The following is a 111,220-nucleotide window of genomic DNA, read 5'->3' on the forward strand; positions in this document are numbered from 1 at the left end:
CGTGATCCAGGCGCAGTTTCAACGCATCAAGGAAGAATTGGAGCGCAAGCCGGTACTGGGCAAGAGCCTGGTGGCGCGTGCAACGTTATTCGTTCGTCATGTCGGGGATTATCGTCAGCAAAAACGAGCCGACCCGGCGGCGATATTGAAGGAATTGCTCGCATCGAGCGCTCAGCGGTCTTGAGCCTTCGTTGTCAGCGAGCTTGGAAGGGACTCAGGCGGCGATTGGGCCGCGCTGAGCTGGTCAAAACTTAAACGAGAACACAACTATGCTTTTCTCCCGTAAACCTTTTGCTTCGGTTTCCAAGCGTCACTTGCTGATGGTCGCTGTTGGCTTCAGCACCGTACTGACCGGCTGCGCCACGTCGCCGACGTCCAAGGTCGCTTCGAGCACCAAGGTCGAGTACTACCCGAACTGCTACGAGCCAGTGCAGCACCTGCGTTCCACCGAAGGCGACATGACCAAGTCCGTGGTCACCGGCGCGGCCGTAGGCGCGGTCGGCGGTGCCTTGCTGGGCGCCCTGACCGACAAGGAAAACCGTGGTCGCAACGCGGCCATCGGTGCTGCGGGCGGCGCCCTGGCCGGCGGTGCAGCGGGTTACTACACCGAGCGCCAGAAGCAGATCGCCGATGACAACCAGCGCATCGCGTCCTACGCCACCGACGTCAACAAAAGCGTCTCCGACATCGACCGCAGCACTGCTTACGCGAAGACTTCGCAGCAGTGCTACCAGAATGCGTTCAGCAAACTGGTTGCCGACCGCAAGGCCAAGACCGTCAACGACACCGAAGGCCGCAAGCGCCTGGCAGAAATCGTCGCCGGCCTGAAAGAGTCGAACGACCTTATCGTCGCGGTCAATGGCAAGGCTTCCGAAGACCTGAACAACTACACCCAGGCCTATGAGAAAGACCTGCAGCAGGTGGGTGTGCAGCGTACTGACGTGGTGACCGTGGCCACCGCTGATACCACGCAGGTTGTGGCTCCGACCAGCAGCAAGAAGACCAACAAAAAGGTGCAGCCGGCGAAGAAGAAAGAGCTGCCGACCGTGCCGAAAGAAGCGGTGACCACCGAGAAGACCTTGCAGGCCGCCAAGGCCAAGCAAGATGAAAGCAAGCAGGTTGCCAGTGCCGGTACTACTCAGGTCAACAGCATGTGCAAAAACCCGGACCTGGGTGACTGGGCTCCGGTTCCTTGCCCGAATGTTTGATTGACTGCTGCTGATCGTTGATCAGCTGGCAAAACCTGTGGGAGCGAGCCTGCTCGCGATAGCGTCCGATCAGTTGGCATTCATGTTGACTGAGGCACCGCAATCGCGAGCAGGCTCGCTCCCACATTTGTTTTTGGTTGGCCGCAATATCGCGGTATCCACATTCCCCTGTGGGAGCGGGCTTGCTCGCGAAGGCGGTCTGGTAGTCGGCTTATGTTCTGTGGGCGGTGTGTATATCCGTTGCTGCGGTAACGGCCACTTAGGGTTTCGCCCTTACGGCGACTCACTTTTTTTCAGACGCCAAAAAAAGTAAGCAAAAAAGGCTTGCCCCACCACTCGGTGCCTCGCTCCGGCTCGGCATGCCCTCAACTCCGGCATTGCTCCGTGGGCCCGCCGCGAAGGGTCATCCATGACCCAGCGCGGCTATCCCGGCATCCATGCCGGGATGCCCACTGCGCAATGCCTGCGTTCGGCCAGCGTGGTCAACGGGGCCCCAGATCAAAAGCCCGCCGAGGCGGCCTTATAGCCGACCTGTTTCTTGGGCTGCACCTCGATCCCTGTGGGAGCGGGCTTGCCCGCGAAGGCGGCCTTATAGCCGGCCTGTCTCCTGTGTCGTACTCCGATCCATTGTGGGAGCGAGCCTGCTCGCGAAGGCGGCCTAGTAGCCGGCCTACCTCTTGCGGTTGCACCCGATCCAATTGTGGGAGCGAGCCTGCTCGCGAAGGCGGCCTAGTAGCCGGCCTACCTCTTGCGGTTGCACCCGATCCAATTGTGGGAGCGAGCCTGCTCGCGAAGGCGGCCTAGTAGCCGGCCTACCTCTTGCGGTTGCACCCGATCCAATTGTGGGAGCGAGCTTGCTCGCGATGGCGTCGGCTAAGCCTGCATCAATGCAAGCGCTACCCCTTGGCGTCAGGCGCTGCCATCCCCTTGGTTTCCAGATGATCCAATGCCCGTTCGACCAACAACTGCACCCCATCGGCCATGCGACTGATCGCCAGGGCTACGCAGCGGCGTGAGTCGTCGACGTCGTCAGCCAGGTCGGCGGCGATGGTGCTGATGGAGAGCAGGTCTTCGGAGGCGTTGGCGAGCAGCGTTTCGGTGTCGATGTGGGGGGACACGATGAAGAGCTGGTTTTTGTCGGGTTCGGGCGGGGAGGGTTGGGGTTTGAGATAGTAATCGAGGGCGCGGGTGGCGGCGTCTTCGAGCTTCTTTTCCTCGAGGGCTTCGACGCGTGATTTGTGGCCGCTTTTTGGCGGATTGGGTGTTGGCTTGACCATATGTAAGTACCAGAGTTGGGGTTGCCGTCCTTTCGCTTGCATTCGAAGAGGTGGCAACTGTGCGTAGGTGTGCAAGACCGGTCCGGTACCGCCGGCAGACCCGAAGGTCTCCCACGCACAATCGCCATAACGGACGCGAGCATAAAAAAATGTTCGGTCAATAGCCATGAACAATTGCGTACCAATCCGGACTTGCACGTCCGTGTCACCGTTTTTTGCGATGACGATCAGAGGTTAGCCGCGCTTTAGAGCCCTGCCTAGTTCACGGAAAGCCCGGCGTTTTGAAGGAAATGTCCTAGGACCTTGAAGGCCGACGTCATGTCTCGAAAAACATGACTTAGCAGTCATCATGCAGGAAAAGCCATTCATCTTCCGCTAAAGCGATTCGATGATAGCGTTCCGCCGAAGAATCGCTAAACTGCCAGCTATTCATCTTTCTTTCGAGGCGGTGCCCATGAAGTTTCGTTTTCTGCTGTGGATGCTGGGGTTATTGATGGGCAAGGCCAGCCGGACGAACCCGGCGTTTCAGCAGCAATTGGGTGATAAGGAGTTGGTATTCCAACTGCAAACCCTGGACGGCAAGGTTGCGCGGCATTTCAAGGTGAAGGACCAGCGCATCACCAGCCAGTCCGGTACCTATCCAGAACCTGCCTTCGCCATTGCCTTCAAGGACGCCGCCTATGGCTTCGCCACGATGCAGGCCAAGAACAAGCAACTGGCATTCATGACGGGAATTCAGGACAAGTCGATCCAGATCAAGGGCAATCCGGCGCTGGTGATCTGGTTCCAGGGGCTGACCAAGTACCTGAAGCCAAAAAAGGCCAAGAAGGCCTAGCCGAGAACCCCGTGGCGAGGGAGCTTGCTCCCGCTGGGCTGCGAAGCGGCCCCAAATGAGTCGATGCGATCCTCCAGGCGGACCGCGTTGGCAGGTTTTACGACTGCTGCGCAGCCGAGCGGGAGCAAGCTCCCTCGCCACAGAGCTCATCCGCCTGTCACGGAGCCGGGTTCAGCCGTGGCTGAACTGCGAAGCCAATTCGCGCAGCAGCACTTCTGCCTCAAGCACTTTACTGACCACGTCATTGACCTTGTCCCGAGACAGGCCTACGCGCTCGAGCAAGGCATCGGGAATCTCCTCGTCCGGACCGGAGCCGATACCGCGCGAGCGCAGCAGGCGCACGGCCAGGCATACCAGGTTCGGGTAAGCCGCGTATTCGCCGTCGTAGTGCGGGTCGTGCTGGAAGCGCAGGGCGGTGGCCAGTTCGTCGGGCATGTCCCAGTAGCGCATCAGCCATGAGCCGATCTGCTCGCGGCTGATGCCCAGCAGGTGCTGTTCCACGTAGCTGTGGCACAGGTGCGGGTTGACTTCCAAGTGCCGGCAGATCAGCGAGAAGTGCGGCGGGAACACGTGGGCCAGCAGCAGATAGCCGAAGTTGTGCAGCAGGCCCGACAGGTAGGTCAGGCCGCCTTCGGGGCGCTGGGCGCGGGGCATGGCGCGGGTCAGGCCTTCGATGACCGCGGCGGTGTAGATCGATTGCTGCCAGTACGGCGTGGTGTGTTGTGGGTGGTCCTTGGGCAGGCTCAGGGTCTTGCCCAGGGCCAGGCCCAGCGCCAGGTTGATCACCAGGTCGAAACCCAGGACCCGGACGATGGCGTCTTCAACCGAGCGTATCTTGCCTGGCGAGGCGTAGTACGGCGAGGCGGCCCAGCTCACCACTTGGGCGGCCAGGGCCGGGTCGGTTTCGACGACGCCGGTGATGTCATCGATGGTGGCGTCAGGGTCGACCCGCAGCTTGATGATTTTTTGCGCGGTTTCCGCCAGTGGCGGGATCTCGATGGTTTCTTCCAGGCGCTGTTGGATGCGCCGGGCGGTGAACGCTTGCACAGCCTGGGTGATTTCCGCGCGGTCGTCGTGCGGGCGGTCCAGGTTGGGGGTGATGTTGCTTACGGGCTCGCCGAACGTCGCGGCGCTGGCCTTGGTGAGCATGGTCTTGAACGCTTCGCTGGTGACTTCGAGCAACAGTCCCGGCTCGCCGGAGTTGATCAGCAGCTTCGGTTCGCGTAGCAGGCTTTCTTCGTACAGGCAAGGCGAGCTGGTCAGTGCCGGCAGGCCAGGCAGCAGGCTCAGGTTGTGTTTGCCGAGCATGCGCTCCAGGCGTTCGGTAGGCACTGCCGTGAGCTTGCGGCCGGTGAGCTCGGCCAGGCGATTGAGGTCCAGCAGTTGGCTTTGTGGAAACAGGACCATGAGCGCGCCTACCGCATCGTGCAGCAGAACGGCCTGCACTTTGCGGGCAGCGTTCAGTCTAGGTCGCTCAAGCACTTCGTCAAAGGCGATGCCCAGTTTTTCGAGCAGCAGCCGAATTACAGACGGAGCGTGCGGGGATTCTGGGACGAGGGCAGCTTCTGTCATGGTCTGTATCCGTTTTCCTACAAGTTGATCAGTATAACCAGCTTGTCCAGTAGGCGGGTCTTGAAAACTGAGCGCGTGCTCACACTTGGCCGTATTGCTGCCCATGGCGCAACCAGCGGTCCAACAGTGGGCTGACGTGATCGGGCCAGCGCTCCAGCAGGGCCTGGGCTGCGTCGCGTACGGCGGGCAGTAGATCGGCGTCGCGCATCAGGTCGGCCACCTTGAATTGAAGCAGACCGGTCTGGCGCGTGCCGAGCATTTCACCGGGGCCGCGCAATTCGAGGTCTTTTTCGGCGATGACAAAACCGTCGTTGGTTTCGCGCATGATCCCCAGGCGCTGACGGCCGATCTGGGACAGTGGCGGGTGGTAGAGCAGGACGCAATGGCTGGCGGCGCTGCCCCGGCCCACCCGGCCGCGCAGCTGGTGCAATTGCGCCAGGCCCAGGCGCTCGGGGTTCTCGATGATCATCAAGCTGGCGTTGGGCACATCGACGCCCACTTCGATCACTGTGGTGGCGACCAACAATTGCAGGGCACCGGCCTTGAACTCGGCCATGACGGCAGCTTTCTCGGCGGGTTTCATGCGACCGTGGATCAGCCCGACCTTCAGCTCGCCGAGGGCGGCGGTGAGGTCTTCATAGGTGGTTTCGGCTGCCTGGCAGGTCAGTTCTTCCGACTCTTCGATCAGCGTGCACACCCAATAAGCCTGTCGCCCTTCGGCACAGGCGCTGCGCACGCGCTCGATCACTTCGACCCGCCGGGTGTCGGTGACCAGCACGGTGTTGACCGGCGTGCGGCCCGGGGGCAGTTCGTCGAGGATCGAGGTGTCGAGGTCGGCGTAGGCGCTCATCGCCAGGGTCCGCGGGATCGGCGTGGCGGTCATGATCAGTTGATGCGGGCACATCCGCCCGCCCACGCCTTTCTGTCGCAGGGCCAGGCGTTGCTGTACGCCGAAGCGGTGCTGTTCGTCGATGATCACCAGCGCCAGGTTCTTGAATTTCACTTCGTCCTGGAACAACGCGTGGGTGCCGACGACCATGGGGGCGCCTTCGGCGATTTGCGCCAGGGCGGCTGCGCGGTTCTTGCCCTTGAGCTTGCCGGCGAGCCAGGCGACTTCGATGCCCAGCGGTTCGAGCCAGCGCTGGAAAGTGATGAAGTGCTGCTCGGCAAGAATCTCGGTGGGCGCCATCAGCGCCACTTGGTACCCCGCTTCCAGTGCCTGGAGCGCGGCCAGGGCGGCGACCACGGTCTTGCCGGCGCCGACGTCGCCCTGGATCAGGCGCAGCATCGGTTCGGGTTGGCTCAGGTCGTAGGCGATTTCGTTGCCGACCCGTTGCTGGGCGCCGGTGGGCGTGAAACCCAGGTTGGCCAGGTAGCGGGCCGGCAGTTTGCTGGCCTTGGGCATGGCTGGGGCGCGCAGTGAACGCAGGCTTTCGCGCAGGCGTTGTTGAGACAGTTGATGAGTCAGCAATTCCTCGAATGCCAGGCGATGCTGGGCCCAATGATGGCCGAGGGCGAGTTCGTCGACATCGGCATCGGCGGGCGGATGGTGCAGGTAGCGGATCGCATCGGCCAATGGCGCCAATTGGTAGTCCCGGGCCAGTTCCGTGGGCAGCCAGTCGGGCAGGCTGCTGGGGCCAAGCAGGGTCAGGGTCTGCTGGCAGAGCTGGCGCAGGCGCTGTTGGGTCAGGCCTTCGGTGAGCGGATAGACTGGCGTCAGGGTTTCGTCCACTGGCGGCGGTTCGTCACCGGTAATGCTGCGGTACTCCGGATGATAGATCTCCAGCCCCGACACCCCGGGCCGGGCCTCGCCGTAGCAGCGCACACGGGTGCCGCGCTTGAGGCCTTCCTTTTGCGCATTGCTGAAGTGGTAGAAACGCAGGCTGAGCCCGCCGGTGCCGTCCTGCAGTCGCACCACCAGGCTGCGGCGCCGGCCCATGACCACGTCGGCGCCGCTGACGGTGCCCTCGATCACCGCGTCCTGCCCTGGGCGCAAATGGCCGATGGGCACCACGCGGGTACGATCCTGGTAACGCAGGGGCAGGTGGAACAGCACGTCCTGGAGGTTTTCCAGGCCGACCTTGGCCAGTTTCTCGGCCATGGCTTCACCGACACCCTTGAGTGCCGTGACCGGCACTTTCGACAGCTCAGTCATGGCCGCGGCTTACTTGGCAGTGGGCGGCTTGGCCACGGAGCACAGGCGGATCGAGTCGGCGAGGATCTCGATGGCCTTGGGCCGCGGGAAACTGGCGCGCCAGGCAATGGCCACGGTACGGAATGGCACCGGTGGCGTCAGCGGACGGACTTCGATCACGCCTGGGGCATAGTGGTGGCTGTCCACCGCCGACAGCGGCAGGATCGAAATGCCCAGGCCCGAGGCGACCATGTGGCGAATGGTTTCCAGGGAGCTGGATTCCACCGTGGTGTGCTTGGCGCCTTCGCTGCCCTTGGTCAGGGTCGGGCAGGCTTCGAGCACCTGGTCGCGGAAACAGTGGCCTTCGCCGAGCAGCAGCAGGCTCTTGTCGTTGAGCAGGGCGGCGTCGATGGTTTTTTCTGGGTCCACGGGTGCTGGGCCGGCATCAGGACGTAGAACGGCTCATCGTAGAGCGGCAGCGTCAGGACATCGGCTTCGTTGAACGGCAGGGCGATGATGATCGCATCCAGCTCGCCGTTGCGCAGTTTGTCGCGCAGCACGTGGGTGAAATTTTCTTCGATATACAACGGCATCTGCGGGGCGACCCGGTGCAGTTGCGGAATCAGGTGCGGGAACAGGTACGGGCCAACGGTGTAGATCGCGCCGACTTTCAGCGGGGCGGTCAGTTGGTTCTTGCCGGCCTGGGCCAGTTCACGGATGCCCTGGGCCTGCTCCAATACCTTTTGCGCCTGGGCCACGATGCCTTCGCCGACCGGCGTCAGGCGCACCGCGCTTTTGCTGCGCTCGAAAATCAGCACGCCGAGTTCGTCCTCGAGCTTTTTCACACCCACCGACAGCGTCGGCTGGCTGACGTGGCAACGCTCGGCTGCATGGCCGAAATGCTGCTCTTGGGCGAGGGTCACGATGTAGCGTAATTCTGTGAGGGTCATGGCGGACGTCCGTGAAGTTGCGAGCCAAGCATACCGGCTGCAATCGATAGACGCACGTTATCAGAGTGGAGGCGCGGTGTGACACTGTCGAATGTCTGATGGGGTGCTGCCGGAGATGAAAAAGGCATCTTTCGATGCCTTTCTGTCGGTTGAACTTATTGTGGCGAGGGCGCTTGCTCCCGCTAGGCCGCGAAGCGGCCCCAAAACCAGCGAATGCACCGTATCAGGCAGATCGTGTTGATCGTGCCAGGGCCTGCTGCGCAGTCCAGCGGGAGCAAGCGTCCTCGCCACAGGATTCATCTGCTAGCGGGTTGCCAGGTTCGATCAGCGCCGACGCTTGTCGATCGAATAAACAAACGGTGCCGTCAATTCGATAGTGCCGTTGCTGAGCAGCTCAGCCGGCGGCTTGGGCAACGGTTGGGCGTTTTTGATCATGTCCAGGGTGGCCTGGTCCAGGGAGTCCGTGCCGGATCCATCCACCAGCTGGAAGGACAATACATTACCTTCCCCATCCACCACGAAACGCAGGCGGTTGGTGCCTTCCTTGTTCATCTGCTGGGCCCTGCGCGGGTACTTCTTGTACTTGGCCAAGTGCGCCAGCAGCGTGCCTTGCCAGTTGGCCTTGGCCGCCGATTGCGCAGGGGAAGGGCCAGGGGCCGGCTGCGCGGATTTCTCCGTCGGTGCCTGGGTCGGCGGGGTGTCGCTGGGTTTTTGCTCGGACGGCTGTTCCTTCGGCGGCTCGGGCTTCTTCTCCTCCGGCTTTGGCTTTGGCTTGGGCGGTTGAGGCTTGGGCTTTGGCTTGACTGGCTTGGGCACGGAAATTTCGGGCTCCGGTGCCTCGGCGAGTTTAGGTAGCGGCAATTCTTCGACCGGCTCGGGCGGTTGCGGCGGTGTGACGACTTTTGGCGGTGCGGGCGGTGGCGGGGCTGGCACCGGCGCCAGCTCGACCATCATCGCCTGGGGAGGCAACTCGATGGGCGGGCGGGACGTCCAGTTCAGCGCCAGGGCGATGGCGAGCGCATGCACGCCCAGCACCACGGCCAGGCTACCGCTGTAACGCGTCAGCTTTTGGCGCGTCGTGATCATTTCTTGGGCGCCGTCTCGAGTCCGACCAGGCCGACCTTCAAGTAGCCGGCGCCACGCAGGGCGTCCATCACGCTCATCAGGTCGCCATAATCCACGCCCTTATCGGCCTGGAAGAAGATCGTCGTGTCTTTCTTGCCCTGGGTCCGCGCATCAAGCGTTGCGCCAAGGGTTTCGGTCTTGACTTCATCTTCGCCCAGGAACAGTCGCTGGTCAGCCTTGACGCTGAGGAACACCGGTTTCTCCGGTCGCGGCGATGGCTTGGCCGTCGAGGCAGGCAGGTCGACCTTGATGTCCACGGTGGCGAGCGGGGCGGCCACCATGAAGATGATCAACAGCACCAGCATCACGTCGATGAACGGTGTGACGTTGATTTCGTGGTTCTCGGCCAGATCGTCGTCTGCGCCTTCTTTCAAATGCAGGCCCATGGCCGGTTACCCCACTTTCACCATGTGCGGTTGCGAGCCACGCTCGGGCGGCAGGTGGTCGAGGTCGCGGCTGACCAGCAGCAGGACTTCGGCCGAGGCGTCGGAAACCTGCGCCTTGTAACCGGCAATGGAGCGAGCGAAAACGTTGTAGATGACCACGGCGGGGATTGCCGCGACCAAGCCCAGGGCCGTTGCCAGCAGGGCTTCGGCAATGCCGGGGGCCACGACGGCGAGGTTGGTGGTCTGGGTCTTGGCGATGCCGATGAAGCTGTTCATGATGCCCCACACGGTGCCGAACAGACCGACGAACGGCGCGGTGGAACCGATAGTGGCAAGCACGCCGGTACCGCTGCTCATGTTACGACCGCAAGCGGCGACCAGGCGTTCGAGGCGAAAGCTCACCCGCTCCTTGATGCCTTCCTTCTCGCGGCTGTTGGCCGACAGGCGCATCTCTTCGAGCGCGTCGTGCACCAGCAGGTTGGCGAGAGTGCCTTCTTTCGCGGCGCTGGCGCTGGCTTCCTTCAGGGTGGTGGCTTTTTTCAGGGCGGCGATCTCGCCACGCAAGCGGCGCTTGGCTCCCAACAACTCGAAGCCTTTGGCGATCCAGATGGTCCAGGTGATGATCGAGGCGATGGCCAGGCCAATCATCACGATCTTCACGATAATATCGGCGTTCTGGTACATGCCCCATGGCGACAGGTCGTGGGCCATGCCCAAGGAGTTGTCGGCCTTCTGTTGATCGGCTTCCATCTGCTTCGCGGCTTCGCCGAACTCGGCCAGCGCCTTTTGGACCTCTGGAGGGAGCGATGACGTATCGACGCTCCCATCAGGATTGCGTGGCACGTTCGGCGTGGCGCTTGCTGCGGGTTCATTGGCGGCTGCCGGAGCGGCGGCCTGGTCAGCGAACACTGCGCAAGGCGCGAGCAACAGGCTGAACAGCAAAGCGGCTACCGCGCCCCAGGCGCGAGGTCGGTGGGTTGGCGAAGCGGGGTATATAGAGTGTTTCATGCTGGCCGGACCTGAGAGAAAAGAAGGTTGATGTTCTTCCAGGCCTCGTGGGCCGAGAACAAAAGTGGCGTGCATTATTGCAAGTAATTCTTGTTAGCAACAGTAATAGCGTGTCTTTTTTTCCTGCATCGCTAGCCGCTCATCCCTTGGGAGGGCTAGTCTGCGGCTTTACGAGAGGAGTTTTTGATGTCCGCGCCTTCTGTTTTGATCGCCGGCTGTGGTGATATCGGCGGTCGCCTGGCCAGCCAATTACAGGCCCAGCACTGGCAGGTGTATGGCATGCGCCGCACGGTTTCCAAGCTGCCGGCGGGTGTCGCCGGGGTGGTGGGTGACCTGTTCAGCCAGCAATGCCCGGCCGATTGGCCCACCGGTCCGCTGGACTACCTGGTGTACAGCGCTGCGGCCACCGAACATGACGAAGCGGGCTATCGCGCGGCTTATGTCGAAGGGTTGCAGCATGTGTTGGGCTGGTTGAAGCAGCACGGGCAACAACCCAAGCGGCTGCTTTTTGTGTCCAGCAGCAGTGTGTATGGGCAACAGGCAGGGGAGTGGGTCGATGAAACCTCGCCCACCGTGGCCGGTGGCTACTCCGGTCGGCTGATGCTTGAAGCCGAGCAAGTGGCGCTCGACAGCGGCATCCCGGCCAGCCGTGTGCGCCTGACCGGCATCTATGGCCCGGGCCGAGAATGGTTGCTGAGCCAGGTGCGCCAGGGCTATAGCGTGGTAGAGGACCCGCCCCTGTATGCCAACCGCATCCACGCTGACGACGCGGCGGGCCTGCTGGCATTTCTGTTGGAAGCCGATCGCCAGGGCAAGACCCTGGAGGATTGCTATATCGGCGTCGATGATGCCCCTGCGCCATTGGCCGAAGTCGTAGGCTGGCTGCGCGACTACATGGGCGTCACCCAATGGGCCGAAAACGCCAGCGTCCGCCGCGCCGGCAGCAAACGCTGCAGCAACGCCCGGGCGAAGGCGCTGGGCTGGACGCCGCGGTATGCGAGTTTTCGTGAGGGATATGCGGCGATTCTTGAAGGGCGCTGCTGATTCCAGCCACCCCAAAACAAACTGTGGGAGCGAGCCTGCTCGCGATGAGGCCGTAACATTCAACATCACTGCTGACTGTTACGCCGCTATCGCGAGCAGGCTCGCTCCCACAGGGGGATCTTCAAAATCCGGTTACTGCTTCTCCAGCATCCATTGGCGATTGCCTTGCACGAACGACGGCATTTCATCCGCCAGGGCCGTGTTGACGGTCTGGAAGATTTCCAGCTTCTTGCCGTCGCGGGCGAAGATCCAGGTGTTGCCCTGGCCGTTCTGTTGCAGCCAGATGTTGTCGTTGCCGCTGCTCATGGAGGCGCAATCGCCAGCCAGGCACAAGGCGTAACGGTCGGCGCCGGGCAACCCGCTGATCTGGCCGTCGGGCTGGAATTGCACCGTGGCGCCTTGTCCGGGGCCGCTGACGATATTCCAGGTGCCGCCAAGGTAGGCGGCGTACAGCGCTCGCTCGAAACTGGCGCCGATTGGCGCGCCTTCCGGTACCTGGATCTGCGCGCGGTCGAAATTCTGTTGCGGTTCGTTTTCGGTGGCGGCCTGGCTCAACTGGTCGCCGTCGCGCTTGAGTTCGCTGGCGGAGCTGCCGTAGAAATCGACTTTCCAGGCGCCGTCTTCTTCGCCGAGCAATTTGCCTTCGACGTTTTCAAAACCGTTGGTGTAGCGCGCCTGTCCGGCCCGGGTGTTGACGTCCCATTCCAGGTTCGGGCCATAGCCCTGCAGCGCTTCGCGCAGCGGACCGCCCTTGGCGGCGGCGTCGATGGCGGCCTGATTGATCCAGGTGCCGCTGATGTCACGGTCGGCAGGGTCGCTGGCGCAGCCGGCCAGGAGGAGGGCGAGCAGCGGGAGAGCAAGCGCTTTGCGCATGGTGGAATCCTTTCAAAACGAAAACGGCGCAGCGGGGGACGCTGCGCCGGCCTTGTTACTCGATGACCAGGATGGCATCCATCTCAACCTGCGAGCCCTTCGGCAGGGCCGCCACGCCGATGGCGGCGCGGGCAGGGTAAGGCTGGTCGAAATACTTGCCCATGATCTCGTTGACCTTGGCGAAGTGGCTCAGGTCAGTGAGGAAGATGTTCAGCTTGACGATGTCCTTGAACGAACCACCGGCGGCTTCGGCCACGGCCTTGAGATTCTCGAACACCTGCACGGTCTGGGCTTCGAAGCCTTCCACCAGCTCCATGGTTTTTGGGTCCAGCGGGATCTGGCCCGACATGTACACGGTGTTGCCGGCCTTGATGGCCTGTGAATAAGTACCGATGGCGGCTGGGGCCTTGTCGCTGTTGATAACGGTCTTGGTCATTTAAGACTCCTTGTAATGAATTGGCTCCCCGAGGAGCTACGCGCGCATCCGGGTGATGCGGATAACGCCGGTCAGGGCACGCAGTTTCTTGATCACGCGGGCCAGGTGCACGCGGTCATGCACGCTCACCACTAATTGGACGACGCTGATGCGGCCATCGCGTTCGTCCATGCTGATTTTCTCGATGTTGCCGTCGGCGGCGTTGACGCTGCTGGCCAGCAGGGCGATCAGGCCGCGCTGGTGCTCCAGCTCGACTCGCAGCTCGACGTTGAATTCGCCGGTGACATCCTTGGCCCAGGAGAGCTGGATGCACTTTTCCGGGTTGTGACGGATTTCGCTGATGTTGCGGCAATTGTCCAGGTGCACCACCATCCCCTTACCGGCGGACAGGTGGCCGACAATCGGGTCGCCCGGGATCGGTGTGCAGCATTTGGCGTAGCTGAGCACCAGGCCTTCGGTACCGCGAATCGCCAGCGGGCCTTCGGGGCTTGGCAACTGTTCGCCTTCGCCGAGCAGGCGACGGGCAACGACGTAGGCCATGCGATTGCCCAGGCCGATGTCTTCGAGCAGGTCTTCGATCAGTTCGAGGCGGTATTCGGTGAGCATCACCTGCACACGCTCGGCGGGGATCTTGTCCAGCGAACTGTCGAAACCGTTCAGTACCTTGTTCAGCAGGCGTTCGCCCAGGCTGATGGATTCGGAGCGGCGTTGCAGTTTCAAGGCATGGCGGATGTGCGTGCGGGCCTTGCCGGTGACCACGAAATTGAGCCATGCCGGGTTCGGGCGGGCGCCGGGCGCGCTGACGATCTCCACCGTAGAACCGCTTTGCAACGGTTCGGAGAGCGGCGCCAGGCGGCGATTGATCCGACACGCGATGCAGCTGTTGCCCACGTCGGTGTGCACCGCATAGGCGAAGTCCACGGCCGTGGAGCCCTTGGGCAACTCCATGATCCGACCCTTGGGCGTGAAGACGTAGACCTCGTCCGGGAACAGGTCGATCTTGACGCTTTCAATGAATTCCAGGGAGTTACCGGCGCGCTGCTGCATCTCCAGCACACCCTTGACCCACTGCCGGGCCCGGGCGTGGGTGCTCTTGGGCTGTTCGTCGCCGCTGGACTTGTAGAGCCAGTGGGCGGCGATGCCATTGTTGGCCATCTCTTCCATTTCACGGGTACGGATCTGGATTTCGATCGGTACACCATGCATGCCGAACAGCGTGGTATGCAGCGATTGGTAGCCGTTGGCCTTGGGAATCGCGATGTAGTCCTTGAAGCGTCCCGGTAACGGTTTGTACAAGTTATGCACAGCACCCAGTACGCGGTAGCAGGTATCGACCTTGTCGACGATGATCCGGAACGCGTAGACGTCCATGATCTCGTTGAAGGCCCGACGCTTGCCGCGCATTTTCTTGTAGATGCCGTAGAGGTGTTTCTGTCGGCCGCTGACTTCGCCTTCGATGCCGTCGATGGCCAGGCAATGGCTCAGGGACTCTTCGATCTTGTTGACGATTTCCTTGCGGTTGCCCCGGGCGCGCTTGACGGCCTGGTTGATCCGCGCCGAACGCATCGGGTGCATGGCCTTGAAGCCGAGGTCTTCGAACTCGATGCGGATCGCGTGCATGCCCAGGCGGTTGGCGATGGGCGCATAGATTTCCAGGGTTTCCTTGGCGATGCGCCGGCGTTTTTCGCCGGAGAGTACTTCCAGGGTGCGCATGTTGTGCAGGCGGTCGGCGAGCTTGACCAGGATCACGCGGATGTCGCGAGCCATGGCCATGGCCATTTTCTGGAAGTTCTCGGCCTGGGCCTCGGCCTTGGTCTCGAAGTTCATCTGGGTCAGCTTGCTGACGCCGTCGACCAGTTCGGCCACGGTTTCGCCGAACTGCGCTTGCAGCGCTTCCTTGGCAATGCCGGTGTCTTCGATCACGTCATGCAGCATCGCCGCCATCAGGCTCTGATGGTCCATGTGCATGTCGGCAAGAATGTTCGCCACCGCAAGGGGGTGCGTGACGTACGCCTCGCCGCTACGGCGGCGTTGGCCGTCGTGGGCTTGTTCGGCGTAGAAATAGGCTCGGCGGACCAGGTTGACCTGGTCCGTGCCGAGGTAGGCCGATAAGCGATCGGCGAGGGCGTCTATGCTCGGCATGATGATGACTCCTGCCGTCTGCTGTGACCCCGCGCCGTGCTACGTCGACCAGGCATAGGCTTAGACCGCCTCGTTGGACTCGTCCTCGAACGCTGCGAACAGCGGTTCGTCTTCGACGATTTCAGCGTTGGCGATGAACTCGTAGCTCATCAGGCCTTCGGCGATTTCACGCAGCGCTACGACGGTAGGCTTGTCGTTTTCCCACTGGACCAACGGCTCTTTGCCACCGGTAGCCAGTTGACGGGCACGCTTGGTAGAGAGCATGACCAGCTCAAAGCGGTTTTCCACGTGTTCTAGGCAGTCTTCAACGGTTACGCGGGCCATGGTATTCCTCGGAGCGAATGCAATATGCGCGCTGCCCGGTTGGGCGAGCGGACTCGACAGTTTAAAAAAACACCAGCGTTTAGGGAAGCGCTGATTTTTTAACCAAACCCCTCGGCGCGCTGCGAGTACCAATGTAAAGCCGTCGCAGCGGTTTTGGGAAGGGCTCTTCAGCCCAACAATTCGGCCAATAATTTACCGAAACGTTGCTGCTGGCGTTTCTGCTGCAGCTGACTGGCGCGGAAAATCGCCTTCAGGTCGTCCAGTGCGTGGGCAAAATCATCGTTGATGATCAGGTAATCGTAGTCAACGTAGTGGCTCATTTCGCTGACCGCTTCGCGCATCCGGTCTTCGATGATTTCGTCACTGTCCTGGCCGCGGTTGGTCAGGCGCTGGCGCAAGGCCTGCTGGCTTGGCGGCAGGATGAAGATCGAGCGAGCCTGGGGCATCAGCTTGCGCACTTGCTCGGCGCCTTGCCAGTCGATTTCCAGGATCAGGTCGTGGCCCTCGTCGAGTGTCTGCTGCAAATAGCTTTGCGAAGTGCCATAGAGGTTGCCGAAGACTTCGGCGCGCTCCAGGAAGTCGCCGTGCTCGGCCATTTTCACGAACTCCTCGCGATCGACGAAGTGATAGTTCACCCCGTTGACTTCGCCCGGGCGCATGGCGCGGGTGGTGTGCGAGACCGAGACGCGGATCTGCGGTTCAGCGTCGATCAGTGCCTTGACCAGGCTGGTCTTGCCGGCGCCCGAGGGCGCGGAAATGATGTAGAGAGTACCGGTGCTGTGGGTCATGTCGGGTTAGCCTTACTCAATGTTCTGCACTTGTTCGCGCATTTGCTCGATCAACACCTTGAGGTTGACCGCAGCCTGGGTGCTGCGCGGGTCGAAGGCTTTGGAGCCCAGTGTATTGGCTTCGCGGTTGAGCTCCTGCATCAGGAAGTCCAGGCGGCGACCGGCCGCACCGCCGGACTTGAGCACCCGGCGAACTTCGATGATGTGGGTGCTCAGGCGATCCAGCTCTTCAGCCACGTCGCTTTTTTGCGCGAGCATGACCATTTCCTGTTCCAGGCGTTGGGGGTCCAGCTCGGCCTTCATGTCGGCGAAGCGATCGAGGACTTTCTGGCGCTGGGTGGCGAGCATCTGCGGGACCAGCTCGCGCAGGGTGCTGACGTCTCCTTCGATGGAGGTCAGACGCTCGTCGATCAGCCGGGCCAGCTCCGCGCCTTCACGTTCACGACCGGCCTTGAGTTCTTTCAAGCCCTGGTTGAACAGCGCCAGCGCCTCGGAGTTCAGCGCTTGCGGGTCGCTCGCATCACCCACCAGCACGCCGGGCCAGGCCAGGACTTCCAGCGGGTTCAGGGCGGCAGGGTTCTTGATCAGGCTGGCGACGGTTTCGGCGGCGGCCACCAGTTGCGCGGCGCGTTCGCGGTCTATCTGCAGCGTCTTGCCGGTGCTTTCTTCGGTGAAGCGCAAGGTGCATTCCAGTTTGCCCCGGGACAGGCCCTGGCGCAGTGCTTCACGCACGCCACCTTCGAGGTCGCGAAAGGACTCGGGCAGGCGCAGGTGCGGCTCCAGGTAGCGGCTGTTGACCGAGCGCAGTTCCCAGCTCAGCGTGCCTTGGGCGCCGGCTTTTTCGACCCGGGCGAAGGCGGTCATGCTGTGCACCATGGAGGTTCCTCGCAATGCAGGCCGGCACAACGTGTCGTCGTGGGCCTGGTATCTGTAAATAAAAGCCCAAGGGCAGCAAAGGCGCAGGATTGTAGCGCAGTGCGAGGCGTGCCCCAAACCGTGCATGCGACAAAGCGCTGTTGCCCGTCGGCTGGGCCTTTGAGGGGGCTCGCTCGTCGTGCCGGTACATTAGAACTGCCCTCCGGGGGTTCACGGCTCTATAATGCTCGGCAGTTTTCAGTCCTCAGTACAGGTATTCCCTATGAAACGTCCAAGTGGTCGCGCTGCCGATCAGCTCCGCTCGATCCGCATTACCCGCAACTACACCAAACACGCCGAGGGATCCGTACTGGTCGAATTCGGTGATACCAAGGTCATCTGCACCGTCAGCGTCGAAAATGGCGTGCCACGGTTCCTCAAGGGTCAGGGCCAAGGCTGGCTGACGGCCGAGTACGGCATGCTGCCGCGTGCCACCGGCGAGCGGAACCAGCGTGAGGCAAGCCGTGGCAAGCAAGGCGGCCGCACCCTGGAAATCCAGCGCCTGATCGGCCGTTCGCTGCGCGCCGCGCTGGACATGTCCAAGTTGGGTGACGTGACCCTGTATGTCGATTGCGACGTGATCCAGGCCGACGGCGGCACCCGCACGGCGTCCATCACCGGCGCCATGGTTGCGTTGGTTGACGCCCTGAAAGTGATCAAGAAACGTGGCGGCCTCAAGGGCGGCGATCCGCTCAAGCAAATGATCGCTGCGGTGTCCGTGGGCATGTACCAGGGCGAGCCTGTGCTGGACCTGGATTATCTGGAAGACTCTGCGGCCGAGACCGACCTGAACGTGGTCATGACCAGCGCTGGCGGCTTCATTGAAGTCCAGGGCACTGCCGAAGGTGCGCCGTTCCAGCCGGAAGAATTGAACGCTATGCTGGAGCTGGCGAAGAAAGGCATGAACGAGATTTTCGAATTGCAAAAGGCCGCATTGGCTGACTGATTGTTTCGCGCTTCAGACAAGGAGACTGTCATGAGTGATGAGCAAGTCCTACTGCCCCAACCCAGCAAGGAGGCGCGTCAATGGGCGATGTTTTGTCACTTGTCGGCCTTGTTGGGAATCTGGATCCCGTTCGGTACGCTGATCGGGCCGTTGGTGCTCTGGCAGCTCAAGCGTGAAACCGACCCGTTTATCGATGCCCAGGGCAAGGAAGCGCTGAATTTCCAGATTACCGTGGCGATTGCCTCGGCCATCTGCCTGTTGTTGATGATTGTGGTGATTGGCTTTTTCCTGTTCGGCCTGGTGGCCATCGGTGCGCTGGTGCTGACCATCATCGGCGGGGTGAAGGCAGGCGAAGGGCAGCCGTATCGGTATCCGTTTACCTGGCGATTGGTTAAATAACGATCAGTACGGTGATAAAAAATGCCCCGATATTCGGGGCATTTTGCTTTGAGCACTTAGTCTTTCTTACTATGCTCGGCACAGTTACGTAAATCGTTACTGTGCGCATATATTTATCATTCTTACACTTCCAGTCACAACTGCAGGGTTTCAGTGCGCCCTAGGCGCTTGGCATCGAGTCTCGCCGATTGCTAAAGTTGCCCCAAGTTATATTTGTTCAGAAATATTTCGATATATTCAGACCATTGAAGGTCCTTGAATTCAAAGCAAATCAGTGTTGAGAACTCAACCTGTTCAAGAGGCGTGTCCAGGTAAAAAGTTCGCCCCTGAATATATATCCAAAAAGATAAACAGCATGTTTGAGCTTGATTTCTACGGAACACTTGTCGCCGCCTCTTTAGTACTTTTGCTGGGGCGCGGACTCGTTACCCGTGTTGGTTTTCTACGCGCCTACAATATCCCCGAACCTGTAGCAGGCGGGCTGGTGGTTGCCTTGATCCTCTTGTGTTTGCGAGGGCTTGAAATTGAAGTCCGATTTGACACTTCATTGCAGACACCCTTGATGCTGGCGTTTTTCGCCACGATTGGCCTGAGCGCAGACTTTGCCAGCCTGAAGAAAGGCGGGCGCGTAGTGGGTGTGTTCGTACTGGCGGTCACCGGCCTGCTGTTGGTCCAGAATGCCATGGGCATCGGGCTCGCCAAGGCGTTGGGGCTCGATCCCCTGATGGGCCTGCTTACCGGCTCGATTACCTTGGCCGGTGGTCACGGTACAGGCGCTGCCTGGGGGACATTGTTCAGTGAGACATACGGCGTGGCCTCCGCTTCCGAGCTAGCGATGGCCTCTGCGACGTTCGGCTTGGTGTTGGGCGGCCTGATCGGTGGGCCGGTCGCTCGCCTGCTGGTCAAGCGTGTTCAGGTGCCCGGCTGCCTTGAGCCGGAAAAGCCACGAGCACCCAAGGGTTTCGAGCAGCCGAACAAAGAACGCTCGATAACGCCGGTTTCGTTTATCGAGACGCTCGCCCTGATCGCGGTCAGCCTCCTGGCGGGCTCTCTTTTGAATGGGCAGCTCCACGGAACCGCATTCGAGTTGCCGACGTTCGTTTGCGTCTTGTTCGTGGGGGTGGTCCTGCGCAATGGACTTGCGGCGCTGGGCTTGTACCAGGTGTTTGAGCGCGAAGTCTCGGTGCTTGGCAACGTCAGCTTGTCGCTGTTCCTGGCGATCGCCTTGATGTCACTCAAGTTGTGGGACCTGGCGTCACTGGCCTTGCCGTTCTTCATCATCCTGGCTGCACAGACCCTGGTCATGGCACTGTTCGCGATCTTCGTGACCTTCAGGCTCATGGGCAGCCATTACGACGCGGCGGTATTGGCGGCGGGGCACTGCGGTTTTGGGTTGGGGGCGACGCCGACGGCCATCGCTAACATGCAGGCGGTCACTCAACGCTACGGACCTTCGCAGATCGCCTTTCTGGTAGTACCGATGGTGGGCGCTTTTTTCATCGATATCATTAATGTCATCGTGATCAAGCTGTACCTGGCCCTGCCGTTTCTTGCCGCGGCTTGATTTCCAGGCATAAAAAAGCCCGCCTCCTGCGAGGCGGGCATTCTTGACCGGTTGGTACCCATTGACGGCGTTTTAGATCGTCAGCGTCCAGTCGTAATCAACGATCAGCGGCGCATGCTGCGAGAACCGTGGCTGGCGCGGCAGGCGAGCGCTGCGTACGAAACGGCGCAGGCCGGGGGTCAGCAGCTGGTAGTCGAAACGCCAGCCGAGGTTGAGCATCTCGGCCTGCTCGTTGTCTGGCCACCAGCTGTACTGATCGCCTTCGCGGCTGACTTCGCGCAGGGCGTCGACATATCCCATGTTGCCAACGATCTCATCCATCCAGGCCCGTTCCGGCGCCAGGAAGCCTGGGGATTGCTGGCTGTCGCGCCAGTTCTTGATATCCAGCTTCTGTTGCGCCACGTACAGCGAGCCACAATAGATGTACTCGCGACGTTTGCGCCGCTGCTTATCCAGGTAACGGGCGAAGTCGTCCATCAACTTGAATTTCTGATTCAAATCTTCATCGCCGTTCTGCCCCGAAGGGAGCAGTAAGGTCGCGATGCTGACCTTGTCGAAATCGGCTTGCAGGTAGCGCCCGTAGCGGTCCGCCGTCTCGAAACCGAGACCGTTGATGACAGCCTTCGGTTGCAGCCGCGAGTACAAAGCCACGCCACCCTGGGCGGGGACTTCGGCATCGCAGGCGTAAAGGAAGTAACCATCCAGTTGGAAGGCTGCATCGTCCAGTTCAAAGGCGGAGGCGCGGGTGTCCTGCAGGCAGATGACGTCGGCATTCTGTGCTTGCAGCCAACTGAGCAAACCACGCTCCACTGCAGCCTGAATACCATTGACGTTCACACTGATGATCCGCATAAATGGCCCCAAAAATCACGTGCGTGTATGATACACGCCGTATACCTATTTAGCTAAATCCGCGGTATTTGAGGCTTTTTTTCATGCAGGCGTATCAGCGCGATTTCATTCGCTTTGCCATCGATCGCGGCGTTTTGCGCTTCGGTGAGTTCACCCTCAAGTCGGGACGCACCAGCCCGTACTTCTTCAATGCCGGCCTGTTCAACAGCGGAACCGCCCTGGCGCAGCTGGGCCGTTTCTATGCGGCGGCCATCGTCGAGAGCGGTATTGCGTTCGATGTGCTGTTCGGCCCGGCCTACAAAGGCATCCCGCTGGCAGCCACCACTGCCGTGGCTCTGGCTGAACACCACGGCCGCGACCTGCCATGGTGCTTCAACCGCAAGGAAGCCAAGGCCCATGGTGAAGGCGGCAGCCTGGTGGGCGCGCCTCTGACCGGTGAAGTGCTGATCATCGACGACGTCATCACCGCCGGCACTGCCATCCGTGAAGTCATGCAGATCATCGGCTCCCAGGACGGCGCCAAGGCCGCCGGCGTGCTGATCGCCCTGAATCGTCAGGAGCGCGGTAACGGCGAGCTGTCGGCAATCCAGGAAGTGGAGCGCGACTTCGGCATTCCGGTGATCAGCATCGTTTCGCTGAACCAGGTGCTGGAGTTTTTGGCCGACGATCCGCAACTCAAGCAGCATTTGCCAGCGGTCGAGGCTTATCGCGCTCGGTTTGGTGTGTGACCGGCTTGTGGCTCCTGTGGTGAGGGAGCTTGCTCCCGCTTGGTTGCGTAGCGACCGCAGATGTTGGGGCCGCTGCGCAGCCCAGCGGGAGCAAGCTCCCTCGCCACAAAAGCTTCATCTGAACGAATAATAAAAAAGACCCCGCTCAACCAGGTTGAGCGGGGTCTTTTTACAGGTATTGCTTACGGACGCTTGCGATTGCTGATCAGCGTACCCACGCCGGTATCGGTGAAGATCTCCAGCAGGATCGCGTTCGGTACCCGCCCATCGATGATCAGCGAGCTGCCAACCCCACCCTGTACCGCTTCCAGTGCGCAACGGATCTTCGGCAGCATGCCGCCATAGATGGTGCCGTCGGCGATCAGGTCGTCGACCTGTTGCGTCGACAGTCCCGTCAGCACTTTGCCCGACTTGTCCATCAGGCCGGCGATGTTGGTCAGCAGCATCAGCTTTTCAGCTTTCAGTGCTTCGGCGACCTTGCCGGCCACCAGGTCGGCGTTGATGTTGTAGGACTCGCCGTTGGCGCCCACACCGATTGGCGCGATCACCGGAATGAAGTCGCCCTTGACCAGCAGGTTCAGCAGGTCGGTGTTGATGCCGACCACTTCGCCCACTTGGCCGATGTCGATGATTTCCGGCTGGGTCATCTCCGGTGTCTGGCGGGTCACGGTGAGTTTCTTCGCCCGGATCAACTCGGCGTCCTTGCCGGTCAGGCCAATGGCGCTGCCGCCATGACGGTTGATCAGGTTGACGATGTCCTTGTTGACCTGGCCGCCCAGGACCATCTCCACGACATCCATGGTCTGCGCATCGGTGACGCGCATGCCGTCGATGAAGTGGCTCTCGATGGACAACCGCTTGAGCAGATCACCGATCTGCGGGCCGCCGCCATGCACCACCACCGGGTTGATGCCCACGGCCTTCATCAGCACGATGTCGCGGGCGAAGCCGGTCTTCAGCTCCTCGCTTTCCATCGCGTTGCCGCCGTATTTGATCACCAGGGTCTTACCGACGTAGCGTCGGATATAAGGCAACGCTTCGGACAGGACCTTGGCGGTATTGGCGGCGGCTTCGCGTTCGAGGGTCATTCAGGGCTCCGGTGGTACGTCAGAAAATCAAAACGGTAGTTGGAGATCAGGTGCGACACGTTTGAGTTGGGCGTGGAACACATCCTTGATGCGCTGCAGTTCAGCTTCGTTGTCAGCCTCGAAACGCAGCACCAGCACCGGTGTGGTGTTGGATGCGCGAACCAGGCCCCAGCCTTGGGGATAGTCGACCCGTACACCATCGATGGTGGTGAGTTCGGCGCCTTCGCCCCATTGAGCGTCATGCAGTGCATCAATGATGCTGAATTTGCTCTCTTCGGTCACATGGATATTGATTTCTGGCGTAGAAATATCGTTCGGGAAGGTCGCGAACAGCTCTTCGGCGCTCGATTGCTCCTTGCTGAGGATCTCCAGCAGGCGCGCGGCGCTGTAGATGCCGTCGTCGAAACCGAACCAGCGCTCCTTGAAGAAAATGTGGCCGCTCATTTCACCGGCCAGCAGGGCGCCGCTCTGTTTCATTTTTTTCTTGATCAAGGAATGACCGGTTTTCCACATCAGTGGACGACCGCCGTATTCCTTGATCAGCGGCACCAGGCGACGGGTGCACTTAACGTCGAAGATGATTTCGGCGTCAGGATTGCGCGCCACCACGTCCTTGGCGAACAGCATCAACAGGCGGTCCGGGAACACGACGCTGCCGGTATTCGTCACCACGCCCACGCGGTCGCCGTCGCCGTCGAAAGCCAGGCCCAGGTCGGCATTGGTTTCCTTGACCTTGGCGATCAGGTCTTGCAGGTTTTCCAGCTTGCCCGGGTCCGGATGGTGGTTAGGGAAGTTGCCGTCGACGTCGCAGAACAGGGGGATGACTTCGCAATTAAGCGCTTCGATCAGTTGCGGGGCAATGACGCCAGCCGCGCCGTTACCGCAATCGACCACCACTTTGAGGCGGCGGGCGAGTTTCACGTCCTTGACGATTTCGTCGTTGTAGCGTTCCAGGATATCGACCTTGGTCACGCTGCCCTGGCCACTGCTCAGGTCATTGGTCTTGAGGCGGGTGTGCAGGGCCTGGATCTGCTCGTTGGCGAGGGTGTCGCCGGCGATGACGATCTTGAAGCCGTTGTAGTTCGACGGGTTGTGGCTGCCGGTGAGCATGACCCCGGATTTGCCGGCCAGCACGTTGGCGGCGTAGTACAGCGCCGGTGTCGGGACCAGGCCCACATCGCTGACGTGGCAACCACTGTCGGCAACGCCTTTGATCAATTGTTCGACCAGCTCGGGGCCGGACAAGCGGCCATCGCGGCCAACGGACACGTTCGGTTCACCCTGGGCCAGGCTCTGGGAGCCAATGGCGCGGCCGATCCAGTAGGCGGTTTCGGCGGTGAGAGTTTCCGGTACCACGCCGCGGATGTCGTAGGCGCGGAAGATGCTGTCAGGGAAGATCGGGGCGATTGCGGCTGGGGTGTTCATGGGCGGGGCGCTCTATCAGGAAAATGACTGGACAGGCCGACGGGTAGCGTCGGCAGGCTCAAGCTGAAGGGTATGACGGCGTTTTTGACAGAGAGTTCGTGGTGGGAAAGTGCCATGAGACAGCGTTACCCCGATCGCCCTCGCCTAATACATTGATTCCGGATGGGAAACCTAGCAGAAAGCCATTGCGCATTTTTTGCCCTGAAACACAAGCTTAATAAACAGGCCGGGCAACGCACCCGGCCTGGAGCGCCAGGATCAGTGGCTACCGGAATGCCCGAAACCGCCAGCACCGCGCTGGCTTTCGTCGAATTCCTCGACCAGTTCGAAGTGCGCCTGGACCACGGGAACCAGCACCAGTTGCGCGATGCGCTCGCCTACGGCGATGTTGAACGCTGTTTGACCGCGGTTCCAGCACGACACCATCAATTCGCCCTGGTAATCGGAGTCGATCAGGCCTACCAGGTTGCCCAGCACGATGCCGTGCTTATGGCCCAGGCCGGAGCGCGGCAAAATCAATGCGGCCAGGCCTGGGTCGCCAATGTAGATCGACAGGCCGGTGGGGATCAGCAGGGTCTGGCCCGGCTCCAGGATTGTGTCCTGCTTGAGCATCGCCCGCAGGTCGAGGCCGGCGGAGCCCGGTGTGGCGTACTGTGGCAACGGGAATTCGTTGCCGATGCGTGGGTCGAGAATCTTGGCTTGTAAGGCGTGCATGAAAATTAAACCTGGTTCAGACGTTCGGCGATAAAAGTGATCAGCTGGCGGGCAATCTTGCCTTTGCTGGTCTGGGCGAAAAGCGTGGCGTGCAACTGGCGGTCGATCACGCTGCAGGCGTTTTCTTCGCTGTTGAAGCCGATGCTCGGGTTGGCGACGTCATTGGCGACGATCAAGTCCAGATTCTTGTCCTTGAGCTTGCGCGCGGCGTAATCGAGCAAGTGTTCGGTCTCAGCGGCGAAGCCGACGCTGAACGGACGGTCGGGACGGGTGGCAATGCTGGCGAGGATGTCCGGGTTGCGCACCATTTGTAGTAACAAGCCGTCGCCGCTTGTAGGGTCTTTCTTCAATTTTTGCGGGGCAACGACTTCGGGGCGGTAGTCCGCCACCGCAGCCGAGGCGATGAACAGGTCGCACGGAATCGCCGCCTCGCAGGCCGCGAGCATGTCCCGGGCGCTGACCACGTCGATGCGCGTGACCCGGTCCGGGGTCGGCAGGTGCACGGGGCCGGTGATCAGCGTCACCCGGGCACCGGCTTCCACGGCGGCCTCGGCCAGTGCAAAGCCCATTTTTCCCGAGCTGTGGTTGGTGATGTAGCGCACCGGGTCAATGTTTTCCTGGGTTGGCCCGGCAGTAATCAGCACATGTTTGCCGGTCAAGGCCTGGCGCTGGAAGCAGTCGGCGGCGCATTGGGCAAGGTCGGTGGCTTCAAGCATGCGCCCCATGCCGACATCGCCGCAGGCCTGGCTGCCGGACGCGGGGCCGAAGACTTTCAGGTCACGGCTCTGGAGCAGTTGCAGGTTGGCCTGGGTGGCCGGGTCGCGCCACATGGCCTGGTTCATGGCCGGCGCGACGGCAACCACCGCGTCGGTGGCGAGCACGAGGGTAGTCAGCAGGTCATCGGCGATGCCTTGTGCCAGGCGGGCGATCAGGTCGGCGGTGGCCGGGGCGATCAACACCAAGTCTGCCCACTTGGCCAGCTCGATGTGGCCCATGGCGGCTTCGGCCGCCGGGTCGAGCAAGTCCAGGTGAACCGGGTGCCCGGACAGGGCCTGCATGGTCAACGGCGTGATGAATTCACTGCCGCCGCGAGTCATGACCACCCGTACTTCCGCGCCCTGGTCGATGAGCCTTCGAACCAGATCGGCGCTCTTGTAGGCGGCAATGCCGCCGCCGACGCCCAGAACGATGCGTTTCCGATACAGCCGCTGCATAGGCCTGCCTTTCGATTTCAGTGGTCAGTGCAAGACGAACCCCTTGGCAGCAGCCTGCCAGGGCGCAAATCGCCTGCAAAAAAGATGGGCTACGATATCACAGCGACCGCTACGGAACAGCGGCGCCCACATTCAGGGAGATGCTATGAGTATTCGCGATTGGCCCGTGGCCGAGCGGCCACGGGAGAGGTTATTGGCGCTGGGGGCGGGGAGTCTTTCAGACGCCGAACTGTTAGCGATTTTTTACGCACCGGTGTGTCCGGCAAAAGCGCGGTGGATCTGGCACGACAACTATTGATTCAATTTGGCAGCCTGCGCGCGCTGCTTGAAGCTGACCAGATCACATTCAGCAATCATATGGGTCTGGGCCCGGCGAAGTTCGCCCAGCTGCAAGCGGCTCAGGAAATGAGCCGTCGCCATTTGGCGGAGCGGGCACGGGAAAAGACCACACTGGAAAGTCCCTTTGCGGTCCGTGAGTACCTCAAGTCCATGCTGCGCCACGAACCCCACGAGGTGTTCGGTTGCCTGTTTCTCAATGCCAAGCACCAAGTGCTGGCCTACGAGACGCTGTTTCGCGGTTCTATCGACAGCGCCAGCGTCTACCCTCGGCAGGTGGTCAAGCGCGCCCTGGCCCACAACGCCGCTGCGTTGATCCTGTGTCACAACCATCCTTCAGGCAACACCGAGCCCAGCCAGGCCGACCGGATGCTCACCGGGAGGCTTCAAGAGGCGTTGGAGTTGATCGATGTGCGGGTGCTCGATCATTTCATTGTCGGCGATGGAGATCCGCTGTCGATGGCGGAGTATGGGTGGATGTGAGGCAGCGACAAGCTTTCAGCTTCAAGCCGCAAGCTCAGAGCCGGGTGTGATCTGCTCTTGAGCTTGCAGCTTGCAGCTTGCAGCTTGCAGCTTACGGCTTGAGGCTGACCTTCGAATAATCCTGCCGCCCAAATGGGCTCACCGCATAACCCTGCACATCCTTGCGGGTCAGCGCGAAGGCGGTCGGGTGCGCCAGGGGCAGCCATAAGGCCTGTTGCTGGATCTGGGCCTGGGCCTGTTCGTAGAGCTTGGCGCGCACGCCTTGCTCGCCGGTGGTCTTGCCGGCGCTGATCAGCTTGTCCAGGTCAGGGTTGCAATAGCGGGCGAAGTTGGTGCCGGACTTGACCGCCGCGCAGGAAAACTGCGGCGTGAGGAAGTTGTCCGGGTCGCCGTTGTCGCCCGCCCAGCCCATGAACAACAGGTCATGCTCGCCGGCCTTGGCACGACGGATGAGTTCGCCCCATTCGATCACCCGGATTTCGGCCTGGATGCCGATTTCTGCCAGGTCCGATTGCAGCAACTGCGCGCCGAGGCTGGGGTTGGGGTTGAGCAGGCTGCCGGAAGGGCGGGTCCAGATGGTGGTCTTGAAGCCGTCCTTGAGGCCGGCCTTGGCCAGCAGCTCACGGGCCTTGGCCGGGTCATGGTTGTAGCCGGGCAAGCCCTTGGCGTAGCTCCAGGTGTTCGGCGGGTACGGGCCGTTGGCGGCTTGAGCGGTGCCTTCGAAAACGCTCTTCAGATAGCTGGCCTTGTCAAAGGCGAGGTTGATGGCTTGTCGTACCTCAGGCTTGTCCAGCGGCGGATGCTGGCTGTTGATCGCCACGAACGCGGTCATGAAAGCGTCGGTCTGGGCCACGTTCAACGTAGGTTCCTGTTTGGCGGCCTGCACGTCCAGCGGCTTGGGCGACAGAGCGATCTGGCATTCGTTGCGGCGCAATTTCTGCAGGCGCACATTGGCGTCCGGCGTGATGGCAAAGACCAGCGGGTCTACCTGAGGCTTGCCGCCGAAATAAGCCTCGTTGGCCTTGTAGCGGATCGAGGCGTCCTTCTGGAACCGGCTGAAAATGAACGGGCCGGTACCGATCGGCTGGCTGTTGAGTTTTTCTGGAGTGCCAGCCTTCATCAGTTGCTCGGCGTATTCAGCCGAATAGATGGAGGCAAAGCCCATGCTCAAAGTCGCCAGGAACGTGGAGTCGGCATGATCGAGGGTGAAACGCACGGTCAGCGGGTCCAGCGCGTCGATTTTCTTGATCAGCGCCGGCAATTGCATGGATTGGGCATGCGGGAAGCCGCTCTGCGCCACTTTGTGCCAGGGGTTTGCCGGGTCGAGCATGCGCTCGAAGCTGAACTTCACGTCTTCGGCAGTCAGGTCCCGGCGCGGGGTGAAGTATTCGGTCTGGTGGAACTTGACGTTGGGGCGTAGCTTGAACAGATACGTCAGGCCGTCGGTGGAGACTTCCCAGCGGTCGGCCAGGCTGGGGACCACTTTGCCGCTGGCGGTGTCGAAATCCACCAGGCGGTTCATCAGCACGTCGGCAGAGGCGTTAGTGGTCGTCAATGAATTGTACTGGACGACATCGAACCCTTCCGGGCTGGCCTCGGTACAGACACTCAAGGCGGCAGCCTGGGCCAAGGGGCTGAGCAGCAGCGGGGCGAGCAACAAAGGTAGGGCAGCGAGGCGCATGATCGGTTTTCCTGTGCAGGTCGAAGGCCCATCTGCGAGTGCAGTCTGGAAAAGGCCTACCCTAGTGGGCTCGCTGGTAAATGACTATCCCCTTTTTACATTTTCCGGCACTCTGCAACGGCACGCCCGTGGTAGAAACCCGTGGCGAACGGTGAAAAACCTCGATGCAGCGACGAGCGGTCGGAGGCTGCGCCAGCCTTTGCCCTAGCCGTCCGGCGCGGTCGGGCGATGCTTCGGCGTGAAGACAAATCACATCGGCTGTTGTTGCACGGTGGTCTTTCTGGTATAAAGCAGCGCTCTTTTCTAGGGGCCCGGTTCCTTCACTGTAGGTGTAGCCGGTAAGACCCTTAAAGAAACGCGGCGCCTGGCGCCAAATGACTGAGAGATTAAGCGGCCAACCCATGCCGGGTTGGGCATGTGGTTTTAGAGGGCTGAGGCATGTCGAGAGTCTGTCAAGTTACCGGTAAGGGTCCGGTGACTGGGAATAACATTTCCCACGCAAACAACAAAACCCGTCGTCGTTTCCTGCCGAACCTGCAGCATCACCGCTTCTGGGTTGAAGAAGAGAAACGTTTTGTGCGTCTGCGCGTATCTGCCAAGGGCATGCGTATCATCGACAAGCGTGGCATCAGTGTCGTGCTGGCCGAACTTCGTCGCGATGGCAAGGTTTAAGGGAGCTAATCATGCGTGAATTGATTCGTTTGATCTCGAGCGCCGGTACTGGTCACTTCTACACTACCGACAAGAACAAGCGTACTACCCCGGACAAAATCGAGATCAAGAAATATGATCCGGTTGTTCGCAAGCACGTGATCTACAAGGAAGGCAAAATCAAGTAATTGATTTTTCCCTCTTACAAAAAAGGCCCGTATCGCGAGATACGGGCCTTTTTTGTTGTGCTCAGGTTTGAGGGGGCAGTGACGCTATCGTTCAACCGCAGTTGATGCTGACGATGATCCTGTCGGCATTGGTGTGCAGGTTGATGCGTCGCGGACGCAGATCCCAGCTTGTAGGGTATTTCGGGCCTGTGGCGCGAACGGGCGCGCCGTTGGCCAGGGCGCGAACCTCTTCAAGCAGCTCGGGGGTGCATTTTTGGCCGATGGTGTATTGAGCGATGGCCAAGTCGCATTGATCGGGTAAGACGGGCATGTTGCCTCCTTGCAATATTGATAGGTCGGGACGCTCACCTGTCGGGTTGGCCGCACGTCCTGTGCGTAGCCGTTGCGACAAAAAATCCGTGACGCCCGCGGGCAGTTTCATCTGCCGTGGTACTCGTCGACCAGCGAAAGAGTGTCAGCTGCTTTTTCGGTCGGGCTCAAGCCTTCTGCTCGAACACCACATAGATCTTGCGGCACGGCTCCAGCACTTCCCAGGTGCCGGTGAACCCGGCCGGAATCACAAAGCGGTCACCGGCCCGCAGGGTCTTGGCATTGCCATCGTCGTCCCGCAGCACGGAGACGCCCTGGACGATCTCGCAATATTCATGCTCGGTGTAATTGACCCGCCACTGGCCGATGGCGCCTTCCCAGACCCCTGCATTCATCTGCCCGCACGGGCTGTTGTAGTGGTTGAACACCGCTTGTTCGGGGTCGCCCTTGAGCACTTTGGCCGCGTCCGGGCGATAGCGTTCGGCGATGGTATTGGCCTGGCTGAAATCGACGATGTCCTGAATGCTCATGCGGGTGATCCCCAGTGATAGCTTGGAAAGTCCCGAGTCTATGTTTATTAAAACGAACATCGCAAGGCCGTTTTCCAGCGTTGTGTCAAATATATTGAAACATGACCGGCCGCTGGTTTAGGGTGGCGGATGCCCTGTGCCAAAAATAGCGCCGAAACGACGCCGAAATCAGGCTGGCCGGGCAGAATTCTTTGGACGCTGCGCAGTGCGCGGCGTTCTCACTCAATAAGAGGAGGACACACGCATGACCACCCTGACTCGTGCCGACTGGGAACAACGCGCCCGCGACCTGCAGATCGAAGGCCGTGCCTTCATCAACGGCGAGTACACCGATGCGGTGTCCGGCGAAACCTTCGATTGTCTCAGCCCGGTCGATGGCCGCTTGCTGGGCAAGGTCGCCAGCTGCGATGCCGCCGATGCCCAGCGAGCCGTCGAAAACGCTCGTGCCACTTTCAACTCTGGCGTCTGGTCACGCCTGGCGCCAAGCAAGCGCAAAGCAACCATGATTCGTTTCGCCGGGCTGCTCAAGCAGAACGCCGAGGAATTGGCCCTGCTCGAAACCCTGGACATGGGCAAGCCGATCAGTGACTCCCTGAACATCGACGTTCCCGGCGCGGCACAAGCGCTGAGCTGGAGCGGCGAAGCCATCGACAAGATCTACGATGAAGTGGCCGCTACCCCGCACGATCAGTTGGGCCTGGTAACCCGCGAGCCGGTGGGCGTCGTCGGCGCTATCGTACCGTGGAACTTCCCACTGATGATGGCCTGCTGGAAGCTCGGTCCGGCGCTGTCCACCGGTAATTCGGTGGTGCTCAAGCCGTCGGAGAAATCCCCGCTGACTGCCATTCGCATTGCGGCATTGGCCATCGAAGCCGGCATTCCGAAGGGTGTGTTGAACGTGTTGCCTGGTTATGGCCATACCGTCGGCAAGGCCCTGGCGCTGCACATGGATGTCGATACGCTGGTGTTTACCGGTTCCACCAAAATTGCCAAACAGCTGATGATCTATTCCGGCGAATCCAACATGAAACGCGTCTGGCTGGAAGCCGGCGGCAAAAGCCCGAACATCGTGTTCGCCGATGCCCCGGACCTGCAAGCTGCGGCCGAGTCCGCTGCCAGCGCCATCGCGTTCAACCAGGGCGAAGTCTGCACCGCCGGCTCGCGTTTGCTGGTGGAGCGTTCCATCAAGGACACGTTCCTGCCCCTGGTGATCGAGGCCCTCAAGGGCTGGAAGCCAGGCAACCCACTGGACCCGGCCACCAATGTCGGCGCCCTGGTGGATACCCAGCAGATGAACACCGTGCTGTCCTACATCGAGGCGGGTCACAGCGACGGCGCCAAGCTTGTGGCCGGTGGCAAGCGGATTCTCGAGGAAACCGGTGGCACCTACGTTGAGCCAACGATTTTCGACGGTGTGAGCAATGCGATGAAAATCGCCCAGGAAGAAATTTTCGGCCCGGTGCTGTCGGTCATCGCCTTCGACACGGCCGAAGAGGCTATCCAGATCGCCAACGATACGCCGTACGGCCTCGCCGCAGCGGTATGGACCCGGGACATCTCCAAGGCCCACCTCACCGCCAAGGCGCTGCGTGCCGGCAGCGTGTGGGTCAACCAGTACGATGGCGGCGACATGACCGCACCGTTCGGCGGCTTCAAGCAGTCGGGCAACGGTCGCGACAAGTCGCTCCATGCGTTCGACAAATACACCGAGCTGAAGGCGACCTGGATCAAGCTCTGACATTGTCGGCCCGGACCCTGTCCGGGGCTTTCATGTCACACAGGTCATTGTGGGAGCGGGCTTGCTCGCGAAAGCGGAGTGTCAGTCAACTTAGCTGTTGAATGGGAAACCGCCTTTGCAAGCAAGCTCGCTCCCACATTGTTTTGCACGGTGCCTGGAAAACCGATAACCATCCACAGGAGCGTGGAAATGCGTTGGGCGACCTATTTCGCCGTGTTGGCGTCGGTGCTGAGCGTCGGCCTGGCCCTGGGCGTGAGCATGCCGCTGGTGTCGCTGCGCCTGGAGGGCTGGGGCTATGGCTCGTTTGCCATTGGGGTGATGGCTGCCATGCCCGCCGTCGGGGTGTTGCTCGGGGCCAAGGTATCGAGCCGGCTGGCGGCGCGCTTCGGCACCGCCGCACTGATGCGTCTGTGCCTGTGGGGCGGCGCCGTGTCCATCGGGCTACTGGCGCTGCTGCCCAGTTATCCGGTCTGGCTGCTGTTGCGCCTGGTGATCGGCGTGGTCCTGACCTTGGTGTTCATCCTGGGGGAAAGCTGGATCAATCAACTGGTCATTGAGAAATGGCGTGGGCGATTGGTGGCGCTGTATGGCAGCAGCTATGCCCTGAGCCAGTTGTCCGGCCCGTTGCTGCTGGGCGCGCTGGGGACTGATCATGACTATGGATTCTGGGTGGGCGTCGGCCTGCTGCTGATTGCACCGTTGCTGTTGCTGGGCCGTAGCGGCGCGCCGAGCAGCGAGGCCGGTAGTGTCACGTTCGGCGATTTGTGGGCGTTTTGCCGAGGCTTGCCGGCGATTGCCTGGGCCGTCTCGTTGTTCGCCGCGTTCGAGGCGATGATCCTCACGTTGTTGCCGGTGTATTGCTTGCGACAAGGCTTCAATGCCGACATCGCATTGGCGATGGTCAGTACCGTGGTGGTCGGTGATGCCTTGCTGCAGTTGCCCATCGGCGCCCTGGCCGATTACCTGTCGCGCCGGGCGTTGTTCATGGGCTGTGCGGTGGCGCTGACCTTATCGAGCCTGGCGGTCCCGCTGCTGATCGACACCTGGCTGATCTGGCCGCTATGGGTGCTGTTCGGCGCCAGCGCGGGTGGTTTGTTTACCTTGTCGCTGATCCTGATCGGCGAGCGTTATCGCGACGATGCACTGGTACGGGCCAACGCCCATATCGCGCAACTGTGGGGGCTCGGTTGCCTGATCGGTCCGCTGGCAGCAGGGGCCGGTAGCCAATGGGTCAGCGGGCATGCGCTGCCTTTGTTCATGGCGGCGGGGGCGTTCGGCCTGGTGATTCTGTTGTTGCGCCAAGGGGCCTTTGGGTCCGCCCAAACCGCTTGAGAACCCCCGTGGCGAGGGAGCTTGCTCCCGCTGGACTGCGAAGCAGTCCCGGCTTTTGCGGTTGCTGCGCAACCGAGCGGGAGCAAGCTCCCTCGCCACCAAAAGCGGGCTACCTCTAAAGCATCCGCTCCAACCCGACGGTCGTGCTGAACCAGGCATTGAACCGGCGCCACCAGCTGCCCGGCTCGCGGTCCATGTCATGTAATTGGCCGTTGTCTTCAGTCGTCCATACCAGCTTTCCATTTTCCAGCCGTGCCTGGTAACTCAGGGCGGGCGCCATGCCTTGCAGCGCGAGGTCGCGTACCTGGCCGGCGAGTTCCGGGCTGTCCACGAGCACACCGACTTCGGTGTTCCACAGCACTGAGCGCGGGTCGAAATTGAACGAGCCAATGAAAGATTTCTGCCGGTCGAAAATCATCGCCTTGCTGTGCAGGCTGGAGTCCGATTCGCCGTAGGACTTGCTGTAGAACAGGTGAGGGCTGCTGCCTTTGTCGCCCGGTTGGCGCCGCAGTTCGAACAGGCGTACGCCATGTTGCAGCAGGGCCTTGCGATAGGGGGCATAACCACCATGCACCGCCGGCACATCGGTGGCTTCCAGGGCGTTGGTCAAAAGGCTCACCGACACCCCGGCATCGGCGCGGCTGGTCAGGTACACCAGGCCTGGCTGGCCGGGAACGAAATACGCCGAAATCATGATCAGTTCTTTGCTGACCCCCGCCAGCTCAGGGGCCAATTGCGTGGTCAGCAATAAATGCGGATCCGGCTCGCCCGTTGCCAGCACTTTGCTGGGCGCGTCCCACAGCGCCTGGTTCCAGGCCCAGATCAACTGAGTGCGCCAGGTGTCCAGCCGCGGTTGGGTCTTGTAGCGGGTCAGTTGCTGATAGAGCGCATGATTTTCCTGCTGGGTCTGTTCCAGGGACTCTTGCAGACGCAGGCGACTGTTGGCCAAGTCCTTGGCGGCAGGGCGGTGAGACAGGAACTGCTCGATGGGTTTGCTCAGGGCGCTGTTCCAGTACTGATCAAAGCTTTGCCCCAGTTGCTGAGCCACCGGTCCGACGCCAAGCAGGTCGATGTCGGTGAAGTTCAGGTTCGGTTCGGCGTCGAAATATTCGTCACCCAGATTGCGGCCGCCGACGATGGCCATGCTGTTGTCCGCCAGCCATAACTTGTTATGCATCCGCCGGTGTTGTTGCGACAGGTTGAGCAACCGCCCGAGGTTGCGAGTCACGCCGGTCGCGCGCCCCAGGTGCAAAGGGTTGAACAGGCGTATCTGGATGTTCGGGTGGGCGGCGAGGGTCGCGATGATCTGGTCCAGGCCATCGCTGGTGGTGTCGTCCAGCAGGATGCGCACGCGCACGCCCCGGTCGGCGGCCTTGAGCAGCTCGTCCACGAGCATTCGTGTGCTGATGCCGTCATGGACAATGTAGTACTGCAAGTCCAGGCTGCCTTGGGCGTGGCGGATCAACTCCGCGCGGGCGGTGAAGGCATCGGTGCTGTCCGAGAGTAGCCGGAAGCCGGATCGTCCTTCATGGGCGGCGACCTGGGTCTGGACCGAGCGGCCGAACGAAGATTCGGCGGCGGGCAACGCCTCGGAAGGCTCGCGTGCAATGTCTAAACTGGCGCAGCCGCTCAACAGCGAGGCGACTAGCAATAGCGCAGGCAGGATCGGTCTGGATCTCACGTAGGATCGTTCCGCTTGTTTGCGTTGATCGGCGTCAGGTGCTGCATCCTTTCGTACAGGTCAGACGCTGCCGCGCTGGGTTTCGTTCAACAGCGCAGCAGCGGCAACTCCTACCTTGCGCACGGCCTCTTCGATCTGCGTCGTTGGCTTGGCAGCGTAGTTCATCCGCAAGCAGTTGCGGTACTTGCCCGACGCCGAAAAAATGCTGCCGACGGCAACCTGTACGCCTTGGTCGTGCAGGACTCGATTGAGCTTCAGGGTGTCGAAGCCTTCAGGCAATTCCACCCACAACATGAAGCTGCCCCGCGGGCGACTGGCACGGGTGCCGGGCGGAAAATAGCGGCTGACCCAGTCGATCAATATGTCGCGATTACGCTGGTATTGCGTGCGCATCCGGCGCAAGTGAGGTTCGAAATGCCCACCCTGGAGAAACTCGGCGATGGCGATCTGCGGTTGTGGCGCGGTGGAGCCGGTGCTGATGTATTTCATGTGCAGTACCCGCTCCAGGTACCGGCCCGGTGCGACCCAGCCAATGCGCAGGCCTGGCGCCAGGGTCTTGGAAAAAGAACTGCAGAGCAGGACGCGGCCGTCGTCGTCGAAGGACTTGATGGTGCGAGGTCGCGGGTACGTGTAGGCCAGTTCCCCATACACATCGTCCTCGATAATCGCCACGTCGAAGCGTTGCGCCAGGGTCAGCAGAGCGCGCTTGTTGGCCTCGGGCATGATGTAGCCCAGCGGGTTGTTGCAGCTGGGGGTCAACTGTATGGCTTTGATCGGCCATTGTTCCAATGCCAGTTCCAGGGCCTCCAGGCTGATGCCGGTCAGCGGGTCGGTGGGAATCTCCAAGGCTTTCATGCCCAGGCCCTTTAGGGTTTGCATGGCCCCGTGAAAACTGGGTGAGTCCACCGCGACGATGTCGCCTTGTTCGCAGGTGGCGCGGATGCTGACGGACAACGCCTCGTGGCAGCCCGTGGTGACGATCAGGTCGTTGGGCCCCAATTGGCAGCCGGAGGCCAGCGACAGCCGGGCGATCTGTTCGCGAAGCGCGAGGTTGCCGTAGATATTGTCGTAATACAGGCCTGGCATGTCTTGCCGACGGCTGATCTGCGCCAGGCTGCGCAGCAGCGGTTTCATGGTCGGCGAGTTGATGTCAGGCATGCCGCGTCCCAGCTGCACCACGTCCGGGCGCGGTACGGCGCGTATCAGCTCCAGCACTTGGTCCCACTGGGAGATATCCACCGGGCGTTGGGCCGGGCGACCTACTACCGGCAAATCCGGCAGCTCGCGACTCACGGGGACGAAATAACCGGACTTGGGCCTCGGCATCGCCAGCCCGCTGTCCTCCAGCACACGGTAGGCCTGCTGTACCGTGCTGAGGCTGACACCATGTTCCGTGCTCAAGGCGCGCACCGACGGCAACCGATCACCAGGGCGATAGAAACCCTGTTCGATACGGGTGCCGAGCAATTCGGCGAGGTTCACGTAGAGGGTCATGGTGCGCTCCCGAGGAGGTGGATAAGAACAACCAATACAGTTGGCTTGGAAAATGACGATTCAGTGTCAAAAAGCGGCAATCTGTATTGATATAAAAGACATGGGTTGAATCTGTATTGCTTTTGGCCGTCCGCGCATCATGAAAGCTCTGGCTACCCAAGTAAACAGGAGCGATCAAAATGAACGGCTTGAGCGATGTGCGGCTGACGTTACACAGTCAGGAACTGGCGGCAGGGCAGGATAATGGGCTGCGCAGCGCGACGTTGCGCAACGCACCGTCCGACCTGAGTCGCTGGGCCCTGTTCTGGCACCGCCTGCATACACGCAAGGCCTTATTGGAACTTACACCCGAACAGTTGCGCGATATCGGGCTGAGCCGAGAGCAGGCGCGGGTGGAGGGGCTAAAGCCGTTCTGGCGGCTTTGAAACGGTAAAGAACCTGTGGCGAGGGAGCTTGCTCCCGCTGGGTTGCGTAGCAGCCCCAAGATTTTCGCGGTCGAGCGGGAGCAAGCTCCCTCGCCACGGGGGCTGAATTCAAACCAGTTCTTTCAACCGATGCCACAACATCCCCAGCGCCAGCAACGGGGAGCGCAGGTGCTTGCCGCCAGGGAAGGTCATGTGTGGCACTTGGGCGAAGAGGTCGAAGCCGCCGCCTTGCTGGCCGCTGATAGCCTCGGCCAGCAGCTTGCCGGCCAGGTGCGTGGCATTGAGTCCATGACCGGAATAGGCCTGGGCGTAATACACATTGGGTTGATCCTTGAGCCTGCCGATCTGTGGCAAACGGTTGGCACCAATGCCAATCATGCCGCCCCATTGGTAATCGATCTTCACGTCCGCCAATTGCGGGAAAACCTTGAGCATTTTCGGGCGCATGTAGGCGCCAATGTCCTGCGGGTCGCGGCCCGAATAGTGACAGGCACCACCGAACAGTAGGCGCCGATCCGCCGAAAGCCGGTAGTAATCCAGCGCGACTCGTTGATCGCAGACCGCCATGTTCTGCGGCAACAGCGCCTGTGCCTGGGCCTGGCTCAAGGGTTCGGTGGCGATGATGTAGCTGCCAGCCGGCAGCACTTTGCCGCCCAATTGCGGATTGAGGCCGTTGAGGTAGGCGTTACAGCCCAGTACCAGCGTCTTGGCGCGGACCGAGCCCTGTTGGGTATGCACCTTTACTTCGGGGCCGTAATCGATACGCGTGACTGCCGATTGCTCGAACAACCTGACGCCCATTTGCTGCGCGGCGCCAGCCTCGCCCAGGGCCAGGTTAAGCGGATGCAAATGGCCGGAACCCATGTCGATCAATCCCCCGACATAGCGATCCGAACCCACCACGCTGTGCATTTCATGGGCTTGCAACAGCCGGGTCTGGTGGCGATAACCCAGGCTGCGCAGTTCTTCAACCTCTTCGGCGAAGCCTTCCAGGTCGCTGGGCTTGTTGGCGAGGTCGCAATAGCCCCAGGTCAGGTCGCACGGGATCTGGAAACGCTCGACGCGCTGCCGGACGAATTCCACCGCCTCAAGGCCCATGAGTTTCATCTGGCGCACACCGTCGGTGCCGATGATCGGCGTGAACTGGTCGAGGCCATGGCCGACGCCACGGATCAATTGACCACCGTTGCGTCCACTGGCGCCCCAGCCGACCCTGTGTGCTTCCAGCAAAACGACGCTCATGCCACGTTCGGCCAGTTCGATCGCCGTGTTCAGCCCGGAAAACCCGCCGCCGATCACGCAGACATCCGCCACCAGCTCGCCTTGCAGCACCGGATGGTCCGGCTGCGGCAGGCTGCTGGCGGCGTAATAAGAGTCGGCGTGGGCGTGGCTCGGGACAGGTTGCTGAGCACGGGCGTTCATGTGCGTAATCCTGATTTTTGTGTTTGAGAAATTTTACGGAGCATAAGCCGTGGGTTCGCCTACGGGCAACACTGGTCGCCTGGCGCTGTCTGGCGCACGGCTTTTAAGGCAGAATCCGGGCAGTCCCACCTCGGTAAGTGCCACGATGAGCTGCAACGGTCAAAAAATTCGCGCGCTGCGCCAGCAGATTCCCTCGTTCGAGTGCGTACCGGGCTGCCATGACTGTTGTGGGCCGGTGACCACTTCACCTGAAGAAATGGCTCGCCTGCCCCGCAAGACCCGCGCCGAACAGGACGCGGCCATGGAAGCGCTCGATTGCGTGCATCTGGGGCCAAACGGTTGCACGGTCTATGACGAGCGACCGCTGATCTGTCGGCTGTTCGGCACCACGGCGACCTTACCGTGCCCCAACGGGCGGCGGCCGGTGGAGTTGATTCATCCCCGGGTCGAAAAGCAGATCCATGAATACATGGCCAGCACTCGGCAGGTGCTGGTCTAGCCGCCAGGGATACCCAGTCGCGGCCTTCGCGGGCATCCAGGCGACCACTTCCAGAATCAGCGTTAATCCGGAATCGGCAGGCTCAAGCTCTCCTTCACTTCCTCCATCACGATATAACTCTTGGATTCGCGCACGTGAGGCAGCTTGAGCAGGATGTCGCCCAGCAGCTTGCGGTACGAAGCCATCTCGGAAATCCGAGCCTTCACCAAATAGTCGAAATCTCCTGAAACCAGGTGGCATTCCAGCACGTGGGGCAGTTTCAACACGGCGCGTCGGAACTCTTCGAAAGTGTCGCCGGATTTGTAGTCCAGGCTGATCTCGACGAATACCAGCAAGCTACCCTTCAAGTGCTGCGGGTTGAGCCGGGCGTTGTAGCCCATGATGATGCCCTCGCGCTCCAGGCGCCGTACTCGCTCGGTGCAGGGCGTGGTGGAGAGTCCGACCTTTTCCCCCAGTTCGGTGAAGGAGATCCGCCCGTCCGCCTGAAGGATGCGCAAGATGTTGCGGTCGATCTTGTCCAGCTCGCGTTTGGTCTGGGTGTTGGTACGCACAGGTGATGCGCCTCCATGAAAAGGGTTTTTGCCGAGAATTCTCGCCAAATATAGGCATTTATATAGTGAAAAGCACTGGCTAATCTTTTTTACACTGCGCCTATCTAAGCTTTGTACAACAAACGTCAGCGGTTATCCGCGATGAGGGCATCAACATGCGCGTTCTGGTCTTGGGTAGCGGCGTCATCGGTACCGTCAGTGCTTATTATCTGGCCCGCGCCGGGTTTGAAGTGGTGGTGGTCGACCGTCAGCCGGCGCCCGCCATGGAAACCAGTTTCGCCAACGCCGGCCAGGTGTCGCCCGGTTATGCCTCGCCATGGGCAGCGCCGGGTGTGCCGCTCAAGGCCATCAAGTGGCTGCTGCAACGCCATGCGCCGCTGGCGATCAAGGCGACTGCCGATATCGACCAGTACCTGTGGATGGCGCAGATGCTGCGCAACTGCACCGCCAGCCGCTATGCCATCAACAAGGAACGCATGGTCCGTCTGTCCGAGTACAGCCGTGACTGCCTCGACGAATTGCGCGCCGAAACCGGTATTGCCTATGAGGGCCGTAGCCTTGGAACCACGCAGCTGTTCCGCACCCAGGCCCAGCTCGATGGCGCGGCGAAAGACATTGCCGTTCTGAAGGAGTCCGGTGTGCCCTTCGAAGTGCTCGACCGTGCGGGCATTGCCCGGGTCGAACCGGCCCTGGCTAACGTCACCGATATCCTGGCCGGCGCCTTGCGCTTGCCCAACGACCAGACCGGTGACTGTCAGATGTTCACCACGCGCCTGGCGGAAATGGCTGTGAAACTCGGTGTGCAATTCCGTTTCGGCCAGGACATCCAGCGCCTGGACTTCGCCGGTGATCGCATCAACGGTGTCTGGATCGATGGCAAGCTGGAAACCGCCGACCGCTACGTCCTCGCCCTGGGCAGCTATTCGCCGCAATTGCTCAAGCCTCTCGGGATTCGTGCTCCGGTGTATCCGCTCAAAGGTTATTCCCTGACTGTGCCGATCACCGACCCGGCAATGGCGCCGACTTCGACCATTCTCGACGAAACCTACAAGGTCGCGATCACCCGGTTCGACAACCGCATTCGCGTGGGTGGGATGGCGGAGATTGCCGGTTTTGACCTGTCCCTCAACCCGCGCCGGCGGGAAACCCTGGAGATGATCGTCAACGACCTTTATCCTCAGGGCGGCGATCTGGCCCAGGCAAGCTTCTGGACCGGCCTGCGTCCGACCACGCCGGACGGCACCCCGATCGTGGGCGCGACACCTTTCAAGAACCTGTTCCTGAACACCGGCCATGGCACCCTCGGATGGACCATGGCGTGTGGTTCCGGTCGCCTTTTGGCCGACCTGATGGCGAAGAAAAAACCACAGATCAGTGCCGAAGGCCTCGATATCTCCCGTTATGGCAACAAACACCAGGAGTCTGCAAAACATGTCAATCCAGCGCCAGCTCACCAATGACCGCATGAGCCAGGTTGTCGTGCACAACGGCACCGTTTACCTGGCGGGACAGGTCGGCGACGACATGAGCGCCGGTATTGAGCAGCAGACCCGCGAAGCCCTGGGCAATATCGAGCGTTTGCTCGACCTCGCCGGGACGGACAAGAGCCGCCTGCTGTCGGTGACGATTTACCTGAAGGATGTCGAGACCCACTTTGCAGGCATGAATTCGGTCTGGGACAAATGGCTGCCCAAAGGCGTCGCCCCGGCCCGTGCCACAGTCGAGGCCAAATTGTGCGAGCCAGAGATCTTGGTGGAGCTGTCCGTCGTGGCCGCGCTGCCCTGATCCTGGCAAAACGATCCCTCTCCCGGTGCTGTTGGTGGTTCGTGCCATCAGCCAGCGCCGGTTTTTTTTCATGACCGTCTAGAAGCCTGCCGCCATGCGTCCTGCCCGTGCCCTGATCGATCTTCAAGCCCTGCGTCACAACTACCAATTGGCCCGCGAAGTCAGCGGGGCCAAGACCTTGGCGGTAATCAAGGCTGATGCCTACGGGCATGGCGCGGTACGGTGCGCCGAGGCGTTGCAAGACACGGCGGACGGGTTTGCCGTGGCCTGCATCGAAGAGGCGCTGGAGCTGCGTGCCGGCGGGATTCGTGGGCCGGTCCTGCTGCTCGAAGGCTTCTTCGAAGCCAATGAGTTGCTGTTGATCGTCGAGCATGACTTCTGGTGCGTCGTGCATTCGCTGTGGCAACTCGAAGCGATTGAGAAGGCGACACTGAGCAAGCCGATCACGGTCTGGCTCAAGCTCGATTCCGGGATGCATCGGGTCGGGTTGCATCCGGCCGATTACCAGGCGGCCTATCGCCGCTTGCTGGCCACCGGCAACGTGGCGAAAATTGTGCTGATGAGCCACTTCGCCCGTGCCGATGAACTGCATGATCCCAGCAGCACCGAGCAATTGGCGGTATTCGATGCGGCTCGCCAGGGGCTGGCGGCGCAGATCAGCCTGCGCAACTCACCGGCCGTACTGGGCTGGCCGCAGATTCCCAGCGACTGGGTGCGTCCGGGCATCATGCTCTACGGCGCCACGCCCTTTGACGAGCCCAACGCTGTCGCCGCGCGCCTGCAACCGGTCATGACCCTGGAATCGAAGATCATCAGCGTACGTGAGTTGCCCGCCGGAGAACCGGTGGGCTATGGCGCCCGCTTCGTTACAGCGCAGCCGACCCGGGTCGGCGTGGTCGCCATGGGGTACGCCGACGGTTACCCGCGCCAAGCGCCGAACGGCACGCCGGTGCTGGTGGATGGGCAGCGCAGCCAACTGGTCGGACGGGTGTCGATGGACATGCTGTGCGTCGACTTGACCTCCATCCCCCAGGCCGGGCTCGGTTCGACCGTGGAGTTATGGGGCAAGAACATCCTCGCCAGTGACGTCGCGAAGGCTGCCGATACGATTCCTTACCAGATTTTCTGCAACCTGCGCCGAGTGCCACGGCTCTATTCCGGGCATTGATGCGGGGCGCAACCTACCGAAAGTCGCTTCACCGCACAGGATTCGGGCCAAAGTGTTGTAAATACTGAACGCTGTCGCCATGATAACGCTCACTTTCCTCACAACCTGATTCCCTGGAGGCTCCTGCATTGGACGTCGGTGAACGACTGCAATCCATTCGTAAACTCAAAGGCCTTTCCCAGCGTGAACTCGCCAAGCGCGCGGGCGTCACCAACAGCACTATTTCGATGATCGAGAAAAACAGCGTGAGCCCCTCGATCAGCTCGCTGCGCAAGGTCCTTGGCGGGATTCCCATGTCCATGGTCGAGTTTTTTTCCGAAGAGATCCTCCAGGAGAAACCGACCCAGATCGTCTACAAAGCCAACGAGCTGATCGACATTTCCGACGGCGCCGTGACCATGAAGCTGGTGGGCCGGGCACACCCGAGCCGGGCGATTGCCTTCCTGAATGAGATCTACCCGCCGGGCGCTGACACCGGCGAGGAAATGCTCACTCATGAAGGTGAAGAAACCGGGATCCTGGTGGAAGGGCGACTGGAACTGGTGGTTGGTGTCGAAACCTTCGTGCTCGAGGCGGGCGACAGCTACTATTTCGAGAGCACCAAGCCCCACCGTTTCCGTAATCCGTTCGATGCGCCGGCGCGACTGATCAGCGCAGCCACGCCGGCCAATTTTTAGGAAAAGAGGCGCCGGGCCCCAGGGCACGGCGTTCAAGGAGTGAGCCGGCATTGCGAACAAGACCCTTGCGACTTTGGGGTTGTTTCAGTGTGACGGGCTTACCGCTATACTTGCGCCCGCCTGCAAACCGTGGCCGCAGGCGTGACTAGCCACCATTGAGGGTGTACGCGTGAACCTAATTATGAAAATGCTGGCTGCACCAGCAACCGTATTGGCCCTATGGGCTGCGAGCGCTCAAGCGGCGCCCAACGACGAAATCGCCAAGCGCCTTGAACCCGTCGGCCAGGTTTGCGTTCAGGGCAAGGAATGCAAGGGTATGGAAGTGGCCACTGCGGCTGGCGGCGCTGGCGGTGCCAAGAAGCCTGCCGATGTGATTGCCAAACACTGCAACGCTTGCCACGGCACCGGCCTGCTGGGCGCGCCGAAGATCGGTGACAAGGCTGCCTGGAAAGAACGCGCCGATCACCAGGGCGGCCTCGACGGCATCCTGGCCAAGGCCATTACCGGCATCAACTCCATGCCGCCTAAAGGTACTTGCGCCGATTGCTCGGATGACGACCTCAAGGGCGCCATCAAAGAGATGTCTGGCCTGTAATTCGCCTGCTTCTTTCACAAAACAGCCGCTTACGAGCGGCTTTTTTGCGCCTGGGGTTTTTCAGGGCTGTTCATCGCAACCAAGACCCGGCAAGCTCGGTCCAACCCACATTCAAGGAATGTCCCGGAGGGTCGGATGGTGCAGTTGTGTTCAATCGAACAGGCGGTGGATGACGTGCTCCAGCGCCTGCCCGCACATATCCACCTGGGCATGCCCCTGGGGCTGGGCAAACCCAACCTGTTTGCCAACGCGCTGTACCGACGCATTGCCCAGTTGCCCGAGCGACAACTGACCATCTATACGGCCCTGAGCCTGGGCCGGCCAACCCTGGGCGACGGGTTGCAGAAACGCTTCCTCGAACCCTTCGTCGAGCGGATCTTCGGCGATTACCCCGAGCTCGATTACCTCGCCGACCTGCACCGCGACAGCCTGCCGGCCAATATCCGGGTCGAGCAGTTCTTCATGCAGCCCGGCAGCCTGCTGCACAGCGCATCAGCCCAGCAGAACTACGTCAGCAGCAACTACAGCCACGCCGCCCGGGACATCAACGCGGCCGGCTTGAACCTGGTGGCGCAGTTGGTGGCGAGCGACCCCGAACACCCGGATCGCCTGAGCCTGAGCTGCAACCCGGACATCACCCTCGACCTGTTGCCGATGATCGCCAAGCGCCGGGCGGCCGGGGAAACCATTTTGATGGTCGGCCAAGTGCACAGCGACCTGCCCTACATGCCGGGGGACGCAGAAGTCGGCATCGACGGGTTCGATCTGCTGATCGATGAAAAGGACAGCCACACGCTGTTTTCCACGCCGAACATGCCGGTGGGGTTCCAGGATCATCTGATCGGCTTGCATGCCAGTACCCTGGTGCGCGACGGCGGAACGCTGCAGATTGGCATTGGCTCCATGGGCGATGCCTTGACGGCGGCGTTGCTGGCGCGTCAGGCCGACAATGCCGGTTACCAGGCGCTGCTGGCTGACCTGAACCTTAGCCAATGGGCGCAACTGATCGAGCGCGAGGGCGGGGTCGAGCCGTTCGCCAAGGGGCTGTACGGCTGCAGTGAAATGTTCGTCAACGGTTTGCTGGTGCTGGCGGAGGCCGGGATCATCCGGCGCAAGGTCTACCCCGACGAGCCAACCCAGGAGCAGGCCAACGCGGGCACGCTCGACGAAACGGCGCAACCCGACGGCATCTGCATACACGGCGGTTTTTTCCTCGGCCCGCGAAGTTTCTACGAGCGCTTGCGCGAGCTGCCACAGGGCAGGCTCCGCGAATTCAACATGACCCGCATCAGCTACATCAACGAGCTGTACGGCCAAGAGCAACTCAAGCGCCTGCAACGACTCGATGCACGCTTCATCAACACGGTATTCACCATGACCCTGCTGGGCGCAGGTGTCGCCGACCAGTTGGAAGATGGCCGCGTGCTCAGCGGCGTAGGCGGGCAATACAACTTCGTCGCCCAAGGCCATGCGCTGGAGGGCGGGCGCTCGATCCTGCTCCTGCGCAGCTGGCGTGAGGCGGGTGGCGAGATCAGCTCGAACATTGTCTGGGAATATGGCCATTGCACGATTCCCCGACATCTGCGGGACATCGTCGTGACCGAATACGGCATCGCTGATTTGCGCGGCAAGACCGACGCCGCAGTGATCGAGGCGTTGCTGAACATCAGCGATTCGCGCTTCCAGCCCGGGCTGATCGAGCAGGCGCAAAATGCCGGCAAATTGCCGAAGGACTTCCGCCTCGACCCACGGTTCGCCGACAACACCTCGGAACGTTTGCAGGCGATCCAGGCGCGGCATCCGAACCTGTTTCCCGAATACCCGCTAGGCTGCGATTTCGATGGGGTGGAGCGAGACCTGCTGCGAGCGCTGAACTGGCTCAAGAGCAAGTTCAAGCTCACCGAGCTCCTGGAGCTGGGCAAAGCCGCCCTCGACGCCCCGGAGCCGTGGGAGTTTGCCGGGCACCTGGAGCGCATGCAGCTGACCAGCCCTGAAGGGCTGAAAGAGGAATTGTTCCAGCGGCTGTTGCTTGCGGGTCTAAAGGCTACTGCGCAGTAACTACCGAGGTAACTCCGTGTGGGAGCGGGCTTGCTCGCGAATGCGGTGTGTCGGTCGATACATTTTTGGCTGATCCACCGCATTCGCGAGCAAGCCCGCTCCCACAGGGTTTAACTGATGGTCAATCGATAAAGGTCACGACCCCACCCGTCAGCGACTTCACCCGCGCCAGCGATTCAACGCGATAGCCCTGGGCATCCAGTTCCGCGCGGCCGCCCTGGAACGATTTCTCGATCACGATTCCCAAGCCGGCCACGGTGGCGCCGGCCTGCTTGATGATGGAAATCAGCGCCTGGGACGCCTTGCCGTTGGCCAGGAAGTCATCGATGATCAACACCCGGTCGCTGCTGGTCAGGTGGCGCGGGCTGATGGCTACGGTGCTTTCGGTTTTCTTGGTGAACGAATACACGGTCGCTGACAGCAGGTTCTCGGTCAACGTCAGGGACTGCTGCTTGCGTGCGAAAATCACCGGTACGCCCAGGTTCAGGCCGGTCATGATGGCCGGGGCAATACCCGAAGCCTCGATGGTGACGATTTTGGTGATGCCCGAATCCTTGAACAGCGCGGCAAACTCGTCGCCGATCAGCTTCATCAATTGCGGGTCGATCTGGTGATTCAGGAAAGCGTCGACTTTCAGGACCTGATCGGAAAGCACGATGCCTTGTTCGCGGATTTTCTGGTGCAGGGCTTCCATGAAGCCTCCTTTGATGACGCGTTCAGCGCCTGAAGTCGTTGAAAAAAGTAGTCGATTCTAGCGCTTTAGCATCGCGCGTATATCCGCCAGGGCGCTGTTGCCGCGAACGACTTTGACTTCCGTCGGGGTGTCGTCGTTGCCTTCCCAGGCGAGGTCATCCGGCGGCAGCTCATCGAGGAAACGACTCGGCGCGCAGTCGATCACTTCGCCGTACTGCTTGCGCTTGGCGGCAAAGGTGAAGGCCAGTGTCTGGCGGGCGCGGGTAATGCCGACATAGGCCAGGCGCCGTTCTTCCTCAATGGTGTCGGCCTCGATGCTGGAGCGGTGCGGCAGGATTTCTTCTTCCATGCCCATGATGAATACATAAGGAAACTCCAGGCCCTTGGAGGCGTGAAGCGTCATCATCTGCACGCCTTCGGCGCCGTCTTCCTCTTCCTGCTGGCGCTCAAGCATGTCCCGCAGCACGAGTTTGCCGATGGCGTCCTCGACAGTCATCTCGCCGTCTTCGTCTTTTTCCAAGGTGTTTTTCAACGCCTCGATCAGGAACCACACGTTGCCCATGCGGTAGTCGGCGGCCTTGTCGCTGGAGCTGTTGGTGCGCAGCCAGTTCTCGTAATCGATGTCCATGACCATGCTGCGCAGCGCCGAGATTGGATCCTCGCCGGCGCACTGTTCGCGGACCTTGTCCATGAAGCGCTTGAAGCGCGCCAGGCGGTCGGTGAAACGGCTGTCCAGATGTTCGCCCAGGCCGATTTCGTCCGTGGCGGCGTACATCGAGATTTTGCGCTCGGTGGCGTAGTTGCCGAGTTTTTCCAGGGTGGTCGAGCCGATTTCCCGGCGTGGGACATTGATCACCCGCAGGAAGGCATTGTCGTCATCGGGGTTCACGATCAGACGGAAGTAGGCCATCAGGTCTTTCACTTCCTGACGTCCGAAAAAGCTGTTGCCCCCCGACAGGCGATAGGGGATCTGGTGATGCTGCAGTTTCAGCTCGATCAGCTTGGCCTGGTAGTTGCCCCGGTACAGGATCGCAAAGTCGCTGTACGGCCGGTCGGTGCGCAAGTGCAGGCTGAGGATCTCCATGGCCACGCGCTCGGCTTCGGCGTCTTCGTTGCGGCAACGGATCACGCGAATCTCGTCGCCGTGGCCCATCTCGCTCCACAGCTGCTTTTCGAACTCGTGGGGGTTGTTGGAAATCAGCACGTTGGCGCAGCGCAGGATGCGGCTGGTGGAGCGGTAGTTCTGCTCCAGCATCACCACTTTGAGCGACGGATAGTCTTCCTTGAGCAGCATCAGGTTTTCCGGCCGCGCGCCGCGCCAGGCGTAGATCGACTGGTCGTCGTCGCCCACCACGGTGAACTGGTTGCGTTTGCCGATCAGCAGCTTCACCAGCAGGTATTGGCTGGCGTTGGTGTCCTGGTATTCGTCCACCAGCAGGTAACGGACCTTGTTCTGCCATTTTTCGAGGATGTCGGCGTGGTCCTGGAACAGCTTGACCGGCAGCAGGATCAGGTCGTCGAAGTCCACCGCGTTGAACGCCTTGAGGGTGCGCTGGTAGTGGGTGTAGACGATGGCGGCGGTCTGTTCCTTGGGGTTGCGGGCGTTTTCCAGGGCTTCGGCGGGCAGGATCAGGTCGTTTTTCCACGAGCCGATCATGTTCTTGATCTCGTCCACGCCGTCGTCGCCCGAGTACTCCTTCTGCATGATGTCGGTCATCAAGGCCTTGACGTCGGTCTCGTCGAAAATCGAGAAGCCTGGCTTGTAGCCCAGTCGCGCGTGTTCCTTGCGGATGATGTTCAGGCCCAAGTTGTGGAACGTGCAGACCGTCAGGCCGCGCCCCTCACCCCCGCGCAGCAGGCTGCCGACCCGCTCTTTCATTTCCCGAGCGGCCTTGTTGGTGAACGTCATGGCGACGATGTACTGGGCACGGATGCCGCAGTTCTGGATCAGGTGCGCGATCTTGCGGGTGATCACGCTGGTCTTGCCGGAGCCTGCGCCGGCGAGCACCAAAAGAGGGCCGCCGACATAGTTCACGGCTTCTTGCTGCCGGGGATTGAGTCGGGACATGACAGGGTCAGGGAGTCGTTTGCGAAATGGGCCGGCATTTTAACAGGCTTCGAGAATTGTGCTGCTCTGTCCGACTTGTGACGCACAACTGCATTGTCATTTGCCGCTTTTGCTACTTTCACGCAGGATGTGGGGCGAATTTGCGTCTACCGTACGGTTTCGAGCGTGAAAAAATATATCGCAAGCATGTGTTTGAGAACCATTGGCATTGGTCATTGCCCGTTGGCAAGCCATAATGCCCTGCGCCAACCACCTTGCAGAGTCTAGGGAGTCAGCTTGTCAACGCCTGTCGAACCCTTGCGTTTGCTGTTATTGGCCGAAGAGGCTGCGTGGTCAGCGATTTTGCGCGAGTGCCTGGCGCCCCTGGGCCCTTCGGTCGTGTTGATCAGCGCCCCGAACTGGGAGTCGGTCAGCAGCCTGTTCGAAGACAACCGCAACGCGGTTCTGTTGACGGTCGCAGCCTTGCAGCCGGCGCCGGGCCGCTGCCGCTTGCCGACTATCCTGTTGCTCGAACAGGAACCTGCCCATACCCCCGACGGCGTCAGCGACTGGCTGGTGCGCGATGTGCTCGACAGCGCGACCCTGCGTCGTTGCCTGCGCCATGTCCGTGAACGCGGTGTGCTGGAAAACACATTGCAGCGCCTTGCCGAACAGGACCCCCTGACGGGGATCGCCAATCGCCAAGGGTTCCAGACGTTGCTGGCGGCGCGCCTGGCTGAAAACGACGGTCGTGGCCTGGCGCTCGGCCATCTGGACCTGGATAACTTTCGTTACGCCAACGACGCCCTCGGCCACCAGGCCGGTGACCGCTTGATCCTGCAAGTGGTGTCGCGACTCAAGGGCGCACTTGAGGCCGGCGATCAACTGGCGCGGCTGGGCAGCGATGAGTTCGCGTTGTTGATCGACACCCGGCGTGCGCCCCAGCGGGCCGAGTGGATCGCCGAACGCATCACCGAAGCCATGGCCGAACCCTATTGGGTGGATGGGGAAAGCCTGCTGATCGGTTGCAGCCTGGGGGTTGCCCATGCACGGGCCCAGGCCGGCGCCGATCCGCTGATGTGGCACGCCCATATCGCCATGCAGCAGGCCAAGAGTACGCAAGGCTGTACGTTTCATATTTTCAACGAGCGCATCAATCGCAATGCCCGCAGCCTCGCCGACCTGGAAAGCGAGTTGCGCCGGGCCCTGCGCCGCGACGAGCTGGAACTGCATTATCAGCCTCGGCTGAACCTCGATGGCGGCACCATCGTCGGCCTCGAAGCGCTGGTGCGCTGGCGTCATGGCGAGCGTGGCTTGCTGCCGCCGAGTGAGTTCGTGCCGCTGGCCGAACAGAGTGGCCTGATCGTGCCGCTGGGCTACTGGGTGATTTCTCGGGCCCTGCGGGACATGCAAGCCCTGCGTGAACGAGGGCTGGCACCGCTGCACATGGCCGTCAACCTGTCGTTCCGACAGTTCCAGGACAGCCAGTTGTTACCGACCCTCAGCCGGCTGATTGCCGAGCGGGGCGTCGAGGCTCAGTGGCTGGAGTTCGAACTCACCGAAACCGCCGTCATGCGTCGCAGCGAACTGGTCAAGCAGACCATGGATGCCCTGGGCCGCCTGGGCGTGCGCTTTTCGCTGGACGACTTCGGCACCGGATTTTCTTCTTTCGTGCACCTCAACAGCCTGCCGATCGCCTTGCTCAAGATCGACAAGAGCTTCGTCGGTGGCATGGAGCAGCGCGAAGAAAACCGCAAACTGGTGCATGCGATGATCAACCTCGCGCACAACCTCAACCTGGAGGTGGTGGCAGAAGGTGTGGAAACCCAAGAGCAACTGGACCTGCTGCGCGGTTTTGGTTGCGATCAGGTGCAGGGCTTTCTGATCAGCAAGCCGTTGCCGCTGCCTGAGTTGGTTGAATACTTGACGGCGGATGGCAGCCAGTCGACGCAGGAGCGGGTGGTTTAACCCGATTCTCCATGTGGGAGCGGGCTTGCTCGCGAATGCAGTGTGTCAGCCAGGCATTTATTCACTGACACACCGCATTCGCGAGCAAGCCCGCTCCCACAGGGAATTTGTTTCACTTGGCTTGGATAGCTTCGAAACCTCGCTGCCCAGGCTCACGGCGAATCATCCGCTTCATCTTCCACTCAAACGCCAGCGTCAGGCTCACCGCCGCGCAGGCCAGGCCGAGGGCCAGGCCCCACCAGACGCCGGTCGGGCCCCAGCCCAGGTGGAAGGCCATCCACCAGGCTGACGGAGCGCCGATCAGCCAGTAGCAACCCAGGCCCACCAGGAAGGTCGTCTTGGCGTCCTTGAGTCCACGGATGCAGCCCATGGCGATGGTCTGCGTGCCGTCGAACAGTTCGAACCAGGCCGCCACCGCCAACAGGCTCACCGCCAGATTGATTACGTCGCGAAACGCGGGATCGTTGTGGTCGAGGAACAAGCCGATCAATGGGTGCGGCAACAACCAGAACACCATGGCAAACGCCAGCATCGCAGCGGCGCCAAAGCCGATTCCGACCCGGCCGGCCAGGCGCGCCATGGGCAACTGCCCGGCGCCATAGTGCTGGCCGATGCGCATGGTGATGGCGTAGGACATTCCAGCCGGGACCATGAACGCCACCGAGACGATTTGCAGGGCGATCTGGTGCGCCGCCAAAGGCGTGCTGCCCATGGTGCCCATGCACAGCGCGGCGAACGCGAACAAGCCGACTTCCACCGCATACGTGCCGCCAATCGGCAGGCCCAGGCGCCAGAGTTCCTTGAGGTACTGGCGGTTGGGGCGCGACAGGCCATCCAGCAATGGATAGGCCCGGTAGGCCGGATGCCGATGAATATGCCAGGCCAACGCCAGGGCCATGCAATTGGCGACGATGGCCGTGACCAGGCCGATCCCCATCAAGCCGAGCTTCGGCAGGCCGAACATGCCAGTGATCAGCGCGTAATTGAGCAGGAAGTTGGCCACCGTGCCGCCGAGGCTGATCACCATCACCGGGGTGGCGCGGCCAATGGCACTGGTGAAACCGCGCAGGGCCATGAAACTCAAGTAGCCGGGCAGGGCGAACGGCAGCGCCACCAGGAACTGGCCGGCGGACACCACGTTAGTCTCGGTCTGGCCGAACAGCAGCAAGACCGGCTTGAGGTTCCACATCAATAGCCCGGCCACCAACGCCATGAGCCACGCCAGCCAGAGCCCGGCCTGGGTCAGCCGGGTGGCGCCTTCAACGTCGCCGGCCCCCTGACGGATCGCCACCAGGGTGCCCACCGCTGCGATCACGCCGATGCAGAAAATCGACACGAACGAATAGGTGGCAGCCCCAAGCCCGCCGCCGGCCAAGGCTTCGGGGCTCAGGCGCGCCATCATCACGGTGTCAGTGAGCACCATCAGCATGTGCGCCAGCTGCGAGGCAATCAACGGCACCGCCAGCCGCAGGATGGCCCAGAGTTCGGTACGCACAGGATGCTGCATGATCATCACGCTCCATGTTCAAGCAAGGCAGTAAAGCGATGATTCTCGGCGCTCTTGGCGGTTTGCACAAAAGGATAAAAAACATTGCTGGCATGATTAAAACTCATGCTGGCGAGCTTTCTGATAGGGTTGCCCAAACGCCATAGGAGCTTTGCAAATGTCTCGTCGTCTCCCTCCTCTGTATGCGCTGCGGGCATTCGAAGCGGCGGCGCGATACAGCTCGTTTACCCGTGCGGCCGAGGAGCTGTCGATTACCCAGAGCGCGGTCAGCCGGCACATTCGTACGCTGGAAGATCACTTCGCCTGTCGGCTGTTCCAGCGCAGCGGCCGCAACCTGCAACTGACCGAAGCGGCGCGCTTGTTGTTGCCGGGCGTGCGCGAGGGTTTCATGGCCCTGGAGCGCGCCTGTCATACCTTGCATGGCGAGGACGGGATCCTGCGCATGAAAGCGCCGTCGACCCTGACCATGCGTTGGTTGCTGGCGCGTCTGAGTCGCTTCCGGCATTTGCAACCGGGCAACGAAGTGCAACTGACCAGTGCCTGGATGGACATCGATTCGGTGGACTTCAACGTCGAGCCCTTCGATTGCGCGGTGTTGCTGGGCAACGGGCATTTCCCCGCCGACTGGGAGACCAGCCTGTTGTTTCCCGAGGAATTGATCCCGGTGGGCGCGCCGAACCTGTCGAACGACCAGCCCTGGGATGTGGCGCGGTTGGCCAGCGCCGAGCTGCTGCATCCCACGCCGGATCGCCGGGACTGGCGCAACTGGCTCCAGCGCATGGGGCTAGCGGACAAGATCTCGCTCAAGGGCGGGCAGGTGTTCGATACCCTGGAGCTGGGCATGATCGCGGCGGCCCGTGGCTACGGAGTGTCCATGGGGGACTTGCTGATGGTGGCGGAAGATGTCGCACAGGGGCGCTTGAGCCTGCCATGGCCGACCGCCGTCGCCAGCGGTGAGCATTATTACCTGGTCTGGCCGAAAACCCGGCCCGGAGGCGAACGCCTGCGTCGGCTCAGCGACTTCCTCCAGAGCGAGGTGAAGGCCATGCAGCTACCGGATGTGCACCGCCTGGGCTGAATCGTTGAAGTATGGGTGATGGCCCCTTGGTATTATTCCTCCCAAACCACTCAAGTATTTGGCCTCGCTGCCGACTCCGTGAACATAGAACCTTCGTTCAGAAAGGGCTAACACACCTTACCCTTGAATAAAATGCCGAGCGTGCGACGTGATCAGGATGATCCAGTCTCTCGGCCAGGAGCCGTCATGTCTCAACCCCGTGCCCGGATCGCCTCACAGCTAGGCCTTGCCCTCGCCGTGATATTGGCGATCGTGATCTCCGGCAGTACCGTCTTCGCCCTGCGTTCGCTGGACGCCGCCAACCTCGCCACCCGTGAAGAACACCTGGCCAGCGAAGCGCGGCTGATGGCCGATCAGCTCAATACCTTCCACAGCACCTTGCGCGAGAGCACTCAGCGGTTGGCGGGGCTGTTCGAAAAGCGCTTCAGCGCGGGCCTGAGCGTGCATCCGGACCAGCCGGTGGCCGTGGCGGGCGTACAAACCCCTGGCTTGAGCCTGGGCAGCGAAGTGTTGAACAACAACTTCAAGGAAGTCGATGACTTCAAAGTGATGACCGCCGGGGTTGCCACGGTATTCGTGCGCAGTGGCGACGATTTCATCCGCGTCAGTACTTCAGTCAGCAAGCAGGACGGCACGCGGGCCATCGGTACCGTGCTTGACCGCGCCGGCCCGGCCTACGGTCCGGTGATGAGCGGGCAGAGCTACATCGGGCGGGCCCTGCTTTTCGGGCGCTTCTACATGTCGCAATACACGCCGGTACGCGACAGCAGCGGCAAGATCATTGCCGTGTTGTATGTAGGCTTCGACTATACCGATGCGCAGAACGCGCAATTCGAGAACCTCAAGCGCTTCCGCATCGGCCAGACCGGTTCGCTGGCCCTGCTGGACGAACAAAACAAGTGGCTGGTGCCGCCAGCCGGCGTGCAGGCGCTGGACCAGGCGAGTGCAACCATTGTCGGGCTGGTCAAGAAACCGGGCAAGGGTGCGTTCTGGACTGATACCGCCGAGGATTTCTACAGCGTTGCCGTGCCGTTCGAGGGCGGACCGTGGGCGGTGGTGGCGAGCATGCCAAAAACCGAGATTCGCGCCGTGACCTGGAGCGTCGGTACACAATTGGCCATCGGCAGTCTGTTGGCGATGCTGCTGGCGGTCGGTTCGGCAATGTGGCTGTTGCGTAGCAAATTGGCGCCGCTGGGGGATCTGGTGCGTCAGGCCGAAGCGTTGGGCGCCGGCGACCTGAGCGTGCGCCTGAACGTGTCGAGTCATGACGAAATCGGCCAGTTGGCCCGGGCCTTCAACCAGATGAGCCAGGCGTTGTCGACGATGGTCGAGCACATCCGCAAGGCCTCCCTGGAGGTCAACAGTCGCGCCCAAGCCCTGTCCGGGTTGTCCAGCGGTGCGTATGAAGGAATGGAGCAGCAGTCCGGCGAAATCACCAGCATGGCCGGTGCGGTGGAAGAATTCAGCGCCACGTCGCTGAACATTGCCGACAACATGGGCAACACCGAGCGCCTGGCCCAGGAAAACGCCCAGCAAACGCGCATCGGTCGGACCTCGATGGATGAGGCGTCATCGTCCCTTGAACAGATTGCTGGTGCGCTGAACAGCACTGCCCAGGTCATCAACACCTTGGGCCAGCGCTCCCAGGAAATCGGTGGCATCGTCGGCGTGATCACCTCCATCGCCGAGCAAACCAACCTGCTGGCCTTGAACGCCGCCATCGAAGCCGCCCGCGCCGGTGAGCAGGGGCGCGGTTTCGCGGTGGTGGCCGACGAAGTCCGCAGCCTGGCATCCCGCACCCGTCAGGCCACTGACGAAATTTCCGGCATGATCAACAGCATCCAGCAGGAAACGGGCAATGCCATCAGCACGATGGAGCAAGGCAACCTGTTGATGCAGGAAGGCCTGTCGCGCAACGCCAACGTGGCCTCGGCCCTGGCACGCATCGACGAGCAGAGCCGTTCGGCGGGCCAGCAATTCGCGGCGATCACCACCGCCACCCAGGAGCAAAGCAGCACCGCGACCTTGCTCAGCAGCAATTTGCAGAGTATTGCCATGGCGAACAGCGAACAGCGTCAGGTGGTCTCGAACCTGGCGGTCACCGCCAAGGAACTGGAAAAATTGGCCCAGGACCTGCGCCAAGAGGTTGATCGGTTCCGTTAACGCATTCTGCGACCCCTCGCGAGTAGGCCCACCACAGGTTCTTAGTGGTGAGTCTGGAACCTGAAAGCGCCTCCTCATCCCTGTGGGAGCGGGCTTGCTCGCGTAGATGGCTGCACAGCCAACCTCACCGCCAACAGGCCCACCGCTTTCGCGAGCAAGCCCGCTCCCACAATGTATTGACCTGCCCGTCGCTTTTTTTAGGAAATTTGCAGTTTTTAAGCTTGCTGAAACGTTTCTTCAAGTCTATAAAAACCGCACAACTCCAATAAAAGGCCCCGTTCATGACTCCGCTCAAACTACTCATCACCCTTGGCGCCCTGGGCGCTGCGTCCCATGCCATGGCCTGGGATTACGTCCTGCTCGACACCGATAAAGCGGCGCAGCCCTGGCAAATCACCAGCCAGCAACTCGGCGCGAAAACCGACAAACCCTTTTCCGTGACGATGCGCACCCTGCACGGTGGCCGGCAGGAGGGCGTCAGCGTCGTCGACATCGACAACGGCACCATGAAGCTTTCCGTTGTTCCGACCCGCGGCATGAATGTGCTGCAGGCATCGGTCGGCAGTGTCCGGATGGGTTGGGACTCGCCGGTCAAGGAAGTGGTCAATCCCGCCTTCATCGAGCTCAACGGGCGCGGTGGGTTGGGCTGGCTTGAAGGCTTCAACGAATTGGTCACTCGCTGCGGCTACGAATGGGTCGGCCACCCCGGCATGGATAACGGCGAACTGCTGACTCTGCACGGTCGTGCGGCCAACATCCCGGCCAACAAGGTCACTTTGCACATCGATGAAAAGCCTCCCTACGCCATCACCCTGCGGGGCGAGCTGAAGGAACAGGCGTTCAAGAAAGTCGATTTCTCGGTACAGACCGAGCTGGTCACCGAGCCGGGCAGCACAACGTTCGCCCTCAGCGATACGCTGACCAATAACGGCGATTATCCGAAGGAATACCAAGCCCTTTATCACAGCAACTTCAGCACGCCATTCCTGGAGCAGGGCGCTCGTTTTGCGGCGCCGGTCAAGCAGGTCTCGCCGTTCAACGACAAGGCGAAGGGAGAGCTGGCGGACTGGCAAACCTATCGGGCGCCCACCAAGGACTACGACGAAACGGTCTACAACGTAGTGCCCTATGCCGACGCCAAGGGCGACACGCTTACGGTGCTGCACAACAAGGCGGGCAGTCTCGGTGTCTCGGTGGGCTTCAACACCAGCACGCTCCCCGTGTTTTCCCTGTGGAAAAACACCGATACCCAAGGGCAGGGCTACGTGACCGGGCTGGAGCCAGGCACCAGTTTTTCCTATAACCGCCGGTATCAGCGACCACTGGGCCTGGTGCCTACAATCGGGCCGAAAGAGCACCGGCAGTTCCAGATCCACTACAGCTTGCTGGCGGACAAGGGCGCCGTGGATAAAGCGCTCAAGCGCATCGACGCAATCCAGAACGGTCAGAAAACCGAAGTGCGGGAAACCCCGTTGGCGGACCCGACCAAACCATGATGCGGCTCAGGGGGTAGCGGGTCGATACTGCAGGGCTTCGGCCAGGTGCTCGCGGCGGATCATCACCGCTTGCTCCAGGTCCGCCAGTGTCCGGGCGACCTTGAGTAGGCGGTGAGCGGCACGCAGCGACAGGGTCAAGCGTTCGCAGGCGGTTTCCAACCAGGTTTCGTCAGCTGTGGATAACGTGCAGTGCCGGCGTAAGCCCGGCAGGTCGAGAAACGCATTGGCGCAGCCCTGGCGCTTGTGTTGGCGCTCACGGGCTTGCGCTACGTGCTCGGCCACCGTGGCGGTATCCTCGCCCGTGTCGTTCCTGGGGTTCAGCGCCGTCGCCTCACGGGCAACGGTCAGGTGCAGATCGATCCGGTCCAGCAGCGGGCCGGAGAGTTTGTTGCGATAGCGCTGCACCATGTCCGGCGTGCAGCTGCAGCGGCCACTGGGCTCGCCAAGATATCCACAAGGGCAAGGATTCATCGCCGCCACCAACTGGAACCGTGCCGGAAAACGCACCCGGTCACGGGCGCGAGACACCACGATATGCCCTGACTCCAGTGGCTCTCTCAAGACCTCCAGTACCTTGCGGTCGAATTCCGGCAGTTCATCCAAGAACAGCACGCCGTGGTGGGCGAGGGTGATTTCCCCTGGCTGCGGCTTTGACCCACCGCCCACCAGCGCCGGGCCCGAAGCCGAGTGGTGCGGCTGGCGAAACGGACGTTGCGGCCAGTGGCTCAACGGCACGCAACTGGCGACTGACTGGATCGCTGCGACTTCCAACGCCTCACTTTCGGCCAAGGGCGGCAGCAGCCCCGGAAGGCGGCTTGCCAATAGTGTCTTGCCGGTGCCCGGTGGTCCGCTGAACAACAGGTTGTGCGCCCCCGCGGCGGCAATCAGCAAGGCGCGCTTGGCTGCGGCCTGGCCTTGTACTTCGTTCAGGTCGGGGTAGGGCTTGCTGGCCGAGAGCAGGCCATTGGACACATACGGCTCGACCGGGGTGTGACCATTGAAGTGCGCCACCGCTTCGAGCAGATGATCCACGGCGATTACCTTCAGCCCGGACGCCAGGCAAGCTTCTTCGGCGTTCGCCCTCGGCACCACGAGCATGCGCCCGGCCTTGCGCGCCGCCAGCGCCGCAGGCAGTACCCCGCGTACCGGGCGCACCGCGCCGGATAATGCCAATTCGCCGAGACACTCCACATCGTCCAGCGTCAGGGTCGGCACCTGCACGCTGGCCGACAGGATGCCTAAGGCGATGGCCAGGTCGAATCGGCCGCCATCCTTGGGCAGGTCCGCCGGGGCCAGGTTCAGGGTGATGCGCCGCGCCGGAAAATTCAGGCCCGAATTGATGATCGCACTGCGCACCCGGTCCTTGCTTTCCTTTACCGCCGCTTCCGGCAGGCCGACCATGGTCAGCGACGGCAAGCCATTGGCCAAGTGGACTTCAACGGTAACGGCAGGAGCCTCGACCCCCACTTGGGCGCGGCTGTGGACGATGGCGAGCGACATGAATCGTTCCTTGAGTGAAGAGGACACCGCGTCCTGCGGCTCTGGAAGATTAGTCGTGGGGATGGGCTTGGGCGGGGCAATCGAACAGGGAAATTTTGGCAGGATGTTGCAAGCAGCCGAAAGGATGACGAAAAAAGACCGCCATGAAGGCGGTCATTTTTCGCACGGTGTCGTTGCCCCGGCAGGTATTTATTCGCCGCCGGCCCCAAGTCTGGCTTCAAGCTCGGCGACCTTGGCCTCCAGGCTTTCAAGCCGTGCCCGGGTCCGCGCCAGGACAACCATCTGGCTGTCGAATTCTTCCCGGCTCACCAGGTCCAGCTTGCTGAAGCCGCTTTGCAGCAAGGCCTTGAACTGGCTTTCGATTTCGCTTTTGGGCAGCGGGTTGTCGCCGCTCAGGAGGCGGGAAGCGTGGCCGCTCAGGGCGTCGAGGAGGTCTTTGGGCGCAAGCATGGCAGGTGTCCTGGAAACAATGGCGGGCAGTGTATCACGCAGGGCCTATAGTCAATTCGTGAGCAAGGGATGCACGCTTTTCGCGCACGAGGCCGGGCGTCGTCGCACCGTTGTTGTGCGTATCGCTGCGCTGGATGACGCGGTGCAGCCTGGCTCGCCGGGCAAGAGACTGAAATCAGAGGGTTTGGACACAGATGGCAAGGTTTCTGCTTAGAGCCTGATGACCCATGCACTGAGGCAGTCGTCGAGACGAATGCAGTGCAGCCGGCGGAGCGGGGAGTTTCGTCAGGAGCGGTTAACTGGCGCCGGTCGGGCAACTTGGGCCGACGATGCGTTACAAAGCCAGGCACTGCGCTTAGACTTGAGTCGGGTTTGTTTTCCTGGGGCAAGTCCACCAATTCGGGAGAAAGTTTCATGAAGCTAGTCACTGCCATCATCAAGCCGTTCAAGTTGGACGATGTACGCGAGTCGTTGTCCGAGATCGGCGTGCAGGGCATTACCGTTACCGAGGTCAAAGGCTTTGGTCGGCAGAAAGGTCACACCGAGCTGTATCGCGGCGCGGAGTACGTGGTCGATTTCCTGCCCAAGGTGAAGATCGATGTCGCCATTGACGACAAGGATCTGGACCGCGTGATCGAGGCGATCACCAAGGCCGCCAACACCGGCAAGATTGGTGACGGAAAGATCTTCGTGGTCAATCTGGAACAGGCTATTCGCATCCGTACCGGCGAAACCGATACCGACGCCATCTAAGCCGCCAAACCCAACGCCCCAGGAGAAAACAATATGACTCTGCGTAAATTCGCAGGGCTAGGAGCCCTGTTGTCCTTCGCAATGCCTGGCCTGGCCATGGCGGAAGAAGCGGCAGCCCCAGTCCTGAACTCCGGCGACACCGCCTGGATGCTGACTGCCACGATTCTTGTACTGTTCATGACCATTCCCGGTCTGGCGCTGTTCTACGGCGGCATGGTCCGGTCAAAAAACCTCCTTTCCGTGATGATGCAGTGCTTTGCCATTACCGGTCTGATCAGCGTCCTGTGGGTCATTTATGGCTACAGCATCGCGTTCGACACCACCGGCATGGAGCAGGGCGTCGTCAACTTCAACTCCTTCGTCGGCGGCCTGGGCAAGGCATTCCTGGCGGGCGTTACGCCAGCGAGCCTGACCGGTCCGACGGCGCTGTTCCCGGAAGCGGTGTTCATCACCTTCCAGATGACCTTCGCCATCATCACTCCAGCCCTGATCGTCGGTGCATTTGCCGAGCGGATGAAGTTCTCCGCCATGCTGATCTTCATGGGCGTGTGGTTCACCCTGGTGTATGCGCCAATCGCGCACATGGTCTGGTCCGGTAACGGCGGCCTGTTGTGGGACTGGGGCGTGCTGGACTTCGCTGGCGGCACCGTGGTGCACATCAACGCCGGTATCGCCGGCCTGGTGGCATGCCTGGTACTGGGCAAGCGCAAGGGCTTCCCGACCACGCCAATGGCTCCGCATAACCTGGGTTACACCCTGATGGGCGCGGCCATGCTGTGGGTTGGCTGGTTCGGCTTCAACGCCGGCTCCGCCGTTGCCGCCAACGGCACCGCGGGCATGGCGATGCTGGTGACTCAGATTGCCACCGCTGCCGCGGCGCTGGGCTGGATGTTTGCCGAGTGGATCACCCATGGCAAGCCAAGCGCACTGGGCATTGCCTCGGGCGTTGTGGCGGGCCTGGTAGCGATCACTCCGGCCGCCGGTACCGTGGGCCCGATGGGCGCCTTGGTCATCGGCCTGGCAGCGGGCGTGGTGTGCTTCTTCTGCGCCACCACCCTCAAGCGCAAACTCGGTTATGACGATTCCCTGGACGCCTTTGGCGTGCATGGTATCGGTGGTATCCTCGGCGCAATCCTCACCGGTGTGTTCGCAGCGCCGGCCCTGGGTGGCTTCGGCACCGTGACCGATATCGGCGCGCAAGTGTGGATTCAGTTCAAGGGCGTGGGCTTCACCGTGGTCTACACGGCGATCGTCACCTTCATCATTCTCAAGGTACTGGACGCGGTCATGGGCCTGCGTGTCTCCGAGGAAGAAGAAGCAGTGGGCCTGGACCTGGCCCAACACAACGAGCGCGGCTACAACCTGTAAGCAAGCGCAAAAAAAATGCCCGGTTCGCCGGGCATTTTTTTGCCTGCGATTTGTCATTGCTCACAGGAAGTGCGGGTTTTTCCGACGCCTTTTGTTGTGTATGCGACATGGGTTTTTGAACCGCCAATGGCTTACATGGAGGCAAGAATATTAGGCCCTTTGTTTTTTCCCAGAGCGCGCTAGAATGCGCGCCGAACGTGTGGAGATCTGTATGTGGCAACAGACGCTGATCACCCTGCGGGCAAGGCCCCGGGGCTTTCATCTGGTGACAGACGAACTGCTCGCCGGCCTGCCTGAACTCCAGGCGTGTCGTGTCGGTCTGTTGCATCTGTGGCTGCAGCATACCTCGGCCTCGTTGACCATCAACGAGAACGCTGATCCGGCGGTACGTCGAGACTTCGAACGTTTTTTCAATCGGCTGATCCCACAAGGAACCGCCGGCTATGAGCACAACGACGAAGGCCTGGACGACCTCCCGGCGCACTTCAAGGCCAGCGTGCTCGGTTGCCAGCTCAGCCTGCCGGTGACGGCGGGAAGGCTGGCATTGGGTACCTGGCAAGGTGTTTATCTGGGCGAGCACCGTGATCATGGCGGTGCTCGTAAAGTCCTCGCCACCTTGTACGGTGAAGGGGCATGACCGCTGATTGCCGGCGGATGTTGAATTTTTTCTGGCAGCCTTCGACAGATGGCGAAGCTGGGCTATAACTAATCTGCTTTTCGCAAGTCATGAGGTAGAACATGAGCGACGATGATCTGGAAAACGACGACCTCGAAGTAGGCGATGAAGACGAAGCCGAAGAAGGCTTGGAAGCGGCGGCTGAAGACGTTGCCGACGACGATGGGGCCGATGTACCGGCGCCGACCGCCAAAGGCAAGGCCAAGGCCGCAGTGTCGGTCGACGAGTTGCCGAGCGTAGAGGCCAAGAACAAGGAGCGTGACGCGCTTGCCAGGGCCATGGAGGAATTCCTGGCCAAGGGCGGCAAAGTGGTGGAAGTGGAGGCCAACGTGGTCGCCGATCCGCCCAAGAAGCCTGACAACAAGTACGGCAGCCGCCCTATCTGAGTTTCTGCTTCTTGCTTGCTGAAAAAGCCCGCCGTCGCTGCGGGCTTTTTCATGGGCGCAGTCATTGTAGGAGCGGGCTTGCTCGCGAAGGCGACGTTACATTCAACAACTGTGCAAGCTGACCCATCGCTTTCGCGAGCAAGCCCGCTCCCACAGAATTTGCGTCCGGCATAGCGCCGCAGTACACCGCTTAAAAGGGTTCAGGACTGGCTATGCCAGCCGGCCAACAATTCGGGCAATTCGGTCAGGCTGCGGATTTCTGCATCCGGCGCGTGCTCGGCATCCCAGGCTTTGCCCGTTGGGTTGAACCACACCGCGCGCAGGCCGGCCTGTTGGGCGCCGGCGATGTCATCGCCTGGGTGATCACCAATGTGCACGGCGGTCTGCGCCGTGGCACCGCCGCGCTGCAAGGCTTCGTGGAACAGCCGGGCGTCGGGCTTGGCGATGCCGATGTCCTCGGCGCACAAAGCGAACTTGAAATAATCCGCCAACCCCAGGCGACGCACGTCGGCGTTGCCATTGGTGACCACCCCGAGGGCGTAACGATTGGCCAGGATCTCCAAGGTGGGCTGCACCTCGGGGAAAATATCCAACTGATGGCGGGCATGCAGGAACGTCTCGAATGCCTGGTCCGCCAGTTCCGATGCCTGCCACTGATCATAGCCGGCCTCCTGCAAGGCACGGAACAGCACCCTCCGGCGCAACGCACTGATGCGGTGCTTCAGCCCGGGTTCTTCGCGTAACACTTGCTCGCGAATCGAAAAAAGATGTTCCACCGGCACGCCGCCCAGGTCAGGTGCGTTGTCGGTCAGCCACTGGCGTAATACGGCTTCGGCGCTGGCGATCACTGGAGCGGTGTCCCACAGGGTGTCGTCCAGGTCGAAAGTGATGAGCTCGATGGTCATGATTCGTCGCCCTTGATGCGTTTGGCCCTGGGATGGGCACTGTCATAGACCGTCGCCAGGTGCTGGAAATCCAAATGGGTGTAGATCTGGGTGGTCTTGATGTCCGAATGGCCGAGCAGCTCCTGGACGGCACGCAGGTCCTGGGAGGACTCCAGCAGGTGGCTGGCAAACGAATGCCTGAGCATGTGCGGGTGCAGGTTCTGGCCCAGCTCGCGTGCGCCGGCGGCCTTGACCCGCAGCTGAATCGCCCGTGGACCGAGGCGTCGGCCCTGCTGGCTGATGAAAACGGCGTCGTCGGCAGGGTTGGCCAGCGCCCGTAGCGGCAGCCAGAGGTCCAGCGCCTCGCGGGCCTTGCGGCCGATGGGCAGCAGGCGTGTCTTGCTGCCCTTGCCGAGCACCTGGACCATGCCGTCGGCCAGGTCCAGTTGATCCAGGTTCAGCCCCGTCAGCTCCGAAAGCCGCAGGCCGGAGGAATAGAACAGTTCGAGAATCGCCTGGTCTCGCCGCGCCAGGAAATCATCCTCGACCGCACCTTCGAGCAATTGCAGCGCACGATCGGTGTCGAGGGTTTTCGGCAGCCGGCGTTCGCCCTTGGGCGGCGCCAGACCGGTAGCCGGATCGTGGGTGCAAAGGCCCTCACGGTTGAGGTACTGGTACAAGCCGCGCACCGCCGATAGCAGCCGCGCCAGGCTGCGGGAAGATTGCCCCTGCTGATGCAAGCGTGCGACCAGGCTACGCAAGCGCTGGATGTCCAATGCCGACCAGCTGTCGATGTTCTGCTTCTGGCACCAGTGCAGTACTTTTTCCAGGTCGCGACGATAGGCCGACAACGTGTGGGGCGACACCTGGCGCTCACTGCGCAGGTGCTCGCAGTAGGCGTCCAGCTGTCGTTCCATTGTCAGCGTACCGAGCGCAGCGAACCGGCGACCCGTGGCAGCACGCGGCCGGTGACTTCGGCGATGTAGCTCAAGAACAGCGTGCCCACCGAACTCTTGTAGTGCTGCGGATCGCGGCTGGCGATGGCGAGCACGCCGTGTACGCCTTGATGGGCGATGGCGACGACTGCGGTAGAGCCGATCTGCTGGCGCTGTTCTTCGCCGAACAGGAAGTCCAGCTCATGTTCGCGCAGGCTGCCGCTGACGCTTTTGTTTTCCGTGAGCAGGCCGCCGATGGCCGTCTGGGCTTCGGCGTGGGTCACCCAGCGGCCCACGGGCATGGCGTTGTCGCCGAACAGGATGAGGCTGACAAAAGGCACCTGGAAATCCTGGCGCAGGCTGTCTTCGACACTCATCACCAGATCTTCGAGGGTGCTGGCATCCATCAATGCCAGGATCAAGCGGCGGGTCTTGTCGAAGAGCCGGTCGTTGTCCCGGGCCACGTCCATCAGGTGCGAAAGACGGTGGCGCATTTCGATGTTGCGCTCGCGCAGGATTTTCATCTGGTGTTCCACCAGCGACACGGTGTCCCCGCGTCGATGGGGAATGCGCATGGTCGCCAGCAGTTCTTCATGCTCGACGAAGAAGTCCGGGTGAGCCTCCAGGTAAGCGGCCACGGACGCAGCTTGGGTAAGCTGATCCGTGGATTCGTCGGGCTGCGGGGCTGGAACCTGTGGCTTGTCGGTCATGGGATTGGCTCACTCAAAGACGAACTTGTCCTTCGTATACGCGTACCGCCGGGCCGGTCATCATCACCGGTTGGCCAGGGCCTGCCCATTCGATGGACAGGCGCCCGCCCGGCAGGTCGATCAACAATGGCGAATCCATCCACCCCTGGCTGATCGCGGCGACAGCAGCGGCGCAGGCGCCGGTACCGCAGGCCTGGGTTTCCCCGGCGCCACGTTCCCAGACGCGCAGTTGGGCGCGATGGCGGTCGATGACTTGCAGGAAACCGACGTTCACCCGCGCCGGAAAGCGCGGATGATGCTCGATTTTCGGCCCCAGCTCATGCACCGGGGCACTGTTGATATCGGCCACTCGCAGCACAGCATGGGGATTACCCATGGACACCGCCGCCAGCTCCACCGTGGCGCCGTCCACCTCGACCTGATAACTCAGGGCCTGGGCCGGTGCTTCGAACGGAATATCCGCCGGCACCAGGCGCGGGGCACCCATGTTCACGCCGATCTGGCCGTCGCTGCGCACATCCAGTTCGATGATGCCGCTCTTGGTCTCGACGCGAATCTGCCGCTTGGCGGTCAGGCGCTTGTCCAGCACGAAGCGGGCGAAGCAGCGCGCACCGTTGCCGCATTGCTCCACTTCCGAACCGTCGGCGTTGAAGATCCGATAACGGAAATCCACGTCCGGGTTATTGGGCGCCTCGACGATCAGCAACTGGTCGAAACCGATACCGGTGTGCCGATCGCCCCATTGCTTGGCGTGCTTGGGCAGGATGTGCGCGTGCTGGCTGACCAGGTCGAGGACCATGAAGTCATTGCCCAGGCCGTGCATCTTGGTAAAACGCAGCAGCATGGTTTTACTCCGGCAGCAGGCTTTCGCCGGCAAACAACTCGGCTACCGTCTCGCGGCGACGCACTTGGAATGCCTGATCACCGTCCACCAGCACCTCGGCGCAACGGCCACGGGTGTTGTAGTTGGAACTCATGACAAACCCATAGGCACCGGCCGAATGCACGGCCAGCAGATCGCCTTCTTCCAGCGCCAGTTCCCGGCCCTTGGCCAGGAAATCGCCGGTTTCGCAGATCGGTCCGACGATGTCATAGCTGCGGGCAACGGTATCGCGCGGGCGTACCGCCGTCACGTCCATCCACGCCTGGTACAGCGCCGGGCGGATCAGGTCGTTCATCGCCGCATCGACGATGGCGAAATCCTTGTGCTCGGTGTGCTTGAGGTATTCGACCTGGGTCAGCAGCACGCCGGCGTTGGCCACGATGTAGCGGCCTGGCTCGAACATCAGCGCCAGGTCGCGACCTTCGAGGCGCTCGCGCACGGTTTTGATGTAGTCGGCCACCAGCGGCGGTTCTTCGTCGCGGTAGCGCACGCCGACACCGCCGCCCAGGTCGATGTGCCGCAGGTAGATCCCGCAGTCGCCGAGGCGGTCGACCAGTGCCAGCAGGCGGTCGAGGGCATCGATGAAGGGCTCGAGAGTGGTCAGCTGCGAGCCGATGTGGCAATCGACGCCCAGCACTTCCAGGTTCGGCAGTTGGGCGGCGCGCACGTACACGTCTTCGGCGTCGGCGATGGCGATGCCGAACTTGTTTTCCTTCAGGCCGGTGGAAATGTACGGGTGGGTACCGGCATCGACGTCAGGGTTCACGCGCAGGGAAACCGGTGCACGGACACCCAGCTCGGCGGCAACCACTTGCAGGCGTTCGAGCTCGTCGGTGGATTCGATGTTGAAGCAGTGGACCCCCACTTGCAGGGCGCGACGCATGTCCTCACGGGTCTTGCCGACGCCGGAGAAGACGATTTTGTCGGCGCTGCCCCCGGCGGCCAGGACGCGTTCGAGCTCGCCGCCGGAAACGATGTCGAAACCGGCGCCCAGGCGTGCCAGGACATTGAGCACGCCCAGGTTGGAGTTGGCCTTGACGGCGAAGCACACCAGGTGCGGCATGCCGTCGAGGGCATCGGCGAACGTGCGGTATTGGGCTTCGATGTGTGCACGGGAATAGACGTAGGTCGGCGTGCCGAAACGTTCGGCGATCGCAGACAGGGCAACCCCTTCCGCGAACAGCTCCCCGCCACGGTAGTTAAAAGCGTCCATGGCGTTCCCTTAGTAAGTGGTGTGGGTGTCGTGCGCGTGGGCCTTGGATTGCGACGACTTGGCCTGTTCTTCAGGGGACTTGCTGTCATCCGGCAGGTACAGCGGACCTTTTTGACCACAGGCTGTCACAAGGCAAGCAACCGCGACGAGCGCAGCAAGGGAAGAGATCAGGCGCTTCATGGCGAAATCCTTGAAAATGCGTTAATTGCGCCGGAGTATACCGGCCACCCGGCAGCTTGCCTATGCAACGGGGCTCCCGTCCGGCGGCGCTGGTGTCGTTGATCGGTATATCCTTTGCAATCGTCGGGCGGCGTCCGTATCTTGCGGCGCTTGAGCATGAGCAGACATTTTCGAGGTTGCCACAATGAGTTTGACTGAAGCCCGTTTCCACGATCTGGTCGATGCGACCCAGCAAACGCTGGAAGATGTCTTCGACGACAGCGGCCTGGACATCGACCTGGAAAGCTCCGCCGGTGTGCTGACCGTCAAGTTCGAGAACGGCAGCCAGTTGATCTTCAGTCGCCAGGAGCCGTTGCGGCAATTGTGGCTGGCAGCCGTCTCCGGTGGTTTCCACTTCGACTACGACGAGGAAAGCGAGCGCTGGATGTGCGACAAGAGCGAAGAGCAGTTGGGCGAGATGCTCGAGCGGATCGTCAAGCAGCAGGCGGATGTGGTACTCGATTTCGAAGGCCTGTGACCGCGTGAGCCAGACTGCCCAGGCGCGTCCGCCCAAGCCGCTCTACAGCAATGTCAGCCCGGCCGTGCCGTCACCGTGCACCGGCGTGTGCAAGCTCGATGAGCAAAAGGTCTGCCTCGGCTGTTTCCGTCACGTGGAGGATATCCGCCAGTGGCGCTCGGCCGATGATGAGCGACGGCGGGCCATCTGTGCCGAGGCGGCTCAACGACGATCCTCAGCCTGATCAACGCCACTGTCCGCCTGGGTTGTTTATTTATTGAGCTGTGGTAGTGTCCGGCTATGCCTCAACTCATCGAGGCTGGTGAAAACCCCGTCTTCCTTTGGCGGGGTTTTGCTTTTTTTGTGCAGAAGAAAGGAGTCTGCCTGAATCATGACCGCACCTTCCATCACCCTTACCCGTCTGGACGTACAGCGTCTGGAACGCCTGATCGACAGCCTCGACGAGACGCTGCCGGGCGTGATTGCGCTGCAAACCGAGCTGGATCGCGCCGAGACCCTGGTGGGCCACGATGAAGTGCCCGCCGACGTCGTGACCATGAATTCACGCGTGCACTGCCGCGAAGAAAGCAGTGGCAAGGATTATCACCTGACCCTGGTTTATCCACAGGACGCCAATGCCGACGAAGGCCGGATTTCTATCCTGGCGCCGGTGGGCAGCGCCTTGCTGGGCCTGAAGGTCGGCCAGCACATCGACTGGCCGGCCCCGGGCGGCAAGACGTTGAAACTGACGTTGCTGGACGTTGAATATCAGCCGGAAGCAGGCGGCGATTTCCACCTTTAAGTGTCCGGATATTTCAGACCAGGGCCAGTGCCTCGTTCAGGGCGCGTTCCAGGTCGGCCTTGTAGCGCAGGTACAGATTGCTTGAACAGGCATCGTCGCCCACCAGCCCCGACAGGTCCAGGTCGGTGATATAGCAACGATAGCGCTGGGCTTCGCGGCGCTGTCCGATGATTTCCCTGGCGACCACGCGAAACAGCTGGTCGCCATGCTCCAGTTCGGAAAACTCCTGCTGATCGCAATACAGGGTGACGTGCACTTGACCGTGCGCGGCTTTGCCAATGATCGCCTGCACGTCATAGAACGGATTGTTCACCGGCGTCTGCGGGGCCGACCGTGCTTCGATCCGCCGCGCCCGGCCACTGCCTGAGGGCAGCAACTGATAGTAGAGCGTTTCCAGGCCCAACGGCTGGGCAACCTCCATCGATAACAGCGCGTCCCGGCGGTACAACAGTGATTGCAGGAAGCGCTGCAACGGCACCAGCAAGCTTTGTTCGTCGTGATAGGGCAGGCGCTGCTGCCATAGAGCGTTGAGCTCATCGAGCACGTACAGATCGGCTTCGTCCTCGTAGACCCGGTAGAACACCTGGATGCACTCGGGCTGGCCCATGGGCAGGATCAACGCCAGGTCGTGGTCGTCCAGGGCCATCGGGTCCAGGTGCAGCGGGCTGTAGGCGGTCGGTTCTTCACCCAGATAATCCGTCAGCGCCGACAGGCTGCCCAGCGCCACGTGATTGACCTGGCCGGGCACCAGCTCCAGCACGTGGTAGTGCTGCTGGACCTGGAGCAGATAACGATAATTGAGCCTGCTCAGTAGCAGGGTCTGCGCCGTTTCGATGACTTCCTCGACGCGCCGCGCGATGAACTGGGCGCGGTTGTGGCAGAAGCAGCGCACCTGCAAACGCGGTTGACGCTGGTCGTTGGGCAGATCGTTGAGGTAATCGCGCAGGCAGTCGAGCAAGGCATGCTCGCCGTCGAAGCGGTTGACCAGCACTTCGTTCCAAGTGTTGAGCGTGACTTGGTCGAGGGTCAGCACCAGGTTCTCCCTGACTCCGGCGTAGCTCAGGGAGTCGGTGCGCTCGGTGGTCATCAGGATATTCAGGTCGCGGTGATGCTTGAGCGGATCAACGCCGACGTTCACCAGGATCAACACTTCGCCGGGTACGCTGGCGCGCAGCAATTGCGCTTCGTCCACCGTGGCCAGGGGCAGGGCGATGGTCTGTTGCAGACTGCCGAGCAGGTTGAACAGCTCGAACTCGCTCAGGTCGCTGTCGCCGGGGTGCAGCGCCAGGCGCGTGCTGCTGTCGATTACGCCGTTGCGATGGCACCAGGTCAGCAGTTCCAGTAATTCACGGCTGCGCTTGATCGGCGCGAAATTTTCCCATTCCAGTGCGTTGAGGCTGCCGTTGTAGAGGCCCCACTGGTTCTGTCCCGGCTCTTTCTTGTTCGGCGACTGGACCAGCGTCAGGGTGTCTTCGGCCAAGTCCGGAGCGATGCCGGGATTGATGAATTCGACCTTGTCGGCCTTGCGCTCGAAGGCTGCATACAGGCGCCGGCCAAGAACGTTGAGGTCGCGCTTGTTGATGACGCTGACGGTTTTTTCAGTGCGGGCGAACTGCGTCAGGAAGCGGTAACTGTGAGTGAGTTCGTTGACCAGCGCGCGCCGTTCGTTGCTGACCTGGCGCACCTTCCACTGGCTGCGGCTGTCCAGCAGCGCCAGTTGCCGCTGGTCCCAGCCCCATTCCCGGGCCAGTCGCTCGAGCAGTACTCGTTGCCAGCCACTGCTGCGTCCCTGGCCTGTGAGCTTGCGATTGACCTTCAAGTACAGCGCCCGGCGAATCAGTTCCAGGCGCTCGGGTTCGCCACGGGTGCTGAGGTATTCCTCGAGGCGGCGGTAAACCACCATGTAGGGGTCGAGTTCTTCCAGGTCCAGGCGGTTGGCGAACACGGCTTGCTTAAAGCGCAGGCTCAGGCAGCGGACGTCGGGATGTTCGCTGGCGTAGACCTCGGTCAGCAGCAGCTTGAGCACTGACTTGTAGGGCGACTCGATGCCTTTGAACAGCTGCCACAGGCCGGCACCAATGAACTCGCCTGGCGGGATATAAGCCAAGTGCCCGAGATCCAGCGTTTCGTCGGCGCGGATGAAGCGCTTGGAAATCAGCGTATGGGTGTACTGCTCATAATTGTCTTCTTCATACACCGGCACCAGCCACCAGATCGGCGTACGCCCGGCCAGCCAGATCGCGGTGCGGTAGAACTCGTCCAGCAGCAGGTAATGCTGAGTCGTGCCGCAATCGTCTGAACTGAGTTGGTTATCCCGCTCGCCCCGCACGAAACGCGCCGGATCGATGAGGAAAAAATGAGCTTCGGCGCCCTGGGTCGCGGCCCATGTCTCCAGCAACTGGCATTTTTTGCGCAGCTCGGCCAGTTCGTCATCGCTCAGGTCCGGGCCGTGGCAAACCCACACGTCCATGTCGCTCTGGTCAGCCTGGGCGAGGGTGCCGAGGCTGCCCATCAGGAACAGCCCGAGGATCGGCCGTGGCGGGTTGCTGCCGTGGCGCGGTTTGTAGGAGAACGACCGTGTCAGCCGCTGGGCCTCGGCGAGAACGTTGGCATCGGGCTCGTAGTTGGACAATCCGGCCGGCGTGCTGCCGGAGACGTAGCCGGGCAGTAGCGGATGATTGACGTGAAAGAACAGCGGCAGCAGCGTCAACACGCCTTGCTGGCGAGGCGACAGGCCTTCCAGGGCGCGATCCATCCGGACGGTGTTGAGTTTGAGAAAACGGGCGCGCAGCTGGCTCAGGACCTTGCGGTCGATTCCCTCGTCCAGATCGGGGCGTATTTCATGGTTGCGGGTCATGTCGGCTCAAACCGGCTCGCGGCATCGAACGTGGGAGAACACAGGTGATGGCAGTTTAGCGCCCGGATTGAGGAATTCTTAAGCTGAAAGTAGGAATTTGGCGTCAGATTTTTCTTAGGCAGGCGCCAATGCGCCTGCGGAAATCCCGAGCAAGGAGATTTCCGTGGGCGACAGGGGGATCAAGCGGCTTCTTGGACGCTGAGTATGGTCAGAACGGTTTGTATGTTTTGCGCCGCATCGCGTCCCAGGCTGGTCAGATAACCACCATCGGGTTGGCTGATCAGTTCTTTTTCGTACAGGCGTTGGGCGGCGGCAATGGCTTTAGGGGCAGCGGTCTGATGAATTTTCAGGCCTTCCTGGGAACTGTCCAGGTTGAAGAGTGCAAGGATTTCCAGTTCGGCAACCAGCTCAGGGGTAAGCGACATAAGGACTCCAGACTTTCTAGGAATTTGGACGACAGCGTCACTAAGGTGAGCGTAGTCGGGCGGGCTGTCCAGTGTCAGTGTCATGCTTTTTGGTTTTTTGTAGCGAGTCCAGGCAAGTTCCTTGTGGCGAGGGGATTTATCCTCGTTGGGGCGCGAAGCGGCCCTAAGAAAATGGATTCATCACGATTCTGGGCCTGCTGCGCAGTCCAGCGGGGATAAATCCCCTCGCCACAGGGCTTGCCACAGAAGCAACTTTGCCTGTCGTTCAGTTCTTTTCCGGCGGTAACTCAGGTAGCGCGCGCAATGCGGCTTCGTACCACTCGGTATTGAAAGGGCGGTCTTCTTCCAAGATCGCGTCGATCTCCACCGCCAGCACATGGGCCATCAGGTTGAGAATCTCGTCGCGCTCATAACCCACCAGGGTCAATTTGTTGAACGTGGCTTTCGCCGCTGGCGGGTTGTCACTTTCGATCTGGTTTTCGATGGCTTGGATCAGGGTGTTCTCGACGAATTCTTCCTCGTCGCTGTCGATGTCGGTTGGCTCGCTCATGGCAGGCTCCTTGAATGAAGGCCGCCAGTTTACCTGCATTGCGCGGCGTGATGCGCCTGGCGAGAAGTGCCTGGGCAGTCTATAACGCTAGGCTGCCCACCCCGCACGGCCTGGAGGCTTTGTAATGCTTGAGCTTTATGGTTTCTCCGTCAGTAATTATTACAACATGGTCAAGTTGGCGCTGCTGGAGAAGGGCTTGCCCTTCGAAGAAGTGTTGTTCTACCCCAGCCAGACTCCCGAAGCCCTGGCCGTCAGCCCGCGCGGCAAGGTGCCGGTGCTGAAAACCGAGCAAGGGTTCATCAACGAAACCAGCGTGATCCTTGAATACATCGAGCAAACCCAACCTGGCAAAGCCTTGCTGCCCAGTGACCCGTTCGAGCGTGCCCAGGTATTGGCCTTGTGCAGAGAGATCGAGTTGTACATCGAGCTGCCGGGGCGAGCCTGCTACGGCGAAGCGTTTTTCGGCATGACGGTACCCGATGCCATCAAGGAAAAGACCCGGGCCGAATTGCTCCTGGGGTTCGCTTCGCTCGGCAGGCACGGCAAATTCTCGCCCTACGTGGCGGGCGATAGCATGAGCCTGGCCGATCTGTATTTTCTCTACAGCTTATCGCTGGCCCTGCAGGTGGGCAGGAAGCTGTTCGATATCGACCTGTTGGCAGACATGCCGGCGGCCAAGGCGCTGATGGAGCGGATGGAGCAGAACCCGCATGTGCAGCGGATCGCGGCGGATCGAGACGCGGCGATGCCGGCGTTTTTGGCGATGATCGCTGCCAAGAAGTGAAGTGTTGAGGTGATCTCAGGATCGCCTTCGCGAGCAAGCTCGCTCCCACATTGGATCCCCAGTGAACACAATTCTTGTGAACATATAGAGATCTACTGTGGAAGCGAGCTTGCTCGCGAAGCTTTTGGCTTTTAGCGGCTGGCCAGCAACGCCTGGCCGCGCACCACGGCCGCCTTGACTTGAGCCGGCGCGGTACCGCCGATGTGGTCGCGGGCATTGACCGAGCCTTCCAAGGTCAATACTGCAAACACGTCCTGCTCGATCTGGTCGCTGAACTGGCGCAGCTCGTCCAGGCTCATTTCCGCCAGGTCCTTGCCGCTGTCCACGCCGTATTTCACGGCATGGCCAACGATTTCATGGCAGTCACGGAACGGCAGGCCGCGGCGTACCAGATAGTCGGCCAGGTCGGTGGCGGTGGAGAAGCCGCGCAGGGCCGCTTCACGCATTACCGCGTGCTTGGGCTTGATGGCGGGGATCATGTCGGCAAAGGCCCGCAGCGAATCGCGCAAGGTGTCGGCCGCGTCGAACAATGGCTCTTTGTCTTCCTGGTTATCCTTGTTGTAGGCCAGCGGTTGGCCTTTCATCAGGGTCAGCAGGCCCATCAGCGCACCAAACACCCGGCCGCTCTTGCCCCGGACCAGTTCCGGCACGTCGGGGTTTTTCTTTTGCGGCATGATCGAGCTGCCGGTGCAGAAGCGGTCTGGCAGGTCAATGAACTGGAACTGCGCGCTCGTCCACAGCACCAGCTCTTCGGAGAACCGCGACAGGTGCATCATCGCGATGCTGGCGGCGGAGCAGAATTCGATGGCGAAATCGCGGTCCGAGACGTTATCCAGCGAGTTGCCGCCCACCGCGTCGAAACCCAGCAACTGGGCAGTGTATTCACGGTCGATCGGGTACGTGGTACCGGCCAGCGCGGCGCTGCCCAGGGGCATGCGGTTGGTGCGTTTGCGGCAGTCGACCAGGCGCTCGTAGTCGCGGCTGAGCATTTCGAACCAGGCCAGCATGTGATGCCCGAACGTTACGGGTTGAGCGGTCTGCAGGTGCGTGAACCCCGGCATGATGCTCCCGGCCTCACGCTCGGCCTGCTCCAGCAAGCCTTTTTGCAAGCGGGTGATCTCGGCCAGGATCAGGTCGATTTCATCGCGCAGCCACAGGCGGATGTCGGTCGCGACCTGGTCGTTACGGCTGCGGCCTGTGTGCAGTTTCTTGCCGGTCACGCCGATGCGATCGGTCAGGCGCGCCTCGATGTTCATGTGCACGTCTTCGAGGTCGACGCGCCAGTCGAACTGGCCGGCCTCGATTTCAGCCTGGATGGTCTTCAGGCCGTCGATGATGCTGTCACGTTCGGCATCGGTCAGTACGCCGACCTTGGCCAGCATCGTGGCGTGGGCGATCGAACCCATGATGTCGTGGCGATACAGGCGCTGGTCAAAGTTGACGGAGGCGGTGAAGCGGGCGACGAAGGCGTCGACGGGTTCACTGAAGCGGCCGCCCCAGGACTGATTGGTCTTGTCAGTGCTCATGAATTCGCTCGTGATCGGCTGTGGAAAAAGTAGCGGTTAAAGGCTGCGGCGGATGATAGCAGGGTTGCCAGGGCTGGCGCTGGCACTGGTCGGCAGGTTTTTCGATGTAAGCCGGGCGTTACAGCGGGATTTTTCGTACAACGATATTTTTCGATTGAGCAATATCGTCTTGGCAACCGTCTACAGTGGACGGTAGGACTTTTGCTTTTTCCATCCATGGCGCACCGGACGAATAAAAGAAGGGGGAGCTCATATTGATCAGATCGAGAGTTAACAATCCCTACGGCGACGCCGTGCGACAACGGGCCTCGAGCATCGGTCGGCAAGCGCTGGTAAAGATAGACAACCGCTTCGCGGCACTTTTTGGCCCTCGAACGAGTCTTAGCGTGGATCGCGGTGACGGATGTCACTTCCCCTTACTACGCTATCCTTGTGCGAGACTCACGCAGGAATCCAGCGCAATATGAATGTCCTGATCGTTGATGACGAACCACTGGCCCGCGAGCGCCTGAGCCGAATGGTTGGCGAGCTCGAGGGTTACAGTGTCCTGGAGCCGAGCGCCACCAATGGCGAAGAGGCATTGGCCCTTATTGACAGCCACAAACCGGATATCGTGCTGCTCGACATTCGCATGCCTGGCCTGGACGGTCTGCAGGTCGCGGCGAAGTTGTGTGAACGCGAGTCGCCGCCCGCCGTGGTGTTCTGTACCACCCGGGATGATTTTCCACCCGAGGTGTTGCAGGCTGGCGCCGTCGGCTACCTGGTCAAACCGGTGGCAGCCGAGGCGTTGGTCGAAGCCTTGCGCAAGGCTGAGCGGCCCAACCGGGTGCAACTGGCCGCGCTGACGCGCCCAGCGGCCGAAAGCGGCAGCGGCCCGCGCAGCCATATCAGTGCGCGCACCCGAAAAGGCATCGAGCTGATCCCGTTGAACCAGGTGGTCTATTTCATTGCCGACCACAAATACGTGACCCTGCGCCATGAGAGTGGCGAGGTGCTGTTGGACGAACCGCTCAAGGCTCTTGAAGACGAGTTCGGCGAACGCTTCGTGCGCATCCACCGCAATGCCCTGGTGGCCCGCGAGCGTATCGAGCGCCTGCAACGCACGCCCCTTGGGCATTTCCAGTTATTTCTCAAGGGCCTTAATGGCGACGCGCTGATCGTCAGTCGGCGGCACGTGGCCGGCGTGCGCAAGATGATGCAGCAACTTTAACCCGGCGTTGCGAGATTCAGCGCGCCATTTGCAAAGGCGATGGCGGCCAGGGAGGGCATGGGGTCGTGATTCAAGTCAAAGCGGTTTTGACTGAGCTGTTATTATCCGCCGTATCTTTTAAGTACGGATTGATCCATGTCCCCTCGCGAGATCCGCATTGCCACTCGTAAAAGTGCCCTGGCCCTGTGGCAGGCCGAATACGTCAAAGCCCGTCTGGAAGCCGCCCATGCCGGCCTCGTCGTGACGCTGGTGCCCATGGTCAGTCGCGGCGACAAGCTGCTGGACTCGCCCCTGTCGAAAATCGGCGGCAAGGGTCTGTTCGTCAAGGAGCTGGAAACCGCGTTGCTGGACAACGAAGCCGACATCGCCGTGCATTCCATGAAAGACGTGCCGATGGACTTTCCCGAAGGCCTGGGCCTGTTTTGCATCTGTGAGCGGGAAGATCCGCGAGATGCGTTCGTTTCCAACACCTTTCCCAGCCTTGAAGCGCTGCCGGCCGGCAGTGTGGTCGGCACTTCCAGTCTGCGTCGCCAGGCCCAGTTGCTGACGCGTCGTCCGGATTTGCAGATCCGCTTCCTTCGCGGCAACGTCAACACGCGCCTGGCCAAGCTCGACGCCGGCGAATATGACGCGATCATCCTCGCCGCCGCCGGCCTGATCCGCCTGGGCTTCGAAGACCGCATCACCTCGGCCATCAGTGTCGACGACAGTCTGCCGGCCGGCGGGCAAGGCGCCGTGGGCATCGAGTGTCGCAGTGCCGACAGCGACATCCAGGCCCTGCTGGCGCCGCTGCATCACAAAGACACCGCCACGCGGGTGTTCGCCGAGCGCGCCCTCAACAAACATCTCAACGGCGGCTGCCAAGTCCCGATCGCCTGCTACGCGGTGCTGGAAGACGACCACGTCTGGTTGCGCGGGCTGGTAGGCGATCCGAGCGGTGGCCGGTTGCTCAGTGCCCAGGCCCGGGCGCCGCGTAGCGATGCCGAGGCGTTGGGCGTGCGGGTGGCCGAGGATCTGTTGAGCCAGGGCGCCGATGACATCCTCAAGAAAGTCTACGGCGAGGCTGGCCACGCGTGACGGGCTGGCGACTGCTGCTCACCCGGCCGGCGGATGAGTCCTCGGCCCTGGCGGCTGTCCTGGCCGAGGCGGGTGTCTTCAGCAGCAGCCTGCCGTTATTGGATATCGCGCCGCTGCCCCTGGGCGATGCCGAGCGGACGATCCTCCAGCAGTTGGACCAATATTGTGCCGTGATCGTCGTCAGCAAGCCTGCGGCACGTTTGTGCGTGGAGCTGCTGCGCCAATATTGGCCCCAACCTCCAGATCAGCCATGGTTCAGCGTCGGGGCCGCCACCGGTGAAATCCTGGCCGGTGCCGGCCTCACGGTGTTCTACCCCGAGAGCGGCGACGACAGCGAAGCCTTGCTCGAACTCCCTGCGTTGCGCCAGGCTGTCACACGGCCCGAACCACGGATCCTGATCGTGCGGGGCGAGGGTGGACGCGGCTTGCTCGCAGAGCGTTTGCGCGAGCAAGGTGCTAGGGTCGATTATCTGGAATTGTACCGTCGCGGCCTGCCGCATTACCGCGAAGGCGAATTGCCGGCGCGGGTTGAAGCGGAACGCTTGAACGCGCTGGTGGTCAGCAGTGGGCAGAGCTTCGAGCATCTGCAGCGGCTGGCGGGCGATGCGTGGCCGACGCTGGCGCAGTTGCCGTTGTTTGTTCCAAGCCCAAGGGTTGCCGAGATGGCGCGTGCCGCTGGGGCCCGAACAGTTGTGGATTGCCGTGGCGCCAACGCCGCGGCTTTGCTGGCGGCGTTACGGGAACAGTCCGTGCCGTTTTCTAATGCAAAGGATGGATACGTGAGCGAAACAGCCTTGCCAAAAGAAGATCAAGACCAGCCAGCGATCGTTGCGCCGGTTGAACCTCCGGCCCCGGTGGCACCGCGTCGCGGCAACGGGCTGGCGATTGTTGCACTGCTGCTCGGAGCCGCCGGCGTGGCCGTTGGCGGTTGGGGTGTGTGGCAGGTACGTCATCTGCAAGCCAATAACCAGCAACAGTCCACCCAAGTCCAGGCGTTGAGTGACCAGGCCCAGACGCTCAAGCTCAATGAGCAGCGCCTGACCGAGCGCCTGGCGCAGTTGCCCCCGGCCGAAGAGCTCGAGGAGCGTCGTCGCCTGGTGGCCCAGTTGCAAGGTGATCAGCAGCGCTTGAACCAGCGGTTGGAAACCGTGCTTGGCGCGAGCCGCAAGGATTGGCGTCTGGCTGAAGCCGAACACCTGTTGCGCCTGGCCAGCCTGCGTCTTTCTGCATTGCAGGACATCAACAGTGCCCAGGCCCTGGTGCAGGGTGCTGACGAAATCCTGCGCGAGCAAAACGATCCTGGTTCGTTCGCTGCCCGTGAGCAACTGGCCAAGACCCTCGCCGCGTTGCGCAGTACCGAGCAACCGGATCGCACCGGGTTGTTCCTGCAACTGGGTGCCTTGCGTGACCAGGTGCTGCAACTCAGTGAGCTGGCGCCCGAATACAAGGACCGCGGTGAATCCCTGCTGGGCCTGACCGCCGATGGCGATGGTGCCAGCCGCTGGGCACAGTGGTGGGACCAGATCTCGCATTACATCCGCATCGATTTCAACGCCGATGAGAATGTCCGTCCGCTCCTGGCCGGGCAAAGCTTGATGCAAGTGCGCCTGGCCCTCAGCCTGGCGCTGGAGCAGGCGCAATGGGCCGCTCTTAATGGCCAGGCGCCGGTGTACACCCAGGCGCTGACCGAAGCACGGGACGTCCTGAAGAACAACTTCAATCAGGACAATCCGCAGAGCAAGATCATGCTCGAACGCGTGGTTGAGCTGTCCAGGCTACCGGTGACAGTGGTCACGCCAGACCTGACGGGCACGCTGAGCAGCGTCCAGGCCTATCTTGAGCGTCGTAACCTGAACGCCGAAGAGTCGGTCAAGCCGCTGCCCAAGGCGGGCGGGCAGGAGGCTACGCCATGAAGCGTCTCTACGTGATTCTGTTCGTGGTCATCGCTGCCGCCGCCTTGCTGGGCGTAGCGATTTCCGAGCATTCGGGTTACGTGCTGGTGGCATACAAGAACTTCCGCTACGAAGCCGGCCTGTGGGTCACCCTGGCACTGGTCGCCGTGCTCTGGTTGCTGTGGCGCGGCGTCAGCGGCTTGATCGGGCTGGTGACCACTTCTACCGGTGTGGTCAATCCATGGTCGCGGCGCAATCGCAGTCGTCGCGTGCAAGTGGCAATCGAACACGGCCAATTGGACCTGGCCGAAGGTCGCTGGGCCAGCGCCCAGCGGCATCTGCATCGTGCCGCCGAGGCCGAGCGCCAGCCATTGTTGTATTACCTCGGCGCTGCCCGGGCGGCCAATGAACAAGGGCTTTACGAGCAGAGCGACAGTTTGCTGGAGCGCGCCCTGGAGCGTCAGCCCCAGGCGGAACTGGCCATTGCGCTCACCCACGCGCAATTGCAGACCGACCGCGGCGACACCGAGGGCGCGTTGAATACGTTGCAAGCCATGCATGAGCGTCATCCCCATAACGCCCAGACCCTGCGCCAATTGCAACGATTGCATCAGCAGCGCGGCGATTGGTCGGCAGTGATCCGTCTGCTGCCTGAACTGCGCAAGGACAAAGTACTGCCGGCCAGCGAACTGGCGGAGCTGGAGCGTCGGGCATGGGGCGAGAACCTCACCCTGGCAGCCCATCGTGAGGAGGACGGCACTGTTGGCCTGCAATCGCTCAATCGTGCCTGGCAACAACTGACCTCCGCGCAGCGTCAGGAGCCGGCGTTGATCCTGGCCTATGCCGAGCAACTGCGACAGCTGGGCGCCCAGGCCGAAGCCGAAGAGGTGCTGCGGGTCGCCCTCAAACGCCAGTACGACAGCCATCTGGCGCGCCTCTACGGTTTGGTTCGTGGTCACGATCCGATTCGACAGTTGCAAACGGCCGAAGGCTGGCTCAAGGACCATCCGGCCGATCCAAGCCTGCTGCTGACGCTGGGGCGCCTGTGCCTGCAAGGCAGCTTGTGGGGCAAGGCTCGGGATTATCTGGAAAGCAGCTTGCGGGTCCAGCGTAACCCCGAAGCGTGCGCCGAACTGGCACGGTTGCTGGCGCAACTGGGGGATGCCGAGCGCAGCAATCAATTGTTCCAGGAAGGCTTGGGGCTGCTGGATGAACGCTTGCTGGCCGCACCGTTGCCGGTCCCGGCCCAGGTCCTGCCTACTTGAGTCGGCGGGACAATCTTAAAATCGACATGAGTCCATGGGGTGAGGAGGCAAGCTTCCTCACCCCCCGGGATGACGCGATTCTTGAATGAGCGGCGCGATAACAGGCCCGATTTAGGCGCTTTGCTCGTGCCTTCGGCAAAGTCCTACAGCGCGTTGCGCCGAATCCCTTTGTACCCGTCGGGAATTCCCTACATCCCTGGTGAACTGTCTGCCCGGGCCCGCCTTGAAAGGCCCGAGGGCTTTCCTCTACCGTAACTACTTGTCTCTTCTGTTACGGAACCGCCATGTCCTTGGCCAGCTCACGCTTCTCGTTTCTCATGGCTTCCACCGCCGCAGCCCTGGCTTTTGGCATTGCCAGCTATCTGGAATATTCGGTCGGTCTGACGCCTTGCAGTCTGTGTGTCTTGCAGCGGTTGTGCCTGCTGCTGTTCCTGGTGAACGGCCTCATCGCTTGCGTACACGGTCCAGGTCAAAAGGGCAGCATCGTCTACGGGGCGATGGGATTGGTTTTTGCCTCTGCCGGAATGACCCTGGCCTGGCGTCAGGTGCTGATGCAGAGCCGTTCGTTCGAGCGGTTGCCCAGTTGCGTCGCTCCGCTCGACAGGGCGGACTCTTGGTGGTGCGCCCTGCGCAGCGTTCTTGATGGCGCGGTCGACTGCGCGAATATCACCTGGACGTTGTTCGACTTGAGTATCCCGGAGTGGAGCCTGCTGTTTTTTCTCGCAGTCTCGATCGCAATGAGCTACCTGCTGTTGCGCCTGGTCTGGAACGCCCTGGTGCGCCCGCTTAGCGGCGATACGTCGCAGCTGGTCCGGGTATTGGATTAAACACTTGTATGAACATTATCTCCTGCGTACCTTGAAGCCGTTGTCGTGCGGGCATAATCTGGCCGGCACGTGTTATTGGAATTGTGCCGCTCGATCACGTTGTGCCTGGCTTGTCCCTGATCAATCAGGCGCGTGCAGGCTGCGAGGGGCATGACTCACAAGGGAAGAAATCACCATGCTCGAAAGTTGTCAGAATGCTCAGGAACGCTGGGGTGGGGTGCATCTGCTGATCGACCGCTGGTTGCAGGAGCGTCACGAACTGGTTCGGGCCTATGACGCTCTCGGCGACAAGCCTGAAGCGCTGGGCGAAAGCCGCAAGCCCCTGTTGGAGTTCTGCGGTGTGCTGGTCGACTATGTGTCTGCCGGTCATTTCGAGATCTACGAACAACTGACGGGCGAGGCCAAGGCCTTCAACGACAAGCGCGGCCTGGAACTTGCCGAGCAGATCTATCCGCGCATCGACGTCATCACCGAAAAGCTGCTGGCGTTCAACGACCTGTGTGATGAAGGCAAGTGCGTCGCGGAAAAATTCAAGGAGCTGGGCGGCTTGCTGCACGAACGTTTCGAACTGGAAGACTGCCTGATCGAAGTGCTGCACAACGCTCACAAGGAAGAAGCTGCGGTCCAGGCCTGAGGGTTCGCAGTCATCAAAAACGGTGCGCATTGCGCACCGTTTTTCGTTTCGGGCAGTGTCAGGTCGTCGCGCCCAGCAACTCGATTTCAAACACCAATGGCGTGAAGGGTGGGATTACGTCCCCGGCACCTTCGGCGCCATAGGCCAGGGTCGAAGGAATCACCAACCGCCATTTAGCGCCTACCGGCATTTGCGGCAATGCGCTGCGCCAGCCATCAATCACGCTGTCGAGATTGAACCACTGCGCCTGGTGGTTGGAGTCGAATACGGTGCCGTCCGGCAGCCGACCGATATACAACACCTGGACCTTGCCATGAGGACCGGCCTTCGCACCTTTGCCTGGCTTGATTTCGGTCAGCAGGATGCCGTCGGCGAGTTGCTGGACGCCGGGCCGATTTTTTTCTGCGTTGAGAAATTTCTGCTCCGTCTTCAACGCCACTTCAATTTGCGGGGTTGTCGATGAGGCCGTCAGTTGTGCCTGATGTTCGGCCAGGATCTGTTCAATGCGCTCATCCTTGAGTGCCAATGGCTTGCCCTGATAAGCCTGTTGAAGCCCTTCGACCAACGCTTGGATCTGCAGGTCGGGCACGTCCTGGCGCAGGCGTTCACCCAGGCTTGCGCCAAGGCTATAAGCCAAATCGTGTGCATCGTTTGCGCCGGTTTTTTCAACGGCCATGGCCGTGGAGCAAGCGATGCACAGCAATAAAAACAGGTGACGCGACATGTCTGCTCTCCGGTCTCGAATCGAGAAATTATGCCAGTGACGATCTCTGTAGTGATGGGTTGTCCAGGCACTGGTGCAGAAGATTTTTCGTCCCTTGCAACGCAACGTCTTGTGTACTGTCAACATGCCCTAGCGGCGGTTGCAGCAGAGGTCTAGTATGAGCCGCACTCACGTCAGTCAGGAGGTAAACCATGTCGGCCACCAAGAAGCCTGTAAACACTCCGTTGCACTTGCTCCAACAACTTTCGGGCAGCTTGCTCGAGCATCTTGAAAATGCCTGCTCCCAAGCCCTGGCTGATGCTGAAAAACTGCTCGCCAAGCTGGAAAAACAACGCGGCAAAGCGCAAGAAAAACTGCACAAGTCGCGCACCAAATTGCAAGACGCAGCCACCGCTGGCAAGGCCAAGGCACAAGCCAAGGCCAAGGACGTCGTGAAAGAACTCGAAGACCTGCTCGATGCCCTCAAGGATCGCCAGTCCGAAACCCGCACCTACATTCTGCAACTCAAGCGTGATGCCCAGGAAAGCCTGAAACTGGCCCAGGGTGTTGGTCGCGTGCAGGAGGCTGCGAGCAAGGCGCTGACACTTCGAGCGGCCAAGCCTGTCGCTGTATCGGCCAAGAAGCCAGCGGCTAAACCCGCCGTGGCAAAAACACCGGCGAAAGTGGCTGCCAAGCCAGCCGTTAAAGCAACCGCCAAAGCGGCCAGCAAGCCAGCCGCCAAACCGGTCGCTGCCAGCGCTGCCAAACCTGCTGCTAAAAAACCGGTCGTCAAAGCTGCCGCCAAGCCAGCGGCCAAACCTGCTGCAAAAAACGCAGCCGCTAAACCTGCTGCCAAGGCAACTGCAAAACCTGCTGCCAGCAAAGTCGCCGCGGCCAAGCCTGCGGCCAAAGCGGCTGCGAAACCCGCTGCCGTCAAACCAGCAGCAACCAAGACCGCCGCGGCCAAACCTGCGGCTAAAGCGACTGCGAAACCCGCTGCCGCGAAACCAGCAGCGACCAAAACCGCCGCGGCCAAACCTGCTGCCAAAGCGGCTGCAAAACCCGTCGCCAAACCCGCCGCGGCCAAGCCTGCAGCGAAAGCGACCGCCAAGCCTGCCGCTGCCAAAGCACCCGCCAAAGCGACCGCTAAATCCGTTGCCAAACCTGCTGCGGCCAAACCTGCTGCCGCGAAGCCAGCCGCTGCAAAACCTGCCGCCAAGCCAGCGGCCAAACCTGCCGCGAAAAAACCCGCTGCCGCAAAACCTTCGACTGCACCAGCAGCCAAGCCTGCGACATCGACTCCAACAGCGACTCCTGCGCCAACCGCCAGCACTCCGGCCCCGGCGATCAACCCAACCGTCGCCGTTGCGCCGAGCACCAGCACCCCAACCAGCGCTTCCTAAGTGCCGGACACCGCGACGCGCAGCTGATGCAGCGCGTCGTGGTTCGCTGGGTCGGCACTCGCCGCCAGCAGCCCTTGCAGCCATTGTGCTGAACCGTCCTGTTGTACCTCAGGCCAATCCCCGGCCGCCGTCTCCAATCGCTCCAGCAATCGCCGTTCGGCATCCAACTCAAGCTGCTTGATCTGTTCGCGCAAGGAATAGAGCACTGCGTCTTCGCAAGCCTTGGTCTTCCATTGGATGCGCAGCGTGCGCAAGGGCCTGACCACGTCAGCGTCCCAAGACTCGGCCAATTGTCGAAGCTGTTGCAACCGTTGTTCACTGCACGCTACGCCGCGCCGTTCCAGCCATAAACCGCACAGCAGCAGGCAGACGTTGGCGCCGGCATCTTGTAGCGCCAGGCAGGCATGCTCGACGCCAGGCTTGGCGTAGAGGTCGAGGGAAAAGCTCCACAGGTCAGGGTGCATCGTGCTACTCGCGCCAGTTGCGAGCGAAGCTGGTAGACTCCGCCGCCATTATGATCCGACTTCAGAACCTCACTTTACAGCGTGGCCCGCAACGTCTGCTAGAAGACGCCGAGCTGACCCTGCACGCCGGCCACAAAGCCGGTCTCATCGGTGCCAACGGCGCCGGCAAATCGAGCCTGTTCGCCTTGCTGCGAGGCGAATTGCACCCGGATTCGGGCAATTGCCTGTTGCCGGCCGATTGGCGCATCGCCCACATGCGCCAGGAGGTCGATACCCTCGAGCGCCTGGCGGTGGACTATGTGCTCGACGGCGACCTGCGCCTGCGCCAGGTGCAACGCGACCTGGCGGCAGCGGAGGCGGCTCACGACGGCGCCGCCCAGGCCCGTCTGCACTCGGAACTCGACAGCGCCGACGGTTACACCGCCGATGCCCGTGCGCGCAAATTGCTCGCCGGCCTGGGTTTTACCAATGAACAGATGGACCGTCAGGTCGGGGATTTTTCCGGCGGCTGGCGGATGCGCCTGAACCTGGCGCAGGCGCTGATGTGCCCATCCGATCTGCTGTTGCTCGACGAGCCGACCAACCACTTGGACCTCGACGCGATCATCTGGCTGGAAGACTGGCTCAAGGGTTATCCCGGCACGCTGCTGCTGATTTCCCACGACCGTGACTTCCTCGACGCCGTGGTCGATCACGTCGCTCATGTCGACCAACGCAAGCTCACCTTGTACCGCGGCGGCTACAGCGCGTTCGAGCGGGCCCGTGCCGAACGCCTGGCCCAGCAACAGCAAGCCTACGAGAAGCAGCAGGCGCAGCGTGCGCACATGGAAAGCTACATCGCCCGCTTCAAGGCCCAGGCCACCAAAGCCCGCCAGGCGCAGAGCCGGATCAAGGCGCTGGAGCGGATGGAGGAGCTGTCCGCGGCCCACGTCGATTCGCCGTTCGATTTTGTCTTCCGCGAATCCACCAAGATCTCCAGCCCGCTGATCGACCTGTCCGATGCGCGCCTGGGCTATGGTGACAAGACCGTGCTGGAGAAGGTCAAGCTGCAACTGACCCCAGGCGCACGGATCGGTCTGCTGGGCCCCAACGGTGCCGGTAAGTCGACCCTGATCAAGAACCTCTCCGGCGAACTCGAACCGCTGGCCGGGCGCCTTACCCGAGGCGAGAACACGGTCGTCGGTTACTTCGCCCAGCATCAGCTCGATTCCCTCGATTCCAAGGCCAGCCCGCTGCTGCATCTGCAACGCCTGGCGCCGACCGAGCGTGAGCAGACGTTGCGTGATTTCCTCGGTGGTTTCGATTTCCGCGGGGCGCGCATTGACGAGCCGGTGCTGAATTTCTCCGGTGGCGAAAAGGCGCGCCTGGCGCTGGCACTGATCGCCTGGGGCCGGCCGAACCTGTTGCTGCTCGACGAACCGACCAACCACCTGGACCTGGAAATGCGCCTGGCCCTGACCATGGCCTTGCAGGAATTCAGCGGGGCGGTGCTGGTGGTGTCCCACGATCGGCATCTGCTCAAGAGCACCACGGACAATTTCTTCCTGGTGGCCGACGGCAAGGTCGAGGAATTCGACGGCGACCTGGAAGACTATGCGCGCTGGCTGGTGGAGTATCGCCAACGCAACGCCCCGGTCAGTACCACGCCGGTCAACCCGGACAAGACCGACAAGAAAGCCCAGCGCCAGGCTGCGGCAGCCCTGCGTCAGCAGTTGGCCCCGCACAAGCGCGAGGCGGACAAGCTCGAAGCCGAACTGGGCAAGCTCCACGAGAAATTGCAGAAAATCGAAACCAGCCTCGGCGACAGCGGTCTCTACGAGGTGGCGCGCAAGGATGAATTGCGTGATCTGCTGGCCGAGCAGGCCAAACTGAAGGTTCGAGAAGTGGAGCTTGAGGAGGCGTGGATGCAAGCGCTTGAACTGCTGGAAAACCTGCAAGCGGAGCTGGAGGCGTTGTCCTGATGGAAGCGATGACGTTGCCTGTCCCGATTATGTGGATCGAGCCGATCTGGCTCGGTGTGCAAGTGCTGCTGATCCTGCTGGCCGGCTATGTCGCGCAGCGCTTCGTGGCGCGTGCCCTCACTGGCCTTGGCGAGCGCTACCCCTTTCCGCCGCAATTGGTGATCATCCTGCGGGGCGTGCTGCGCTGGTTGATCATGGGCAGCGCGGTGCTGGTGGTGCTCGAACGCCTGGGCGTCTCGGCCACGGTACTGTGGACCGCGTTATCGGGTTTTGTCGCGGTGGCGGCGGTGGCGTTCTTTGCCATCTGGAGCGTCTTGTCCAACCTGCTCTGCGCCGTCCTGATCTACACCGTCGGGCCGTTTCGCCTGGGGGACGTGGTCGAGTTGGTGGAAGCTACCGACAAGCCCGGCATCAAGGGGCGAGTGGTCGCGATCAATCTGCTTTACACCACACTGATCGAGCCCGATGAGCTCGGCACGGGCAGCTCGATGGTGCAGGTGCCCAACACGCTGTTCTTCCAGCGTTCGGTCCGACGCTGGCGCGGCAGCGAGGCGTTTCCGGTGGGTGGTTTCGTCGAATAACCTGGCCTCGGCAGATCATTTGTCTTTATAAAAAAACGGTGGTCAACCTCACGGCGGCGCATTAGCTTAGGCGTTTTCGACGAATCTGAGCCGAGGTGTGCAATGTTGCTGGAAACATGGCTGGCGTTTTTTGCTGCGTGTTGGGTCATCAGCCTTTCTCCAGGCGCCGGTGCCATCGCATCGATGTCCAGTGGTCTGCGCTATGGTTTCTGGCGTGGTTACTGGAACGCCCTGGGCCTGCAACTGGGCCTGGCGCTGCAAGTCGTCATCGTCGCTGCCGGTGTTGGCGCGATACTCACGGCATCGGCTACCGCTTTTCATGCGATCAAATGGTTCGGCGTGGCTTATCTGGTCTATCTGGGTATCAAGCAGTGGCGAGCCATCCCCGGCGACATCAGTGACGACGCTGTCGTGCGGCCTATCGGTAACCCTTTAGCGCTGGTGTTCCGCGGTTTTCTGGTCAACATCAGCAACCCCAAGGCCCTGGTGTTCATGCTGGCGGTGCTGCCGCAGTTCATCGATCCCCATGCCCCGCTGGTCAAGCAGTACCTGATCCTGGGCGTGACCATGATCTGCGTCGACCTCATCGTCATGGCCGGGTACACCGGGCTGGCGTCCAAGGTCCTGCGCCTGCTGCGCACGCCGCAACAGCAACGGCGGATGAACCGCACTTTTGCCGGCCTGTTCATCGGGGCGGCGGGTTTCCTGGCGACGATGCGCAGGGCTGCGGTGTAAACAGCTTTTGCACTACACCTGTGGCGAGGGAGCTTGCTCCCGCTGGGCTGCGAAGCGGCCCCAAGATCTTGCGGTCGCTGCACAACCGAGCGGGAGCAAGCTCCCTCGCCACAAAAGCATCTATCCAGCGGTGTGGCTCAGCGCAGGATCACCGGCGCGGTATCCCGGGGCAGGTTGTTGCGCTGCACGGGTTCGCCAGGCTGTTCGTAACGCGGGCCGCCAAGCTGTTCGCTCAGCTGTCGCGCCACGTCCTCACCCAGGGCCTTGGACACGTCGCGCACCACCCGTGGACGGTTGAGGCTGATGTGTACGTCCCGGTGGTTCAACAGCTTGGTGTCCTGGCCTTCGCCCATGGCGGTGAACGCCGAGGTGATTTCGTAGGTCTTGGTGTTGATCAGGCTGAAGTCCGCCACCAGTGTCAATGCAAGCACCGCCGAATAGCTGTTGGTGTTGGCCAGTTCATTGATGTCGCGGGTGAAATCGATGTCCGACACCGTGCCGAACAGCACGTAGTCGGCGCCCTTGAAATTCCCGGCCTTGATGCGCTTGATCACGTCATAGACATCGCCCTTGGACGACGCGGTGTAAGGCGTGCCCTGGACCAGCTGGAACATGCCGCTGCGCAGCATCTCGCCCTTGATGTCACCGGTGAACTTGCGCAGTTCGCCTTGCTCGATGTAGCTGCTGGTGGCTTCCATCTCGTCGTAGCTCGACGAGGCGCTGGCGCTGTAGGGGTTCGCCTGGAAATTGCTCTGGGCTGAAACGGTGTGGATGTATTCCTCTACCCGTTCTTGGTACGCAAGGTCAGTGACCGCGACTTTTGGGGCCGCCTGCGCGCTGAACGCACAGGCCAGGGCCATGATGCCGATCCATGTGCGCATGGCTTATCGCTCCGTGGTCTTGCGGATTTCTTTCTCGTCCATCCACTCGGCCAGACCGCTCTCGACGTCGATCAGTTGCAGGCTGAATTTGTAGAAGACGTCCTTGTAGTCACTGCTGCGCTTGACGATCGAGCTGATGGAGCCTTCGAGGCGGTACTTGGCGGCGATCATGTTGCCGGTCTTGGCCACGGTGCTTTTCTTGTACAGGCCACTCTGGTTTTGCAGCTTCAACTGGTCGACCTGGCTGTCCATGGCGGTGTTGTCGCTGGCGAAGCGCGCCGCACCGGTCTTCATCAACTGGGTCTTGATGCTAGTGGTGATTTCACGGGTGTCGATGTATTCGCTGGTCTTGTTCTTCACGTCATAGACCTGGACCACCGGGCGACCTTGCAGGATGCCGGACTGTGCCAGGGAACGGGTCATGGACTCGGCAATCATCTGCAGGTCGGTGGAGCCGAATTCATTGGTCACGGTTTCCACGGCCTTGGTGTCGCCGTAGCTGATGTTCTTGTTGCCCAGGACAGGCGAGTTATTGGCGCAGCCGCTGACCAGCAGGGCCGCGAGGGCGAGGGAAGAAATGCGTACGAACATGTGGGTGCTCTCGAAAGCTGAATGAAATGGGGCTAAGGCGTAATGCCGGTCAGTACAGGAACTTGTGCCGACGATCCCCTGTGGCGAGGGAGCTTGCTCCCGCTGGGCTGCGAAGCAGCCCCAAAATCTTGCGGTCGCTGCGCAACCGAGCGGGAGCAAGCTCCCTCGCCACGGGGTCTGGTGTTGGCTTGACTGACCGGAACCAGGCTCAAGGCGTATTGATTTCCAGACGGAAGTCCACGGCCTTGGGGGTCGGCGCGATGGCGGGCAGGAAGCTGGTCTGTTCGCCGTACAGCGTCAGGGTTTTCCAGGTTTCCTCCTCGGCAATCGGGAAGCCTTCGGGGCCCAGCCAGGCGAAGCGGTAGTACATCGTCTTGTTGTTGTAGCTGGTGTTGCTCAGCTGCACGTTGACGGTCATGTAGCCGTTTTCCCGGGCCACGCGCATGGCGCCGACCACGATGTTCTTGGTCTTGCCCATCGCCACGACCTTGCTGGCGGCGGTGCCCGGCTCCGGTGGCGGCGGGGTGGCGCAACCGGCCAGCAAGGCCAGGGCGCCGACGGCGATCAGTTTTAAACGCATGCGAGCAAGACTCCGTTCTTAAGGTTTGAGGGTGGCGACGGCGGTCGGGTTGGCGGTCAGGATCACCTGGGCGGCCAGGCCACCGGTGAAGACCTGATTACCCACCGTCCGCAGGCTGATGACTTGGTAGCGCTGATCGACGGTGACCTTGACCACCGAGCCGCCCACTGCGCTTGGCAGGGTGACCTGGTGCTCGCCTTTCTTCAGGCGCAGGCGCACCACTTGGGTGTAGTCGGGCAGGGTGCGCCAGGTGCGGGTGTCGGCACCTTCAAGCACGGCCGAGGTGAGGCCCACGGCGAGGCCGGCCAATGGATTGGTGTCGTTGATCTGTTTCTGCGCCACGCCACGGGTGACCGCGCGCACGGTGGTGCGCAGGATGATGCCGGGCATGTCGTCGCGCAGGGCGCGGCGGGACATGGCGGTGGTGCTGTTGAGCTGGGTCAGGTCCATCTGACGACCGTCCACCCCGATCTGGGCAAACGTGGCGGTAGAGGTGTCAGGCTTGATAATCGGGAACGACAACGGCGTGATGACCAGGTTGCCGCTGATGGGCAAGGGCAGGGGGATGCGGATCGAGTCCCGGGACGGCGCCAGGCCGCTCTGCACCACGATCAGGATGTCGCTGTCATCATTCTTGGCGGCAGGTTTGTCCAGGTTGAGCAGTGCCTGCTCCAGCAACGGGGTGTTGGGGCGCAGTTCGGCCGCCTTGCGATAACCCGGTGCAGCCAGGTCTTTTTCGCCCAGGGCTTCATAGACGAAGCCGGCCAGGTAATGGCTGAACGCACTCTGGTAACTGTTCTTGAGGCTGACCACTTCCGGAGCGTCGAGGCTGGCTACCGGATAGCCCTTGAGGTCCTTGTATTCGGTCTTGACCCCTTGCTGCTCGGCTTCTTCCTCGCGCTTGAGGTATTCCTTGTCCCGCAGGTCGGCGATTACAGCTTCGCGCTCGTGGGTCTTTTTGATCTGGGTCCGTGCGCCGTCGAAGTCGTTCACGGCCAGCAGATTCAGGGCCATTTGCGTGGTCAGCATGACCTTTTCGTAGTCATAGCCTTCGTAGCGGCGGACCTTATCGTTGACCAGGAAGCTGCCGAACTGCGCGAGGTATTTGGCCGTGTCGAGCTTGACCGCGTCTTCCCATTGGCCCACTTGCACGTCAGCGCTGGTCCAGGCCGTCTGGCTGCCGGAGAGGTCGCCCTTGGCGCGGAGCAGTTCACCCTTCTCGAAGTAATACAGCAGGTCTTTGTCCTTGCTGGTGTTGTTCTTTTCCAACAGGGTCAGCGCGGCGTCGACGTTGCCGGCAGCCAGTTGCTGGTTGGTCTGGGCCAATTCGCTGTCGTAGTTGCGAAAGGCCGAACAGCCGGACAACAAAGTGCTCGCACTGAGGGCGACCAAAAAAGCGGCACGGGAGGCCATGAACAATTCTTCCCTGAGTATCAGCCTGGAGGGTGCGGGTCGGGCTGGAGCGATCCACGGACATGCGCCGGGACGCTGTCTGTTCCTCATAAAAAGAGGAGCTGTTATGCCGTCTGATAATAAGAAGGCGGGCGGGATTATAAACATGGCTGTTGGCTATGTAATGGCTTTTCAATCTCGTAATGCCGTTTTTGTGACATCACCACCAAAGCATGAATTTCCGATGAAAATGTGCCGCCAATGCACATCCGCTCTTGAGCCAAAGTCATTGGAAGTGAACAATGTGTTACTTCTTATTACCAATCGAGAGTCATTCATGACTGCCCCGCTCCGTTTTCTGGCCTGGCTTGCAGTGCCGCTGCTCGCGCTGTGCAGCAATCCTCTGCTGGCCAACACTGTCGAGGGCGCCTCCCAAGCGCTGCATCTGCTGGATTACATCGGGGCGGATTATCCGACAACGGTCGAAACGGGCAAGATCATTAATGATTCCGAATATCGCGAACAGCTCGAGTTCGTCCAAGTGCTGGAAGGCTTGATTGCCGAGCTGCCGGCCAAGCCGGAAAAGGCTGAGCTGAGCCAAGGCATCACCGCACTGCGCAGTGCCATCACCCAGCGGCAAGATGCTGGGGACGTTTCCCGCCTCGCACGCCAGTTGGGCGCAAGATTGGCGGTGGCGTATGAAGTCAGCCAGGCACCGGTCATCACACCGGATCCGGCCCGAGGGGCGCCGCTGTATGCCCAGAACTGCTCGGTGTGCCACGGCGCCAACGGTGCCGGTGATGGCCCCGCCGGTGTTGGCCTGGAGCCGCCGCCGTCCAACCTGCGGGACGGCCGGCGCCTGGATCACCTGAGTCTCTATGCGATTTACAACACCCTCGGCATGGGCATCGAAGGCACCGACATGCCAGCTTTCGCCGATCAGCTCGATGACCGGCAACGCTGGGACCTGGCGATCTACATTGCCAGCTTCAGCGCCGACCCGGCCGCTGCCAAAAGCGAGCAGATCTACAACCTCGCCGACCTCGCGCGCCAGACCCCGGCTGAAGTCCTCGCTGCGCAAGGCCCGGCGGCGGCCGCTACTTTCCGTGCCCAGCGGGCCCAGCCGCCACAGGTGCAGCGTGGCCCGGCTCAGTTGCTCGACTACACGGCCGCTACCCTGGACAAAAGCATCGCGGCGTATCGCGCCGGTGACCATGACCAGGCCTATGACCTGTCGGTGGCGGCGTATCTGGAGGGCTTCGAGCTGGTGGAAAGCTCCCTGGACAACGTCGACGCCAACGTACGCAAGGACACCGAAAAGGCCCTGATGGCCTATCGTCAGTCCCTGCAGGACGGCTTGACGGTCGCCCAGGCCGAACAACGCCTGGACGCGGCCAAAGCCAAGTTGAAGGAATCTGCCGGCCTGCTGGGTGGCGATGGCCTGAGCTGGTCGCTGAGCTACATTTCTGGCTTGCTGATCCTGCTGCGCGAAGGGCTGGAAGCAATCCTGGTCCTGGCGGCGATCCTGGCGTTCCTGCGCAACACCGGCCAGCAATCGGCGGTGCGCAGTGTCAACTTCGGTTGGGGCCTGGCGCTATTGGCCGGGCTGGCGACCTGGGGATTGGCGGCCTATGTGATCGATGTCAGCGGTGCCCAGCGCGAACTGCTCGAAGGTGCGACGGCATTGTTCGCCAGTGTGATGGTGTTGTGGCTGGGGGTGTGGATGCACGACCGGCGCCATGCGGCGGCCTGGCAGGACTACATCAAGAGCAGCCTGGTGGGCGGCGGTGGCCGTTTTGGTTTTGCGATCCTGGCGTTTTTCTCGGTCTACCGCGAGCTGTTCGAAGTGATCCTGTTCTATGAAACCTTGTGGTTGCAGGCCGGCCCCGCCGGACACAACGCCGTGCTGGCGGGCGGTGCGACAGCGCTGGTGCTGTTGGTCGGCCTGGCCTGGGTGATCCTGCGGGGTTCGGCGAAACTGCCGCTGGCGCTGTTCTTCAGTATCAATGCCGCGTTGCTCTGTGCGCTGTCGGTGGTGTTTGCCGGTCATGGCGTGAAGGCGTTGCAGGAAGCCGGGATCTTCGGCACCCGCCCGGTGGCGTTCTTCGATTTCGACTGGCTGGGTATTCATGCCGATGCCTACTCGCTGTCGGCCCAGATGGTAGCGATCCTGGCGATCGTGGTGTTGTATGGGCGCAGTTGGGTGGTGGAGAAGCGTCGGGTCCAGGTTTCCTGATCCGCAGCATTCGCGGCACATATCGCGAGCAAGCTCACTCCCACAGGATGTAGGCTGTCCTTGTGGAAGCGAGCTTGCTCGCGATGCATTTAGAGAGGAGCGACCCCGATGCGCGTATGGATCGACGCCGACGCCTGCCCCAAGGCAGCCAAGGAGTTGGTGGTCAAGTTCGCCCTGAAGCGTCAGTTTGAAGTGGTGCTGGTGGCCGGCCAGCCGCAGATCAAGCCGGGCCTGGCCTGCGTGAAGCTGATCGTGGTGCCTAGCGGCCCTGACGCGGCGGACGATTACCTGGTGGAACACGCCGTGCCCGGTGAGCTGGTGATTTGCAGCGACGTGCCCTTGGCCGACCGATTGGTGAAGAAGGGCGTCGCCGCCCTGGATCCACGGGGCAAGGAGTTCGATGCGCAGAACATGGGCGATCGACTGGCGGTGCGCAACCTCTTCACTGACTTGCGTGAGCAAGGCCATATGGGCGGCGGCCCGGCGGCGTACAGCGAGCGGGACAAGCAAGGGTTTGCCAATGCGTTGGATCGGATACTGACACGTTTGGCCCGAGCCTCTTAAGTCTTGCCTGGAACCCCTTGTGGGAGCGGGCTTGCTCGCGAAGACGGTGTGTCAGCCAACAAAGATGTCAGCTGAACCGACGCCTTCGCGAGCAAGCCCGCTCCCACAGGGATAGCGGCGGTGTCAGGCGTCGTTCTCGTGCGTCAGTTCCAACACCCGATCCACCAGCTTATTGATGCCCGAAGCCGCTTCGCTGATGTGCTGCGCCAGCATATAGGCCGGGGTGCTGACCAGTTTGCGCGCGGTGTCTTCGACGATGTCGCTCACGGCGCAGTCCTGGTGAGTGCCGCCCATCTTGGTCACGGCGGCTGCCGTATCGCTGTCGGTGCCAATGGTGCAGGTCACCCCTGGGCCATAGATCTTTGCCGCCAGGGCCGGGGAAATGCACATCAGGCCCACTGGCTTGCCGGCTTCGGCAAAGGCTTCGGTCAGCGCCAGGACCTCTGGCTGGACCGTGCAGCCGGCGCCTTCGACGGCGAAGTTGGAGAGGTTTTTCGCCGAGCCGAAACCACCCGGTACGATCAGGGCATCGAAATCCTCGACCCTGGCTTCACGCAAATCCTTCACGTTGCCCCGGGCGATCCGCGCCGACTCCACCAGAACGTTGCGGCTTTCGGGCATTTCTTCACCGGTCAGGTGATTGATTACGTGCAGTTGGGCAATGTTGGGGGCGAAACATTGCACCTGTGCGCCACGCTGGTCGAGACGCAGCAAGGTGATCACGCTTTCTTGGACTTCTGCGCCGTCATACACGCCACAGCCGGAAAGGATCACTGCAACTTTTTTGCTCATGGGTTTTCTCCAGATTCATGGCGTTAAATGTCCACTAATTTGTCACTCGTTGCCATAGGGTTATCGGGCAGCTACACCTAATCTGCCGACTATCTCCCTGCTTGCTCATGCCTCCGGGTCGCGTCATGAATTTCATTCTGTATGCCGTGCCGTTCTTCTTCGTGCTGATTGCCGTCGAGTTGCTGGCTGATCGTTGGCGCGGCGTGAGTCACTATCGCCTCGCTGATGCGATCAACAGCCTGAGTACCGGCGTGCTGTCGACCACTACCGGCCTGCTGACCAAGGGCGTGGGGCTGGTGACCTACGCCTTTGCGTTGAAACACCTGGCCGTCATTCAATTGCCTGCCGACCGGGCCTGGGTCTGGATGTTCGCCTTCGTGCTCTACGACCTTTGCTATTACTGGCTGCACCGCATGGGCCATGAGCGCAACATTCTCTGGGCCGCGCACTCGGTGCACCATCAGAGCGAGGACTACAACCTGTCCACTGCGTTGCGCCAGACCAGCACAGGATTTGTGTTGAGCTGGATCTTCTATATCCCCCTTGCCGTGCTGGGGGTGCCGCTGGCGGTATTCGTCAGCGTGGCGGCGCTGAATCTGCTGTACCAGTTCTGGGTCCACACCCAGCACATTCCCAAGCTCGGCTGGCTGGAGTGGTGCTTCGTCACGCCGTCCAATCATCGTGCCCACCATGCACAGAACCCTCTCTACATGGATCGCAACTACGGCGGGGTGTTCATTATTTGGGACCGTCTGTTTGGCACCTTCCAGGAAGAAGACGAAGATGAGCCTGTGATTTTCGGCGTGACCACGCCATTGGCGAGCTGGAATCCGTTGTGGGCCAACCTGCAGTTCTATGTGCAGTTATGGGCGGACGCGCGCCGGGCCGGGCGCTGGCAGGACAAGCTGCGGATCTGGTTCATGCCTACCGGTTGGCGGCCTGTGGACGTCGCTGCGAGGTACCCGCTGAACAAACCGGACCTGGGCGCGTTCCGCAAGTTCGAGGTGCCGCTGGACAGGCGCCAGCAGGTTTACGTAGCGCTGCAGTTCTGCGTTTACATTGCCTTGGGCAGTTACTTGATGAACCTGGAGAACAGCCTGCCGACCGCCGCCCTGATACTGGGGTGGGGCGCGGTGGCGTTCGGTCTGTTCGTGTTGGGGATGACCCTGGAGAATCGCCCGTGGGCGCTGAGGCTGGAGCTGTTGCGGCTGGCGTCGAGCCCGCTGCTGGTGTGGCTGGCCCCGCTGGCCGGATTGTGGCCGAACGATGCGGCGATAAGCCAGGGGGCCTGGCTCGGGTTGCTCAGCTACAGCCTGCTCAGTGGCATCGGGCTGTATTGCTGCAGCAACCGGTTCACTCGGTTGGCGTCCTAGATTCGCTGGAGCTGGCCTGTTCCAGCCGCTCCGCTTCGAGGATTTTCCTGGCCAGGCGTGCGTTCTTGATGCGTCGGCGCAGCCACAAGACCAAACCCAGCAACAGCAGGGCGCCGAGTACCCAGAGTTCGTATTTCTTGATGCTGCCCAGCATGCCTTCGAGCACCGCGCCGAAGTGGTACGCCGCGGCCGCCAGCGCCGTGGCCCACACTGCCGCACCGATGCCATTGAGCAACAGATAGCGGCCCGGCGGATAGCCGGACAGGCCGATCGCCACCGGCATGACCGTGCGCAGGCCATAGACGAAGCGGAAGCTCAAAACCCAGATGTCCGGGTGCCGGCGGATATGTTCCAGCGCGCGATCGCCCATCAATTGCCAGCGCGGCTTGCGCGCCAGCAGCTTGCGCCCGTGCTTGCGTCCCAGGAAATACCACAGCTGATCGCCCGCGTAGCTGCCGCAGAACGCTACGACCACCACGAGATTGATGTCCATGTAACCACGGAACGCCAGGAAGCCTGCGAGCACGAGGATGGTTTCGCCTTCGAAGAACGTGCCGATAAACAGGGCCAAGTAGCCGAAGTCATGCAGAAATTGTTGGAGCATTGTCTGGGTGCTGGCGAAATGAACGCGCAGCCTAACCCTTCAGGCACATTCAGGAAAGTATCGAAATGTGTCTCGACGTGAACATTTCCTACAACCACAATAACTGCGACTACCGGTCACAGGTGCACATAACTGTCATACGTTCGTCATAATGGCCGCTTATAACTGTCACGCTCGCCCGTCCGCGCGGGCTCAGGAGTCTGCCGTGAGCTTTACCCCCGCCAATCGTCTGTTCCCTGCCACCCGCCTGCGTCGCAACCGCCGTGATGAGTTCTCGCGTCGGCTGGTGCGTGAAAACGTGCTGACCACCGATGACCTGATCCTGCCGGTGTTCGTGCTGGACGGCGAGAACCGTCGCGAAGCCGTGGCATCGATGCCCGGGGTGGAGCGGCTGACCATCGACCTGCTGCTCAAAGAAGCCGCTCATTGGGTCGAGCTGGGCATACCTGCTCTGGCGCTGTTCCCGGTCACGCCGCCGGCACTCAAGTCCCTGGACGCCGCCGAAGCCTGGAACCCGGAGGGCATCGCCCAGCGCGCGACCCGCGCACTGCGCGCGCGCTTTCCGGAACTGGGGGTGATCACCGACGTGGCGCTGGACCCGTTCACCACCCACGGCCAGGACGGCATTCTCGATGAAGAAGGCTACGTGCAGAACGACATTACCGTCGACGCGCTGGTCAGGCAGGCGCTGTCCCACGCCGAGGCTGGTGCCCAGGTAGTGGCGCCGTCGGACATGATGGACGGTCGTATCCAGGCCATCCGCGAAGCCCTTGAAGTGGCCGGCCACGTCAACGTGCGGATCATGGCCTACTCGGCAAAATACGCCAGCGCCTATTACGGCCCGTTCCGCGATGCGGTCGGTTCGGCCCTGAACCTGGGCAAGGCCAACAAGGCCTCTTATCAGATGGACCCGGCCAACAGCCACGAAGCCTTGCACGAAGTGGCGGCTGACTTGTCAGAAGGGGCAGACATGGTCATGGTCAAGCCGGGCATGCCCTACCTCGACATCCTTTGCCGGGTCAAAGAAGAATTCAAAGTGCCGACCTTCGTTTATCAGGTCAGCGGAGAGTACGCCATGCACATGGCAGCCATCCAGAACGGCTGGTTGGGCGAAGGGGTGATCCTGGAGTCCTTGACCGCTTTCAAACGCGCGGGCGCTGATGGCATCCTGACTTACTTCGCCGTGCGCGCCGCCCAACTGCTACGAGAGCAGAAATAGCCTCTCAGGAACTTGCGATGAATACCGAAGGACTCTCTGAAGTTGCAGTAAAAGACGCTCAACCCGTAATCGAGCAAATTGCCGAAACGCCGCCGGAGCTGGAGCCTACTCCCCCGGTCGTCAACGAGCCTGCGCCGGCTCCGGCGATTGCCATTCCGAACCTGGATGACAGCAGCCTGTACATCCATCGTGAGCTGTCGCAACTGCAGTTCAACATCCGCGTGCTGGAGCAGGCGCTGGACGAGTCCTATCCGTTGCTGGAACGCTTGAAGTTCCTGTTGATCTTTTCCAGCAACCTGGACGAGTTCTTCGAGATTCGTGTCGCCGGCCTGAAGAAGCAGATCACCTTTGCCCGTGAACAGGCCGGTGCCGACGGCCTGCAACCGCACCAGGCCCTGGCGCGCATCAGTGACCTGGTCCACGGCCATGTCGACCGCCAGTACGCGATCCTCAACGACATATTGTTGCCGGAGCTGGAAAAACATCAGGTCCGCTTCATCCGTCGTCGCAACTGGAACACCAAGATCAAGACCTGGGTGCGTCGCTATTTTCGCGATGAGATCGCGCCGATCATCACCCCGATCGGTCTCGACCCTACGCACCCGTTCCCGCTGTTGGTCAACAAGAGCCTGAACTTCATCGTCGAGCTGGAAGGCATCGACGCCTTCGGTCGCGATTCGGGGTTGGCGATCATCCCGGCGCCGCGCTTGCTGCCGCGCATCATCCGCGTGCCGGAAGATGTCGGTGGTCCGGGCGACAACTACGTCTTCCTGTCGTCGATGATCCATGCCCATGCCGATGACCTGTTCCAGGGCATGAAGGTCAAGGGTTGCTATCAGTTCCGCCTGACGCGTAACGCCGACCTCTCGGTGGACACCGAGGACGTCGAAGACCTGGCCCGCGCCTTGCGCGGCGAGCTGTTCTCACGTCGCTACGGCGATGCGGTGCGCCTGGAAGTGGCCGATACCTGCCCGAAACATCTGTCCGATTACCTGCTCAAGCAGTTCAACCTGCATGAGACCGAGCTGTATCAGGTCAACGGTCCGGTCAACCTGACTCGCCTGTTCAGCATCACCGGCCTGGACAGCCATCCGGAGCTGCAATACCTGCCGTTCACGCCGCAGATCCCGAAACTGCTGCAAAACAGCGAGAACATCTTCAGCGTGATCAGCAAGCAGGACATCCTGCTGTTGCACCCGTTCGAGTCGTTCACGCCGGTGGTCGACCTGCTGCGCCAGGCCGCCAAGGACCCCCATGTGTTGGCGGTGCGCCAGACCTTGTACCGCAGCGGTGCCAATTCGGAAATCGTCGATGCCCTGGTGGACGCGGCGCGCAACGGCAAGGAAGTCACAGCGGTGATTGAATTGCGGGCGCGCTTTGATGAAGAGTCCAACCTGCAACTGGCCAGCCGTCTGCAAGCGGCCGGTGCGGTGGTGATCTACGGCGTGGTCGGCTTCAAGACCCACGCCAAGATGATGCTCATCCTGCGGCGCGAAGCCGGTGAAATCGTGCGTTACGCCCACCTGGGCACCGGCAACTATCACGCTGCCAACGCCCGCCTGTACACCGACTACAGCCTGCTGACTTCCGATGATGCCTTGTGCGAAGACGTCGGCAAGCTGTTCAGCCAGTTGATCGGCATGGGCAAGACCCTGCGCATGAAAAAACTGCTGCACGCGCCGTTCACCCTGAAGAAGGGCATGCTCGACATGATCACCCGGGAGACGCAGTTCGCCCTGGACGGCAAGCCGGCCCACATCATCGCCAAGTTCAACTCGCTGACCGACCCGAAGATCATCCGTGCGTTGTACAAGGCCAGCCAGTCGGGCGTGCGCATTGACCTGGTGGTGCGTGGCATGTGCTGCCTGCGGCCGGGCATCCCCGGGGTCTCCCATAACATCCACGTCCGCTCGATCATCGGGCGCTTCCTGGAGCATACGCGGGTGTTCTACTTCCTCAACGGCGGTGAGGAGCAGATGTTTTTGTCCAGCGCGGATTGGATGGAGCGCAACCTCGACAAGCGGGTCGAGACCTGCTTCCCGGTGGAAGGCAAAAAGCTGATCCTGCGGGTCAAGAAGGAGTTGGAGAGCTACCTCACCGACAACACCCACAGCTGGAGCCTGCAGTCCGACGGTCGCTACATCCGCAACACGCCGACCGGCAACCAGAACCCGCGCAGCGCCCAGGCAACCTTGCTGGAGCGCCTGAGCAGCCCGGTGTTGGCGGTTCGTTAAGTCATCCTGCGAAGTGCGCTCCCCCTGTGGCGAGGGAGCTTGCTCCCGCTGGGGCTGCGAAGCGGCCCCAAATCCGAGGTCTTGATCCGTCAATCAAATCATCGCAGCCGCTCTTGGGAGGGCTTCGCCCTCCAGCGGGAGCAAGCTCCCTCGCCACGGAGGCTGCGCAGGGCTCAGTGGATGTTCAGCACAATCCCGACCCGGGTCAGCCATTCGGCTTCCTGGGCGAAGTCCGCCTGGGTCAATTGGTTCTCTTCCAGCCAGTTTTCCGGAAACAGCACATCCAGCTGGGCGCCGTCGGCGTGCAGGGTGACCTGGGGCATTTCCTGGGTGCCACGGATGTGGTGGAACAGAATCGCAAAGCGCAGCAGCACGCACAGGCGAATCAGCTTGATGCCGTCATCGCCGAACTCGGCAAACTTATCCTTGGGAATATTGCGGCGGTGGCCACGCACCAACAGCGCGAGCATCTGTTGGTCCTCCCGGGAAAACCCGGCCAGGTCCGAGTGCTCGATCAAATAGGCGCCGTGCTTGTGGTAGTGGTAGTGGGCGATGTCCAGGCCCACTTCGTGCACCTTGGCGGCCCAGCCCAGCAGTTCACGCCAGACTCCGTCGTTCAGGTCCCAGTCGTCGGCCACCTGGTCGAAAGCATGCAACGCCTTGCGCTCGACCCGCGCGGCCTGTTCCTGGTCGACGTGATAACGCTCCATGAGCGAGCCCAGGGTGCGTTCCCGGACGTCTTCGTGGTGATGACGACCCAGCAGATCGTAGAGCACGCCTTCGCGCAGGGCGCCCTCACAGTGATCCATGCGTTGCAGTTCCAGGGCATCGAAGATGGCTTCGAGGATCGCCAGGCCTGCCGGGAAAATGGCCCGGCGATCAGGCTTGATGCCTTCGAAATCGATCTTGTCCGCTTCGCCGAGCTTGAACACCTTGCGCTTGAGCCAGGCCAGGCCCTCGGCATTGACCTCACCGCTGCCATGGCCGCCGGCCTTGAGGGCCAGGCCGATGGCGCGAATGGTGCCCGAGGAGCCAATGGCTTCATCCCAGGTCAGGCGATGCAAGGCATGTTCGATGCTCATGATTTCCAGGCGCGCCGCCGTGTAGGCCTGGGCATAGCGGGCCGGCGTGATCTTGCCGTCGCGGAAATAGCGCTGGGTGTAGCTGACGCAGCCCATCTGCAGGCTTTCGCGCAGCAGTGGTTCGAAACGCTGGCCGATGATGAACTCGGTACTGCCGCCGCCGATGTCCGCCACCAGGCGCTTGCCCGGCGTGTCGGCCAGGGTGTGGGAGACGCCGAGGTAGATCAGGCGGGCTTCTTCACGGCCAGAGATGACTTCCACCGGATGGCCGAGGATTTCTTCGGCACGGCGGATGAATTCGCCGCGGTTGCGCGCCTCGCGCAGGGCGTTGGTGCCAACGATCCGCACCGCGCCCAGGGGCATGCCGTTGATCAATTGGGCAAACCGCTTGAGGCAATCGAGCCCGCGCTGGATGGATTCTTCGCTCAGTCGGCGCTCTTCGTCGATGCCGGCGGCCAGTTGGACCTTTTCGCCGAGTCGCTCAAGAATGCGAATTTCCCCGTTCTGGGCCTTGGCGACGACCATGTGGAAGCTGTTGGAGCCCAGGTCTATGGCAGCGATCAGGGACAGATTCTTGGCTTGGGATGACGGCATGGTCAAAAAATCTCGGTCGATAACCCCGCCATCCTGCCACGATCGACCGCTTACGCCAACGCGCCTGAACCAAACCGTTGACCCGAGGCAGGGTTGCTTGGGTTTCCTGTGGCGAGGGAGCTTGCTCCCGCTGGGCTGCGCAGCGGCCCTAAAGCCAATCAACCCGGTATATCAGGAATAAATCGACAGGCGGATCCTGCGACTGCTGCGCAGTCGAGCGGGAGCAAGCTCCCTCGCCACAGGGTTTCCCCAACCTCAGGCGTGCTCAACCGTCCCAATGAAATTCGCCAGTTCCGCGGTCTGCGGATTGGCAAACAATATCTTGGGATCGCCCACCTCATGCACCTTGCCCTGATGCATGAACACCAGCTTATCCCCGACTTCCCGGGCAAAGCGCATTTCGTGAGTGACCATGATCAGCGTCATGCCTTCCTTGGCCAGTTGCCGCACCACGCTGAGCACTTCGTTGACCAGTTCCGGGTCCAGGGCCGAGGTGATTTCGTCGCACAGCAGCACCTTGGGCGACATTGCCAAGGCGCGGGCGATGGCGACCCGTTGCTGCTGGCCGCCGGACAGGCGGTCCGGGAAGGCATCGAATTTTTCGCCGAGGCCAACCCGCTCCAGCATCTGCCGCGCCAGCTCGGCGGCCTTGCTCTTGGATACTTTCTGTACAACCTGCGGCGCAAGCATCACGTTCTCGCCGACCGTCAGGTGCGGGAACAGGTTGAACTGCTGGAACACCATCCCGACTTTCTGCCGCAGGCTGCGCAGGTCGGCGCGGGCGGCGTCGAGGTATTCGCCGTCCACTTCGATCACGCCGTCGTTGATCGATTCCAGGCCATTGAGGGTGCGCAGCAAGGTGGACTTGCCCGAGCCGCTGCGGCCGATGATCGCCACCACCTGGCCTTCCTCGACGCTCAGGTCGATGCCTTTGAGCACGTGGTGATCGCCGTAGTATTTATGCAGGGCGGAAATTCTAAGCAGAGGCATGCAGTCTCCTTTCCAGGTAGCGCGCACTGAGGGACAGGGGGTAGCAGAGCAGGAAATAACCGAGGGCCACCAGGCCATACACCATGAACGGCTCGAACGTGGCGTTGGCGAGCATGCCGCCGGTCTTGGTCAGTTCGGTAAAGCCAATGATCGACGTGACGGCGGTGCCTTTGACCACCTGCACGGAAAAGCCCACGGTTGGCGCCACGGCAATGCGCAGGGCCTGGGGCAGGATCACATAGCGCAGCTGTTCCAGTGGGGTGAGGGCCAGGCTTGCGGAGGCTTCCCACTGGCCATTGGAGATCGACTCGACGCAACCGCGCCAGATCTCCGCCAGGTAAGCGCTGGTAAACAGCGTCAGGGCAATCGCCGCCGCCATCCACGGCGAAATCTCCACCCCGGCCAGCGCCACGCCGAAAAACACCAGGAACAGTTGCATCAACAGTGGTGTGCCTTGGAACAACTCGATGTAGGTGCGGGCGATATTACGCGGCAGGGCATTCTTGGAAATGCGCAACACCATCACCAGCAAGCCGATCACACCGCCGCCGATAAACGCCACCAGCGATAACGCCAGCGTCCATTGCAGGCCCGTGAGCAAGTTGCGCACCACGTCCCAGAAAGTGAAATCGCTCATTGGCGGCTCCTGGAAATGTAGCGACGACCCAGCCAGTTGAGGAACTGACGGATCAACAGCGCCATGCACAAGTAGATCAGCGTGGTCAGTGCGTAGGTTTCGAACGCGCGGAAATTGCGCGACTGAATGAAGTTGGCGGCGAAGCTCAGCTCCTCGGTAGCGATCTGCGAACAGACCGCCGAGCCAAGCATCACGATGATGATCTGGCTGCTCAGGGCCGGCCAGACCTTGCCCAGCGCCGGCAGCAGCACCACGTGGCGAAAGGCTTCGAAGCGGCTCATGGCCAGGGCCGCGGCGGCTTCCAGTTGCCCCCGCGGAACGGCCTGGATACCCGCGCGAATGATCTCGGTGGAGTAGGCGCCGAGGTTGATCACCATCGCCAGCACTGCGGCCTGCCACTCGGAGATCTGCACGCCCAGGGACGGCAGGCCGAAGAAAATGAAAAACAGCTGCACCAGGAACGGCGTGTTGCGGATCAGCTCCACGTACACGCCGAAGATGGCTGCGAACGGACGAATGTTCCACGCCCGCACCACGGCCCCGACGATGCCCAGGCTGACCCCGAGCAATGCACCAATGGCCGTCAGTTCCAAGGTGAACAGCGCGCCGCGCAGCAGCAGCTCGGTGTTTTGCACCACCGGCAGAAAGTCGAACTGATAAGCCATGCTCAGCCTCTCAAGCAGCGGTCAGAGGTCGGCCGGCAGCGGTTGCTTGAGCCAGGTCTGGGCGTTTTTCTCGAGGCTGCCATCGGTTTTCGCCGTGGCGAGGATCTGGTTGACCTTGTCCAGCAAGGCCGGCTCGTTCTTGTTCACGCCCACATACACCGGCGAATCCTTGAGTTTCACTTTCAGGGCCGGGACGCGCTTGGGGTTGCGCTCGCTGATGGCGACCATTACCACGTTGCCGCTGGCGATCAGGTCCACCTGGCCGGCCAGGTAGGCGGCAATGGTCGAGTTGTTGTCTTCGAAGCGCTTGATGGTGACGCCTTCGGGAGCGACCTTGGTCAGCTCGATGTCCTCGATGGCGCCACGGGTGACGCTGATGGTCTTGCCCTTGAGGTCGTCCAGGCCATTGATCGCCGCGTCAGGCGGGCCGAACACCGCCAGGTAGAACGGCGCGTAGGCGCGTGAAAAGTCGATGACCTTCTCGCGCTCCGGGTTCTTGCCCAGGCTGGAGATGACCAGGTCGACCTTGCCGGTGGTCAGGAACGGGATGCGGTTGGTGCTGTTGACCGGGGTCAGCTCCAGCTTGACCTTGAGTTGGTCGGCCAGCAGTTGTGCGGTATCGATGTCCAGGCCGCGGGGCTTCATGTCCGGGCCCACCGAGCCGAATGGCGGGAAGTCCTGGGGCACGGCGACCTTGAGGGTGCCACGCTTGACCACGTCTTCCAGGCCATCGGCGTGGGCGGGCAGCTGGCAAAGCATCAGGCTGGCAAACAGGGCTGTGAGCAGGGCGCTGCAACGCTGAATCATGGCGAATCTCCGCAATCGGTGATGTGAATTCTGCGTTCGGACAGAGCACAGGCCATGCCAAGGCGACGTTTAATTGGCCAAGGCCACGGTTTTGCTGGTGGCGATCGGTCTTACTGGTCTGAACAGTTGCGTCGTGTTTCGCACCTTTATCGGGCGTCGGCATTTGTCGCCGAACCCTGCTGGGGCACGACTTGCCGGGCGCGGCGAATAGCTTTACAACTAGCCGCTCACTGGCCCGGTTCGTCTGAAAAATCATGAATTCCATCGCTCGTGCCGTTCCTGAAGTGGCCCTGCAAGCCATCCGCAAACTGATCGTCGATGAAGGCTTCGGCCCGGGCGATGCGCTGCCGTCGCAACGGGACTTGGCGCTGCGACTGGGTGTGAGTCGGGCGTCGTTGCGTGAAGCGCTGTCGTCGTTGAGTGCCTTGGGCATGATCAGCGTACAACCAGGCAAGGGTGTATTCGTGCAGTCATCGGCCGAAGTGCCGCGCAGCGAGTCGGCGCCAGGCTGGCCGTTCGCGGCCCAGGCTTCGCCGGTGGATATCTTCCAGTTGCGCTACGCCCTGGAGGGTTTCGCGGCCGGGTTGGCGGCGGTGACGCTGAGTGCCGATGAGCTCGACATGCTGGAAGACAATGTCCAAGCCATGCGCCGGGAGCTGAAATCAGGGGATTTCGACGCGGCGGCGCGGCTGGATTTCGAGTTCCATCGACGTATCCTGCTGGCCAGCGGCAACCAGGCGATGTTGAGCATCCTTGTCGCCAGCGCCGACATCTTCCTGGAAAGCCAGAAGCTACCGTTCATCAGGGCGGAGCGGGCCATGGAAACCTGGCAGGAACATCGCAAGATCCTGCGCGCCCTGGCCCGTCGTGCTTCGGGCGCTGCGCAAAAAGCCATGCAGGAACATGTACGTAACGCTGCGCTGCGTACCGGTATTTCCTTCGTTGCGCCCGCTGCCTCGTAAGTTGGGCTATACACAAATACGGCTTGCGCCATAGCGAGACTCAATCAACTGCGGCTTCCTGAACCTTGGAAGGGCCGCTATGATGGGCCACGTTTTTTTGCTGACAACCCCGGAGATTTCCATGAGCAGCGATCTGATTAAACACGTTAGCGACGCTAGCTTCGAGGCTGACGTACTCAAGGCCGAAGGCGCAGTACTGGTCGACTATTGGGCTGAGTGGTGCGGTCCGTGCAAAATGATCGCCCCGGTCCTGGACGAAATTGCCGAGACTTACAAAGGCAAGCTGACCATTGCCAAGCTGAACATCGACGAAAACCAGGAGACTCCGGCCAAGCACGGCGTGCGTGGTATCCCGACCCTGATGCTGTTCAAGAACGGCAACGTCGAAGCCACCAAGGTCGGTGCGCTGTCGAAGTCGCAACTGGCTGCTTTCCTCGACGCCAACATCTAAGCGCCGAATGCCACTGGAAAAGCCCCGCAAATCGCGGGGCTTTTTCGTTATCCGGGGCTAGACGCTTGCAAACCCAGGTGTTACATTCGGCCCCGCACTGGTTTCTCCAGTGCCCCCTGCAAGCCGTCGCCGACGCTCTCCTTTCGAACAAGTACGCGATCCTGTCGCCTTCTCCGCGGCGCGGCCTCATTAAGCCAAAAGCTTAATTTCCCCCCTCCATAAATGATTACGTCATTCCTATATGAATCTGACTGAACTCAAGCAAAAGCCGATTACCGAACTGCTCGAATTGGCCGAACAGATGGGCATAGAAAATATGGCCCGTTCGCGCAAGCAGGACGTGATTTTCTCCCTGCTCAAGAAGCACGCGAAAAGCGGCGAGGAAATCTCCGGTGATGGCGTGCTGGAGATTCTCCAGGACGGCTTCGGCTTTCTTCGCTCCGCAGACGCTTCCTATCTCGCCGGCCCAGACGATATCTACGTCTCGCCGAGCCAGATCCGTCGCTTCAACTTGCGCACCGGTGACACCATCGTTGGCAAGATCCGCCCTCCGAAGGAAGGCGAGCGTTATTTCGCGCTGCTCAAGGTCGACACGATCAACTTCGACCGTCCGGAAAACGCGAAAAACAAGATTCTCTTCGAGAACCTGACTCCGCTGTTCCCGACCGTGCGCATGAAGATGGAAGCCGGCAACGGTTCCACCGAAGACCTCACCGGTCGTGTCATCGACCTGTGCGCACCCATCGGCAAAGGCCAGCGTGGTCTGATCGTGGCGCCGCCGAAAGCGGGCAAGACGATCATGCTGCAGAACATCGCGGCCAACATCGCGCGTAACAACCCTGAAGTTCATCTGATCGTGCTGCTGATCGACGAGCGTCCGGAAGAAGTGACCGAGATGCAGCGCACCGTGCGCGGCGAAGTGGTTGCCTCTACATTCGACGAGCCGCCGACCCGCCACGTGCAGGTTGCCGAAATGGTGATCGAGAAGGCCAAGCGCCTGGTCGAACACAAGAAGGACGTGGTGATCCTGCTAGACTCCATCACCCGTCTGGCCCGTGCCTACAACACCGTGATCCCGAGCTCCGGCAAGGTGCTGACCGGTGGTGTCGACGCCCACGCGCTGGAAAAGCCGAAGCGTTTCTTCGGTGCCGCGCGAAACATCGAGGAAGGCGGTTCGCTGACCATCATCGCCACCGCGCTGGTTGAAACCGGCTCGAAGATGGACGAAGTGATCTACGAAGAATTCAAGGGTACCGGTAACATGGAGCTGCCCCTGGATCGTCGGATCGCCGAGAAGCGTGTATTCCCGGCCATCAACATCAACCGTTCCGGCACCCGCCGCGAAGAGTTGCTGACCGCCGACGATGAATTGCAACGCATGTGGATCCTGCGCAAGCTGCTGCATCCGATGGATGAAGTCGCAGCCATCGAGTTCCTGGTCGACAAGTTGAAAGCGACCAAGACCAACGATGAGTTCTTCCTGTCGATGAAGCGCAAGTAAGTCGAGCAAGACAGACCAGCAAGAGCCGGGGAAACCCGGCTTTTTGCTATCTGTGCATTCACTATTCTGGACGGGCGGCGTTAAACTCGGGCCCCCGAACGCCACGGCCACCATGAGGCTCTTGCATGCAGTATCGCGATTTGCGCGACTTTATCAGCGGTCTGGAACAACGCGGCGAACTCAAGCGCATCCAGGTGCCGGTGTCTCCCGTACTGGAAATGACCGAGGTCTGCGACCGCACCCTGCGCGCAAAAGGCCCGGCGCTGTTGTTCGAGAATCCTACGGGCTACGACATCCCGGTGCTCGGCAATTTGTTTGGCACGCCTGAGCGCGTGGCCTTGGGCATGGGCGCCGAAGCTGTCAGTGAACTGCGCGAGATCGGCAAGCTGCTGGCGTTCCTCAAGGAGCCCGAGCCACCGAAAGGCCTGAAGGACGCTTGGTCCAAGCTGCCGATTTTCCGCAAGATCATTTCCATGGCGCCGAAAGTCGTCAAGGACGCGATCTGCCAGGAAGTGGTGATCGAGGGCGACGATGTCGACCTCGGCATGCTGCCGGTGCAGACCTGCTGGCCGGGCGATGTCGGGCCGTTGATCACCTGGGGCCTGACCGTCACCAAAGGTCCGAACAAGGATCGCCAGAACCTGGGCATCTATCGTCAGCAGGTGATTGGCCGCAACAAGGTCATCATGCGCTGGCTGAGCCATCGGGGCGGCGCGCTGGATTACCGTGAGTGGTGTGAAAAACACCCTGGCCAGCCATTCCCGGTGTCGGTTGCCCTGGGCGCGGACCCGGCGACTATCCTGGGCGCCGTCACGCCGGTGCCTGACAGCCTCTCTGAATATGCCTTCGCCGGCCTGTTGCGCGGTAACCGCACCGAGTTGGTGAAATGCCGTGGCAACGACCTACAGGTGCCGGCCACCGCCGAAATCATCCTCGAAGGCGTGATTCATCCCGGCGAGATGGCCGATGAAGGGCCGTATGGCGACCACACCGGTTACTACAATGAAGTCGACAGCTTCCCGGTGTTCACCGTCGAGCGCATCACCCATCGGATCAAGCCGATCTACCACAGCACCTACACCGGCCGTCCGCCGGATGAACCAGCCATTCTCGGCGTGGCGCTGAACGAAGTCTTCGTGCCGATCCTGCAGAAGCAATTTCCGGAGATCACCGACTTCTACCTGCCGCCGGAAGGTTGTTCGTACCGGATGGCCGTGGTGACCATGAAGAAGTCGTATCCGGGGCACGCCAAGCGGGTGATGCTCGGGGTCTGGTCGTTTTTGCGACAGTTCATGTACACCAAGTTCGTTATCGTCACTGACGACGATATCAACGCACGGGACTGGAACGATGTGATCTGGGCCATCACCACGCGCATGGACCCCAAGCGCGACACGGTAATGATCGAGAACACGCCGATCGACTACCTCGACTTCGCTTCGCCGGTATCCGGCCTGGGGTCGAAGATGGGGCTCGACGCCACGCATAAATGGCCGGGTGAAACCACCCGTGAGTGGGGCCGGGTTATCGTCAAGGATGAAGCCGTTACCCAACGGATCGATGCCATCTGGAATCAGTTAGGAATAGATTGATGCGTGTAACCTTGCAGCCTTCCGGTGCGGTGCTGGAAATCCAGCCCGCCGAGCGGATCCTCGATGGCGCGCGGCGCCTGGGCTATGAATGCCCGCAAAGCTGCCGCAACGGCAACTGCCATGTGTGTGGCGCGTTGCTGGTGGAGGGCCGTGTGAAACAGGCAGGCGAGGTGCGCGATCACGGTGAGATCTTTACGTGCATCGCCGAACCGCTGGAAGACTGCGTGGTGCTGTGGGATGGCGTGTTGTCGCCGGGTGAATTGCCGGTACGACAGCTGTCTTGCCAGGTCATCGAATGCGCCGAGGTGGGTGGCGATGTCTGGCGGGTTCGCCTGCGCGCGCCGGCCGGCAAGCCGCCGCGCTATCACGCTGGGCAATACCTGATGATCGAACGGGAGAACGGTGAGAAGTCGGCATTCTCCCTGGCCTCGGCGCCCCACGCCGGCCGCGAGCTGCAACTGCATGTCCTGGCGCGCGAAAGCAGTGCACAAGCGCTGCTGGAGCAACTGCGTCGCAATCCCAACGTGCGCATCGAAATGCCCTTTGGCGACACTCATCTGTCTGAACTGCCGGACGGTCCGTTGGTGCTGATCGCTGCCGGTACCGGCATGGCGCAGATGCACAGCCTGATCGAGCATTGCCGTGCCGAGGGTTTCAAGCATCCGGTGCATCTGTATTGGGGCGTGCGGCGACCGGACGATTTCTATGAAATCGAACATTGGGATGAATGGAAAAAACTGCCGAACCTGTACCTGCACAAAGTCGTCAGCGATCTGTGTGGGTGGGAAGGCCGTTGCGGGATGCTCCATGAAGCCGTGTGCGAGGACATCAGCGATCTTTCCAGAGTGCATGTCTATGCCAGCGGCTCGCCGGCGATGATCTACGCCACCCTCGACGCACTGGTAGATGCCGGAATGGACGCGCACCAGATGCGCGCCGATGTTTTCGCATATGCGCCACGGACTTAGCGGCTGACCCAGGATCCTGTGGTGAGGGAGCAAGCTCCCTTGCCACACGCATATATCAGCGAATATGCCGATTCGGTATTTAGTCCGCCGGCCAGATGCCGTTAAGGTATATAACAGCGCCCCCGGATGGCATTCAATTTGCCTTGATTCTGCCGAGCGTCAGCGTCATGACGGCGCGCTATCGAGCTATATCAATTGCGAGGAGCCCTACGCTACCGGCCATGACCGCTATCGAATCCGCCATTATCTGTGCCCCATACCCGCCACGGCTTGACCTGGGACCGAAGCTGACGCGTGAGCAATTGCTCGCCTCGATGCAATTGACCATGGGTCTTCACCAGGGCGGCCCGGTCTGGCTGTTCGCCTACGGTTCATTGATCTGGCGGCCTGAATGCACGGCGGTTGAGCGGGTGCGCGGCCGGGTCCATGGCTATCATCGTGGCTTGTATTTATGGTCCCACGAACATCGCGGCACCCCGGAGTTGCCGGGGCTGGTATTCGGGCTGGATCGCGGCGGCTCGTGCAGCGGCTTCGCTTATCGACTGCCGGAGGATAATCTCGAGGAATCGCTGTTTGCCTTGTGGCAGCGCGAGATGCCATTCCCGTCCTATCGTCCCCACTGGCTCAGTTGCCGCCTCGAAGATGGCAGTCGGGTGCAGGCCCTGGGGTTTGTGCTCGAACGACACCTGCCCAGTTATGCCGGCAACTTGCCGGACCATGTGCTGAGCCAGGTGTTCGAAAGCGCCTGCGGGCGGTATGGCACCACCCGCGACTACGTCGAGCAGACCATTCAGGCCCTGCGCAGCCACGCCATGCCAGACCGAAATCTGGAGGCGCGGCTCAAGCGCTGCAAATCAGCGCTGGATCAGGCTACCGCTTTGCGGCTCTGACTGGCGACTTGCTTGTGCCTCAGGGTTGGCGCGAGGAACGCCATCGACAGCAGGCAGGCGCCGATCAGCAGCACAAAACCACCGTCCCAACCGAAATGGTCCACGGTGTAGCCCATAGCGGCACTGGCCGCGACTGAACCTCCCAGGTAACCAAACAGCCCCGTGAAGCCTGCGGCGGTACCGGCGGCTTTCTTCGGCGCCAGTTCAAGTGCCTGCAAACCGATCAGCATCACCGGGCCGTAGATCAGGAAGCCGATGGAAACCAGGGCGATCATGTCAACGGTCGGGTTGCCGGCCGGGTTCAGCCAATACACCAGCGTTGCCACGGTCACCAGCGCCATGAACACCATGCCGGTCAGGCCACGGTTGCCACGAAAGATCTTGTCCGACATCCAGCCGCACAGCAACGTGCCGGGAATGCCTGCCCATTCATAGAAGAAATAGGCCCAGGAGCTTTTGTCGACTGTGAAACCCTTGGCTTCCTTGAGGTAGGTTGGCGCCCAGTCCAGCACGCCGTAGCGCAGCAGATAGACGAAGACGTTGGCCAGGGCGATGTACCAGAGCATCTTGTTGCGCAGCACGTATTTGACGAAGATTTCCTTGGCGCTGAATTCGTTCTCGTGACTGGCGTCGTAGCCTTCCGGGTAATCGTTCTTGTATTTCTCGATCGGCGGCAGGCCTACCGATTGCGGCGTGTCGCGCATGGTCACGAAAGCAAACACCGCCACGGCAAGCGCCACGGTAGCGGGGACATAGAATGCAGAATGCCAGTCGTTGAACCAGCCCATCCCCAACAGGAACAGCGGGCCGATCAGGCCGCCGCCGACGTTGTGCGCCACGTTCCACACCGACACCACGCCGCCGCGTTCCTTTTGCGACCACCAGTGCACCATGGTCCGCCCGCTCGGCGGCCAGCCCATGCCCTGGGCCCAACCGTTGATGAACAGCAGGATGAACATGATGGTCACGCTGGACGTCGCCCA

The 111,220-nt window shown here is 61.4% G+C and carries 105 protein-coding genes and 5 pseudogenes (2 of these 110 only partly in view); 56 read left to right on the forward strand and 54 right to left on the reverse strand.

Annotation, left to right across the window (positions count from 1 at the left end):
- Together PFLQ2_RS26620 and tagQ are read left to right on the forward strand one after the other, a co-directional pair.
- Positions 1–184: the end of a formylglycine-generating enzyme family protein gene (locus PFLQ2_RS26620; RefSeq protein WP_003177242.1), read on the forward strand. 1,544 nt of this gene lie to the left of the window's left edge; the window shows 184 of its 1,728 coding nt (coding positions 1,545–1,728); its start codon lies off the left edge, out of view; the stop codon is at positions 182–184.
- A gap of 85 nt (positions 185–269) precedes the next feature.
- On the forward strand, positions 270–1,208 hold the full coding sequence (gene tagQ, locus PFLQ2_RS26615; protein ID WP_003177243.1) for a type VI secretion system-associated lipoprotein TagQ: 939 nt from the start codon (positions 270–272) through the stop codon (positions 1,206–1,208).
- Positions 1,209–2,104: 896 nt separating this feature from the next.
- Here the strand turns inward: tagQ and PFLQ2_RS26610 are convergent.
- Positions 2,105–2,485, reverse strand: a complete 381-nt coding sequence (locus tag PFLQ2_RS26610) for a DUF6124 family protein (protein ID WP_003177245.1) — start codon at positions 2,483–2,485, stop codon at positions 2,105–2,107.
- A 454-nt stretch (positions 2,486–2,939) separates the two neighbouring features.
- On the opposite strand from PFLQ2_RS26610, the gene PFLQ2_RS26605 reads away from it, so the two are divergent.
- Positions 2,940–3,320 (forward strand): hypothetical protein, encoded by a 381-nt coding sequence (locus PFLQ2_RS26605; protein ID WP_003177246.1) that lies wholly within the window; start codon positions 2,940–2,942, stop codon positions 3,318–3,320.
- Between the two features lie 171 nt (positions 3,321–3,491).
- Here PFLQ2_RS26605 and PFLQ2_RS26600 read toward each other — a convergent pair whose 3' ends face one another.
- The 6 genes and pseudogenes from PFLQ2_RS26600 to exbB form a co-directional block, all read right to left on the reverse strand.
- Positions 3,492–4,892, reverse strand: coding sequence for an aminoacyl-tRNA deacylase and HDOD domain-containing protein (locus PFLQ2_RS26600; RefSeq protein WP_003177247.1), 1,401 nt, complete (start codon positions 4,890–4,892; stop codon positions 3,492–3,494).
- Between the two features lie 79 nt (positions 4,893–4,971).
- On the reverse strand, positions 4,972–7,047 hold the full coding sequence (gene recG / locus PFLQ2_RS26595; RefSeq protein ID WP_003177249.1) for an ATP-dependent DNA helicase RecG: 2,076 nt from the start codon (positions 7,045–7,047) through the stop codon (positions 4,972–4,974).
- Positions 7,048–7,056: 9 nt separating this feature from the next.
- Positions 7,057–7,976: pseudogene (locus PFLQ2_RS27415) on the reverse strand (LysR substrate-binding domain-containing protein).
- A 324-nt stretch (positions 7,977–8,300) separates the two neighbouring features.
- Positions 8,301–9,062: an energy transducer TonB gene (locus tag PFLQ2_RS26590; protein WP_003177252.1), complete on the reverse strand. Its 762-nt coding sequence runs from the start codon at positions 9,060–9,062 to the stop codon at positions 8,301–8,303.
- Positions 9,059–9,487, reverse strand: coding sequence for a TonB system transport protein ExbD (gene exbD / locus PFLQ2_RS26585; protein ID WP_003177253.1), 429 nt, complete (start codon positions 9,485–9,487; stop codon positions 9,059–9,061). Before exbD ends, PFLQ2_RS26590 begins: the two co-directional genes overlap by 4 nt.
- Positions 9,488–9,493: 6 nt before the next feature.
- Positions 9,494–10,495 carry a tonB-system energizer ExbB gene (gene exbB, locus PFLQ2_RS26580; protein WP_003177254.1) on the reverse strand — a complete coding sequence of 334 codons (1,002 nt, stop codon included), beginning with the start codon at positions 10,493–10,495 and terminating at the stop codon, positions 9,494–9,496.
- 186 nt (positions 10,496–10,681) lie between these two features.
- Here exbB and PFLQ2_RS26575 point away from each other — a divergent pair, with 186 nt between their 5' ends.
- The gene (locus PFLQ2_RS26575) at positions 10,682–11,539 is read left to right on the forward strand and encodes an SDR family oxidoreductase (protein WP_003177255.1); all 858 of its coding nucleotides are present in this window, start codon (positions 10,682–10,684) and stop codon (positions 11,537–11,539) included.
- A 132-nt stretch (positions 11,540–11,671) separates the two neighbouring features.
- Here the strand turns inward: PFLQ2_RS26575 and PFLQ2_RS26570 are convergent, their stop codons facing one another.
- The 6 genes from PFLQ2_RS26570 to PFLQ2_RS26545 all read right to left on the reverse strand — a co-directional run bounded on the left by PFLQ2_RS26570 (position 11,672) and on the right by PFLQ2_RS26545 (position 16,978).
- Positions 11,672–12,412: a hypothetical protein gene (locus PFLQ2_RS26570; protein ID WP_003177256.1), complete on the reverse strand. Its 741-nt coding sequence runs from the start codon at positions 12,410–12,412 to the stop codon at positions 11,672–11,674.
- Between the two features lie 55 nt (positions 12,413–12,467).
- On the reverse strand, positions 12,468–12,848 hold the full coding sequence (locus PFLQ2_RS26565) for a RidA family protein (RefSeq protein ID WP_003177257.1): 381 nt from the start codon (positions 12,846–12,848) through the stop codon (positions 12,468–12,470).
- Between the two features lie 36 nt (positions 12,849–12,884).
- Positions 12,885–14,990: a bifunctional GTP diphosphokinase/guanosine-3',5'-bis pyrophosphate 3'-pyrophosphohydrolase gene (spoT, locus tag PFLQ2_RS26560; protein WP_003177258.1), complete on the reverse strand. Its 2,106-nt coding sequence runs from the start codon at positions 14,988–14,990 to the stop codon at positions 12,885–12,887.
- A 60-nt stretch (positions 14,991–15,050) separates the two neighbouring features.
- The gene (gene rpoZ, locus PFLQ2_RS26555; protein WP_003177259.1) at positions 15,051–15,314 is read right to left on the reverse strand and encodes a DNA-directed RNA polymerase subunit omega; all 264 of its coding nucleotides are present in this window, start codon (positions 15,312–15,314) and stop codon (positions 15,051–15,053) included.
- Positions 15,315–15,481: 167 nt separating this feature from the next.
- Complete coding sequence (gene gmk, locus PFLQ2_RS26550) at positions 15,482–16,102, reverse strand: guanylate kinase (RefSeq protein WP_003177260.1); 621 nt, start codon at positions 16,100–16,102, stop codon at positions 15,482–15,484.
- 12 nt (positions 16,103–16,114) lie between these two features.
- Complete coding sequence (locus tag PFLQ2_RS26545; protein ID WP_003177261.1) at positions 16,115–16,978, reverse strand: YicC/YloC family endoribonuclease; 864 nt, start codon at positions 16,976–16,978, stop codon at positions 16,115–16,117.
- A gap of 262 nt (positions 16,979–17,240) precedes the next feature.
- Here PFLQ2_RS26545 and rph point away from each other — a divergent pair, with 262 nt between their 5' ends.
- From rph to gltS, 3 genes are all read left to right on the forward strand, one after another.
- Complete coding sequence (rph, locus tag PFLQ2_RS26540) at positions 17,241–17,963, forward strand: ribonuclease PH (protein WP_003177262.1); 723 nt, start codon at positions 17,241–17,243, stop codon at positions 17,961–17,963.
- Positions 17,964–17,993: 30 nt separating this feature from the next.
- On the forward strand, positions 17,994–18,362 hold the full coding sequence (locus tag PFLQ2_RS26535) for a DUF4870 domain-containing protein (protein ID WP_003177263.1): 369 nt from the start codon (positions 17,994–17,996) through the stop codon (positions 18,360–18,362).
- A gap of 355 nt (positions 18,363–18,717) precedes the next feature.
- Entirely contained in the window at positions 18,718–19,926 is a 1,209-nt protein-coding gene (gltS, locus tag PFLQ2_RS26530) for a sodium/glutamate symporter (protein ID WP_003177264.1), read from the forward strand.
- A gap of 72 nt (positions 19,927–19,998) precedes the next feature.
- Here the strand turns inward: gltS and PFLQ2_RS26525 are convergent, their stop codons facing one another.
- Positions 19,999–20,778, reverse strand: coding sequence for an exodeoxyribonuclease III (locus tag PFLQ2_RS26525; protein ID WP_003177265.1), 780 nt, complete (start codon positions 20,776–20,778; stop codon positions 19,999–20,001).
- Between the two features lie 83 nt (positions 20,779–20,861).
- Between PFLQ2_RS26525 and pyrE the strand changes: the two genes are divergently transcribed.
- Complete coding sequence (pyrE, locus tag PFLQ2_RS26520; protein ID WP_003177266.1) at positions 20,862–21,506, forward strand: orotate phosphoribosyltransferase; 645 nt, start codon at positions 20,862–20,864, stop codon at positions 21,504–21,506.
- A 182-nt stretch (positions 21,507–21,688) separates the two neighbouring features.
- Here the strand turns inward: pyrE and argB are convergent, their stop codons facing one another.
- From argB to coaBC, 4 genes and pseudogenes are all read right to left on the reverse strand, one after another.
- A complete protein-coding gene (gene argB / locus PFLQ2_RS26515; RefSeq protein ID WP_003177267.1) occupies positions 21,689–22,594 on the reverse strand; it encodes an acetylglutamate kinase in 906 nt (301 codons plus the stop codon).
- Between the two features lie 27 nt (positions 22,595–22,621).
- Positions 22,622–24,025 (reverse strand): annotated as a pseudogene (locus tag PFLQ2_RS26510) (phosphomannomutase/phosphoglucomutase); the annotation flags it as partial.
- A gap of 252 nt (positions 24,026–24,277) precedes the next feature.
- Positions 24,278–24,733 carry a dUTP diphosphatase gene (gene dut / locus PFLQ2_RS26505; protein WP_003177269.1) on the reverse strand — a complete coding sequence of 152 codons (456 nt, stop codon included), beginning with the start codon at positions 24,731–24,733 and terminating at the stop codon, positions 24,278–24,280.
- A gap of 5 nt (positions 24,734–24,738) precedes the next feature.
- Positions 24,739–25,947: a bifunctional phosphopantothenoylcysteine decarboxylase/phosphopantothenate--cysteine ligase CoaBC gene (gene coaBC / locus PFLQ2_RS26500; protein WP_003177270.1), complete on the reverse strand. Its 1,209-nt coding sequence runs from the start codon at positions 25,945–25,947 to the stop codon at positions 24,739–24,741.
- A gap of 145 nt (positions 25,948–26,092) precedes the next feature.
- Between coaBC and radC the strand changes: the two are divergent.
- A pseudogene (gene radC, locus PFLQ2_RS26495) lies at positions 26,093–26,766 on the forward strand (RadC family protein).
- 91 nt (positions 26,767–26,857) lie between these two features.
- Here the strand turns inward: radC and PFLQ2_RS26490 are convergent.
- A complete protein-coding gene (locus tag PFLQ2_RS26490) occupies positions 26,858–28,447 on the reverse strand; it encodes an ABC transporter substrate-binding protein (protein WP_003177272.1) in 1,590 nt (529 codons plus the stop codon).
- Between the two features lie 438 nt (positions 28,448–28,885).
- Here PFLQ2_RS26490 and rpmB point away from each other — a divergent pair, with 438 nt between their 5' ends.
- Together rpmB and rpmG are read left to right on the forward strand one after the other, a co-directional pair.
- Entirely contained in the window at positions 28,886–29,119 is a 234-nt protein-coding gene (rpmB, locus tag PFLQ2_RS26485) for a 50S ribosomal protein L28 (protein ID WP_003177273.1), read from the forward strand.
- Between the two features lie 11 nt (positions 29,120–29,130).
- On the forward strand, positions 29,131–29,286 hold the full coding sequence (rpmG, locus tag PFLQ2_RS26480) for a 50S ribosomal protein L33 (protein WP_003177274.1): 156 nt from the start codon (positions 29,131–29,133) through the stop codon (positions 29,284–29,286).
- A gap of 91 nt (positions 29,287–29,377) precedes the next feature.
- On the opposite strand, the gene PFLQ2_RS27420 is transcribed toward rpmG, so the two are convergent.
- A complete protein-coding gene (locus PFLQ2_RS27420; RefSeq protein WP_033045874.1) occupies positions 29,378–29,596 on the reverse strand; it encodes a peptidase inhibitor in 219 nt (72 codons plus the stop codon).
- Between the two features lie 166 nt (positions 29,597–29,762).
- Positions 29,763–30,125 (reverse strand): cupin domain-containing protein, encoded by a 363-nt coding sequence (locus PFLQ2_RS26475; protein ID WP_003177276.1) that lies wholly within the window; start codon positions 30,123–30,125, stop codon positions 29,763–29,765.
- A 244-nt stretch (positions 30,126–30,369) separates the two neighbouring features.
- On the opposite strand from PFLQ2_RS26475, the gene PFLQ2_RS26470 reads away from it, so the two are divergent.
- Together PFLQ2_RS26470 and PFLQ2_RS26465 are read left to right on the forward strand one after the other, a co-directional pair.
- Positions 30,370–31,863: an aldehyde dehydrogenase gene (locus tag PFLQ2_RS26470; protein ID WP_003177277.1), complete on the forward strand. Its 1,494-nt coding sequence runs from the start codon at positions 30,370–30,372 to the stop codon at positions 31,861–31,863.
- Positions 31,864–32,052: 189 nt separating this feature from the next.
- Positions 32,053–33,195 carry an MFS transporter gene (locus PFLQ2_RS26465; RefSeq protein ID WP_003177278.1) on the forward strand — a complete coding sequence of 381 codons (1,143 nt, stop codon included), beginning with the start codon at positions 32,053–32,055 and terminating at the stop codon, positions 33,193–33,195.
- A gap of 115 nt (positions 33,196–33,310) precedes the next feature.
- Here PFLQ2_RS26465 and PFLQ2_RS26460 read toward each other — a convergent pair whose 3' ends face one another.
- Positions 33,311–34,876 (reverse strand): phospholipase D family protein, encoded by a 1,566-nt coding sequence (locus tag PFLQ2_RS26460; RefSeq protein WP_003177279.1) that lies wholly within the window; start codon positions 34,874–34,876, stop codon positions 33,311–33,313.
- Positions 34,877–34,936: 60 nt separating this feature from the next.
- Positions 34,937–36,370 carry a PLP-dependent aminotransferase family protein gene (locus PFLQ2_RS26455; RefSeq protein ID WP_003177280.1) on the reverse strand — a complete coding sequence of 478 codons (1,434 nt, stop codon included), beginning with the start codon at positions 36,368–36,370 and terminating at the stop codon, positions 34,937–34,939.
- A gap of 179 nt (positions 36,371–36,549) precedes the next feature.
- Between PFLQ2_RS26455 and PFLQ2_RS26450 the strand changes: the two genes are divergently transcribed.
- Positions 36,550–36,795 carry a DUF1127 domain-containing protein gene (locus PFLQ2_RS26450; RefSeq protein ID WP_003177281.1) on the forward strand — a complete coding sequence of 82 codons (246 nt, stop codon included), beginning with the start codon at positions 36,550–36,552 and terminating at the stop codon, positions 36,793–36,795.
- 108 nt (positions 36,796–36,903) lie between these two features.
- Here PFLQ2_RS26450 and PFLQ2_RS26445 read toward each other — a convergent pair whose 3' ends face one another.
- Positions 36,904–38,217, reverse strand: a complete 1,314-nt coding sequence (locus PFLQ2_RS26445; RefSeq protein WP_003177282.1) for an NAD(P)/FAD-dependent oxidoreductase — start codon at positions 38,215–38,217, stop codon at positions 36,904–36,906.
- 145 nt (positions 38,218–38,362) lie between these two features.
- Here PFLQ2_RS26445 and PFLQ2_RS26440 point away from each other — a divergent pair, with 145 nt between their 5' ends.
- Positions 38,363–38,716, forward strand: coding sequence for a YkgJ family cysteine cluster protein (locus PFLQ2_RS26440; protein WP_003177283.1), 354 nt, complete (start codon positions 38,363–38,365; stop codon positions 38,714–38,716).
- A gap of 62 nt (positions 38,717–38,778) precedes the next feature.
- Here PFLQ2_RS26440 and PFLQ2_RS26435 read toward each other — a convergent pair whose 3' ends face one another.
- A complete protein-coding gene (locus tag PFLQ2_RS26435) occupies positions 38,779–39,267 on the reverse strand; it encodes an Lrp/AsnC ligand binding domain-containing protein (RefSeq protein ID WP_003177284.1) in 489 nt (162 codons plus the stop codon).
- A gap of 155 nt (positions 39,268–39,422) precedes the next feature.
- On the opposite strand from PFLQ2_RS26435, the gene dadA reads away from it, so the two are divergent.
- The 6 genes from dadA (at position 39,423) to PFLQ2_RS26405 (ending at position 45,550) form a co-directional block, all read left to right on the forward strand.
- Entirely contained in the window at positions 39,423–40,727 is a 1,305-nt protein-coding gene (gene dadA, locus PFLQ2_RS26430; RefSeq protein ID WP_003177285.1) for a D-amino acid dehydrogenase, read from the forward strand.
- On the forward strand, positions 40,699–41,052 hold the full coding sequence (locus PFLQ2_RS26425; protein ID WP_003177286.1) for a RidA family protein: 354 nt from the start codon (positions 40,699–40,701) through the stop codon (positions 41,050–41,052). The genes dadA and PFLQ2_RS26425 overlap by 29 nt, the downstream gene beginning before the upstream one ends.
- Positions 41,053–41,146: 94 nt before the next feature.
- Positions 41,147–42,220, forward strand: coding sequence for an alanine racemase (gene alr, locus PFLQ2_RS26420; RefSeq protein ID WP_003177287.1), 1,074 nt, complete (start codon positions 41,147–41,149; stop codon positions 42,218–42,220).
- A 128-nt stretch (positions 42,221–42,348) separates the two neighbouring features.
- Entirely contained in the window at positions 42,349–42,897 is a 549-nt protein-coding gene (locus tag PFLQ2_RS26415) for a cupin domain-containing protein (RefSeq protein WP_003177288.1), read from the forward strand.
- Between the two features lie 181 nt (positions 42,898–43,078).
- Positions 43,079–43,492, forward strand: coding sequence for a c-type cytochrome (locus PFLQ2_RS26410; protein ID WP_003177289.1), 414 nt, complete (start codon positions 43,079–43,081; stop codon positions 43,490–43,492).
- Between the two features lie 135 nt (positions 43,493–43,627).
- Positions 43,628–45,550 carry an acetyl-CoA hydrolase/transferase C-terminal domain-containing protein gene (locus tag PFLQ2_RS26405; protein WP_003177290.1) on the forward strand — a complete coding sequence of 641 codons (1,923 nt, stop codon included), beginning with the start codon at positions 43,628–43,630 and terminating at the stop codon, positions 45,548–45,550.
- 121 nt (positions 45,551–45,671) lie between these two features.
- Here PFLQ2_RS26405 and PFLQ2_RS26400 read toward each other — a convergent pair whose 3' ends face one another.
- Both PFLQ2_RS26400 and rep read right to left on the reverse strand, forming a co-directional pair.
- Positions 45,672–46,244: a xanthine phosphoribosyltransferase gene (locus tag PFLQ2_RS26400; protein WP_003177291.1), complete on the reverse strand. Its 573-nt coding sequence runs from the start codon at positions 46,242–46,244 to the stop codon at positions 45,672–45,674.
- A 57-nt stretch (positions 46,245–46,301) separates the two neighbouring features.
- Positions 46,302–48,311 carry a DNA helicase Rep gene (rep, locus tag PFLQ2_RS26395; RefSeq protein ID WP_003177292.1) on the reverse strand — a complete coding sequence of 670 codons (2,010 nt, stop codon included), beginning with the start codon at positions 48,309–48,311 and terminating at the stop codon, positions 46,302–46,304.
- 276 nt (positions 48,312–48,587) lie between these two features.
- Between rep and PFLQ2_RS26390 the strand changes: the two genes are divergently transcribed.
- Complete coding sequence (locus tag PFLQ2_RS26390) at positions 48,588–50,258, forward strand: putative bifunctional diguanylate cyclase/phosphodiesterase (RefSeq protein ID WP_003177293.1); 1,671 nt, start codon at positions 48,588–48,590, stop codon at positions 50,256–50,258.
- 112 nt (positions 50,259–50,370) lie between these two features.
- Here PFLQ2_RS26390 and PFLQ2_RS26385 read toward each other — a convergent pair whose 3' ends face one another.
- A complete protein-coding gene (locus tag PFLQ2_RS26385) occupies positions 50,371–51,765 on the reverse strand; it encodes a NorM family multidrug efflux MATE transporter (protein WP_033046366.1) in 1,395 nt (464 codons plus the stop codon).
- A 157-nt stretch (positions 51,766–51,922) separates the two neighbouring features.
- Here PFLQ2_RS26385 and PFLQ2_RS26380 point away from each other — a divergent pair, with 157 nt between their 5' ends.
- The 4 genes and pseudogenes from PFLQ2_RS26380 (at position 51,923) to PFLQ2_RS26370 (ending at position 56,502) form a co-directional block, all read left to right on the forward strand.
- Positions 51,923–52,843 (forward strand): LysR substrate-binding domain-containing protein, encoded by a 921-nt coding sequence (locus PFLQ2_RS26380; protein WP_003177295.1) that lies wholly within the window; start codon positions 51,923–51,925, stop codon positions 52,841–52,843.
- Between the two features lie 345 nt (positions 52,844–53,188).
- A pseudogene (locus PFLQ2_RS30920) lies at positions 53,189–54,103 on the forward strand (Cache 3/Cache 2 fusion domain-containing protein); the annotation flags it as partial.
- 180 nt (positions 54,104–54,283) lie between these two features.
- Positions 54,284–55,006 carry a methyl-accepting chemotaxis protein gene (locus tag PFLQ2_RS30925; RefSeq protein WP_371261145.1) on the forward strand — a complete coding sequence of 241 codons (723 nt, stop codon included), beginning with the start codon at positions 54,284–54,286 and terminating at the stop codon, positions 55,004–55,006.
- Positions 55,007–55,287: 281 nt separating this feature from the next.
- On the forward strand, positions 55,288–56,502 hold the full coding sequence (locus PFLQ2_RS26370; protein WP_003177297.1) for an aldose 1-epimerase family protein: 1,215 nt from the start codon (positions 55,288–55,290) through the stop codon (positions 56,500–56,502).
- 6 nt (positions 56,503–56,508) lie between these two features.
- On the opposite strand, the gene PFLQ2_RS26365 is transcribed toward PFLQ2_RS26370, so the two are convergent.
- The gene (locus PFLQ2_RS26365) at positions 56,509–58,002 is read right to left on the reverse strand and encodes a YifB family Mg chelatase-like AAA ATPase (protein ID WP_003177298.1); all 1,494 of its coding nucleotides are present in this window, start codon (positions 58,000–58,002) and stop codon (positions 56,509–56,511) included.
- A gap of 189 nt (positions 58,003–58,191) precedes the next feature.
- The gene (locus PFLQ2_RS26360; RefSeq protein ID WP_003177299.1) at positions 58,192–58,452 is read right to left on the reverse strand and encodes an accessory factor UbiK family protein; all 261 of its coding nucleotides are present in this window, start codon (positions 58,450–58,452) and stop codon (positions 58,192–58,194) included.
- A gap of 414 nt (positions 58,453–58,866) precedes the next feature.
- Between PFLQ2_RS26360 and glnK the strand changes: the two genes are divergently transcribed.
- The 4 genes from glnK (at position 58,867) to sutA (ending at position 61,635) form a co-directional block, all read left to right on the forward strand.
- Positions 58,867–59,205, forward strand: a complete 339-nt coding sequence (glnK, locus tag PFLQ2_RS26355; protein WP_002555808.1) for a P-II family nitrogen regulator — start codon at positions 58,867–58,869, stop codon at positions 59,203–59,205.
- A gap of 33 nt (positions 59,206–59,238) precedes the next feature.
- Positions 59,239–60,573, forward strand: a complete 1,335-nt coding sequence (locus PFLQ2_RS26350) for an ammonium transporter (protein WP_003177300.1) — start codon at positions 59,239–59,241, stop codon at positions 60,571–60,573.
- Positions 60,574–60,784: 211 nt separating this feature from the next.
- Complete coding sequence (locus tag PFLQ2_RS26345; RefSeq protein WP_003177301.1) at positions 60,785–61,210, forward strand: secondary thiamine-phosphate synthase enzyme YjbQ; 426 nt, start codon at positions 60,785–60,787, stop codon at positions 61,208–61,210.
- Between the two features lie 101 nt (positions 61,211–61,311).
- Positions 61,312–61,635, forward strand: coding sequence for a transcriptional regulator SutA (gene sutA, locus PFLQ2_RS26340; RefSeq protein WP_003177303.1), 324 nt, complete (start codon positions 61,312–61,314; stop codon positions 61,633–61,635).
- A gap of 200 nt (positions 61,636–61,835) precedes the next feature.
- On the opposite strand, the gene PFLQ2_RS26335 is transcribed toward sutA, so the two are convergent.
- The 6 genes from PFLQ2_RS26335 to lptM are packed head-to-tail and all read right to left on the reverse strand — an operon-like array spanning position 61,836 to position 66,440.
- A complete protein-coding gene (locus PFLQ2_RS26335; protein WP_003177305.1) occupies positions 61,836–62,540 on the reverse strand; it encodes an HAD family hydrolase in 705 nt (234 codons plus the stop codon).
- Positions 62,537–63,436, reverse strand: coding sequence for a tyrosine recombinase XerC (xerC, locus tag PFLQ2_RS26330; RefSeq protein ID WP_003177306.1), 900 nt, complete (start codon positions 63,434–63,436; stop codon positions 62,537–62,539). The genes PFLQ2_RS26335 and xerC overlap by 4 nt, the downstream gene beginning before the upstream one ends.
- Before the next feature lie 2 nt (positions 63,437–63,438).
- Complete coding sequence (locus tag PFLQ2_RS26325) at positions 63,439–64,164, reverse strand: DUF484 family protein (protein ID WP_003177307.1); 726 nt, start codon at positions 64,162–64,164, stop codon at positions 63,439–63,441.
- Between the two features lie 13 nt (positions 64,165–64,177).
- Positions 64,178–65,008, reverse strand: a complete 831-nt coding sequence (gene dapF / locus PFLQ2_RS26320; protein WP_003177308.1) for a diaminopimelate epimerase — start codon at positions 65,006–65,008, stop codon at positions 64,178–64,180.
- A gap of 4 nt (positions 65,009–65,012) precedes the next feature.
- A complete protein-coding gene (gene lysA / locus PFLQ2_RS26315; RefSeq protein ID WP_003177309.1) occupies positions 65,013–66,260 on the reverse strand; it encodes a diaminopimelate decarboxylase in 1,248 nt (415 codons plus the stop codon).
- Positions 66,261–66,269: 9 nt separating this feature from the next.
- The gene (gene lptM, locus PFLQ2_RS28420; RefSeq protein ID WP_003177310.1) at positions 66,270–66,440 is read right to left on the reverse strand and encodes an LPS translocon maturation chaperone LptM; all 171 of its coding nucleotides are present in this window, start codon (positions 66,438–66,440) and stop codon (positions 66,270–66,272) included.
- A 184-nt stretch (positions 66,441–66,624) separates the two neighbouring features.
- Here lptM and cyaY point away from each other — a divergent pair, with 184 nt between their 5' ends.
- The 3 genes from cyaY to rnk all read left to right on the forward strand — a co-directional run bounded on the left by cyaY (position 66,625) and on the right by rnk (position 67,738).
- The gene (gene cyaY / locus PFLQ2_RS26305) at positions 66,625–66,957 is read left to right on the forward strand and encodes an iron donor protein CyaY (RefSeq protein ID WP_003177311.1); all 333 of its coding nucleotides are present in this window, start codon (positions 66,625–66,627) and stop codon (positions 66,955–66,957) included.
- 4 nt (positions 66,958–66,961) lie between these two features.
- Positions 66,962–67,180 carry a DUF1289 domain-containing protein gene (locus PFLQ2_RS28430; RefSeq protein ID WP_003177312.1) on the forward strand — a complete coding sequence of 73 codons (219 nt, stop codon included), beginning with the start codon at positions 66,962–66,964 and terminating at the stop codon, positions 67,178–67,180.
- Positions 67,181–67,327: 147 nt separating this feature from the next.
- Positions 67,328–67,738 carry a nucleoside diphosphate kinase regulator gene (rnk, locus tag PFLQ2_RS26300; RefSeq protein WP_003177313.1) on the forward strand — a complete coding sequence of 137 codons (411 nt, stop codon included), beginning with the start codon at positions 67,328–67,330 and terminating at the stop codon, positions 67,736–67,738.
- A 13-nt stretch (positions 67,739–67,751) separates the two neighbouring features.
- On the opposite strand, the gene PFLQ2_RS26295 is transcribed toward rnk, so the two are convergent.
- From PFLQ2_RS26295 to PFLQ2_RS26285, 3 genes are all read right to left on the reverse strand, one after another.
- Positions 67,752–70,595 carry a class I adenylate cyclase gene (locus PFLQ2_RS26295; protein WP_003177314.1) on the reverse strand — a complete coding sequence of 948 codons (2,844 nt, stop codon included), beginning with the start codon at positions 70,593–70,595 and terminating at the stop codon, positions 67,752–67,754.
- 179 nt (positions 70,596–70,774) lie between these two features.
- Positions 70,775–71,020, reverse strand: a complete 246-nt coding sequence (locus tag PFLQ2_RS26290) for a TIGR02647 family protein (RefSeq protein ID WP_003177315.1) — start codon at positions 71,018–71,020, stop codon at positions 70,775–70,777.
- Positions 71,021–71,285: 265 nt separating this feature from the next.
- Entirely contained in the window at positions 71,286–71,570 is a 285-nt protein-coding gene (locus PFLQ2_RS26285; RefSeq protein WP_003177316.1) for a hypothetical protein, read from the reverse strand.
- Between the two features lie 124 nt (positions 71,571–71,694).
- Here PFLQ2_RS26285 and PFLQ2_RS26280 point away from each other — a divergent pair, with 124 nt between their 5' ends.
- Positions 71,695–72,354 (forward strand): glutathione S-transferase family protein, encoded by a 660-nt coding sequence (locus tag PFLQ2_RS26280; protein WP_003177317.1) that lies wholly within the window; start codon positions 71,695–71,697, stop codon positions 72,352–72,354.
- Positions 72,355–72,485: 131 nt separating this feature from the next.
- Here PFLQ2_RS26280 and argH read toward each other — a convergent pair whose 3' ends face one another.
- Complete coding sequence (gene argH, locus PFLQ2_RS26275) at positions 72,486–73,880, reverse strand: argininosuccinate lyase (RefSeq protein WP_003177318.1); 1,395 nt, start codon at positions 73,878–73,880, stop codon at positions 72,486–72,488.
- A gap of 463 nt (positions 73,881–74,343) precedes the next feature.
- On the opposite strand from argH, the gene PFLQ2_RS26270 reads away from it, so the two are divergent.
- From PFLQ2_RS26270 to PFLQ2_RS26250, 7 genes and pseudogenes are all read left to right on the forward strand, one after another.
- Positions 74,344–75,090 carry a LytR/AlgR family response regulator transcription factor gene (locus tag PFLQ2_RS26270; RefSeq protein WP_003177320.1) on the forward strand — a complete coding sequence of 249 codons (747 nt, stop codon included), beginning with the start codon at positions 74,344–74,346 and terminating at the stop codon, positions 75,088–75,090.
- Between the two features lie 135 nt (positions 75,091–75,225).
- On the forward strand, positions 75,226–76,167 hold the full coding sequence (gene hemC / locus PFLQ2_RS26265) for a hydroxymethylbilane synthase (protein WP_003177321.1): 942 nt from the start codon (positions 75,226–75,228) through the stop codon (positions 76,165–76,167).
- A pseudogene (locus PFLQ2_RS30530) lies at positions 76,164–76,910 on the forward strand (uroporphyrinogen-III synthase); the annotation flags it as partial. The gene hemC and the pseudogene PFLQ2_RS30530, both read left to right, overlap by 4 nt.
- Positions 76,911–76,946: 36 nt before the next feature.
- Positions 76,947–78,080, forward strand: a complete 1,134-nt coding sequence (locus tag PFLQ2_RS30535; protein WP_033046367.1) for a uroporphyrinogen-III C-methyltransferase — start codon at positions 76,947–76,949, stop codon at positions 78,078–78,080.
- Positions 78,077–79,324 carry a heme biosynthesis protein HemY gene (locus tag PFLQ2_RS26260; RefSeq protein WP_003177323.1) on the forward strand — a complete coding sequence of 416 codons (1,248 nt, stop codon included), beginning with the start codon at positions 78,077–78,079 and terminating at the stop codon, positions 79,322–79,324. The genes PFLQ2_RS30535 and PFLQ2_RS26260 overlap by 4 nt, the downstream gene beginning before the upstream one ends.
- 284 nt (positions 79,325–79,608) lie before the next feature.
- A complete protein-coding gene (locus tag PFLQ2_RS26255) occupies positions 79,609–80,151 on the forward strand; it encodes a disulfide bond formation protein B (RefSeq protein WP_003177324.1) in 543 nt (180 codons plus the stop codon).
- 175 nt (positions 80,152–80,326) lie between these two features.
- A complete protein-coding gene (locus PFLQ2_RS26250) occupies positions 80,327–80,785 on the forward strand; it encodes an Rsd/AlgQ family anti-sigma factor (RefSeq protein ID WP_003177325.1) in 459 nt (152 codons plus the stop codon).
- A 58-nt stretch (positions 80,786–80,843) separates the two neighbouring features.
- On the opposite strand, the gene PFLQ2_RS26245 is transcribed toward PFLQ2_RS26250, so the two are convergent.
- Entirely contained in the window at positions 80,844–81,509 is a 666-nt protein-coding gene (locus PFLQ2_RS26245) for an FKBP-type peptidyl-prolyl cis-trans isomerase (protein WP_003177326.1), read from the reverse strand.
- Positions 81,510–81,700: 191 nt separating this feature from the next.
- Between PFLQ2_RS26245 and PFLQ2_RS26240 the strand changes: the two genes are divergently transcribed.
- Positions 81,701–82,891: an AlgP family protein gene (locus PFLQ2_RS26240; RefSeq protein ID WP_003177327.1), complete on the forward strand. Its 1,191-nt coding sequence runs from the start codon at positions 81,701–81,703 to the stop codon at positions 82,889–82,891.
- Here the strand turns inward: PFLQ2_RS26240 and PFLQ2_RS26235 are convergent.
- Entirely contained in the window at positions 82,888–83,355 is a 468-nt protein-coding gene (locus tag PFLQ2_RS26235; RefSeq protein ID WP_003177328.1) for a TIGR02444 family protein, read from the reverse strand. The two genes, PFLQ2_RS26240 and PFLQ2_RS26235, sit on opposite strands and share 4 nt — an antisense overlap.
- A 50-nt stretch (positions 83,356–83,405) precedes the next feature.
- Here PFLQ2_RS26235 and PFLQ2_RS26230 point away from each other — a divergent pair, with 50 nt between their 5' ends.
- The 3 genes from PFLQ2_RS26230 to rhtB all read left to right on the forward strand — a co-directional run bounded on the left by PFLQ2_RS26230 (position 83,406) and on the right by rhtB (position 86,632).
- The gene (locus tag PFLQ2_RS26230) at positions 83,406–85,316 is read left to right on the forward strand and encodes an ATP-binding cassette domain-containing protein (RefSeq protein ID WP_003177329.1); all 1,911 of its coding nucleotides are present in this window, start codon (positions 83,406–83,408) and stop codon (positions 85,314–85,316) included.
- Positions 85,316–85,897: a mechanosensitive ion channel family protein gene (locus tag PFLQ2_RS26225; RefSeq protein ID WP_003177330.1), complete on the forward strand. Its 582-nt coding sequence runs from the start codon at positions 85,316–85,318 to the stop codon at positions 85,895–85,897. Before PFLQ2_RS26230 ends, PFLQ2_RS26225 begins: the two co-directional genes overlap by 1 nt.
- A 102-nt stretch (positions 85,898–85,999) precedes the next feature.
- Positions 86,000–86,632, forward strand: coding sequence for a homoserine/homoserine lactone efflux protein (gene rhtB, locus PFLQ2_RS26220; protein WP_003177331.1), 633 nt, complete (start codon positions 86,000–86,002; stop codon positions 86,630–86,632).
- A 137-nt stretch (positions 86,633–86,769) separates the two neighbouring features.
- On the opposite strand, the gene PFLQ2_RS26215 is transcribed toward rhtB, so the two are convergent.
- From PFLQ2_RS26215 to PFLQ2_RS26200, 4 genes are all read right to left on the reverse strand, one after another.
- The gene (locus PFLQ2_RS26215; RefSeq protein ID WP_003177332.1) at positions 86,770–87,513 is read right to left on the reverse strand and encodes a hypothetical protein; all 744 of its coding nucleotides are present in this window, start codon (positions 87,511–87,513) and stop codon (positions 86,770–86,772) included.
- 3 nt (positions 87,514–87,516) lie between these two features.
- A complete protein-coding gene (gene lpoB, locus PFLQ2_RS26210; protein WP_003177333.1) occupies positions 87,517–88,104 on the reverse strand; it encodes a penicillin-binding protein activator LpoB in 588 nt (195 codons plus the stop codon).
- Between the two features lie 208 nt (positions 88,105–88,312).
- A complete protein-coding gene (locus PFLQ2_RS26205) occupies positions 88,313–88,684 on the reverse strand; it encodes a YcfL family protein (RefSeq protein WP_003177334.1) in 372 nt (123 codons plus the stop codon).
- Between the two features lie 18 nt (positions 88,685–88,702).
- A complete protein-coding gene (locus PFLQ2_RS26200; protein WP_003177335.1) occupies positions 88,703–90,097 on the reverse strand; it encodes a COG3014 family protein in 1,395 nt (464 codons plus the stop codon).
- A gap of 316 nt (positions 90,098–90,413) precedes the next feature.
- On the opposite strand from PFLQ2_RS26200, the gene PFLQ2_RS26195 reads away from it, so the two are divergent.
- A complete protein-coding gene (locus PFLQ2_RS26195) occupies positions 90,414–92,312 on the forward strand; it encodes a cytochrome c/FTR1 family iron permease (RefSeq protein ID WP_003177336.1) in 1,899 nt (632 codons plus the stop codon).
- Positions 92,313–92,420: 108 nt separating this feature from the next.
- The gene (locus tag PFLQ2_RS26190) at positions 92,421–92,876 is read left to right on the forward strand and encodes a YaiI/YqxD family protein (RefSeq protein WP_003177337.1); all 456 of its coding nucleotides are present in this window, start codon (positions 92,421–92,423) and stop codon (positions 92,874–92,876) included.
- 123 nt (positions 92,877–92,999) lie between these two features.
- On the opposite strand, the gene elbB is transcribed toward PFLQ2_RS26190, so the two are convergent.
- Positions 93,000–93,668: an isoprenoid biosynthesis glyoxalase ElbB gene (elbB, locus tag PFLQ2_RS26185; protein ID WP_003177338.1), complete on the reverse strand. Its 669-nt coding sequence runs from the start codon at positions 93,666–93,668 to the stop codon at positions 93,000–93,002.
- A 125-nt stretch (positions 93,669–93,793) separates the two neighbouring features.
- Here elbB and PFLQ2_RS26180 point away from each other — a divergent pair, with 125 nt between their 5' ends.
- Entirely contained in the window at positions 93,794–95,041 is a 1,248-nt protein-coding gene (locus PFLQ2_RS26180) for a sterol desaturase family protein (protein ID WP_003177339.1), read from the forward strand.
- Here PFLQ2_RS26180 and PFLQ2_RS26175 read toward each other — a convergent pair.
- Positions 95,022–95,645, reverse strand: a complete 624-nt coding sequence (locus tag PFLQ2_RS26175; RefSeq protein WP_003177340.1) for a DedA family protein — start codon at positions 95,643–95,645, stop codon at positions 95,022–95,024. The two genes, PFLQ2_RS26180 and PFLQ2_RS26175, sit on opposite strands and share 20 nt — an antisense overlap.
- Before the next feature lie 205 nt (positions 95,646–95,850).
- Here PFLQ2_RS26175 and hemB point away from each other — a divergent pair, with 205 nt between their 5' ends.
- Positions 95,851–96,864: a porphobilinogen synthase gene (gene hemB / locus PFLQ2_RS26170; RefSeq protein WP_003177341.1), complete on the forward strand. Its 1,014-nt coding sequence runs from the start codon at positions 95,851–95,853 to the stop codon at positions 96,862–96,864.
- Between the two features lie 17 nt (positions 96,865–96,881).
- The gene (ppk1, locus tag PFLQ2_RS26165) at positions 96,882–99,098 is read left to right on the forward strand and encodes a polyphosphate kinase 1 (protein WP_003177342.1); all 2,217 of its coding nucleotides are present in this window, start codon (positions 96,882–96,884) and stop codon (positions 99,096–99,098) included.
- 173 nt (positions 99,099–99,271) lie between these two features.
- Here ppk1 and ppx read toward each other — a convergent pair whose 3' ends face one another.
- The 5 genes from ppx to PFLQ2_RS26140 form a co-directional block, all read right to left on the reverse strand.
- A complete protein-coding gene (gene ppx, locus PFLQ2_RS26160; protein ID WP_003177343.1) occupies positions 99,272–100,774 on the reverse strand; it encodes an exopolyphosphatase in 1,503 nt (500 codons plus the stop codon).
- A 255-nt stretch (positions 100,775–101,029) separates the two neighbouring features.
- Positions 101,030–101,764, reverse strand: coding sequence for an amino acid ABC transporter ATP-binding protein (locus tag PFLQ2_RS26155; RefSeq protein ID WP_003177344.1), 735 nt, complete (start codon positions 101,762–101,764; stop codon positions 101,030–101,032).
- Positions 101,751–102,401, reverse strand: coding sequence for an amino acid ABC transporter permease (locus tag PFLQ2_RS26150; protein ID WP_003177345.1), 651 nt, complete (start codon positions 102,399–102,401; stop codon positions 101,751–101,753). The genes PFLQ2_RS26155 and PFLQ2_RS26150 overlap by 14 nt, the downstream gene beginning before the upstream one ends.
- A complete protein-coding gene (locus tag PFLQ2_RS26145) occupies positions 102,398–103,066 on the reverse strand; it encodes an amino acid ABC transporter permease (protein WP_003177346.1) in 669 nt (222 codons plus the stop codon). The genes PFLQ2_RS26150 and PFLQ2_RS26145 overlap by 4 nt, the downstream gene beginning before the upstream one ends.
- 21 nt (positions 103,067–103,087) lie before the next feature.
- Complete coding sequence (locus PFLQ2_RS26140) at positions 103,088–103,873, reverse strand: transporter substrate-binding domain-containing protein (protein WP_003177347.1); 786 nt, start codon at positions 103,871–103,873, stop codon at positions 103,088–103,090.
- 254 nt (positions 103,874–104,127) lie between these two features.
- Here PFLQ2_RS26140 and PFLQ2_RS26135 point away from each other — a divergent pair, with 254 nt between their 5' ends.
- From PFLQ2_RS26135 to PFLQ2_RS26110, 6 genes are all read left to right on the forward strand, one after another.
- Entirely contained in the window at positions 104,128–104,835 is a 708-nt protein-coding gene (locus tag PFLQ2_RS26135) for a FadR/GntR family transcriptional regulator (RefSeq protein ID WP_003177348.1), read from the forward strand.
- 121 nt (positions 104,836–104,956) lie between these two features.
- Positions 104,957–105,286, forward strand: a complete 330-nt coding sequence (gene trxA, locus PFLQ2_RS26130) for a thioredoxin TrxA (protein ID WP_003177349.1) — start codon at positions 104,957–104,959, stop codon at positions 105,284–105,286.
- A gap of 241 nt (positions 105,287–105,527) precedes the next feature.
- Entirely contained in the window at positions 105,528–106,787 is a 1,260-nt protein-coding gene (gene rho, locus PFLQ2_RS26125; protein WP_003177350.1) for a transcription termination factor Rho, read from the forward strand.
- A gap of 125 nt (positions 106,788–106,912) precedes the next feature.
- Entirely contained in the window at positions 106,913–108,379 is a 1,467-nt protein-coding gene (gene ubiD, locus PFLQ2_RS26120) for a 4-hydroxy-3-polyprenylbenzoate decarboxylase (RefSeq protein WP_003177351.1), read from the forward strand.
- Positions 108,379–109,347: a CDP-6-deoxy-delta-3,4-glucoseen reductase gene (locus PFLQ2_RS26115; RefSeq protein WP_003177352.1), complete on the forward strand. Its 969-nt coding sequence runs from the start codon at positions 108,379–108,381 to the stop codon at positions 109,345–109,347. Before ubiD ends, PFLQ2_RS26115 begins: the two co-directional genes overlap by 1 nt.
- A 221-nt stretch (positions 109,348–109,568) precedes the next feature.
- A complete protein-coding gene (locus tag PFLQ2_RS26110; protein ID WP_003177353.1) occupies positions 109,569–110,237 on the forward strand; it encodes a gamma-glutamylcyclotransferase in 669 nt (222 codons plus the stop codon).
- On the opposite strand, the gene glpT is transcribed toward PFLQ2_RS26110, so the two are convergent.
- Positions 110,213–111,220, reverse strand: partial view of a glycerol-3-phosphate transporter gene (gene glpT / locus PFLQ2_RS26105; RefSeq protein WP_003177354.1) — the 3' portion only. It continues 342 nt past the right edge of the window; only the last 1,008 of its 1,350 coding nucleotides appear in the window; its start codon lies off the right edge, out of view; it ends in the stop codon at positions 110,213–110,215. The two genes, PFLQ2_RS26110 and glpT, sit on opposite strands and share 25 nt — an antisense overlap.

This window comes from Pseudomonas fluorescens Q2-87, from assembly GCF_000281895.1.
GTDB classification, from domain to species: Bacteria; Pseudomonadota; Gammaproteobacteria; order Pseudomonadales; family Pseudomonadaceae; genus Aquipseudomonas; species Aquipseudomonas fluorescens_S.

Bases quoted from the DNA above. Each gene is read 5' to 3' on its own strand.
- tagQ (WP_003177243.1), top strand. From the start codon at position 270: ATGCTTTTCTCCCGTAAACCTTTTGCTTCGGTTTCCAAGCGTCACTTG.
- PFLQ2_RS26610 (WP_003177245.1), bottom strand. From the start codon at position 2,485: ATGGTCAAGCCAACACCCAATCCGCCAAAAAGCGGCCACAAATCACGC.
- PFLQ2_RS26605 (WP_003177246.1), top strand. From the start codon at position 2,940: ATGAAGTTTCGTTTTCTGCTGTGGATGCTGGGGTTATTGATGGGCAAG.
- PFLQ2_RS26600 (WP_003177247.1), bottom strand. From the start codon at position 4,892: ATGACAGAAGCTGCCCTCGTCCCAGAATCCCCGCACGCTCCGTCTGTA.
- recG (WP_003177249.1), bottom strand. From the start codon at position 7,047: ATGACTGAGCTGTCGAAAGTGCCGGTCACGGCACTCAAGGGTGTCGGT.
- PFLQ2_RS26590 (WP_003177252.1), bottom strand. From the start codon at position 9,062: ATGATCACGACGCGCCAAAAGCTGACGCGTTACAGCGGTAGCCTGGCC.
- exbD (WP_003177253.1), bottom strand. From the start codon at position 9,487: ATGGGCCTGCATTTGAAAGAAGGCGCAGACGACGATCTGGCCGAGAAC.
- exbB (WP_003177254.1), bottom strand. From the start codon at position 10,495: ATGAAACACTCTATATACCCCGCTTCGCCAACCCACCGACCTCGCGCC.
- PFLQ2_RS26575 (WP_003177255.1), top strand. From the start codon at position 10,682: ATGTCCGCGCCTTCTGTTTTGATCGCCGGCTGTGGTGATATCGGCGGT.
- PFLQ2_RS26570 (WP_003177256.1), bottom strand. From the start codon at position 12,412: ATGCGCAAAGCGCTTGCTCTCCCGCTGCTCGCCCTCCTCCTGGCCGGC.
- PFLQ2_RS26565 (WP_003177257.1), bottom strand. From the start codon at position 12,848: ATGACCAAGACCGTTATCAACAGCGACAAGGCCCCAGCCGCCATCGGT.
- spoT (WP_003177258.1), bottom strand. From the start codon at position 14,990: ATGCCGAGCATAGACGCCCTCGCCGATCGCTTATCGGCCTACCTCGGC.
- rpoZ (WP_003177259.1), bottom strand. From the start codon at position 15,314: ATGGCCCGCGTAACCGTTGAAGACTGCCTAGAACACGTGGAAAACCGC.
- gmk (WP_003177260.1), bottom strand. From the start codon at position 16,102: ATGACCCACAGCACCGGTACTCTCTACATCATTTCCGCGCCCTCGGGC.
- PFLQ2_RS26545 (WP_003177261.1), bottom strand. From the start codon at position 16,978: ATGGTGCACAGCATGACCGCCTTCGCCCGGGTCGAAAAAGCCGGCGCC.
- rph (WP_003177262.1), top strand. From the start codon at position 17,241: ATGAAACGTCCAAGTGGTCGCGCTGCCGATCAGCTCCGCTCGATCCGC.
- PFLQ2_RS26535 (WP_003177263.1), top strand. From the start codon at position 17,994: ATGAGTGATGAGCAAGTCCTACTGCCCCAACCCAGCAAGGAGGCGCGT.
- gltS (WP_003177264.1), top strand. From the start codon at position 18,718: ATGTTTGAGCTTGATTTCTACGGAACACTTGTCGCCGCCTCTTTAGTA.
- PFLQ2_RS26525 (WP_003177265.1), bottom strand. From the start codon at position 20,778: ATGCGGATCATCAGTGTGAACGTCAATGGTATTCAGGCTGCAGTGGAG.
- pyrE (WP_003177266.1), top strand. From the start codon at position 20,862: ATGCAGGCGTATCAGCGCGATTTCATTCGCTTTGCCATCGATCGCGGC.
- argB (WP_003177267.1), bottom strand. From the start codon at position 22,594: ATGACCCTCGAACGCGAAGCCGCCGCCAATACCGCCAAGGTCCTGTCC.
- dut (WP_003177269.1), bottom strand. From the start codon at position 24,733: ATGCACGCCTTACAAGCCAAGATTCTCGACCCACGCATCGGCAACGAA.
- coaBC (WP_003177270.1), bottom strand. From the start codon at position 25,947: ATGCAGCGGCTGTATCGGAAACGCATCGTTCTGGGCGTCGGCGGCGGC.
- PFLQ2_RS26490 (WP_003177272.1), bottom strand. From the start codon at position 28,447: ATGCGCCTCGCTGCCCTACCTTTGTTGCTCGCCCCGCTGCTGCTCAGC.
- rpmB (WP_003177273.1), top strand. From the start codon at position 28,886: ATGTCGAGAGTCTGTCAAGTTACCGGTAAGGGTCCGGTGACTGGGAAT.
- rpmG (WP_003177274.1), top strand. From the start codon at position 29,131: ATGCGTGAATTGATTCGTTTGATCTCGAGCGCCGGTACTGGTCACTTC.
- PFLQ2_RS27420 (WP_033045874.1), bottom strand. From the start codon at position 29,596: ATGCCCGTCTTACCCGATCAATGCGACTTGGCCATCGCTCAATACACC.
- PFLQ2_RS26475 (WP_003177276.1), bottom strand. From the start codon at position 30,125: ATGAGCATTCAGGACATCGTCGATTTCAGCCAGGCCAATACCATCGCC.
- PFLQ2_RS26470 (WP_003177277.1), top strand. From the start codon at position 30,370: ATGACCACCCTGACTCGTGCCGACTGGGAACAACGCGCCCGCGACCTG.
- PFLQ2_RS26465 (WP_003177278.1), top strand. From the start codon at position 32,053: ATGCGTTGGGCGACCTATTTCGCCGTGTTGGCGTCGGTGCTGAGCGTC.
- PFLQ2_RS26455 (WP_003177280.1), bottom strand. From the start codon at position 36,370: ATGACCCTCTACGTGAACCTCGCCGAATTGCTCGGCACCCGTATCGAA.
- PFLQ2_RS26450 (WP_003177281.1), top strand. From the start codon at position 36,550: ATGAACGGCTTGAGCGATGTGCGGCTGACGTTACACAGTCAGGAACTG.
- PFLQ2_RS26445 (WP_003177282.1), bottom strand. From the start codon at position 38,217: ATGAACGCCCGTGCTCAGCAACCTGTCCCGAGCCACGCCCACGCCGAC.
- PFLQ2_RS26440 (WP_003177283.1), top strand. From the start codon at position 38,363: ATGAGCTGCAACGGTCAAAAAATTCGCGCGCTGCGCCAGCAGATTCCC.
- dadA (WP_003177285.1), top strand. From the start codon at position 39,423: ATGCGCGTTCTGGTCTTGGGTAGCGGCGTCATCGGTACCGTCAGTGCT.
- PFLQ2_RS26425 (WP_003177286.1), top strand. From the start codon at position 40,699: ATGTCAATCCAGCGCCAGCTCACCAATGACCGCATGAGCCAGGTTGTC.
- alr (WP_003177287.1), top strand. From the start codon at position 41,147: ATGCGTCCTGCCCGTGCCCTGATCGATCTTCAAGCCCTGCGTCACAAC.
- PFLQ2_RS26410 (WP_003177289.1), top strand. From the start codon at position 43,079: ATGAAAATGCTGGCTGCACCAGCAACCGTATTGGCCCTATGGGCTGCG.
- PFLQ2_RS26405 (WP_003177290.1), top strand. From the start codon at position 43,628: ATGGTGCAGTTGTGTTCAATCGAACAGGCGGTGGATGACGTGCTCCAG.
- PFLQ2_RS26400 (WP_003177291.1), bottom strand. From the start codon at position 46,244: ATGGAAGCCCTGCACCAGAAAATCCGCGAACAAGGCATCGTGCTTTCC.
- rep (WP_003177292.1), bottom strand. From the start codon at position 48,311: ATGTCCCGACTCAATCCCCGGCAGCAAGAAGCCGTGAACTATGTCGGC.
- PFLQ2_RS26385 (WP_033046366.1), bottom strand. From the start codon at position 51,765: ATGCAGCATCCTGTGCGTACCGAACTCTGGGCCATCCTGCGGCTGGCG.
- PFLQ2_RS26380 (WP_003177295.1), top strand. From the start codon at position 51,923: ATGTCTCGTCGTCTCCCTCCTCTGTATGCGCTGCGGGCATTCGAAGCG.
- PFLQ2_RS30925 (WP_371261145.1), top strand. From the start codon at position 54,284: ATGGCCGGTGCGGTGGAAGAATTCAGCGCCACGTCGCTGAACATTGCC.
- PFLQ2_RS26370 (WP_003177297.1), top strand. From the start codon at position 55,288: ATGACTCCGCTCAAACTACTCATCACCCTTGGCGCCCTGGGCGCTGCG.
- PFLQ2_RS26365 (WP_003177298.1), bottom strand. From the start codon at position 58,002: ATGTCGCTCGCCATCGTCCACAGCCGCGCCCAAGTGGGGGTCGAGGCT.
- PFLQ2_RS26360 (WP_003177299.1), bottom strand. From the start codon at position 58,452: ATGCTTGCGCCCAAAGACCTCCTCGACGCCCTGAGCGGCCACGCTTCC.
- glnK (WP_002555808.1), top strand. From the start codon at position 58,867: ATGAAGCTAGTCACTGCCATCATCAAGCCGTTCAAGTTGGACGATGTA.
- PFLQ2_RS26350 (WP_003177300.1), top strand. From the start codon at position 59,239: ATGACTCTGCGTAAATTCGCAGGGCTAGGAGCCCTGTTGTCCTTCGCA.
- PFLQ2_RS26345 (WP_003177301.1), top strand. From the start codon at position 60,785: ATGTGGCAACAGACGCTGATCACCCTGCGGGCAAGGCCCCGGGGCTTT.
- sutA (WP_003177303.1), top strand. From the start codon at position 61,312: ATGAGCGACGATGATCTGGAAAACGACGACCTCGAAGTAGGCGATGAA.
- PFLQ2_RS26335 (WP_003177305.1), bottom strand. From the start codon at position 62,540: ATGACCATCGAGCTCATCACTTTCGACCTGGACGACACCCTGTGGGAC.
- xerC (WP_003177306.1), bottom strand. From the start codon at position 63,436: ATGGAACGACAGCTGGACGCCTACTGCGAGCACCTGCGCAGTGAGCGC.
- PFLQ2_RS26325 (WP_003177307.1), bottom strand. From the start codon at position 64,164: ATGACCGACAAGCCACAGGTTCCAGCCCCGCAGCCCGACGAATCCACG.
- dapF (WP_003177308.1), bottom strand. From the start codon at position 65,008: ATGCTGCTGCGTTTTACCAAGATGCACGGCCTGGGCAATGACTTCATG.
- lysA (WP_003177309.1), bottom strand. From the start codon at position 66,260: ATGGACGCTTTTAACTACCGTGGCGGGGAGCTGTTCGCGGAAGGGGTT.
- lptM (WP_003177310.1), bottom strand. From the start codon at position 66,440: ATGAAGCGCCTGATCTCTTCCCTTGCTGCGCTCGTCGCGGTTGCTTGC.
- cyaY (WP_003177311.1), top strand. From the start codon at position 66,625: ATGAGTTTGACTGAAGCCCGTTTCCACGATCTGGTCGATGCGACCCAG.
- rnk (WP_003177313.1), top strand. From the start codon at position 67,328: ATGACCGCACCTTCCATCACCCTTACCCGTCTGGACGTACAGCGTCTG.
- PFLQ2_RS26295 (WP_003177314.1), bottom strand. From the start codon at position 70,595: ATGACCCGCAACCATGAAATACGCCCCGATCTGGACGAGGGAATCGAC.
- PFLQ2_RS26290 (WP_003177315.1), bottom strand. From the start codon at position 71,020: ATGTCGCTTACCCCTGAGCTGGTTGCCGAACTGGAAATCCTTGCACTC.
- PFLQ2_RS26285 (WP_003177316.1), bottom strand. From the start codon at position 71,570: ATGAGCGAGCCAACCGACATCGACAGCGACGAGGAAGAATTCGTCGAG.
- PFLQ2_RS26280 (WP_003177317.1), top strand. From the start codon at position 71,695: ATGCTTGAGCTTTATGGTTTCTCCGTCAGTAATTATTACAACATGGTC.
- argH (WP_003177318.1), bottom strand. From the start codon at position 73,880: ATGAGCACTGACAAGACCAATCAGTCCTGGGGCGGCCGCTTCAGTGAA.
- PFLQ2_RS26270 (WP_003177320.1), top strand. From the start codon at position 74,344: ATGAATGTCCTGATCGTTGATGACGAACCACTGGCCCGCGAGCGCCTG.
- hemC (WP_003177321.1), top strand. From the start codon at position 75,226: ATGTCCCCTCGCGAGATCCGCATTGCCACTCGTAAAAGTGCCCTGGCC.
- PFLQ2_RS26260 (WP_003177323.1), top strand. From the start codon at position 78,077: ATGAAGCGTCTCTACGTGATTCTGTTCGTGGTCATCGCTGCCGCCGCC.
- PFLQ2_RS26255 (WP_003177324.1), top strand. From the start codon at position 79,609: ATGTCCTTGGCCAGCTCACGCTTCTCGTTTCTCATGGCTTCCACCGCC.
- PFLQ2_RS26250 (WP_003177325.1), top strand. From the start codon at position 80,327: ATGCTCGAAAGTTGTCAGAATGCTCAGGAACGCTGGGGTGGGGTGCAT.
- PFLQ2_RS26245 (WP_003177326.1), bottom strand. From the start codon at position 81,509: ATGTCGCGTCACCTGTTTTTATTGCTGTGCATCGCTTGCTCCACGGCC.
- PFLQ2_RS26240 (WP_003177327.1), top strand. From the start codon at position 81,701: ATGTCGGCCACCAAGAAGCCTGTAAACACTCCGTTGCACTTGCTCCAA.
- PFLQ2_RS26235 (WP_003177328.1), bottom strand. From the start codon at position 83,355: ATGCACCCTGACCTGTGGAGCTTTTCCCTCGACCTCTACGCCAAGCCT.
- PFLQ2_RS26230 (WP_003177329.1), top strand. From the start codon at position 83,406: ATGATCCGACTTCAGAACCTCACTTTACAGCGTGGCCCGCAACGTCTG.
- PFLQ2_RS26225 (WP_003177330.1), top strand. From the start codon at position 85,316: ATGGAAGCGATGACGTTGCCTGTCCCGATTATGTGGATCGAGCCGATC.
- rhtB (WP_003177331.1), top strand. From the start codon at position 86,000: ATGTTGCTGGAAACATGGCTGGCGTTTTTTGCTGCGTGTTGGGTCATC.
- PFLQ2_RS26215 (WP_003177332.1), bottom strand. From the start codon at position 87,513: ATGCGCACATGGATCGGCATCATGGCCCTGGCCTGTGCGTTCAGCGCG.
- lpoB (WP_003177333.1), bottom strand. From the start codon at position 88,104: ATGTTCGTACGCATTTCTTCCCTCGCCCTCGCGGCCCTGCTGGTCAGC.
- PFLQ2_RS26205 (WP_003177334.1), bottom strand. From the start codon at position 88,684: ATGCGTTTAAAACTGATCGCCGTCGGCGCCCTGGCCTTGCTGGCCGGT.
- PFLQ2_RS26200 (WP_003177335.1), bottom strand. From the start codon at position 90,097: ATGGCCTCCCGTGCCGCTTTTTTGGTCGCCCTCAGTGCGAGCACTTTG.
- PFLQ2_RS26195 (WP_003177336.1), top strand. From the start codon at position 90,414: ATGACTGCCCCGCTCCGTTTTCTGGCCTGGCTTGCAGTGCCGCTGCTC.
- PFLQ2_RS26190 (WP_003177337.1), top strand. From the start codon at position 92,421: ATGCGCGTATGGATCGACGCCGACGCCTGCCCCAAGGCAGCCAAGGAG.
- elbB (WP_003177338.1), bottom strand. From the start codon at position 93,668: ATGAGCAAAAAAGTTGCAGTGATCCTTTCCGGCTGTGGCGTGTATGAC.
- PFLQ2_RS26180 (WP_003177339.1), top strand. From the start codon at position 93,794: ATGAATTTCATTCTGTATGCCGTGCCGTTCTTCTTCGTGCTGATTGCC.
- PFLQ2_RS26175 (WP_003177340.1), bottom strand. From the start codon at position 95,645: ATGCTCCAACAATTTCTGCATGACTTCGGCTACTTGGCCCTGTTTATC.
- ppk1 (WP_003177342.1), top strand. From the start codon at position 96,882: ATGAATACCGAAGGACTCTCTGAAGTTGCAGTAAAAGACGCTCAACCC.
- ppx (WP_003177343.1), bottom strand. From the start codon at position 100,774: ATGCCGTCATCCCAAGCCAAGAATCTGTCCCTGATCGCTGCCATAGAC.
- PFLQ2_RS26155 (WP_003177344.1), bottom strand. From the start codon at position 101,764: ATGCCTCTGCTTAGAATTTCCGCCCTGCATAAATACTACGGCGATCAC.
- PFLQ2_RS26150 (WP_003177345.1), bottom strand. From the start codon at position 102,401: ATGAGCGATTTCACTTTCTGGGACGTGGTGCGCAACTTGCTCACGGGC.
- PFLQ2_RS26145 (WP_003177346.1), bottom strand. From the start codon at position 103,066: ATGGCTTATCAGTTCGACTTTCTGCCGGTGGTGCAAAACACCGAGCTG.
- PFLQ2_RS26140 (WP_003177347.1), bottom strand. From the start codon at position 103,873: ATGATTCAGCGTTGCAGCGCCCTGCTCACAGCCCTGTTTGCCAGCCTG.
- PFLQ2_RS26135 (WP_003177348.1), top strand. From the start codon at position 104,128: ATGAATTCCATCGCTCGTGCCGTTCCTGAAGTGGCCCTGCAAGCCATC.
- trxA (WP_003177349.1), top strand. From the start codon at position 104,957: ATGAGCAGCGATCTGATTAAACACGTTAGCGACGCTAGCTTCGAGGCT.
- rho (WP_003177350.1), top strand. From the start codon at position 105,528: ATGAATCTGACTGAACTCAAGCAAAAGCCGATTACCGAACTGCTCGAA.
- ubiD (WP_003177351.1), top strand. From the start codon at position 106,913: ATGCAGTATCGCGATTTGCGCGACTTTATCAGCGGTCTGGAACAACGC.
- PFLQ2_RS26115 (WP_003177352.1), top strand. From the start codon at position 108,379: ATGCGTGTAACCTTGCAGCCTTCCGGTGCGGTGCTGGAAATCCAGCCC.
- PFLQ2_RS26110 (WP_003177353.1), top strand. From the start codon at position 109,569: ATGACCGCTATCGAATCCGCCATTATCTGTGCCCCATACCCGCCACGG.